Annotated in this window: 94 protein-coding genes, 1 tRNA gene and 3 pseudogenes (2 of these 98 only partly in view); 47 read left to right on the forward strand and 51 right to left on the reverse strand. The window is 65.0% G+C overall.

Features of this window, described 5'->3' with window-relative positions:
• On the forward strand, positions 1–434 hold the 3' portion of the coding sequence (locus tag SCLO_RS13000; protein WP_123905503.1) for a hypothetical protein. Its footprint begins 88 nt before the window's first position; 434 of the gene's 522 nt are visible here — the last part of the coding sequence; the start codon falls outside the window, past its left edge; it ends in the stop codon at positions 432–434.
• Positions 435–442: 8 nt separating this feature from the next.
• Here the strand turns inward: SCLO_RS13000 and SCLO_RS13005 are convergent, their stop codons facing one another.
• On the reverse strand, positions 443–964 hold the full coding sequence (locus SCLO_RS13005) for a hypothetical protein (protein WP_066520865.1): 522 nt from the start codon (positions 962–964) through the stop codon (positions 443–445).
• A gap of 57 nt (positions 965–1,021) precedes the next feature.
• Positions 1,022–2,260, reverse strand: a complete 1,239-nt coding sequence (locus SCLO_RS13010) for a hypothetical protein (RefSeq protein WP_123905504.1) — start codon at positions 2,258–2,260, stop codon at positions 1,022–1,024.
• A gap of 137 nt (positions 2,261–2,397) precedes the next feature.
• Between SCLO_RS13010 and SCLO_RS13015 the strand changes: the two genes are divergently transcribed.
• Complete coding sequence (locus SCLO_RS13015; RefSeq protein WP_066520860.1) at positions 2,398–2,760, forward strand: hypothetical protein; 363 nt, start codon at positions 2,398–2,400, stop codon at positions 2,758–2,760.
• 221 nt (positions 2,761–2,981) lie between these two features.
• Here SCLO_RS13015 and SCLO_RS13020 read toward each other — a convergent pair whose 3' ends face one another.
• On the reverse strand, positions 2,982–4,481 hold the full coding sequence (locus SCLO_RS13020) for a S1 family peptidase (protein ID WP_066520852.1): 1,500 nt from the start codon (positions 4,479–4,481) through the stop codon (positions 2,982–2,984).
• A 367-nt stretch (positions 4,482–4,848) separates the two neighbouring features.
• Here SCLO_RS13020 and SCLO_RS13025 point away from each other — a divergent pair, with 367 nt between their 5' ends.
• Positions 4,849–5,625 carry a hypothetical protein gene (locus SCLO_RS13025; RefSeq protein WP_096362136.1) on the forward strand — a complete coding sequence of 259 codons (777 nt, stop codon included), beginning with the start codon at positions 4,849–4,851 and terminating at the stop codon, positions 5,623–5,625.
• Positions 5,626–5,852: 227 nt separating this feature from the next.
• Here the strand turns inward: SCLO_RS13025 and SCLO_RS13030 are convergent, their stop codons facing one another.
• The 3 genes from SCLO_RS13030 to SCLO_RS13040 all read right to left on the reverse strand — a co-directional run bounded on the left by SCLO_RS13030 (position 5,853) and on the right by SCLO_RS13040 (position 7,863).
• A complete protein-coding gene (locus SCLO_RS13030; RefSeq protein WP_123905505.1) occupies positions 5,853–6,173 on the reverse strand; it encodes a hypothetical protein in 321 nt (106 codons plus the stop codon).
• 148 nt (positions 6,174–6,321) lie between these two features.
• Entirely contained in the window at positions 6,322–7,083 is a 762-nt protein-coding gene (locus tag SCLO_RS13035) for a hypothetical protein (protein WP_123905506.1), read from the reverse strand.
• A 231-nt stretch (positions 7,084–7,314) separates the two neighbouring features.
• Positions 7,315–7,863 carry a TetR family transcriptional regulator gene (locus SCLO_RS13040; RefSeq protein WP_096362137.1) on the reverse strand — a complete coding sequence of 183 codons (549 nt, stop codon included), beginning with the start codon at positions 7,861–7,863 and terminating at the stop codon, positions 7,315–7,317.
• A 58-nt stretch (positions 7,864–7,921) separates the two neighbouring features.
• Here SCLO_RS13040 and SCLO_RS23385 point away from each other — a divergent pair, with 58 nt between their 5' ends.
• A complete protein-coding gene (locus tag SCLO_RS23385) occupies positions 7,922–8,077 on the forward strand; it encodes a hypothetical protein (RefSeq protein WP_157080330.1) in 156 nt (51 codons plus the stop codon).
• A gap of 321 nt (positions 8,078–8,398) precedes the next feature.
• Here the strand turns inward: SCLO_RS23385 and SCLO_RS13045 are convergent, their stop codons facing one another.
• The 5 genes from SCLO_RS13045 to SCLO_RS13065 all read right to left on the reverse strand — a co-directional run bounded on the left by SCLO_RS13045 (position 8,399) and on the right by SCLO_RS13065 (position 14,631).
• Positions 8,399–9,166, reverse strand: a complete 768-nt coding sequence (locus tag SCLO_RS13045; protein ID WP_231923229.1) for an energy transducer TonB family protein — start codon at positions 9,164–9,166, stop codon at positions 8,399–8,401.
• Entirely contained in the window at positions 9,153–10,406 is a 1,254-nt protein-coding gene (locus tag SCLO_RS13050; RefSeq protein ID WP_083949182.1) for a PepSY-associated TM helix domain-containing protein, read from the reverse strand. Before SCLO_RS13050 ends, SCLO_RS13045 begins: the two co-directional genes overlap by 14 nt.
• Positions 10,407–10,418: 12 nt before the next feature.
• Complete coding sequence (locus SCLO_RS13055; protein WP_066520834.1) at positions 10,419–12,809, reverse strand: TonB-dependent siderophore receptor; 2,391 nt, start codon at positions 12,807–12,809, stop codon at positions 10,419–10,421.
• A gap of 201 nt (positions 12,810–13,010) precedes the next feature.
• Positions 13,011–14,012, reverse strand: a complete 1,002-nt coding sequence (locus SCLO_RS13060; protein ID WP_066520831.1) for a FecR family protein — start codon at positions 14,010–14,012, stop codon at positions 13,011–13,013.
• Between the two features lie 118 nt (positions 14,013–14,130).
• Positions 14,131–14,631, reverse strand: a complete 501-nt coding sequence (locus tag SCLO_RS13065) for an RNA polymerase sigma factor (RefSeq protein WP_066520830.1) — start codon at positions 14,629–14,631, stop codon at positions 14,131–14,133.
• Positions 14,632–14,930: 299 nt separating this feature from the next.
• Between SCLO_RS13065 and SCLO_RS13070 the strand changes: the two are divergent.
• From SCLO_RS13070 to SCLO_RS13165, 20 genes and pseudogenes are all read left to right on the forward strand, one after another.
• Positions 14,931–15,209, forward strand: a pseudogene (locus SCLO_RS13070) (type IV secretion system DNA-binding domain-containing protein); the annotation flags it as partial.
• Positions 15,210–15,283: 74 nt separating this feature from the next.
• A protein-coding gene (locus SCLO_RS13075) for an IS5 family transposase (RefSeq protein ID WP_407695306.1) occupies positions 15,284–16,044 on the forward strand; the annotation gives its coding sequence in 2 pieces (ribosomal slippage) (positions 15,284–15,607 and positions 15,610–16,044; 759 coding nt in all).
• A gap of 15 nt (positions 16,045–16,059) precedes the next feature.
• A complete protein-coding gene (locus SCLO_RS13080) occupies positions 16,060–16,536 on the forward strand; it encodes a hypothetical protein (protein WP_066519058.1) in 477 nt (158 codons plus the stop codon).
• Entirely contained in the window at positions 16,533–17,054 is a 522-nt protein-coding gene (locus SCLO_RS13085; protein WP_066519056.1) for a lytic transglycosylase domain-containing protein, read from the forward strand. The genes SCLO_RS13080 and SCLO_RS13085 overlap by 4 nt, the downstream gene beginning before the upstream one ends.
• Before the next feature lie 140 nt (positions 17,055–17,194).
• A complete protein-coding gene (locus SCLO_RS22965; RefSeq protein ID WP_231923230.1) occupies positions 17,195–17,980 on the forward strand; it encodes a hypothetical protein in 786 nt (261 codons plus the stop codon).
• A gap of 143 nt (positions 17,981–18,123) precedes the next feature.
• Positions 18,124–18,636, forward strand: a complete 513-nt coding sequence (locus tag SCLO_RS13100; protein WP_066519041.1) for an RNA polymerase sigma factor — start codon at positions 18,124–18,126, stop codon at positions 18,634–18,636.
• A gap of 135 nt (positions 18,637–18,771) precedes the next feature.
• Positions 18,772–19,785: a FecR family protein gene (locus SCLO_RS13105; protein ID WP_066519038.1), complete on the forward strand. Its 1,014-nt coding sequence runs from the start codon at positions 18,772–18,774 to the stop codon at positions 19,783–19,785.
• A gap of 190 nt (positions 19,786–19,975) precedes the next feature.
• Entirely contained in the window at positions 19,976–22,672 is a 2,697-nt protein-coding gene (locus SCLO_RS13110; protein WP_169800567.1) for a TonB-dependent siderophore receptor, read from the forward strand.
• Positions 22,673–22,754: 82 nt separating this feature from the next.
• The gene (locus SCLO_RS22970; protein ID WP_123905508.1) at positions 22,755–23,531 is read left to right on the forward strand and encodes a factor H binding protein domain-containing protein; all 777 of its coding nucleotides are present in this window, start codon (positions 22,755–22,757) and stop codon (positions 23,529–23,531) included.
• 41 nt (positions 23,532–23,572) lie between these two features.
• On the forward strand, positions 23,573–25,066 hold the full coding sequence (locus SCLO_RS13120; protein WP_066519031.1) for a surface lipoprotein assembly modifier: 1,494 nt from the start codon (positions 23,573–23,575) through the stop codon (positions 25,064–25,066).
• A 206-nt stretch (positions 25,067–25,272) separates the two neighbouring features.
• Positions 25,273–25,947 (forward strand): energy transducer TonB, encoded by a 675-nt coding sequence (locus SCLO_RS13125; RefSeq protein WP_231923231.1) that lies wholly within the window; start codon positions 25,273–25,275, stop codon positions 25,945–25,947.
• Positions 25,944–26,381 carry a hypothetical protein gene (locus tag SCLO_RS13130; RefSeq protein WP_066519029.1) on the forward strand — a complete coding sequence of 146 codons (438 nt, stop codon included), beginning with the start codon at positions 25,944–25,946 and terminating at the stop codon, positions 26,379–26,381. Before SCLO_RS13125 ends, SCLO_RS13130 begins: the two co-directional genes overlap by 4 nt.
• Entirely contained in the window at positions 26,378–27,313 is a 936-nt protein-coding gene (locus tag SCLO_RS13135) for an alpha/beta hydrolase (protein ID WP_066519026.1), read from the forward strand. Before SCLO_RS13130 ends, SCLO_RS13135 begins: the two co-directional genes overlap by 4 nt.
• Positions 27,310–28,125 carry a siderophore-interacting protein gene (locus SCLO_RS13140; RefSeq protein ID WP_066519025.1) on the forward strand — a complete coding sequence of 272 codons (816 nt, stop codon included), beginning with the start codon at positions 27,310–27,312 and terminating at the stop codon, positions 28,123–28,125. Before SCLO_RS13135 ends, SCLO_RS13140 begins: the two co-directional genes overlap by 4 nt.
• Complete coding sequence (locus SCLO_RS13145; RefSeq protein WP_123905509.1) at positions 28,122–28,829, forward strand: hypothetical protein; 708 nt, start codon at positions 28,122–28,124, stop codon at positions 28,827–28,829. Before SCLO_RS13140 ends, SCLO_RS13145 begins: the two co-directional genes overlap by 4 nt.
• A complete protein-coding gene (locus tag SCLO_RS13150; protein ID WP_123905510.1) occupies positions 28,829–29,047 on the forward strand; it encodes a hypothetical protein in 219 nt (72 codons plus the stop codon). Before SCLO_RS13145 ends, SCLO_RS13150 begins: the two co-directional genes overlap by 1 nt.
• 3 nt (positions 29,048–29,050) lie before the next feature.
• Positions 29,051–30,223: a PepSY-associated TM helix domain-containing protein gene (locus tag SCLO_RS13155; protein WP_197705100.1), complete on the forward strand. Its 1,173-nt coding sequence runs from the start codon at positions 29,051–29,053 to the stop codon at positions 30,221–30,223.
• A 58-nt stretch (positions 30,224–30,281) separates the two neighbouring features.
• Positions 30,282–30,461 carry a hypothetical protein gene (locus SCLO_RS23390; RefSeq protein WP_066519019.1) on the forward strand — a complete coding sequence of 60 codons (180 nt, stop codon included), beginning with the start codon at positions 30,282–30,284 and terminating at the stop codon, positions 30,459–30,461.
• Positions 30,458–31,705, forward strand: a complete 1,248-nt coding sequence (locus tag SCLO_RS13160) for an alpha/beta hydrolase (protein ID WP_066519017.1) — start codon at positions 30,458–30,460, stop codon at positions 31,703–31,705. The genes SCLO_RS23390 and SCLO_RS13160 overlap by 4 nt, the downstream gene beginning before the upstream one ends.
• A gap of 264 nt (positions 31,706–31,969) precedes the next feature.
• Positions 31,970–32,395 carry a hypothetical protein gene (locus SCLO_RS13165; protein ID WP_066519015.1) on the forward strand — a complete coding sequence of 142 codons (426 nt, stop codon included), beginning with the start codon at positions 31,970–31,972 and terminating at the stop codon, positions 32,393–32,395.
• On the opposite strand, the gene SCLO_RS13170 is transcribed toward SCLO_RS13165, so the two are convergent.
• The 3 genes and pseudogenes from SCLO_RS13170 to SCLO_RS13180 form a co-directional block, all read right to left on the reverse strand.
• Complete coding sequence (locus SCLO_RS13170) at positions 32,392–36,135, reverse strand: conjugal transfer protein TraG N-terminal domain-containing protein (protein ID WP_066519014.1); 3,744 nt, start codon at positions 36,133–36,135, stop codon at positions 32,392–32,394. The genes SCLO_RS13165 and SCLO_RS13170 overlap by 4 nt on opposite strands.
• A gap of 15 nt (positions 36,136–36,150) precedes the next feature.
• Positions 36,151–36,522: pseudogene (locus SCLO_RS13175) on the reverse strand (conjugal transfer protein TraH); the annotation flags it as partial.
• A gap of 296 nt (positions 36,523–36,818) precedes the next feature.
• A complete protein-coding gene (locus SCLO_RS13180; RefSeq protein WP_123905511.1) occupies positions 36,819–37,007 on the reverse strand; it encodes a hypothetical protein in 189 nt (62 codons plus the stop codon).
• Positions 37,008–37,240: 233 nt separating this feature from the next.
• On the opposite strand from SCLO_RS13180, the gene SCLO_RS13185 reads away from it, so the two are divergent.
• Positions 37,241–38,839, forward strand: a complete 1,599-nt coding sequence (locus tag SCLO_RS13185) for a recombinase family protein (RefSeq protein WP_083949124.1) — start codon at positions 37,241–37,243, stop codon at positions 38,837–38,839.
• Here the strand turns inward: SCLO_RS13185 and SCLO_RS13190 are convergent.
• Together SCLO_RS13190 and recJ are read right to left on the reverse strand one after the other, a co-directional pair.
• Positions 38,799–38,874: transfer RNA gene (locus SCLO_RS13190), tRNA-Glu, on the reverse strand. The two genes, SCLO_RS13185 and SCLO_RS13190, sit on opposite strands and share 41 nt — an antisense overlap.
• Before the next feature lie 100 nt (positions 38,875–38,974).
• A complete protein-coding gene (gene recJ, locus SCLO_RS13195) occupies positions 38,975–40,741 on the reverse strand; it encodes a single-stranded-DNA-specific exonuclease RecJ (protein ID WP_066519061.1) in 1,767 nt (588 codons plus the stop codon).
• Positions 40,742–40,904: 163 nt separating this feature from the next.
• Here recJ and SCLO_RS13200 point away from each other — a divergent pair, with 163 nt between their 5' ends.
• Both SCLO_RS13200 and SCLO_RS13205 read left to right on the forward strand, forming a co-directional pair.
• A complete protein-coding gene (locus SCLO_RS13200) occupies positions 40,905–43,007 on the forward strand; it encodes an autotransporter assembly complex protein TamA (protein WP_066519005.1) in 2,103 nt (700 codons plus the stop codon).
• Positions 43,007–47,194, forward strand: a complete 4,188-nt coding sequence (locus SCLO_RS13205; protein ID WP_066518999.1) for a translocation/assembly module TamB domain-containing protein — start codon at positions 43,007–43,009, stop codon at positions 47,192–47,194. The genes SCLO_RS13200 and SCLO_RS13205 overlap by 1 nt, the downstream gene beginning before the upstream one ends.
• 22 nt (positions 47,195–47,216) lie before the next feature.
• Here the strand turns inward: SCLO_RS13205 and SCLO_RS13210 are convergent, their stop codons facing one another.
• The 11 genes from SCLO_RS13210 to dapA form a co-directional block, all read right to left on the reverse strand.
• The gene (locus SCLO_RS13210; RefSeq protein WP_096362139.1) at positions 47,217–47,831 is read right to left on the reverse strand and encodes an alpha/beta fold hydrolase; all 615 of its coding nucleotides are present in this window, start codon (positions 47,829–47,831) and stop codon (positions 47,217–47,219) included.
• Positions 47,832–47,893: 62 nt separating this feature from the next.
• Positions 47,894–51,364 carry an error-prone DNA polymerase gene (locus SCLO_RS13215; protein WP_066518993.1) on the reverse strand — a complete coding sequence of 1,157 codons (3,471 nt, stop codon included), beginning with the start codon at positions 51,362–51,364 and terminating at the stop codon, positions 47,894–47,896.
• Entirely contained in the window at positions 51,361–52,965 is a 1,605-nt protein-coding gene (locus SCLO_RS13220; RefSeq protein ID WP_231923232.1) for a Y-family DNA polymerase, read from the reverse strand. The genes SCLO_RS13215 and SCLO_RS13220 overlap by 4 nt, the downstream gene beginning before the upstream one ends.
• Complete coding sequence (locus SCLO_RS13225) at positions 52,853–53,668, reverse strand: ImuA family protein (protein WP_066518991.1); 816 nt, start codon at positions 53,666–53,668, stop codon at positions 52,853–52,855. The genes SCLO_RS13220 and SCLO_RS13225 overlap by 113 nt, the downstream gene beginning before the upstream one ends.
• A gap of 72 nt (positions 53,669–53,740) precedes the next feature.
• Positions 53,741–54,520, reverse strand: a complete 780-nt coding sequence (locus tag SCLO_RS13230) for a transglutaminase-like domain-containing protein (protein WP_066518989.1) — start codon at positions 54,518–54,520, stop codon at positions 53,741–53,743.
• A gap of 445 nt (positions 54,521–54,965) precedes the next feature.
• Positions 54,966–56,039, reverse strand: coding sequence for a recombinase RecA (gene recA, locus SCLO_RS13235; RefSeq protein ID WP_066518987.1), 1,074 nt, complete (start codon positions 56,037–56,039; stop codon positions 54,966–54,968).
• 99 nt (positions 56,040–56,138) lie between these two features.
• A complete protein-coding gene (locus SCLO_RS13240) occupies positions 56,139–56,498 on the reverse strand; it encodes a response regulator (protein WP_066518984.1) in 360 nt (119 codons plus the stop codon).
• A gap of 83 nt (positions 56,499–56,581) precedes the next feature.
• Positions 56,582–59,008: a hybrid sensor histidine kinase/response regulator gene (locus SCLO_RS13245; protein ID WP_066518983.1), complete on the reverse strand. Its 2,427-nt coding sequence runs from the start codon at positions 59,006–59,008 to the stop codon at positions 56,582–56,584.
• Positions 59,009–59,057: 49 nt separating this feature from the next.
• Complete coding sequence (locus SCLO_RS13250) at positions 59,058–59,666, reverse strand: DUF2062 domain-containing protein (RefSeq protein ID WP_231923416.1); 609 nt, start codon at positions 59,664–59,666, stop codon at positions 59,058–59,060.
• A complete protein-coding gene (gene smpB / locus SCLO_RS13255; protein WP_066518976.1) occupies positions 59,666–60,148 on the reverse strand; it encodes an SsrA-binding protein SmpB in 483 nt (160 codons plus the stop codon). Before smpB ends, SCLO_RS13250 begins: the two co-directional genes overlap by 1 nt.
• A gap of 49 nt (positions 60,149–60,197) precedes the next feature.
• Positions 60,198–61,076, reverse strand: coding sequence for a 4-hydroxy-tetrahydrodipicolinate synthase (gene dapA, locus SCLO_RS13260; protein ID WP_066518973.1), 879 nt, complete (start codon positions 61,074–61,076; stop codon positions 60,198–60,200).
• Positions 61,077–61,224: 148 nt separating this feature from the next.
• Between dapA and SCLO_RS13265 the strand changes: the two genes are divergently transcribed.
• Together SCLO_RS13265 and greB are read left to right on the forward strand one after the other, a co-directional pair.
• The gene (locus SCLO_RS13265) at positions 61,225–63,270 is read left to right on the forward strand and encodes a lytic transglycosylase domain-containing protein (RefSeq protein ID WP_096362140.1); all 2,046 of its coding nucleotides are present in this window, start codon (positions 61,225–61,227) and stop codon (positions 63,268–63,270) included.
• Between the two features lie 20 nt (positions 63,271–63,290).
• Positions 63,291–63,773 carry a transcription elongation factor GreB gene (greB, locus tag SCLO_RS13270; RefSeq protein ID WP_066518969.1) on the forward strand — a complete coding sequence of 161 codons (483 nt, stop codon included), beginning with the start codon at positions 63,291–63,293 and terminating at the stop codon, positions 63,771–63,773.
• A gap of 28 nt (positions 63,774–63,801) precedes the next feature.
• Here the strand turns inward: greB and SCLO_RS13275 are convergent, their stop codons facing one another.
• From SCLO_RS13275 to aspS, 3 genes are all read right to left on the reverse strand, one after another.
• Positions 63,802–65,115 carry a methyl-accepting chemotaxis protein gene (locus SCLO_RS13275; protein ID WP_066518964.1) on the reverse strand — a complete coding sequence of 438 codons (1,314 nt, stop codon included), beginning with the start codon at positions 65,113–65,115 and terminating at the stop codon, positions 63,802–63,804.
• 73 nt (positions 65,116–65,188) lie between these two features.
• A complete protein-coding gene (locus SCLO_RS13280; RefSeq protein WP_066518963.1) occupies positions 65,189–65,983 on the reverse strand; it encodes a polyphosphate kinase 2 family protein in 795 nt (264 codons plus the stop codon).
• Positions 65,984–66,078: 95 nt separating this feature from the next.
• Complete coding sequence (gene aspS / locus SCLO_RS13285; RefSeq protein WP_066518962.1) at positions 66,079–67,863, reverse strand: aspartate--tRNA ligase; 1,785 nt, start codon at positions 67,861–67,863, stop codon at positions 66,079–66,081.
• Positions 67,864–67,991: 128 nt separating this feature from the next.
• On the opposite strand from aspS, the gene rnd reads away from it, so the two are divergent.
• Both rnd and SCLO_RS13295 read left to right on the forward strand, forming a co-directional pair.
• On the forward strand, positions 67,992–69,158 hold the full coding sequence (gene rnd, locus SCLO_RS13290) for a ribonuclease D (RefSeq protein ID WP_066518961.1): 1,167 nt from the start codon (positions 67,992–67,994) through the stop codon (positions 69,156–69,158).
• 12 nt (positions 69,159–69,170) lie between these two features.
• The gene (locus tag SCLO_RS13295) at positions 69,171–69,470 is read left to right on the forward strand and encodes an I78 family peptidase inhibitor (RefSeq protein WP_066518959.1); all 300 of its coding nucleotides are present in this window, start codon (positions 69,171–69,173) and stop codon (positions 69,468–69,470) included.
• Positions 69,471–69,484: 14 nt separating this feature from the next.
• Here the strand turns inward: SCLO_RS13295 and SCLO_RS13300 are convergent, their stop codons facing one another.
• Both SCLO_RS13300 and SCLO_RS13305 read right to left on the reverse strand, forming a co-directional pair.
• A complete protein-coding gene (locus SCLO_RS13300) occupies positions 69,485–70,168 on the reverse strand; it encodes a hypothetical protein (protein WP_407695334.1) in 684 nt (227 codons plus the stop codon).
• Between the two features lie 163 nt (positions 70,169–70,331).
• On the reverse strand, positions 70,332–70,718 hold the full coding sequence (locus SCLO_RS13305) for a PH domain-containing protein (protein WP_066518955.1): 387 nt from the start codon (positions 70,716–70,718) through the stop codon (positions 70,332–70,334).
• A 132-nt stretch (positions 70,719–70,850) separates the two neighbouring features.
• Here SCLO_RS13305 and SCLO_RS13310 point away from each other — a divergent pair, with 132 nt between their 5' ends.
• Complete coding sequence (locus tag SCLO_RS13310) at positions 70,851–71,423, forward strand: hypothetical protein (protein WP_066518952.1); 573 nt, start codon at positions 70,851–70,853, stop codon at positions 71,421–71,423.
• Between the two features lie 10 nt (positions 71,424–71,433).
• On the opposite strand, the gene lepA is transcribed toward SCLO_RS13310, so the two are convergent.
• The gene (gene lepA, locus SCLO_RS13315) at positions 71,434–73,239 is read right to left on the reverse strand and encodes a translation elongation factor 4 (RefSeq protein ID WP_066518948.1); all 1,806 of its coding nucleotides are present in this window, start codon (positions 73,237–73,239) and stop codon (positions 71,434–71,436) included.
• Positions 73,240–73,418: 179 nt separating this feature from the next.
• Here lepA and SCLO_RS13320 point away from each other — a divergent pair, with 179 nt between their 5' ends.
• A complete protein-coding gene (locus tag SCLO_RS13320) occupies positions 73,419–74,189 on the forward strand; it encodes a CsgG/HfaB family protein (protein ID WP_066519060.1) in 771 nt (256 codons plus the stop codon).
• A 327-nt stretch (positions 74,190–74,516) separates the two neighbouring features.
• Here SCLO_RS13320 and SCLO_RS13325 read toward each other — a convergent pair whose 3' ends face one another.
• The gene (locus tag SCLO_RS13325; RefSeq protein WP_217998858.1) at positions 74,517–77,228 is read right to left on the reverse strand and encodes an Rne/Rng family ribonuclease; all 2,712 of its coding nucleotides are present in this window, start codon (positions 77,226–77,228) and stop codon (positions 74,517–74,519) included.
• Positions 77,229–77,750: 522 nt separating this feature from the next.
• On the opposite strand from SCLO_RS13325, the gene SCLO_RS13330 reads away from it, so the two are divergent.
• Together SCLO_RS13330 and SCLO_RS13335 are read left to right on the forward strand one after the other, a co-directional pair.
• A complete protein-coding gene (locus SCLO_RS13330; RefSeq protein WP_066518850.1) occupies positions 77,751–79,034 on the forward strand; it encodes an N-acetylmuramoyl-L-alanine amidase in 1,284 nt (427 codons plus the stop codon).
• A 54-nt stretch (positions 79,035–79,088) separates the two neighbouring features.
• Positions 79,089–81,641, forward strand: a complete 2,553-nt coding sequence (locus SCLO_RS13335) for a penicillin-binding protein 1A (RefSeq protein WP_066518837.1) — start codon at positions 79,089–79,091, stop codon at positions 81,639–81,641.
• A 160-nt stretch (positions 81,642–81,801) separates the two neighbouring features.
• Here SCLO_RS13335 and SCLO_RS13340 read toward each other — a convergent pair whose 3' ends face one another.
• From SCLO_RS13340 to SCLO_RS13370, 8 genes are all read right to left on the reverse strand, one after another.
• Entirely contained in the window at positions 81,802–83,325 is a 1,524-nt protein-coding gene (locus SCLO_RS13340; RefSeq protein ID WP_066518834.1) for a CpaF family protein, read from the reverse strand.
• A 424-nt stretch (positions 83,326–83,749) separates the two neighbouring features.
• Entirely contained in the window at positions 83,750–84,004 is a 255-nt protein-coding gene (locus SCLO_RS13345) for an ATP synthase F1 subunit epsilon (RefSeq protein WP_066518827.1), read from the reverse strand.
• Positions 84,005–84,056: 52 nt separating this feature from the next.
• Positions 84,057–85,502: a F0F1 ATP synthase subunit beta gene (gene atpD / locus SCLO_RS13350; RefSeq protein WP_066518826.1), complete on the reverse strand. Its 1,446-nt coding sequence runs from the start codon at positions 85,500–85,502 to the stop codon at positions 84,057–84,059.
• Between the two features lie 24 nt (positions 85,503–85,526).
• Positions 85,527–86,411, reverse strand: a complete 885-nt coding sequence (locus tag SCLO_RS13355; RefSeq protein ID WP_066518824.1) for a F0F1 ATP synthase subunit gamma — start codon at positions 86,409–86,411, stop codon at positions 85,527–85,529.
• A 1-nt stretch (position 86,412) separates the two neighbouring features.
• Positions 86,413–86,553, reverse strand: coding sequence for a putative quinol monooxygenase (locus SCLO_RS23650; protein ID WP_197705101.1), 141 nt, complete (start codon positions 86,551–86,553; stop codon positions 86,413–86,415).
• 150 nt (positions 86,554–86,703) lie between these two features.
• The gene (atpA, locus tag SCLO_RS13360) at positions 86,704–88,233 is read right to left on the reverse strand and encodes a F0F1 ATP synthase subunit alpha (RefSeq protein ID WP_066518814.1); all 1,530 of its coding nucleotides are present in this window, start codon (positions 88,231–88,233) and stop codon (positions 86,704–86,706) included.
• Between the two features lie 10 nt (positions 88,234–88,243).
• Positions 88,244–88,798, reverse strand: coding sequence for a F0F1 ATP synthase subunit delta (locus SCLO_RS13365; protein WP_066518847.1), 555 nt, complete (start codon positions 88,796–88,798; stop codon positions 88,244–88,246).
• Positions 88,799–88,978: 180 nt separating this feature from the next.
• Positions 88,979–90,526 carry a S1C family serine protease gene (locus tag SCLO_RS13370; protein WP_066518811.1) on the reverse strand — a complete coding sequence of 516 codons (1,548 nt, stop codon included), beginning with the start codon at positions 90,524–90,526 and terminating at the stop codon, positions 88,979–88,981.
• A gap of 313 nt (positions 90,527–90,839) precedes the next feature.
• Here SCLO_RS13370 and ada point away from each other — a divergent pair.
• Positions 90,840–91,905: pseudogene (gene ada / locus SCLO_RS13375) on the forward strand (bifunctional DNA-binding transcriptional regulator/O6-methylguanine-DNA methyltransferase Ada).
• A gap of 3 nt (positions 91,906–91,908) precedes the next feature.
• On the opposite strand, the gene SCLO_RS13380 reads toward ada, so the two are convergent.
• Together SCLO_RS13380 and SCLO_RS13385 are read right to left on the reverse strand one after the other, a co-directional pair.
• Positions 91,909–94,080, reverse strand: a complete 2,172-nt coding sequence (locus SCLO_RS13380) for a primosomal protein N' (RefSeq protein ID WP_066518807.1) — start codon at positions 94,078–94,080, stop codon at positions 91,909–91,911.
• A 45-nt stretch (positions 94,081–94,125) separates the two neighbouring features.
• On the reverse strand, positions 94,126–94,734 hold the full coding sequence (locus SCLO_RS13385) for a DUF2490 domain-containing protein (RefSeq protein WP_231923234.1): 609 nt from the start codon (positions 94,732–94,734) through the stop codon (positions 94,126–94,128).
• 202 nt (positions 94,735–94,936) lie between these two features.
• On the opposite strand from SCLO_RS13385, the gene fsa reads away from it, so the two are divergent.
• Positions 94,937–95,590: a fructose-6-phosphate aldolase gene (gene fsa / locus SCLO_RS13390; RefSeq protein WP_066518802.1), complete on the forward strand. Its 654-nt coding sequence runs from the start codon at positions 94,937–94,939 to the stop codon at positions 95,588–95,590.
• Between the two features lie 99 nt (positions 95,591–95,689).
• Here fsa and SCLO_RS13395 read toward each other — a convergent pair whose 3' ends face one another.
• The gene (locus SCLO_RS13395; RefSeq protein ID WP_066518800.1) at positions 95,690–98,293 is read right to left on the reverse strand and encodes an EAL domain-containing protein; all 2,604 of its coding nucleotides are present in this window, start codon (positions 98,291–98,293) and stop codon (positions 95,690–95,692) included.
• Between the two features lie 82 nt (positions 98,294–98,375).
• A complete protein-coding gene (dnaN, locus tag SCLO_RS13400; RefSeq protein WP_066518798.1) occupies positions 98,376–99,488 on the reverse strand; it encodes a DNA polymerase III subunit beta in 1,113 nt (370 codons plus the stop codon).
• 173 nt (positions 99,489–99,661) lie between these two features.
• On the opposite strand from dnaN, the gene SCLO_RS13405 reads away from it, so the two are divergent.
• From SCLO_RS13405 to SCLO_RS13420, 4 genes are all read left to right on the forward strand, one after another.
• Positions 99,662–100,153 (forward strand): hypothetical protein, encoded by a 492-nt coding sequence (locus tag SCLO_RS13405; protein WP_066518796.1) that lies wholly within the window; start codon positions 99,662–99,664, stop codon positions 100,151–100,153.
• A 47-nt stretch (positions 100,154–100,200) separates the two neighbouring features.
• Positions 100,201–101,472, forward strand: coding sequence for a 23S rRNA (adenine(2503)-C(2))-methyltransferase RlmN (rlmN, locus tag SCLO_RS13410; RefSeq protein WP_066518844.1), 1,272 nt, complete (start codon positions 100,201–100,203; stop codon positions 101,470–101,472).
• 161 nt (positions 101,473–101,633) lie between these two features.
• Positions 101,634–102,374, forward strand: coding sequence for a head GIN domain-containing protein (locus SCLO_RS13415; RefSeq protein WP_066518794.1), 741 nt, complete (start codon positions 101,634–101,636; stop codon positions 102,372–102,374).
• Positions 102,326–103,060 carry a head GIN domain-containing protein gene (locus tag SCLO_RS13420; protein WP_066518793.1) on the forward strand — a complete coding sequence of 245 codons (735 nt, stop codon included), beginning with the start codon at positions 102,326–102,328 and terminating at the stop codon, positions 103,058–103,060. The genes SCLO_RS13415 and SCLO_RS13420 overlap by 49 nt, the downstream gene beginning before the upstream one ends.
• A gap of 383 nt (positions 103,061–103,443) precedes the next feature.
• Here the strand turns inward: SCLO_RS13420 and dapD are convergent, their stop codons facing one another.
• From dapD to SCLO_RS13440, 4 genes are read right to left on the reverse strand one after another with little or no spacing between them, the layout of a single operon-like run.
• On the reverse strand, positions 103,444–104,283 hold the full coding sequence (gene dapD, locus SCLO_RS13425) for a 2,3,4,5-tetrahydropyridine-2,6-dicarboxylate N-succinyltransferase (protein WP_066518791.1): 840 nt from the start codon (positions 104,281–104,283) through the stop codon (positions 103,444–103,446).
• Positions 104,280–104,951 (reverse strand): pyrimidine 5'-nucleotidase, encoded by a 672-nt coding sequence (locus tag SCLO_RS13430; RefSeq protein ID WP_066518786.1) that lies wholly within the window; start codon positions 104,949–104,951, stop codon positions 104,280–104,282. Before SCLO_RS13430 ends, dapD begins: the two co-directional genes overlap by 4 nt.
• A 50-nt stretch (positions 104,952–105,001) precedes the next feature.
• Entirely contained in the window at positions 105,002–105,880 is an 879-nt protein-coding gene (locus SCLO_RS13435; RefSeq protein WP_066518784.1) for an LOG family protein, read from the reverse strand.
• A 43-nt stretch (positions 105,881–105,923) separates the two neighbouring features.
• Positions 105,924–106,601 (reverse strand): extensin family protein, encoded by a 678-nt coding sequence (locus tag SCLO_RS13440; RefSeq protein WP_231923235.1) that lies wholly within the window; start codon positions 106,599–106,601, stop codon positions 105,924–105,926.
• Between the two features lie 193 nt (positions 106,602–106,794).
• On the opposite strand from SCLO_RS13440, the gene SCLO_RS13445 reads away from it, so the two are divergent.
• The 5 genes from SCLO_RS13445 to SCLO_RS13465 all read left to right on the forward strand — a co-directional run bounded on the left by SCLO_RS13445 (position 106,795) and on the right by SCLO_RS13465 (position 112,434).
• Positions 106,795–107,955 carry a phosphoserine transaminase gene (locus SCLO_RS13445; protein WP_066518780.1) on the forward strand — a complete coding sequence of 387 codons (1,161 nt, stop codon included), beginning with the start codon at positions 106,795–106,797 and terminating at the stop codon, positions 107,953–107,955.
• Between the two features lie 108 nt (positions 107,956–108,063).
• Entirely contained in the window at positions 108,064–109,644 is a 1,581-nt protein-coding gene (gene serA / locus SCLO_RS13450) for a phosphoglycerate dehydrogenase (RefSeq protein WP_066518778.1), read from the forward strand.
• 51 nt (positions 109,645–109,695) lie between these two features.
• Positions 109,696–110,826 (forward strand): ATP phosphoribosyltransferase regulatory subunit, encoded by a 1,131-nt coding sequence (locus tag SCLO_RS13455; RefSeq protein WP_066518776.1) that lies wholly within the window; start codon positions 109,696–109,698, stop codon positions 110,824–110,826.
• Positions 110,827–110,956: 130 nt separating this feature from the next.
• Positions 110,957–112,246 carry an adenylosuccinate synthase gene (locus SCLO_RS13460; protein WP_066518774.1) on the forward strand — a complete coding sequence of 430 codons (1,290 nt, stop codon included), beginning with the start codon at positions 110,957–110,959 and terminating at the stop codon, positions 112,244–112,246.
• Between the two features lie 5 nt (positions 112,247–112,251).
• Positions 112,252–112,434, forward strand: a complete 183-nt coding sequence (locus tag SCLO_RS13465) for a hypothetical protein (RefSeq protein WP_021245469.1) — start codon at positions 112,252–112,254, stop codon at positions 112,432–112,434.
• A 127-nt stretch (positions 112,435–112,561) separates the two neighbouring features.
• On the opposite strand, the gene SCLO_RS13470 is transcribed toward SCLO_RS13465, so the two are convergent.
• Positions 112,562–113,893, reverse strand: a complete 1,332-nt coding sequence (locus tag SCLO_RS13470; protein ID WP_066518771.1) for a dicarboxylate/amino acid:cation symporter — start codon at positions 113,891–113,893, stop codon at positions 112,562–112,564.
• A gap of 216 nt (positions 113,894–114,109) precedes the next feature.
• Between SCLO_RS13470 and SCLO_RS13475 the strand changes: the two genes are divergently transcribed.
• On the forward strand, positions 114,110–115,343 hold the 5' portion of the coding sequence (locus SCLO_RS13475) for a M1 family metallopeptidase (RefSeq protein WP_066518770.1). 1,421 nt of this gene lie beyond the right edge of the window; 1,234 of the gene's 2,655 nt are visible here — the first part of the coding sequence; the start codon lies at positions 114,110–114,112; its stop codon lies beyond the right edge, outside the window.

Below are 115,343 nucleotides of genomic sequence, written 5' to 3' on the forward strand. Positions count from 1 at the left end.
GCGGCGAGACACTGGCGATAGACAGCGCTCGCGGCCCCTGGGCGCGGCGCTGGGTAGGACGGAACGATGTCGGCGCTGTCATGCTCACTGTCTATCGGTCGGCGCAAGACGCGCAAAAGGTCGCGATGTTCTCGCGCGGACTGAGCGACGGGCCGGAGCATGATAACGACCTGGCATTTCTCAGGGGCTATCTTCCCCACACATGGCAGACGCGGGTTCTCGCGATTGAGGCGACCGCGTACAATTCAGAAGCACGCGGTCTGTGCGCGATTGTCGGAACAGGTGAGAAGCCGCTCAGGCTCTGCATGGCCAGTCGACCCGACAGCGCGGCGGTCGCAACGATGATGACCCCTCTGGACCGGGATACGGCCACGGAAGCAGCAATGCTGCTGGCGCGTTATGCCGCTCGCCATCCCTTGCACGTGGCCGGGTGACAGCGGACCTACTGTTCTTCCTTCAACCGCTTTGCGAGCAGCGCTCGTGCCTCCGGCGTGAGGCCCTGATCGGCACCAGCATTACCGGCCGGTGACGGCGTGCCTTGCGTGCTCGACGGGTTGCCCGAGTGCTCGACCATATAGCGATCGAGGTTGCGATGGCCGATCGAAGGATCGCTGCCCGGCAATGATCCGGTCAGTTCGCCTGAATTGATCCGCCCGTCGTTCTCACGCAAAATCTCCCCGACCATCCCTTTGCCTGGGATCGGGGCCACTCCCTGGCCGAGCCCGATGACACCGGGCTTACAAGGGATGGGCGTTGCGCTCGTGCCTCGGAGCCAATGGATCGGCCAGTCCCACCCCGTCGCGATGTAATCTATCCATCCGAAAGCTTCACGTTCGCTCGCCTTGGCAGGATAGCAATGTCTTTGAACAGCTTGGTTTTCCGCGCCGAGGAACCAGCCCAGGACCAAGAGAACGAAAAAGACGCCGGCCAGCTTGCTAACGACATCCGAAGATTTCCCCATCATCACGTCTCCTTATCAGGAGGCACGGCACGGTTATGCCGGCTCCCCACATTTCATGTGTCATCTTACGATTTTATCGGTGCCGAAGTCGTTGCAGACGTCACCCGGTTCCAGCCACGTCGCGCTGCACGGGGGCCGGAGGACGAACGGGGCAGAATCGCTGCCACGCCTTGGGGCAGTCTGTCTATTACGTCGCACTGCCGCCGCGCGCTGCTCATAATCGGCGACATCATCGCCGAACAGCGCGCGACAATCACGCACACCGCTCTGCGCCACATCATAGCAGACGTCGCCCCGACGATTGCCCGCCATCGGACGCTTAAACACCCACCAGAGGTGTGCGGCATCTCCATCACCCCACCAGCGCAGAACGGCCGGACCATCCTCCCGTCCACCGCCGGCAAGCGATGGCAAGGCCATGGCGTCGGCCGGGATCGCCTTCGTCGTTCCGGTCACATCGCCCGCATAGGTCTTGCCTGTGGGCAATTGCCCGGCCGCCGCGTCGAACAGCATCACCATCGTGACGTTCTTCGTGCGCGAGTAGAAGCTCGGCACCACCACCGGACTGGCGAAGTCCCCGTCATGCGGCCGCAGTTCCAGCGCGCGCAGTTCCGCGTCCGGCGACCAGGCCTTGCCGATGGCCATGGCGAGTGCGACGTTGGAGGCTGCATCCTTGCCGGTACCGTTCGCCGCGTTTGCCATCGCATCGACCTGCCTCCTGGCATTGGGTCCGATGGGTCGGAACCACAGGATCTTCTGCTGCATCATTGCGACCATGCCGCCGCCCGTCACCGGTAGCCACTGACCCTCATCGTTCCATCCCTGACCGGAGGCGAAGCGTAGGCCCGCGCCACTCGCCGAGATCTGTCCGCGGTCGATATGAAAGGCATAATCATCATCGGCGACACCATCGCGTACGATCGCGACATAGCTGCCGTCCGGGGCCACTCGGAGCCCGATCACGCCGGCCGGCTTTTCCACATTGGGCTGGAAGATCGCGACCGACCAGGTGCCGCAGAAATGGCCGATGCCCGAGCGGTCACCGGCATCCGCCGGGCGCGCCACGCCACGGCGCATGCGATCGACCCAGAAATCGAAGCTGCGCCAGCGCGGATCATCGCTGGCGATCGTCCCTCCGGTCGCCGGAGGGGCAACGCAATCGCCTGTCTGCTCCAGCTTTTCATCAGATTGTGAGAGCTGCTGCGCCACAGCTGACGTGGCGGCATTGGCGGTTTCATGTCCGTTCCTTGCGGCATCGCAGGCGCTGACCATGAACGCGAGAAGCAGCGTCGCCGTCATCGAAACCCCGAATCGCGCCATGATCGATCCCCTTCAGATGACAACGATTTATCAGCGCATATTTCTTTTGACAATATATATGGTATAAGGGTGTCGAGCTTCGCCGAACCGCTGTATTGAATAGAAGGACATGCGTCGTGAAGGATGACGAAGAACTGCCGATCGATCCGACCAAGCTCTATTTCGTTCGGATCATCGAGACCCGCGCGGCCGTGGGTCTGTTCTGGTCGGGGTGGCACGGGTTGCAACTGCTGATCCCACCTCACATCGATCAAAGGCGCTGCGAAGTCGCAGAAATCGAGCCGCTGGCTGGCATCCTGTTCGTCGCTGGCCCGGATTTTCGGCAGCAGGCCGTTGCGGAAGGCTATGAGCACCGTTGCGCATTGACGGACGGTTTGGCTCAGCAACTCTTCGACGACGATGGCAGAGTGTTCGGATTGTCACTGACGTTCGAGCCGCTCTGTAGGGCGCTCGGCCTTGGGGCTGAAATCGCCACCTGAAACAACGGCACGCTTCTTGCCGCTCGACTGAGGCATACAGACCCAAAGTCTGGTGAGGTCGCGGGAGATCGCGTAGTCAGCCTCGCGGCGATGGGGCAAGCACCGCGCGACATAAGGCAGACTTTACATGCAACTGTCTTTGCCAGGACTGAAAACAGGCCTCATCGCTATCCATCCATTGCGTAGCCCATTCGCAAAACGCGGGGAACGCGCCTGCAGGCTTAAGCGCCCGTTCTCGTGCCGTCCTCTTTGGAAACCGGCTTGCAATTCCAGATGATCGTCTCGGTAGGTGTTTTGGGCAAAAGCGTCCGCACATCGCTCACCCGTCTGGCGGCTAGCGTCATATCTCCCCCTTTGCCATTCGCGTCGCAAACCTGACCCGGCGTTTTGTCTAGAGCGGCCTTCGCGGCCGTGAAAAGCTCCCGTTCCAGCAGATAGTTGCGATACTCGAAACGACCTGATGCCTTGTCGATCGTCGACACCGAGACGCTTTCATCTGCGGGATCGATATTGACGTTTGTCAGCAGTTCGCCATTGCGCGCGAAAAGCCTCCGATTGGACCCATAACACTGCCCGGCAAGCAAGGAGATTTGTGTTTTGCGGCTGTTGTCGTCGGTGTCGAAGACGATGCGGCTCGCCTGATCATCCAATGTGCAGGTCGCATCGCCGGTATCCGCAAGGACGTTCGGTGCAGGGGCGTATGTCGGTGAGCGCTGGACGATGACAAAGCTGACCAGCGCTACGGTCGCAAATGTACCAAACACGGCGGTTCCACGCCGATCGTGTTTGCGCCAACGCCATGTCGCGAGTGTTGCCATAAGGAGGAGAGCCAAGCCGCAGAGGATCGTCTTGCCGCGCTTTATGCTCTCTGCTGCCTTGTCCGCCGCCTCGGCTTCCTGCAGCTTGGCCATGGCGGCACTCGTGGCAGCGAACATCGTATCGACCTGACGTTCCGCCGCCTGTCGATCCGTCAGACACGGCTGTGTGGTGCTCGCATAGGGAATGTCATTCTCGCTCAGGAACGCCCGCAGATCGGCGCCGGTGATCGCGAAACCGAAATTGGCACCGGATTCTCCCGTCTTCGTACCTGACTCATTGACGCCGAGCACGCGACCGCAAAGATCCGAGATCGGCCCCCCGGAATCCCCAGGCGCCGTGGCGAGATCGTGGACGAGGACGCCCTTGTCCCCATTCCACGGCGCGCCACTTTCACGAACCGATGTAATCTGCGCGCGTCGTACCTCAGGGGCGCTCGGACTGACGGTGCCGTTCGCGCTGACGCCTCGTGCGCGGTCGACATTTCCAGGATAGCCGAGCGCGGCGGCCTCGACATCGCCTTTGACCGCCCCACCATAAAGGGTAGCGCGTGGAATTGTGGCCTCGCCTATATCCACGACTGCCAGATCATTGCTCTCGCGGTCGAAGACTTTAACCGTAGCGTCGAGCGGCTTCTCACCGTTCGCCGGGATGACCCACACCGCGACCGTGGCGCCTTGCGCCTTGAAGCTGAGATAGTCCTCGACGACGTGAGCGTTGGTCACGATATCGGTTGGGCTGACCGCAAAGCCGGTGCCATGCCCAACAACGACGACACCATCGGTCGTCTCGACAAGCGTGACGACCCGTACGACGCTGCGCTTCAAATGATCGGTTTCGGCAAGGGCCGGGACCGCGATCAGCGAAAGCAATAGTGCCACGGAAATCTGGTTGAACCACCGCATTCTCAACCCCCCGGAAGTGTGCGATCCTGATGCCTTTCAATCTTGCGAGAAGTGCGCCGGCCCACAAGTCCTGGAATGCGCCCCGAAACTCTCCGCCGCATGCCGCGCAAACGACAACGCAGTCACCGAAGCGGTGACTCGTACCATCTTTTTTTATCAAATCTGTTGTCATTAGACAAGCGGTCTGCCTTCACAGAGGTACGAGAGGTCGCCCCACGCCCGGGCTACTCGTTCGCAATCCAGCTACTAAACCTCCGGCTCCGCAATGATGCTGTTCGTCATCGAAATGACGTCAGGTTCGCTCTTGCGAAGCAGTATGTTTTCTTATAACAAGAATATTGTCTAAAGAGGATTGAAGGCGAGTCACATGAAGGTATATCTGAGCTTGATGGCCATCGCTCTTCTGGGTGGCTGCAATAGCACTTCCGATGCCGATAATGGACATAGCAGCGGGAACGGAAGCAGCGCCGAGGCACAACCGAAGGATGTTCCGGCCAGCAACTCCCACCCGGAAATGTCGTTGCGTGATTTTAACTTGAGCAACGATATGGACAGTTACAATCGCACAGTCGAACTCGCCAAAGATGCGCTCGGCACTCTAGGCGGCTCCTCTGGAGGCGTACGCCAGGCAAATGTCCGAGCGTCGGATGAGGAGCGCACATTCACGGCACGGGCGCTCGCCAGCACCCTCCCGCCGGTAGGCAGCGGAAACGGAGCCGAACGTGTCACACGGCAAGAAGTGGAACTCGATCCCCCGGCCGAGGCCGACTGGATCGCCCGTTCGCGCATCGTTTATGCCGGTGCGCGTTCCATAGATGTCTACTTGTTCGATGCCCCGGTTGTTGCCGCCAATTCCAACCCTGATGATGCAGCAACAATGCTCGAGGTGAAGGCCGACAAGCTTGTCGATACTCCGGTCGGTGTCGTGGCGCGCACGGGCAGCAAGGGAGAAGGTCCCGCTTTTTGGTGCATGGCATTGCCGATCAGCATCTCGCGGGATGGCGTGTGTGCAATGACCGCCAATGGCACAAAGCGACTGCTCATGACGACCTATGCTCGCCGTAGTGACAATGAACCAGTCGTCAATCCCGAAGCCGTAAGCCGTTTGTTCGCCACGCTGCGGGTAATGTACGCAAAGCGGTAAAGGTGCAGCGAACTCCTTCAGGGCCAACGCACCTGACACCGAAAGAGTGGCAAGATGGAGCACGGCTGTGCCTCGCCCTCATAAGGCACCAATGTTATCTGAGCATCTTCGTTTATCGCCTCGGGCTTCGGCGAACCGTTGGGTTGCGAAATGCTATCGCGCAGGCGGATCGGCTCTGGCTGCTATGAGTGGGCGGCGCTCGGTTCCTAACGCCCGTTGCGCGTTGCTCAGGAGCCAGGGTCAATGATCATGACGCTGACGGAGACCAGCAGAAAGATCAGGATGATATTGGCGACGGCGATCGCCGAAGCGCTTCGCCTCGCGCCCCGCGCCCGAACGATGCCGGCAGCAGCAATGACGCAAAGCAGCGCCAGGGCCGCATACTGGCCGGCCATCATCCATGCCCGGACGTCCGGACCGACCGCATGATGGTCGATCACGAAAGGACCTGAGAGAATCGCGAGACCCCAGGGTACGAGCATGAACGACAGGGCATGCAGACGACGCCGTATCTCGGGCGTCTTCGGAAAGGAGCGGACAACGACCACAACGGATCCGATCCATACGAGAAACAGAACCCAAATGAGCATCGGACGCTGTCTCCTTCCTCTCCTAGGGGGGCACGCCATTCCCGTCTCGTGAAAGACTTTGGCGCACCGGAGAATCGCAAGGAATGCTCGGCTCTAAACCGGGACTCTACATGCCAAGGCGCTGAAATACCCTGATCATCCGGTCGATCGGCTCCTGATCGAACACCTGATCCGCATCGTTCCGCCGCTTATAGGTTGTCACCAGCAACAGAGGAATGTCGGCCACACTGGCAGAGCATGTCGCCTGACGGCTTTCAGCCACCGGCCGGGCCATGCAGAAGGCCAGGAGATTGTCCTGCCCGCCAAAGCTGGTTCTTGCTGACGATCCGGTCGGCAGGTCGACGATAGCCATTGTTTCCTTTAAAATCCTCTCTCCGCCCTCGTCGTCGGGCTTGCCGGGCCTCGCGATCGGCTTCTTGAGATAATAGACTGTCACTGGCGGGTCGCCAGCGAAGGATATGGTCGCTCGACCCACATAGCTGGCGCCAGCTGGCGGATCGATATTGACCTCATATTGCTCCACCCGGCTTGCGCCTTTTCCGCTTCCAATGGGTGGCAGGATACTGGCGAGCATGTTGGCAGCCTGCTGACGTGCCGGCGTAGGGGAGGGTGCCTGAGGGCTCGCAGAGTTCCCCGTAAGCTGCAGCGCTTCTTGTGCGACACCATTGACGCGCTCGCTGGTGGACACGTCTTTGTTCAGCTCAGCAATGGCGGCCCGCCAGCCTAGCAAACTTGTGTTGGATGAGCCCAACTTTAGCTCTGGCGACGCCATGTTCTCGCTCTTGGACGACTGCTGGCTCTGCTCCGACGCTCGGCCGCAGGCTCCCAATGCCATAATCGCGCAGATCGACATCACATGTTGTTTCATCCATGCCTCCCACTTCCAGATGACTCTTATTACACATATTTTGTCATAAGAAAAGTGTGAGCTGCTATGTTGGTTGCAACACCGAAAGGCATTGCTTCTGATGCCCTTGCACAATTTACCTGGACATGTTCGTAGCTGACTGTCGGCGCGATTTTGCAGAAAACGTCCGGTTTCAACGGGAGCCGTCGTTGGCGGATGCCACCGGGAATGACGGGATTGTCCCAGACCAAGTCACTCAGGTTCACCCATCGATCGATGAACGTAAGACAAGTTTTGAAGGCTCCAACTGGAGCCTCGAACGGCGGCAAAGGCGGCGGAAGCTGCAGCGGCCTCAGGAAGCGCAAGATCGCTACATAAACGCGTCTCGCGCTTCGCGAGGCGTTCTAGGTATGCGCAGAACATGTCGGCGAGGGCGTCGGCATAGCCCGCGATCTCGGCTTCGGTTCGCGGCGTGGAGGAAAAGCTGCCGCCCACTTCGCTGAGCGTCGTCTTGATGAGATCGCCGGTGCGCAGCCGCGTTTCCTCGGTCGCGTCCGGCAGCACTTCGCGCATGAAGTCCTCAACACTGTCGGCCGAGGCGGCGCGAAATTCGATCGCTTCTGGGCCGTCGCGGTAGAGCGGCGCCGCATCATGGAGCGCGCCGCGGATCGGCGCTTCCTCACACTCGGATAGCAGGAATGCGTAAACGAGCATGCGCACACGCACCATTGGGGGTTTGGTCGCGCCTGCCAGGATGCTGCGTAGCAGATCGGACGTCTGCCGCCACTCGTTGCTCTGCAAGCGAAAGAGGATCGACGCCTTGTTGGGGGAATATTTGTAGAGCGAAGGGTGGCTTCCGTTGCGCGCGTTGATGATCCATCGCGCCGATCTCTATGTGCAGCCTCGTTCCCTGCTGGCGGCAGACAAGAAGCTGACCCGCAGCTACAAGCGTGTGCTCAACCACTTTCGTGAGGGCGGCCGCGTGATGATGGCTCCCAGATTCCGAAAGGACTGACCAGGAGCGCCGTCTGCTTTTTATCGGACGTCGCGGTCGCGCAACAGTCTTGGAGCGGATTATCCTGAGCGAGGAGACATTGCGATGAAGCTCGCCGTCTATAATTTTGAAAATCTGTTCCCCCGTAAAAGGCCATCAATTTCGACGGTTGAGAAGAATTTAAGAGACGTTATTCCTACGTTCGAAGAGATCCGATTTGCAAACAATTTGGTGACCCCGATTTCTTGACAGGTTTTTTGACTAAATTAAGATCATCCGGGTTGTTCTGGTGTTGCAATTTTGGCCGAACGTCATTTCGTCATCGGGAGAAGGAAATTTCCGTTATCTAAGAAAGAACTCGACCGGCACTACCAGCTCCAGCGTATCGCCGGGTTTGTCGGCGGGCGGCTTGGGAAGTGGCGACGCGCGCTTGGGTAGGGCGACGGCCTCGCGGTCAAGATCGGAGAAGCCGGACGACCGTTCCAGCCGCGAGGATAGCACCTTACCTTCACGGTCGATGACGATGCGGACATAAGGTATACCCTGTTGCCGCCGCGCCATCGCCATGCGCGGATAGCGACGCACCTTGTTGAGGGCCGAAAGCACCCGTCCTTCCCATGTATCGGGGGCGTTGCTAGATGCTTCTGGGGCTGGCGGTGCGAGCGCCGTTTTGGGCGCGGCCGTCTCCGGTTCCTTCGGGCCGGAATCGGCGTGCTTGGGGGCAATAACGGGAATTGGCACGGTTACCGGCGAAATCTGAACCTCGCTGTGTTCGTTCGGCTGGACCTTCTTTTCCTTGACCGGCTCGGGCGCTTCCTTGTCTTCTGGCGGTGTTTCGGGCGGCGACGTGGGCGGGTTCACGTCGAACACGCTAAGCGCGGGCGGCGGCGCTTCCACCGGGGTGACATAGCCGATGGTAAGGAAGTAACCCGCCAGCATCAGAGCATAGACGCCCACGGTCCCGGCCAGTCCGGCGAGGCGGGTGCCGTGATCGGCCTGGTAGCTGTACCGTTCGAGCGATGTCGCAGTATCTTCTACGGGGTGCATAGGCAGGAGATCTCGACCTTTAACTCGCTCGGAATCACGATCGCGTATCTTATTCAGCAACATCGATCTGCCTCATTGGGAGTTGGCTCAATCGGTCGCGCCGCCTAAGGGAAGCTCGTGCGCTTCGCTTTTTCCACCAGATGATGATCCCCGTGATCGATAAACCGCTCACCAGAATGCCGAGCAGAGCAACAAGAATGCGATAAGGCAGACCGAAGACCTGAGCCATATGAAGGCCATACATCCACTGATTGAAGGCGTTGCCCGCGGCGCCGTCCTTCCGCGGCAGGGAAAGCGTCAGAAGCTCCCCGGTGCGCCCATCGATGAACAACCCGGTCGACCCATCATCATCGCGGATATCGCGGTCGCTCCGGACATAATAGATATAGAGATTGCGATTTAGGTCGCGGGCGAGCGCGCTTTCATATTCGATCGTCAAGCCGTATCGATGCGCCGTTTCGGGAAGATGACGCCGTCCCGCAGCGAGTGCATCACGCCAGTCGAGGCGCATGTCCCGCTGATCGGGAGGAAGAACCGGCAGATTCCGGCGCGGTTCGTCATATACGACGAAGCGCTCCATGATCGCCTGGTAGACCGGCCCGGCGCTGAGCATGACGCTCGACCACGCGAACAGGAGCAGCATACCCCATAGCCAGAGCCCGCCCGCACGGTGAAGATCGAGGATGCGGCGGGCCGGCGGCGCTCGGGGCTTGATCGTCCAGGAGATCTTCCACCGCGCCCAGAACGACTTGCGCGCGGTTCCTCCGGACGCCGGCAAGGTCAACGCGAAGCCAGCAAAACTGTCGATCGTCCAGAGGATTGCGACCAGGCCCAGGATCGTCCCGCCCCATACCGGCGGCAAGGCAAGCTGGCGGTGGAGCTTATATATGAAGCCGATCGTCGAGCGGCGATCGAACAGGCTTCGCCTAGAATCTCGCGTGCCAAGTAGCGTCCCGTCATAAGGATCGAAGAACGCCTGATCGTAGTCCAATGCCGCCATTACCCCGACACGAGGCCTCATCAGCAAGACAAGGCTCTCGCCGGGATGCCGGGCAAGGGGAATGAAGAGCGGCTCGGCTTGCGGCAGCGCCTCGCGCGCGTGATCGATCATTCGCTCGATCGGCAGCTCCTTCTGTCCCGGTTTCAGGCTGACCGTCAGGAGGTCTGCATTGAGCAGATGGTCCAACGGCGCCCGGAACGCGAGGATGCTCCCGGTGAGGCCGGTAATCACCAGAAATATGGCGATCCCCAGACCCATCCAGCGATGCAGTCGAACCAGCGCGGTCCGTAACCCCTTGGGCATGGGTCGGCGGCCTTACCAGTTGTAGCGGAGGCTTACATCGACCGAGCGGGGCCTGCCATACCAGCAGAAGGAATAGCAGGAATTGATATAGGTCTTGTCAAAGATGTTGGTGGCGTTGACCGCCAGCCGCCAGTGATCGACTTGATAGGCGATCAACGCATCGAAGAGGGTTCGGCCCTCTGTCTTGACGCGGTTGGGGATGTCGTATGTACCGCTGGTGTAACGTCCACCCAACCCGAAGCTCAACCCCGCCAGCGCGCCTTCGTGAACTGTATAGTCTCCCCAAAGGGACACCATTGTGGAGGGCGTATCCACCGGATGGATACCGACCTGTGCCGGGATGGTCGATTTGGTGACTTGAGCGTCAACCAAGGTGAAGGCGCCGCGAATGCGCAGGTTCTCCGTGACGTCGGACTGTGCCTCGATCTCGATCCCCTTGGACCGGATTTCGCCGGTCTGGACCTGCGCGCCCGGATGGTTGACCTGATCCGGGTCGGGAGTCGACACATTTTGTTGCTTCAGATGATAAGCGGCCACGGTGACGAGCGTGTCGCTGCCGTCGGGCTGGAACTTGATGCCCAGTTCATATTGACGGCCCGTTGTCGGTTTGAAGGGCGTGTCGTCCCAGGTGCTGCCGCTCGCGGGCTCAAAGGCCTCGGTATAGCTGAAATAGGGCGCGAACCCGCTCGGGTGCAGATAAGTGAGGCCACCGCGAAACGTGAAGGCATCGGCCTTCACCTTCGTTTTGTTGCCCGTGGACAGCGCGGTGGTGATCGTTTCGGCCCAATCCTGCCGGCCGTTCAGGGTTACGACGATCCGGTCTGCGAACTTGCTTTGCTGCTGGAAATAAATGCCGGTCTGCTGATAGCGGATCGGGTTGTCAGCCCGGGCAGCACCGAAGGCCAGCGTGCCGAGATTACCATAGACCGGATTATAGACGTCGATCGGGGGCGCGGCGGCGAACCAGCGCGTGCGCTGATAGTGGCTGCGGCCATAGTCGATCCCGACCATCGAGAGATGCTCGCCGCCCAGTGCATTCCAACGGACCTGGACATTGTTGTCGGCCGCGATCGTGTCGGAATCGTCGTGGCGCCTTATTACGGAACGGGATGCCGTCCGGTTGTCGGCTTGCAGGGCGGTGGGATAGACATAGCCATAATCAAGGGTGGATTCGCTATAGCGCAGGCCACTCTTGAACTTCACAGCGTCGCTGAAACTATGTTCGAACAGATAGCCGACATAGAAGGCGTCGGTGTTCCAATAATCGAAGTCGGAATCGCCAAGATAGCGGTCGCGGGCGATGGGTCCGTTGGGATTGGCAAGGACCGTGCCCGAATAAGGAAGACCGCTATAATAGCTCGATTTGCTGTTCTGGTAATAGCCGAGCACCGTCAAATTGGTTCTATCGTCGGGACGCCAGGAAATGGCGGGCGCAATATAGGTGCGATCATTGCGTCCATAGTCCAGCCAACCGCCGCTGTCCCGCACCAGAGCCGTCAGGCGATAGGAAAATGTCCCTTTCGTATCGATGGCGCCGCCATGATCAGTGGCGAGTTGGAAGCGGTTGAACGTGCCGCCCTGAACCTCGATCTCGTGCAGAGGCTCCGTCGTCGGCCGTTTCGAGACGAGATTGATGATCCCGGAGGGGCCGGATTGGCCGTAGAGCACCCCGGCGGGCCCCTTGAGCACTTCGATCCGCTCAAGGCCATAGGTCTCCGATGGCGCATCGAAGACATTGTAATTGAGGCGCATGCCGTCGCGAAGCAGGCCGCTATTGGTGTTGGCGAAGCCTCGGATGGTGAGGATGTCGTAACTGTCGCCGCTACCGTTCTGATAGGCAGCTGTACCGATACCCGAGGTATAGCGAAGGGCATCGGTCAGGTTGACGGCCCCCTGTGCGTCCAGAGCTTCGCGCGTCACGATCGAGATCGATTGCGGGGTTTCGATGATCGGGGTGTCGGTCTTCGTGCCGGCGGCGCTGCGCCGCGCCGCATAGCTGGGAACGTAGCTTGTGGCGGTCTCCGGCGGTGCATAACGGCCAAGAAACGGCTTCCCATCGGTATCGCCTTGCACCCGCACCGGGCCAAGCTGGATCGCGCCATCTGCTGATTGCGGAGCGGGTTCGAGCGTCACGCGGTTACCCGTCGCGCGGAAGGTCAAGCCTGTGCCAACAAGCAGTTGGGACAGCGCCTCCATTGGCGCATATCTGCCGCGCACAGCGCTGCTGCGCCTGCCCGCCACCTTGTCGAGATCGTAGAAAATCTGGAGTCCGGCGCGGTCGGTGAACGCGAGCAGCGCTTTGTTCAAATCCTGCGCGGGAATATCGAATTCGACCTGACCGGCTGGCGCAGCCTGCGCCATTGCCGCCTGCGGGATGGCCGTGCCTGCAATCGTCAGCGCCAACGCGCTTGCCTTAACCGCCCAGATGCAGCGCCCACGTCTGGCCCCACCCACAATGTTAACCCCCATTCGATCGTTCCTTTCCTGACACGCGAACGACCCGCAAATGATATTCAATAGCGGGTCTAAAGGTTAGGACGCTTAAGGCAGGGGGAGGCGGTAAAAATAATTTCGCGTTCGCCGAAGCGCGTGTGGATGCGCCCGTTAGCGAATAATGGTGGCGAAGGGGCCGATGCTGACCGTGCTTGCGCCCAGTTCCGTCGCGATGGTGGCAATCGCGCCGTCAACATCCTTGGCGTCGAACAGTCCGCTGACCTGTCGGCGCGCAAGCGCCGGGTTGGCGACAATGATCTGCCCGCGCCGATAGCGGTTGAGTTCGGCGACAACATCGCCCAACGGGCTGGCATCGAACAACAGACGACCGCGCCGCCATGCTTCGGCTTGTTCCACCTCAACGCCAGCGACGGAACCAAGGCCATTCGCATCATAGCGAACCTGCCGACCCGGCGAGAGGACCGCATGCGCCGTTTCCCCACTGGCCGCATGGGCCGCTACGTCAACGTCATGCTGCGCAACCGCGACGCGCACGGCATCGGGCAGGCGATCGACGCTGAAGCGGGTTCCCAGCGCGCGGGCTTCCCCGTTCGCCGCCTCCACCACGAAGGGACGGCCGCCCGCCATCGCCTTGGGCGTAGGCGCAAACAACGCCACGCCGGACAGGAGTTCGACGCGGCGTTCGCGCCCATCGAAATGCACGGCGATGGCGGTCGCCGGACCAAGATTGACCCGCGATCCATCTTCAAGCGCGACGGTTCTAACCTCGCCAATATCGGTGCGATGATCGGCGCGAAGTATCGTCAGCGGATCACCAAACCAGAAGGAGACGAAACCGAACGCACCAACTGCGCCCGCCACAGCCGCTCCAACCCGGCCCCATCGCCTGCGCGGGACTGGCTGGGCAATGGGCATGGGCGAAACAGCGGTCGTCATGTCAGCACGCAACGGCCCCGGATCGGCCTTCAGCAAATCGAGGTTCGCCCATGTCGATCGGGCATGATCGAAGGCGGCACGATGAGCGGGACTTGCAGCCAGCCAGACGTCAAGTTTTGCCCGCTCGCCGGACGTGAGCGGCGCACCGCCGAGCCGGACGGTCCAGTCCGCAGCCGCCTGCTCCACCTGATCCCTATTCTCGCGATTGTCAGCCATTCATCGTCCCCGCCGCGTACCGATCTGTCCGCCGGTCGCCTTGCACCGGCATCGGATCAGTCATCGATAAGACGCGCGGGATGCAAGGAGTCAGTAAAAAGCGGTGCAACGAACGACCCTATTGCGGTTTCATGCGGTGCATGATGTGGGCAAGCGCAATGCTCAGATGTTTCTGCACCGAGCTTTCGGAAATGCCGAGCTGGTCGGCAACCTCCGCATAAGTCAGCCCCTCGACCTTCGCCAGCACGAAGATACGGCGCGTCCGATCGGGGAGGTCTGCAACGACATCATGCAGGCGGGCGAGCATCTGGCGCGCGGCGACCGCTTCATCAAGCGGCGGGGCATCGTCGTGAATTTCGGCAAGCCGTTCGTCATCGGTCGGATCGGTGCGGCGGCGTTCCACCCTGCGGATATGATCGACCGCCAGATTATGCGCGGTGCGGAACAGATAGGAGCGATCATTGGAAAGGGCGGCGGCGTTGCCGCGTTCGGCGATACGCACGAAGGCATCGTGCGCCAGATCGGCGGCGGCAGCGGGATCGCGCAGCTTGTGAGTCAGATAGTCCTGCAATGCGCGTCCATGCGCCAGATACAGGCGCTTCAACGCCTTGCCCGCCAACTCGTAACTCCCGAACTCCGCTTGCCCGATACCCTGCCGGGATAGACCAAGTGAGAACCACTCGCAACTTCCGAACGCGGACGTCCTTCGATGAGTAGCCGTCCCAGGAGCAAGACGTTGGGAGAGAGATGGCCGGCAGCGGGCAGCAACTGATCAGTCGGGCCAGAAGCCGACGCTCCGAGAGCGTCGCTGCTGTGCAAAAATTCTGCGGCAGACTTTCCTGAGCAAGGAGGCATCCGTTCTGAGACCGGCCGCTCGCCTAGCCTTGCGGTCAGGCAAGCAGAATGAACCTGACGAACGCGGATGCCCGCGCGCGGAAATATGGCGGCTGCGGCATCCTTGGATTCCAGTCCTATCCGCAATTGCGCGCGACCTACGGGCAGGAGGATGCCGCCGCGATCACCGGCTACTGTTCGACCTGGGTGGCGCTCCGCGCGAACGACACCGACACGGCGGAACATGTCTCCAAGAATCTCGGCCGCGTCGAGCAGGTCGAGGCCAATGAGGGCATGTCCTATGGGGTGAACGACATGCGCGACGGGGTGAACCTCTCGCGCATGCAAGTGACCCGGCCGCTACGTTGAGAACCTATACACCTGTTTGATATTATGAGATAAATATCCTGTCTCTGTGAGTTTGTGCAGGAGAGAGTATGTCACGCCATCTGTTTTGGCTGTCGGATGAGGCAGGGTTAGCGATTGAGCCACATCTGCCGCATGGCAAAGCTGGCAAGCCGAGAGTTGACGATCGAACGGTGATTTCGGGCATCCTGCACGTGCTCAAGACAGGCTGCCGCTGGCGCGACGTACCCGCCGCTTATGGGCCGCCCACAACGATCTATAACCGCTACAACCGCTGGTCTCAGCGGCGCATCTGGCAGCGCCTTTTCGAGAAGGTCGCGGCATCGGGGCCTGTGCCGAAAGAACTGTCGATAGATAGCAGCCACGTCAAAGCCCACCGTTCGGCGGCAGGCTCAAAAAGGGGGAGTATGAAGAAGCGGTCGGTCGCTCACGGGGCGGCAGGACGTGCAAGATCCACTGCCTGGCCGACGATCGCGGCCGACCGGTCGCCATCACCCTGACACCCGGCAACATCGCAGACATCAGCATCGCCATTCCGCTACTCGGTACGGTCGCTCCACCAAGGCGTCTCCTCGCCGACAAAGCCTATGACGCCGACAGCTTGCGCAACTGGCTGACCGCCCGAAACGTCAAAGCCGTGATCCCTTCAACTGCTTCGCGCCGAACACCATATCCTCTCGACCGGCGTATCTATCGAAGGAGAAACGTCATCGAGAGGCTCTTCGGACGCCTCAAAAACTGGCGGCGCATCGCCACCAGATATGACCGACACGCCCAAAACTATCTCGCCGCTATCGCTCTCGTCGCCGTCGTCGCAGAGTGGAGCAAATGAGTCCCCAACCTAGTGATGGACACCGAGGTCACCAACCTGCCGAACTTCTCCGGCTTTCTCCGTTTCGGCCGCAATCTCCCGGTCCTGCGCTTCTCGGACACGTTCAACGAGATCCGGACATTGTGTGCCGCCTTCATCGAGCGCACCGATCCCCCGAAACGGCTCCCGGCGGGCAAGGACATCATCACCCATGTTCGCGCCGCCGCCCAGGCGCGGGCCGCTGCGCAATCGGGTGCGGCCAACCCGCCGCCACCTGAGAAGCCACGGCCAACCAATCAGCCCGACCTGTTCGAGCCTGGCAATCCCCTACCGGAACCGGCCGAACAGCCGCCGCCGGCGAGCCCCGATCCGTTCGAGCCTAAAGAAGGCGGCGTGCTGTCCGGGGGTGAAGGCTCCGATACCCCGGTCGAAGCCAGCGCGCCGGTGCCGTTCCTGGGAGCGGCGCGCGGGCGGATGTCGGGTTTATCTCCGAATGATGGGAAGATGAGATGAGATCCCGCGCGATTGTCGCGGGGGCGCTGGCGTGCCTTCTCGCCTTTAGCCCGGCGATCGCGTCCGCCAAAGGGACAGCCGCCGCGGAAAACGAGATCGGCCACTGTATTCGTCAGGCTGCCAAGGGTCGGGTTTGGCTTGAGAAGACCTTGTGGGGCCTGCGCAGACAGGAGGCCGGATGGCTCGGAGCGGAAGTCGCCAACACCAACGGGACTCACGATCTCGGGCCGCTTCAGATCAATAGCTGGTGGGTGCCCCGGATCGCACGCCTGGTCGAACGTCCCGAACATCAGGTCCGGCACTGGCTTCGCTATGATGCCTGTTTCAATGCCGAAGCGGCGCGCTGGATATTCCTGTCGGGGTTGCAGGCGACCGGCGACTATTGGAAGGCCGTCGGCGTCTATCATAGTCCAACGGGCTGGCGGCAGCGCGCCTATGCGGCGAAGGTGGCAAACCACATGCGTCGGCAGTTTGGGGCCGCCGCTTTCTCCCAGTATAGCCGAAGCGACAATCGATGACCGGGCCGCGCGTTCGATGTAGTGAAGTCGCGCCTTGATGGCGTGAATCACTATGTTGAAAGGCGGTGCGCGTGTTCGAACCTGCGCCAATAGTGCTGCGGCGGGATCCGAACGGCCTGCTTCGCCCAGATTTGCGCGAGATGCTGCACGCCCTCTTGGATGCGGCTGGCAGCAATGTTATCGAGCCGGTCGCGGAAATGCCGGACCCTTCGCCCGCTGATGCGTTCGGGGATTTGATGGCCGGGGCGCGATCGTTCGAGCTGGCGCCAGGCGTCCTGCTGGCGGATCACCTCTGGGATCATGCCGGTGACTATCGGCGCGGCGCCCTGGCCGAACGCCTTCGGGCGACGGCCGAACAGCGAGGCAAGCATCTTCCGGGCTTCCTGGCGGTCTATGCCACCAGTATTCGAACGCCCTTGGCCTATGGACCGCACCGCATGCCGCTTCGTGTGGCCGAGGACATTGCTGTGCCGGCGGGGATCGGCGGACCCTATCTGGTTCTCGTGTCCTGTCGGCTTTTGCCGAACCACAGGGCTGAAGCGGTTTGCGGCTTTGCCCAACCCATCCTGAGCGGTCGCGGGTTCGTGCCGGTATTCTCCGACCTGGAACGGGATATATTCGAAGGCCTGATCGGGCTTCAGGTCGCCCTCGATGCACATGGCCTGGACTGCACGATCACGCGCGTCCTGCCTCCTGCCTCGTCCATGGCCGAGCACGACATTCATGTCGCAATCGGCCGGGGTGACGTAGTCGTCCGTGAGTTACGGCTTGCGGTCAGGGCTGACTGTGCGGCCAGTGATGACGCTGCCGATAGCCACGGGTCCGTTTATGTCATCAAGTCAGACAACTGGGTGAGCGGCGACTTCCTCAGATGGCTGGAACAAGCAATTCTCGGGAAAAAAATGGCCGATTTCCCGTTAGGTTAGTCGACTGGCTGCGAACGCGCGACTACATCCTTAACACGCCGGGCGTTGCGGCAAGGACATGACTCGTTTAGGTTGTTAAGAATGGATCGCAATAACTCCAGCGAATCGACGATGCGGAGGTGCGGCATCGAAGAAGGCAGGGCATGCTGGATCAGGGCAAAGCATTGCGGGTTTATCAGGAGCAGCACGCGCGGCTTCTGAACTGCGCATCGCGAATCCTGGGCGATGCCGTCCGCGCCGAAGATATCGTCCATGATGCATGGATCGCGGTTACCGCGCGTATCGGCGACGAAGATGTACGCGAATTTGGCGGCTATCTTTACTCGACCGTCCGGAATCTCGCGATCGACGCCCTGCGGCGGGAGCGCAAATATGACGAGATCGCGGGCGGCAATTTCGAGGCGGCGGCCGTCAACGTGCCCGACGCTAGCCCGCCGGTCGATGTGTGGATCGCCGACGCGCAGGAACTGGATCGCTTCAGGCAGGCCTTGGCGCGGCTGCCCGAGCGACAACGCATCGCGGTCGAGATGCACCGCGTCGGCAATTTCAAGCTGCGCGATATCGCAGGCCGGCTTGGCGTTTCGGTCGGTTACGCGCAGGAACTGGTGATGAAGGGTATCGCGTTCTGCGCGGAATATCTGGAAGAGGGGCATTAAAGGCGGTGCAGTGCGCTGAAACGAAGACGATAGCTGAAAAATCGAGTGCCCATCCGTCTTCCTTGTATGAGGGATTTGAAACCAACGGCGCCGATAGGACCGACCTGGTGGCGGTTGCGGCCGGGACGGCCTTCGATGGCGTCTGACCGCAAGCGGGCACTGCTCGAGGCCGCCGACTGGTATACGCGCATCATCGAAGGCGACGATCCGGACCTCGATGGCCGTTTCCACGATTGGCTCGATGCCGATCCTCTCCATGCCGAGTCCTGGAGAGACATCCTGCGAACAGGCAGGAGCCTTGCCCGGCTCGAACCGACGACAAGCGCGCAGTGGGTGCAGGGTAGGGCGGCGCCGGCCGGCGAGGCTCGCGCGGCCCCGCCGCCGCGCCGGCGGGCGGGGCGCCGTTTCTCGCTGAGCCCGTCGCGTCTGCCGTTCAACGGGAAACGCCTGCTGGCCGGCGCGGCGGCGGCTTGCGCGGTCTTCGCGTTCGCACCCGACGCGATCATCTGGTGGCAGGCCGATCAGACCAGCAGGGCCGGCGAGGTCCGCGCGCTCGCCCTGGCCGACGGCACCAAGGTCGATCTCGGACCGGCCAGCGCGATCGCCATCGACTATGAGGGCGGTCGCCGCAATGTGCGCCTGCTCGCGGGGCAGGCCTGGTTCGAGGTCGCGCATGATCCGGCCAGACCCTTTCGCGTCGAGTCCGACAATGCCCGCGTGACCGTACTGGGCACCGGCTTCGATGTCCGCATGACCGGCGGCGCCACCGATGTGAGCGTTGCGCATGGTCGTGTGCGCCTGGAAAGCCTGCCGGACACGAAACAGACGCGCGAGCTGACCGCCGGAGAATGGGCCAGCATCGCCCCCGACGTCCGTGAGCGTCACGGCGCCGCTTCGGTCCCTTTGCTCGGCTTGTGGCGCCGTGGCGAGCTGGTCGCGCGCGGCGAGACTCTGGGCAATGTGATCGAGCAGATCCGCCCTTGGTATCGCGGGCGCATCCTTGTTCTCGACTCCAGCCTCGCGGCCGTGCCGGTTACCGGCATCTTCAAGGCAAGCGATCCTCTGCGCGCCATCTGCAACCTGGTCGAGCCGCATGGCGGCCGCGTCGCCACAGTGACGCCCTGGCTGATCGTCGTCACCAAGGGCTGATTTCCGCGTCGCGAGAAAAATTTCTTCCGATCGCCTGAATCTCCGAAGCGCCACCCGTCTCTTTTTATGAGGGGTGTAGTTCTTGCAACGCATTAGCAAGAATGTCCCCTTTCGTGCAAAGGAGACTGACTTGAATCTCGGGGGACATCACACGCGCGGCCGTCGCCGCCACGCAGCTTATATAGGGGCCTTGTTGATCACGAGCGCGCTTGCCGGCTTCGCGCCGCAGCCGGTCCTGGCGCAGACATCTTCCGCGACGCAGCGCAGCTATGCGATCCCGGCACAACCGCTCGCAGATGCCCTGGCAGCGTTCGGGCATCAGTCCGGCCTCGATGTCTCGGCCAGTCCCTCGGTCACCAATGGCAAGACCTCCACGGCTGTGGCCGGCGATCTGTCGTCGAGCGAGGCGCTCGGCCAGCTGCTGGCCGGCACCGGCCTGACCTTCCGCTTCGTCAGCGCGACCGGCGTGACGATCGAGCCCGCGCCGCAGGCAGCCGAGGGTTCGGTCACGCTCGGCCCTGTCCGGGTGCAGGGCGAAGGATCGGGTCGCGGAGGCGGCACGGTACGGCAGCCGGCCGACACGCGCGGCACCTACACCGTTCCCGTTACCAGCAGCGCCACCAAGCTGGATCTGGCCATCAAGGACACGCCGCAGGTGGTCAACGTCATAACCCGCCAGCGGATCGAGGATCAGAACCTTACCCAGGTTGCGGATGTGATCGCGCAGGCGCCAGGCATCTCCGTCATGCAGCAGGGCGTGCCCGGCGCGGGGCGCATCCAATATTACTCGCGCGGCTTTCCCGTCACAAACGTCATGCTTGACGGTGTCGTCACGACGGGTGCGGGCAACCGCGACTTCGACCTTTGGAGCGTTCTCGACACGGCGATCTATGACCGGGTGGAATTCGTGCAGGGCTCGACCGGTTTGGCCACGGGTGCCGGCGATCCTAGCGCCAGCGTTAACTTCGTACGCAAGCGGCCGACAGAGGAACTGCTTGCGGAAGCTAAACTGCACTATGGCAGTTGGGAGCGCATTCGGGGCGAGGTCGACCTTTCTTCTCCGCTCAACGGCGCCGGCACGCTGCGGGGACGTGTCGTCGGTGCCTATCAGCAAGGCGATACCTGGCAGGACCGCGTGAAGTCGAAGACGGGTACGCTTTACGGAATCGTGGAAGCCGATCCGACCGAGAATCTGATGCTCACCGCTGGCCTGCTGTGGACCAAGATTCGGGTCGATGATGCGGTGCCGTTCGGCATGAATCCGGCAGGAAACCTCGGACCGGGAGGCAATCCGTTCCCGATCATCAGTCTCGGACGCAGCTTCAATCCCGCGACGCAATGGACGTACGCCGAGATCGAAATGCTGAATCCCTTTGCTAAAGCGGAGTGGCGTTTCGCCGAAGATTGGCGGCTCAATGTGGGCTACATGTTCAGCAAGATCAGCCAGGACCGCATGTATGGCGGCATCGGGCAATATTTCTACGACCCGACAGCCAATACGGCCAGCTACTCCTACGGTCGGGTCAACGTTGATGGACGTATCCATAACGTCGATGCTTCGATCACCGGAAAATTCCATTTGTTCGGCCGCGAGCATGACGTTGTGGCCGGTTTCAGCGGATACTGGGGCACGATGAACAACCCGATGTATATGGCCATCGGAACAGGCGCTGCCCCGTCAACCATCGCGATTAGCGGGTGGAACAATGGCAATCAGCCGCTTCCCACCATGGGATCACCCGAACTGATCCCAGGCACCGGCATTCCCAATCCGTTCGACGATCTGATGAATGACGTCGGCGCGATCAGCCAGCTGAAGGAAAAGCAATATGCTGGCTATTTCGGTGCAAGGCTTCGGCCTGTCGACCATGTGTCGCTGGTTTTCGGCGGACGTCTGAACCGCTGGGAGCGCAGCGGACGCATGTGGGTGCCGGATCTTGAGTCGGTGATCACGCCACCTTTCGAACTGAAATTGGTGCCTCAAGACCTCAACACCTATTCCTCGAAAGTGAGCGGAAAGTTCACGCCTTATGCCGGTGTTGTTTTCGCCGCGACACCGAACATCACGGCCTATGTCAGCTATGCAGGTATCGAGCGCGCCAATATCGATTGGGAAACCGGAACGTGGTTCGAAGACTTCGAAGGAAATCCGCTGCCGCCCGTCAGAGGCAACACTATTGAGATCGGAGCCAAAGCTGCGGTATTCGACGGACGCCTCAACATTCAGCTTGCGGCATATCGCATGAAACAGAGAAACCTTGCGGACACCTTCAGTGAAGAGGCCCGTCAGGCGGCCATCGCTGCGGGAGGGTGTCCACCCGGGCCGAATCCCCTCAACATTGCAGGTATCGGGCGATACTGCGCCATTCCTGGCAAGGGCTACGTATCCAAAGGTATCGACTTCAGCCTCTCAGGCCAACTCACGCCGAGAGTCAATCTGAGCGCAAGCTACAGCTACCTTCATTCCAAGCGCGCAGAAACCGGATATCAGAGTTGCTCCGGCTTTGGTGCCAGCGGCGGCGGCGACGCCAGTACAGGCAGCTACGGAGGCGGGGCGGGCTTTCCATGTCCCGAACACACGGTGAAGCTGTTCGGAACGTATCAGGCAACTGACGATCTCACGCTGGGCGGCGGGGCGATCTGGAAGAGCGCGACCAAGAGTTCTTATCCCAACGGCGTTGGGGGGCTGCATCCTGACGCTATACGCGACCAAGGCAGCTACGCAGTGGTCGACCTAATGGCACGCTATCGCCTCAACCGCCGGATTACGATCAGCGCCAATATCTACAACCTGTTCGATGAAACATATCTGAGCAGTTCCGATGGCCTTGGTGGCTTTTGGGGCGCGCCCCGCAATGTGATGTTTTCCCTAGGATTTCGATACTGATTATTTAGAAAGAAGGAGAAGTCAGCAATTGTCAAACGAAGCACAACCAAATTCATAACTTGGCAACTGAAAGGATCATTCAATGCGTTCGATTCTCTTTGCGACAATTTCCGCTGCGGCGATTCTCATTCCGTCAGCCGTGCAAGCGCAAACCTTTTCCGGCTCTACTACGAGCTTCCCCGCGACCTTCACTTTTAACGGGAGCGTCTATCAAGGCACGACCGACGGATTGCTCGGTGGTCCAGCAGGCTGGGGGCCGAATAATACTGTGAATCTGACTGTCCTGCCTCTCAACACGCACGTCTATGATAAGCCCCCTGTTGACACGCGGTATACCTTTTACCGTCAGCCGTATTCAGTCGTCATCGGCAATATGAAGCAGACGACGGGCGGCAATTATTACTACATCCGCGATATCGTCGGCCACATCACGCCGACGAGCGGTGTTCCCACGAGCGGCACTGTCACCTACACCGGTCGCACGGTATGGCATGATCTCGACCTGGCAGCCTCCAACCGTGAAGGTGATTTCAGCTATACCATCAACTTCAGCGGAACGCCGACCGGCTCCGGATCGATCAGCAACCTGCGCGGCGGAAGCGGCTTCCTCGCCTGGACCGGGAGCGGCACGCTCGCGTCCCACGCGATCCAATATGATGCTGCCGACGGCACCTGGGGCGTGAAAGGCGGCACCGGCACGTTCAGCATCAGCAATCCGATCGTCGCAGCCGGATACGGGCTGTCGTCAGCCACGCCGACTTACGACCTCGCGCTGTTTGGTCCCAATGCGCAGGAAGTTGCGGGCGTCATCAAGATCAATGCCCAGGTCGGCAGCCTCGGCATCGCCGGCAAGCAGTAAGCAAGTCTCTGGCCATTCCCCGAGAGCCGGGGAATGGCCTTTTGCTGGATATCATCTGGATGCATAAGTTCTTTGTTGGGCATCATTGGCTGCTGCTTGCCATTTTCTTTCATATCCCGGCCGAAGGACTGGCTCAAACCGTGATCCGGCCCCCTGACGATGGTGTCCTGCAGGTGCCGGATGTGCCCATCGACGTTCCGAAAATAGGGAATCCAGCGGAAGCTTTGAAGCAAGGCCAACCAGCAACACGGGCGGACGAGCCCGTCCAACTGGAAGATGAGGATTTGAAAGCCAACTCCGAACTCGCCAGTTTTATACTCGGCAAGAGCGTCCAGGCTGCGGACTGGGCGACCGTTCGGCGTGTGCTTGCCTATTACACCGGCATTCCAGGCCATGACCCGCTGCTGGCGCTTTACGCCCGCGGAGCGCTGGATCGCCACGATGGACGCCACGGCCGCGCGATCACCGCCTATCGACAGATGCTCAGAGCGGATGGGAGCCTGAACTATGTCCAACTCGATCTGGCGGCGATGTTGTTCGAGGACAAACAATTGACGGAAGCCAGGACCCTTTTCGAGCTATTGAGGCGCGACTCCGACCTTGTCCCGACCGCCCAGCAGGCCATCGATCAATATCTCGCGGCGATCAGGAAACAGAATAAATGGAATGGAACAGTCCGCCTGGGGTACAAATACAACGACAATGTCAACAACGCTTCGGCCGACCGCTACATTTATCTTTTCGGTCTTCGTTTCGACAAAGATCCCGCAAGCCTGCCCCGCTCGGCCAACGCAATCAGTTATTTGGCGAACCTGAACCGCGATTTCAATCTTTCCGGCAACCACTATCTAAGCGTGGACGGCACAATCGAAGGTGACCGTTATTGGGATGACCATGCATGGAGCGAGACGAACGCGACGCTTCGGCTCGGGTATCAGTATCGCAATCTCAAATCCTGGTTCTCGGTTATGCCGAGTTTCGGTGAAACATGGCTTGGCGGTGATCCTTTTCGCAGAACGGTTGGAGCGAGCATCGAATATGGCCGATGGGTTACGCCCAAGTGGCAGGTGATCGGCAATTATTCCTACTTCAACAAGCGGTATAGCGGCCTCTACACCATCTATGACGGCGATCTCCATGCCCTCTCAGCAACCGCCGTCTATTTTGCATCGCCCCAAACGATCCTCTATGGTGGAGTCACCGTTCAGCGCGACATGCTGGAGACGAAATATGAAGCCTCCGCGCGCGACGGCGCAAGCCTGGGCTTCATCAAGCAGTGGAACGGCGGCTTCAATGTCCGCGGGAACGTGCGATACAGCTTTCGCAAGTTTCGCGACTACAGCCTTTGGGACACGGCGAAGCTGCGTCGCGACCATGAATACCAATTTGATCTCAGCGCGATGCATAGCAAGCTCCGCTTCGCGGATGTCTATCCCCGGCTGAGCTATCAGCATCTGAGGGTCGATAGCAGCATCTCCTCGCTCTACTCGCGCACGGGCAACCAGTTCACCCTTTCTCTCGAGACGAGCTTTTGAAGGAGCGCGCGACGATGGCTTACAGAGCACCGCTCGCGACCGATGGTGATTGGCCTCCAGGCGATCGAGAAACCGGTTTGCCAGCCCTGGATGGGCCGCGCAATGAGCCGCCACCGTCCTGGCCGGCGTCGACCGGCGGGCGGGCAGTCGGCTTCCTCCATTCCGTCAGGATGGAACCGGCTCCCTTCCGCTACGCGGATCGGCCGATGCCCCTCGGAACGCGGCTGTTCGGCCTGGGCGGCACCACTCTTGTTTGTGCGCTTGTTCTGGCCGCCGCCCTGTTCAAATGGGTCGGTGCGACGCCGGTGATTGTGCCGACGACGTTGAGTGTGTTCGACGTCGCCGAGCCCGAAGCCCCGCCCGCGCCCGACACCGAAATCCCGCCTGGCCCTGAGCAGGTGCAGAAGGAGAAGCCACAGGTAGAGGTCGTGAAGACACCGCCGCCTCCGCTGGTCCAGGTGCCGAGCGCGAGCAGCGTTGCCGCACCACCCAAGGCTGTGCCAGTGGATGATCCCGGCCCGCCTGTCGACCAGACCACCGCACCGCAGTCCTCGCCCAAGCCGCCCGGCGCCAAGTCGAGCGATGCGAAGCCGACATGGGAGGGCCAGGTTCTCGCCGCGCTCAATGCCGCCAAGCGCTATCCCCTCGAGGCGAAGCGCAACCGCCAACAGGGCATGCCGTGGGTCCGCTTCACGATAGACCGTGACGGCCGGGTGCGTTCGGCGCGGATCGCGCGGTCGAGCGGCTTCGATGCGCTGGACCGCGAGGCGGAGGCGCTACCCTTGCGTGCCTCGCCGCTCCCCAAGCCGCCCGAGAGCGTCAAAGGCGACCGCATCGAGCTGACGGTCCCGATCGAGTTCTTCTTGGCCGGAGGCGGATGATGGTGACGACGATGGCGCTCAAGCGCCGCAGCCTTGTCGAGCGCAAAGTTCTGGCGCTCCTGCGGGGAGAAGAGATTGCCGCGCAGCCCAACGGGAAGGTACGACCGAGCCGGACCCGAGCGGCGGCGGGGCCGACACGGGCACAGGCGCGCCACTTCGTTGAACTGCGCGGTCATGCCGCCTACAACGGCTTCACCATCCTTCCAGCGGGCGCGCCCTATATCGGCGTGGACGAACTGGGTCTGTTGGCCTGGCTGGCATCCGCGCAACGCCTCCATGCTCCCGACCCAGCTCCCGGGGCTGATCCCGTCCTGCGCGCGGCGGTGCTGCATTGCGCCGGCTTGCTCGACGAGATGGGGCTGCGCCTCTCGATGCTCACGACCTGCGGCGCGCGCACTCCCAGGCCGATGGTCCTGAAGGATCGGGCCGCATGATGCTCCGCACGATCGTCGCGAGTATCCGCACCGCTGCGTTCGGCAGGAAGCGGCAAGCGCTCCATGACCGGGCAACCGCCCGGCACGGCCTGCTGGAGCCGGTCGGGTCCGGCTTGGCGATACCCGACATCCAGCAATATACCGCGCGGGGTGCCAACGGGGACTATACGATCTTCGTCACCCTGCCGAGCGGCCCGCCGCCCGGAGCCGGCTATCCGGTCCTGACACTGCTCGACGGCAATGCCTGGATCGCCGGCGCGGCCGAAGCGCTACGCTGGCAGAGCCGATTCGCAATCCAGAGCGAAATCGAACCGATGATCGTCGTCGCGGTCGGCTATCCCGGCGAAGCGCCGTTCGATCTTGGCCGCCGGGCCTATGATTTCCTTCCCGACCATTCGTCGGGCAAGCTGTCGGAGCGCTTCATGCAGGGCGCGCCCTGGCACCAACCTGGCGGGGCCGATGCATTCCTGGACTTTCTGAAAGGTCCGCTCCGCGACGATCTCGCCGAGCGCTATCCGGTCGATCGATCGCGGCAGATCCTGTGCGGGCACAGCTTCGGCGGCTTCTTCGCGCTCTATGCGCTGCTGCATCGGCCGGAGGCGTTCCGCCACTATGCCGCGCTCAGCCCTTCGCTGTGGTGGGATGACGGGCGGCTCCTGAAGGACGCCGAGGCCGCAATCGCTGCCATGCCGCGCGACCTTGTGACGGATATTCTCATCGCCGTCGGCGAGCGCGAGACGCCGGAGCGCCCGAAGATCAGCGCGCGAATGCTGGATGACTCCGCCGCCTTCGTCGACAGGCTGGAGCGCGAGAGACTCGCGGGCGTGTCGGTCGACTATCGCGTGTTGGCCGGTGAAAACCATCAGTCCCTGCTCACGGCGGCTTTCTCCGCCGTGCTGCGCTTTGCGACCATGAACGGAGGCCAGGCATGAAGCGGCGTATCCGCGCCTGGATTGAGCGCCTGTTTCATTCTCGTATCGAGGAATGCACGCTGCTGCGCGTGGTCGAGACAAACCGGATCACGCCGCATATGTTGCGCGTGGCCTTCATCGGACGCGATCTCGAACCCTTTGCCACGAACGAGAACCTGCACGTCAAGCTGCTGCTCCCGCCCCAGGGCGCGGCGCGCGACCACTGGCTGAAGGAAGAACCCGGCGGCAAGGTGCGTCTCAAGGGCCGCAATCTCGATCCGGTGTTCCGTAAATACACCATTCGCTCGATCGATGCCGGGGTCGGGCGCGTGGCGATCGACTTCGTTTGCCATGAGGACGGCGGCCCCGGCGCGGCCTGGGCGGCGGCGGCCAAGCCCGGCGACGTCGTCGGCATGATCGGCCCCGGCGGGCGCTCCGCCGCTCCCGCCGACTGGGTTCTGCTCGCAGGTGACGAAACCGGGCTGCCGGCGATCGGCCGCATCCTCGAAAGCCTGTCCGGCGACGCCAGGGGGCTGGCACTGGTCGAGATCGACGGACCAGAGGAGGAACAGCCGCTCTCCGCGCCGCCGGGCGTCGAGCTGCGCTGGCTGCACCGTCAGAGAGCGCTCGCAGGCACCACCGATCTGCTGGCCGATGCGGTAAAGGCCGTGTCGCTGCCCGGCGATGGGACGCGCTTCGCCTGGGTCGCGGGAGAGTTTGCCGCCATCCAGGCGATCCGGCGGCATCTGCGCGCCACCGGCCTCGGCAAGCAGGAGCAACTTGTGGTCGCCTATTGGCGGCGCGACGAAGCCGAGGCGCGAGGAACGGGATGATGCAGCGCCGCGTATTCCTTCATTCCCTCACGGCTGCCGCCATTTTTGGGCTGGCCGTCCCGGCGCGGGCGGCGAGCGGATGGGACTTGCTGACCGAGGCGGCCTACAGGTCGCCCTCAACAGCGCGGGCACGGGTCTTGCTGTCGCAGGCGCGAACCGACGCGGCGGCGGCGCTGCGCCAGAACCCGGCAAACCAGGAAGCGGCCATCCAGCAGGCCGTGGCGGCGGCCTGGGGCGCGATGCTCTCCGGCGGCATCGGTCCAGCTCGCGAGGCGCGACGGTTGATTCAGGCGCAAATCACGGCCCAGCCGAACAACGCCGAAGCGCATCTTGCCATGGGCGCATGGCACATCGAGGCGGTGCGGCGCGTCGGGATGCTGGCCGGGCCGACCGTCGGCGCCAGCCGGAAAGCGGGCAATGCCGCGCTCGATCGCGCCATTGCACTGGGCGGTCGGCGCGCTCTGCCTTCAGCCTATGCCACGCTGTTGCGAGCCGCGTCTGGCGAAGGCAAGTGCCAGAACGGCCGCGCGGCCGTTCTGGCACTTGCCCGCCGGGCCGCGCAAGGCACGGCCCCGACCAGCCTCGATGCAGTGATGCGGGCCAGCGCACAGCGGTTCGTCGTTACCGTTGCGGCGCCGAGTGCGAACGCGGCCGATGCGGCGGCGCCGCTGCTGCCCTTCGCCCATCTCTCCGGTAAAAGCTGATGGGTGGAGTTGTCATGCTGTGCGGGCGCGTCGTTCTTATGGCCCTGGTGGCGATCGGCGGGATCGTGGGGATGCTGCTCGCCGAGGGCGCATGGGACTGGCTGTTCCTTACGCTTGCCTCTCTGCCTCTGCTGATCGGCGGATCGGCGCTGGCCGCGCGCAAGCTCCGGGGAGCAATCCCCGACAGTCGCGATGATTATCCTGCCCGTGGCTCCTAACCGATGGCGGGGCGCACGAAAATGCAGATGAACGCGCCCGCCAAGGCACCCTCGCGCTGGTATCGGGCGAACCTGTGGCTGCACCGCTGGGCGAGCCTCGTCGCGACGCTTCCGTTCCTAGTCCTGTGCCTGACCGGCACGGTGCTGATCTTCCACGAGGAGATCGACGCGGCGATGGGCATGCTTCCGCCCGCGCCGGGATTGAGCGCCGAGCATCGGCCGCTGGCGGAATCGGTCGACGCGGCGCTCGCGGCCCATCCAGATGAAAAGGTGGCGCTGGTCGGCATCGACCCCGGCGATCATTCGGGGCTACTGTTAGTCGCGACGGTTCCCAATGGCGATACCGGCTTCGATCGCACGACGCTGCGCTTCGCGCACCTCGCCACCGGCAAGCTTGTGCCCGAGAACTTCAGTGAGGGCGAGACGCTGACCGGCTTCCTGCTCGAACTCCACGCACAGTGGTTCATGGGGCCGATCGGTGAGTTGATCGGCGCTCTGGTCGCGCTGCTGGTGCTGTTGTCGCTGGTCTCGGGCCTTGTCGTCTATGCACCCCATGCACGAAGGGTCGCCTTCGGGGCGTTCCGGCGCGGACGCGGACCGAGGCTGCTTCAGCTCGACCTGCATAACTTCATTGGTGTGATCGTGCTTGGCTGGGGCCTCGCGGTGACGCTCACCGGCTTTCTGCTCGGCTTCGGCACCCTGGCCACCGGTCTGTGGGCGCAGAGCGAGCTGGGCCAGGCGCAGCGGACTTTTGTCGGGGCGCCCGTCGATCCGCGCCGCCCCCCGGTGGACGCCGATGCCGTGGCACGGGCCGCGCTGGCGGCCGCGCCGGAAGGCTGGCGGGTCGGCAACATCTTCTGGCCCGGCACCGACTTCTCGACGCCCCACCACTACACCGTGTTGATTCATGGCGAGGGGCTGGACGAGCGCCTGTTCCGGGCCGTGCTGGTCAATGCCGAGCGGGGCGATGCCGCCGCCGTGGCCGAGATGCCCTGGTATATGAAGGCGATCATTCTCTCGCAGCCGCTGCATTTCGGGGACTATGGCGGGTTGCCGCTCAAGCTGCTGTGGACTGCCTGCACTTGGCTGACCCTGTTCATCACGGGGAACGGCGCCTGGCTCTGGTGGGACCGCAGGCGCAAGCGGCGGCGCACGCCGATGGAGGCGGCGGCATGACGCGACCCGGATTGAGCGTCAACGGTCCGTTAGACGCGGAGCAAGGGGACGCTGCGCCATGAATATTCTTCAATTGGGCGCGATCTGCGGCCTCACATTGATCTGGTTGCTGCTCTGCTTGCTATTCCTGGTGGTGATGATCCCATGCTGGACAGCCGGCGCCCTGGTGGTGGCATTGCAGGAAGAAGCGCTGATGCGGCGTCTGATCAACAGACAATCGACGGGGGAGTATCAGTGAAAATCGCTTTGTGGTCTTTGGGCGGCATCGCCCTCTTGCTCGTGCTGGCATTCATCGCCCTGCAAATCTTCTTCGCGATGAGCGTCAAGCCGGTCGAACCCTTCGTGCCGACCAAGGCGGAGCAGGAGAAGCTCGCCTTCTACTCGCGGCCGGAGAACTGGTTCGCGCAGCATCTGCAAGGCGGGCGCGAGACGGTCGACGGACAGACGATCGACCCCAAGCTGCAATATATGATGGAGCAGGTCCGGCCCGCCGCGCCGTGGCTGCGCCGCTCCGCGCCACTGATCTTCGCGACCCCATGGGGCCGGGGTTTCATCCGGCACGGCGCTGATCGCGATTGGCGACTCCTTACCCAGGTCACGGGCGAGATGGCGCATGTCGAAGACCGGACCATCCAGGGGCGTGGCGGCCCAATCCCAATCCGCATCTACCGCCCTGAAACGGACGATAAGGGACCGCTGCCCATTCTGGTCTATCATCATGGCGGAGGCTGGATTTTCGCCAGCATCGTCTCCCATGATCGCGTGTCGCGCCTGATCGCCAACGAGGCGAAGGTGATCGTCGTCGCCGTCGATTACCGACTCGCACCCGAGCATCACTATCCGGCCGCAAGCGACGACGGCGAAGATGCGTTCCTGTGGGCGCGCGCCAATGCCGCCTCTTTCGGCGGCGATCCCGCTCGCGTCGGCGTGGGCGGCGACAGCGCCGGGGGCCATGTCTCCATCAACATCGCCCAGCGCCAGCTCGCGGCGGGCAAGCCCGGCCCCACCGCCATGCTGCTCTTCTATCCGGGCGCGGGCCTGCCGCAGGATGATCCTTCCTATCGCCTGTTCGGCACGGGCTATGCGCTCGACAGCACCTTCATCGAGTTCATCCTGCCGCGCGTGTTCGAGGGCTATAGCCCCGGCCGCCATAAGGAAGCCGACGCATATATGGACCCCGCCAGCGCGCCGAGCCTCAAGGGATTGCCGCCGGCGATCGTCGTCACCGCCGGGTTCGACATATTGCGTGATTCAGGGCGCAGGTTCGCCGAGCGGCTGCAAGTGGACGGCGTGCCGGTACACTACACCAACTATCCCTCGCTTACGCATAGCTTTCTGCAATTCTCCGCCGTCGTGAAAGATGCCGACACCGCCTCAAGCGAGAGCGCAAAGCTGTTCGGGAAGCTGGTTCGTGATACCAATGGCGCCGAAACGATCCTATCTTCGCCAATCACCCACATTCATAGCCAGCCGCAAACTTAGGGCGCATTCTTGCCTTGCCGGTCGGCGAACTGGTCGGCGCGCTTATGACGCGGCACACGAACCGGATTATGCTAATGGCGCTTGTACCTATCATCAGCATTGCTGGATGTCGCAGGCAAGCTTTGGTCAGAGCGATCAGAGGTGTCGGCTAAGAAGATCCTTGAAAATTGGACGATATTCGAGTTTCCAACTCTGAAATGACATTGGAAAGTCTGTTGTTTGCAATCGATTTGTGGTATCCTTTCAAATCAAAGGAATGCTCCGATGTCTCGTCTCAGCAGTCAGCATTTGCGCGAAGATGTTACGGCAAAAATTTGCCGATCCGCGTCGGAGTGGGTGTGGCGGCCTTGGTATGCGAAGCTCTGGTGGAGCGCCATTCCGGTCTGGTGGATCGGCATGACGGCAGCGAGCGTAAATGAGCCAGTTGCCCGCTTCTATGATGGTGCCCTCGCTGGCTTCCTCAACGTGCTGTTCTTTCCGATGACGGCTCTACTGTTCTTGGGCGTTGGCTTTGTGCGCCACTGGATCGATGGGTTTATTGCAGTCGGGGCCGGCCCTTCATCGGAGGTCGGAGGAATGGCGGTCGGACACGCAAGCGAGTTCGCCCGACTGGATCCGTCCATCGATATCTTCGACCCGCGCTCGGGAACTCTATATGTCGGAAATCCCGAAAACCAGACGCACGATTAGCGCTTCTTGAAGCTGCTATCGCCGTCGCCAGGGCTCCCATCGATATCCGTTGAGAACCGGCCAGACTTGAGCACCGACGATTGCTCGATCGACGTCAGTGGTCCGGTGATGTCGAACGTGGCGCGGCCAGAATCTGCATCGCCGAGATAGCGGTTGCGCAGACCTTCCGCGCCGAGGACGCGGTTCGACAATTCGCGCGCAAAGGCTTCCTCCGGTCGTGACGATCTGGCTGCTGCACGCTCAGACGCCGCAATAGCCTCACGCACATCATAGTTGACGATATCGAGTGACGACTGAGCGCGTTCGCTGCTGATCCCGACATCACTACTATTGAACCCGAGCTGCCCGCCAACACGCCCCGAAGTCGACTTCGACGATTGTGGTCCCTGCCGTCCGCGACCGGTTCCGCCTGACGTCTCGGATTCTGAAGAACTGATGGAACCACCGATGTTGGCTCCGACGCTGGTGCCCATCGTGACCTGATCCTGCGCGGACCGGGAGAGCGAGCGCTGCCAACCCGTCTGCCCGATGATCGACTGCACGTCGCGCTGGAGCGTATCGGCAACCTGCGGCTGCAAACGCCAATTGCCATTCCGGTCCATCTCGAACCCACCGCGCAACCAGTTCTGCATCATCGCCTGGCCTTCGGCGGCGCCGCCCATGAAGTGCTCGACCGTATCCGGACCGGCCTGTTTGCCCGCCTCGAACCGCGTGCTGGTGTCGCTGCGACCCGACTGCTGAAACCCGACCGAACTCGAGACCAGCACATCGTTCTCCGCAAAGCTGAATCGCGCGCGCCCGCCGTTCGCAATTGCCCCGAGCTGGCTTTCGTTGATCAGCCCACCGCGCCACATCTGCGCGGCCGTCTCGGGCGTCAGGTTGAGGCTCAGATCGCCATTCTGCGCCATCGCGATCTCACGCTTGGACATGGTGACGCCGTGCTCGGCAAGCAGGCCCTGCATACGTGTGAGCCGCTCATTCTCGACGATCCGGGTCAGCCTCTCGTTACGCACACGATCCGCGATGCCGGCTGCACCGCCTTCTGCCATGTCGGTCTGATTGCCGACGCCCTGGCTCAGCGTGCGGATGAAGCTGTCGAGCCGCGCCGCCTGCCGCACCGACATGCCCGCTGCCGCCGTGCCCTCGGCAAAGCCCGCATTGTCGGCTTGCCGGCGCTGCTCGCCGATCCGGGCGGCCGAGCGCGTGCCGTCGTGACCGACCTCGCGCTGCGCGTCGAGCTTACCCGACCGCTCGGCGAAGTCATAGCCGGCGGCCTCGCGGGTGCGGCCATAGACGCTGGTGCCTTCGCGGCCCGCTTCGACGGTCGCGCCGTCGGCGGTGCCGACCTGCACAGCGGCGTTATAGGTTTCCAAGGCACGGAGAACCTGGGCCTCGTTGCGACCGGTGGCACGGGAAAGCTGTGAGATCGCGGTGGACCGCGCCTCACCAGACAGATTGTTGATGAACCCGATCCGCCGCGACATTTCCTGGACCGGAATGCCGAGCATGGCGGCGGCATTGCGCTGCCCCTCATTGTTCCCGGTCCGGTGCGCCTGTTCGGTCGCGACGTTGCCGCGCTCGATCCCGGCGACATTGTCGCCCGCAAAATCGCGCCTACCTTCCATCGCGCCGATCTGGACCTGCGCGCCAGTCAGGTCGTTGCGCAGCATCTGCTCCTGGTCATAGGCATTGGCGATCAGCTTGGCGAAGGTCGGATCGGCCGATGCCTGACCGATCACGGTCGAGGCCTTGAGGGCGGCATCCTTCTGGTCGTAACCATTGCGCTCGAAGTGCCGCTGCGCGCCGGTCTGCATCATGTCATAAGCGCGCTGGTCGCCGAACGCCCGCCACTGGATCATGCGCTGCGCGAATGCAGCAAAGGCCCGCTCGCCGGACTGGCCCTCGCCAAAATAGCCGGTCCCCAGCGCGCGCAGCGCATCCTGCTGCGCAAAATTGTGGATCGCGGAGGTGGTGGCATTATCACGGATCGCGCGCACCGTTGCCGGATCGGACAGGCTGCGCCCGGTGAGCGCGGGCGACAGGCCGCCCAGCTCGCGCGCGGCATCGAGGCCGCCGAGCGAGAATGCGGCGGTTCCCGCCGCGCCACCGCCTTGCTCGCCGATGACGCGGCTTGCCGCGCCGAACGCCCGGTTCTGGCCGAAGGTCGACCGCTCGCCGAAGTCGCCGAAGCTCGACGAACCACTGACGCGGGCCATAGTGCCCGAGGCCGACGCCTGCGCTTCGAGCGCGCCGGCATAGCCCTCGCGGGTGCCGAGCGGTGCAGCCGCCGCGGTGCCCTGGCCCTGGACGCCGAGCGCGCCGCTGGTGAAGGCGGTGAACACATTGCCGGAGAAGCGGAAAACCGTGAACACGAACGCGCCAGCGAGTCCGGCCGCGGCTGTGCGGAAGCTGCCGAATATGGCGAGCGCCTTCATCGCAGCCGAGGGCGCGAGCATCCAGGCATTGGCCGCGACATTGTTCGACCGCATCTCGGCGAGCACATCGGTCGCCCGGCCCAGGGTGAGCTGGTAGATGCCAGCGTCGATCACCCCCCAGAGCGCCACGAACACAAACAGGCCGAGCGCGAAGCTGGCGACGCGCAGGTTGATCGGGGTCAGGATGAACAGCAGCGCGACCGGCATCATGAACAGCATGATGCCGAAGACCGTCGCGCGGATCGTCGGCATCCATTCATTGGCAGTGGACATGGTGGCGAGACCGCTGGAAATGACGGCGCGGTTGGCCATCACGCGCGCGGCGGTCGCCGGACTATCCTCGAACAGCACGTCGCCGACGGTATTGCCGAGCAGGACGTTGGTGAGGAACTGCTGAAGCGTCTGCGGCGCATCCATCATCATCTGGCCCATCTCGCCGAGATTGGACCGGCAGCGCTGAAGCTGCGCGGCGTTGGCGATGTCATAGCCGGTGCGGGTGCAGACCTGCGCGACATAGGTGTCGAACAGGCCCGGTTCCGACAGGCGGGTCGAAATATGCTCCCAGGCCTCGTTGCAGCTCATCGTCGTGCCGGCCTTGTCGGTCGAGGTGAACACCGTGCTGAACGTCGCGGGGCCGGCCATCGCGGCGAAGGCGGCCGGCAGATCGGTCGTTGTGCGAAAGAGCTGATCGTCATCGACGCCATAGGCCGGCGACACCCGCGCGACCGGATAGCATTGGCGGACATAGTCCTTGATCGTGGAATCGAGGAACACGTCGGTCATCGGACCGCGCGGGCTTGCGGCGTTGAGGAACAGGTCGAACGAATGCCCGCCCGCGCCGAATTCGAGCTTGGCATTGGGATCGGTGGTGTTGTCGTCGATCACCTCGGCCAGCGCGCGTTCCATCATGTTGGTCATGCCCGCGACCAGCACGATGAGGTTGGGCACATCGCCGACCGGCTGATAGGCGTTGCGCACGCGGTCATAGACATGGACCGTGCCAGTGGTCGCAACCATGCCGACGAACAGCCCGACCCCGATCAGCATCTGGAACCCGAACGCGACGAGCCCCATGCCTTGTCCCCGCACACTCGCGAGCAGCACGCCAAGCGCGATGCCGACCACCGCAACGATCAGCACCAGCGTCTCGTAGCGCGGATCGCCGAAGATCATCGATACGAGGCGGAACGCGTCCACGGTTTCGGCGAAGCCGTCATAGGTGTGATAGCTCGTGTCGATCGCGAGCGCGGATGTGGCGGCGAAGACAGCGAACAGGGCAAAGAGGCTGCGAAGCAAACGGGGCATCGGCTCGGCTCCGGGTCAGCGGTTGCGGTTGGCGGCGGCGCCGGCGGCGTCCCGCGCGTCGCGGTCGCGCTGGCGGACCACGCCGGCATAGTTGGCCGATAGGTTCGCCTGGTTGAGCGCCGCCATGTACGACTGCCGCATCTGCGCGCGCTGGCGCAGCACCTCGTCGCGCAGCCCGCTGAGCTGCTCGATCCCTTTGGCGAGGATGCGGGTCTGGCAGGCTTTGGCATTGCCGGCATCGCCGGCGCCCGCGGCCGTCACACCGCGCTCGGCATTGGACACGGCAAAATCGATGCTGCGGGTCAGGTCGTTGAGCATCTGATAGGCGAGCGTCAGCGCGACCAGTTCGTCGATGTCGCCGATCACGCTGTCGACGACACCCTGGCGCGAAGCAGCCACACGGCGGTAGCGATGGCCCATCCGTTCCCGACTTGGATTCCCGCTGCCCCTGAATCGATCATGATCACGTCGCCGGGGGGCGACCGACCTTACCGAGGCTGGTCATCCGCCAACTGCTGGCGTGACGGGCGCGCGCCATGAGACGCTCGCGGTTGCCACAAACGCGCTACGGTCCCGCAGACTCGGAACCAGAGAGTCCCGCAAAGTTCCCACACGCTACCGCAAGGCAGCAAGCCAGCGTTGCGAGCGCGGGCGGTGGAAAGAAGGCGCTCTCGGCCTCTGGATCAGCGCGAGACCGCAGCGTCGGTCATGAACCACGCTTCACGCGAAGGGACAAATTCTCGAAGGAATTGCTCGCCGACGCCTGCTCCGTATTTGCGCGCCGCCTCGGCCGGCCCGTGTCCGAAGACGAGGCGCGCGCACTGCTTGGTGATCTTGCGGATTATTACGCGATCGCAATCGATCACGCCCAAGCCGTAAATCATGGCCCTCAGCCATCCCAAAGGAGAGAATAATCATCGTCCCAGCCACGCAATGACAATCGGTCCCGAAGTCAAACAGCGACTTGACCGAGGGATGCCGAATCGGAATAAATGGTGAACAAATCGGGCGGCGCTGTTGCGCCCCGCCTGCCTGTGACGTGCGTCTTTCATCCCTGAAGGAGAAGGGGTGTTGCGCCCGGGTGTCCAATAGGGAGTTTTGAAGCATGGCGAGGCCACGGACGGCACCGAAACGCAAGACGACGCGCGCGATCGATCAGTTCGCGGCCCGCAAAGCCGTCGTCTATGCTCGCGTATCCACAGCCGAACAGGAACGCGAAGGCTTTTCCATTCCCGCGCAGCTAAAGCTGCTCGCCGAATATGCCGGTGCGAACGACATCAACGTGGTTGCCGAGCACATCGATATCGAAACCGCGAAAAAAGCGGGGCGCACCGAGTTCGAGGCGATGTTGACCTATCTTCGCCGGCATCCATCTATCCGCGTGATACTCGTCGAGAAGACGGACCGCCTCTATCGTAATTTCAAGGACTATGTGACGCTCGACGAACTGGATGTCGAAGTTCACCTGGTCAAGGAAGGCGTCGTTCTCTCTCGCGATTCCCGGTCCAGCGAGAAGTTCATGCACGGCATCAAGGTGCTGATGACGAAGAACTATATCGACAACCTGTCTGAAGAGGCCCGGAAGGGCATGAACGAAAAGGCCGCGCAGGGATATTGGCCGACCTTGGCGCCGCTCGGATATCGCAACGTGCGCAGCGACTCGGGCAAGAAGGTGATCGAGATCGATCCCGAGACGGCGCCGATCATCATCAAGCTGTTCGACCTGTGTGCGACCGGCAATTATTCGATGAAGGAACTGGCCGGAAAGGCGGGCGAACTGGGCCTCAAATATCGCAGGAGCCGCAAGCCGATCGGGACGAGCACGCTGCTCTATGTGCTGCGCAACCGGATCTATACCGGATCATATGAATGGCACGGCAAGCTCTATCGCGGTTTGCATCAACCGATCGTCTCGCTCGAAACATGGGAGAATGCGCAGGAAATCATCGACGGCCGCAGCGCGGCCAACCTTCGCGCCAAGCCCGTGGAATTCACTTACACCGGGCTCATGACGTGCCGGCATTGCGGCTGCGCGGTCGTCGCCGAACTCAAGAAGAAGAAATATATCTACTACCACTGCTCGGGCTTCAAAGGGAAATGCCCTGAGCCCTATGTGCGGCAGGAAGCCCTCGATACCCATTTCGAGAACCTGCTCGCGCGCTTGCGACTCGATGATGAGATATTCGGTCTTGTGCAGCGTGCGCTGCGTGAAGGGCATGTCGATGAACGCCGCGATCGGGAAGAGAAGAAGGCGGCTCTCATCGCCGAAGCCGGCGAACTCCAGGATCGTCTGGATATGATCTATCTCGACAAGGTGCAGGGCCGGATCACCGCGGAATTCCATGATCGCATCTCCGCCACATGGCGAGATGAGCGCGCCCGCGCTGTGCGAGGCCTGGAAATCCTCAATGAGGCCGACGATGAGTTTGTGGACGACAGCATTGCGCTGCTCGATGCGGTGCGCACGGCGCACAAAGGCTTCGCGGAGATGTCGATAAGCCACAAACGAAGGGCTCTGAATCTGGTCCTCCAGAACTGCTCCTGGGCCGACGGACATCTGTTAGCCGAGTTCAGGGAACCCTTTGGAATGCTTGAGGAATTGTCGCAAAATTCCCTAGTCAGGAAGAGGCCTGTTTTGACCTCTGGAGACTGTTCTGACAGTCTGGTGACCCCTACGGGAATCGAACCCGTGTTTCAGCCGTGAAAGGGCCGCGTCCTAGACCGCTAGACGAAGGGGCCACATGCAGGTCCGCTCAGGCGTCGCTGCGAAGCGAGGCGGGCATTAGGGGTTGGCTTCGCGGCGGTCAACCCCTTTAGGTCATCAAAATGCAGCTTTGCCTCAATCGGCCCAGGCGGCGTCTTCCAGATGGAGTTCGGCGGCGGGGCGCGGGCCCCAATCGTCGATCCTGGCGCGGCCCGCGGCCCAGAGACGCCGGTCGCGCGGCGCGGCAAGGATGGCCTGGCCCATGTCCGTTTCGGCCTTGCGGAAGGCGATGGTCTTGATCGAGCGGCCGTCGTCGCCCGCCATGATCGCGCGCAAATGGCCATTGCCGACGACATCGGCCCGGACGACGCGCATCGGCCCGGCGGCGATGAGCGGGGCGGGCCAGCCTGCGCCATAGGGACCGCCCTGCTCCATCGCCGCCACGAAATCGGGATTGACCCCGGCGGGCGCGAGCACGGCGTCCAGCATCAGGGCGCGATCGTCGCGGGCGCGGGCCACGGCGGCGGAAAGCCGTTCGTCGAGGAAGTCGGCCAGCGCGTCGAGCTTGTCCCCCGCGACCGTCAGGCCCGCCGCCATGGCGTGACCGCCACCCGCGACCAGCAGGCCGCTGTCCTTGGCCGCCAGCACCGCCGCGCCCAGATCGACGCCGGATATGGACCGGCCCGATCCCTTGCCGGTGCCTTCTTCATCCAGCGCGATGACGATGGCGGGGCGGCCCGCTTTTTCCTTGAGGCGGCCCGCGACGATGCCGATGACGCCGGGATGCCAGCCCGCGCCGGAGACGAGCGCGACGGCGCGATTGCCCTGCGCCGCGAGCAGGGCTTCGGCCTGTTCCTGCACCAGCGATTCGATGGCTCGGCGTTCTTCGTTCAGGCGGTCGAGTTCGGCGGCGATGCGGGCGGCTTCCAGCGGATCGTCGGTGGTGAGGAGGCGCACGCCAAGGTCCGCCTTGCCCACGCGCCCGCCCGCATTGATGCGCGGCCCCAGCGCGAAGCCCAGATCGTGGCAGAGCGGCGCGCGGCTGAGCCGGCTTGCGTCCATCAGCGCGGCGAGGCCGATATTGCGGCGCTTGGCCATGATCTTGAGGCCCTGCGCCACGAAGGCGCGGTTGAGGCCGCGAAGCTGCGCCACGTCGGCGACCGTGCCCAATGCCACGATGTCGAGCAGTTCCATCAGCGGCGGTTCGGCCCGCGCCGCGAACCATCCGCGCGCGCGCAGCGTCCGTATCAACGCCGCGCCGAGCAGGAAGGCCATGCCGACGGCGGCGAGATGGCCGTGGGCGGCGGCTTCCTCCGCTTCGTCGAGGCGGTTGGGATTGACCAGCGCGAAGGCTTCGGGAAGGGCGGCGGCGCATTTATGATGATCGACCACGACGACATCGACGCCGGCCTGCTTCGCCATGGCGAGCGCGTCGAACGCCTGCGCGCCGCAATCGACGGTGACGATCAGGGTCGCGCCCTCGCCCGCCAGCCGGACCAATGCCTCGCCGGAGGGGCCATAGCCTTCCATCAGGCGGTCGGGGATATAGGGCCGGGCGGCAAGGCCGAGGTCGCGCAGCAGGCGTATGAGCAGCGCCGCGCTGGTCGCGCCGTCCACGTCATAATCGCCGAAGATGCGGACATCCTCCTGACGCTGCACCGCGTCGGCGATCCGCCCGGCAGCGGCGTCCATGTCGCGGAACAGGCTGGGATCGGGCATGAAATGGCGGATGGTAGGATTGCGGTGCGCTTCCACCGCTTCGCGCGGGCAGCCGCGCGCCAGGAGCAATTGCGTCACCAGATCGTCGGGGCGGTAATCCGGATCGCGGGCGTCGGCGCCTTGCCCTCGCCAGCACCATGGCTGGCCCGACAGGGAACGGGAAATGTTGAGCGCGATCGTCATGCCATGGCTGTAGACCGCCCGCGCCGCCGAGGGAAGCCGGCGACCGATCGTAACGGTTTCGGAACCGCTCAAGCCTTTGAGCGTATTGTTATTTCGACACGCCTGTGAAAGAGCGGACAAGGAAAGGGGCAAGGGTTTGACGGGCGACAGGCGCAGGACCGGGATGGGACATGCCATCGGCATGGCTATGATCGCGGCGTGGCCGCCCTGCCTGATGGCGCAGACGACGCCGCCCGCACCTTCCTCCGCCAACCCGGAACAGCCCGCCTCCGAACCGGAAAAGCCGATCCTGCCCGACGACCAGTTCGAGCAGCGCCTGCCCCCTCTGGGCGAAGGACAGCCGGAGAGCGGCGCGCCGCTGCCGTCCATCGATAGCTGGCTGGACCAGCAGATGCCGCAGAGCGCCGAGGTCCCGGAGGAATTGCCACCCGCCACCGAACCGCCCGCCGATACGGAGCTGGCCCAGCCGCTGCCGCCGCTGGACAGCGTGACGGTGCCCGAGCAGGTCGCGCAAAGCGTGCCCGACGAGAAACTGCCGCCGGTCCATTATGCCGTGTCGGTGGAAGGGTTCGAGGATACCGGGCTGGAGGACCAGTTCCGCGAGGCGTCCGCCCTGGTCGACGGCAAGGGCAAGGCGGACACCGCCGCCATGGTGCAGGCCCGCGCGCAGGAGGATGAGGCGCTGGCTGTGCGGCTGCTCCAGTCGGAGGGCTATTATGACGGGACGGCCCTGGCCTCGCTGGACCAGGCGGGCGACGGCACGTTGCGCGCGGTCGTTTCGGTGACGCCGGGCAAACGCTACAGGATCGGCGAGATCGTCATCAACGCCGGACCGACCGTGCCGCCCGGCCTGGTCCGCGACAGCCTGCCGCTCAAGACGGGCGATTATATCGTGGCGACGCGGGTCGAGGGGTCGGAGGCGAATGTCGCGCTCAAGCTGCCGGAAAACGGCTATCCCTTCGTCAAGGTGGGGGACCGGGACATATTGCTCGATCCCGAAACGGTGACGGGGGATTATACGCTGCCGGTGGAGACGGGGCCGCGCGGTTCCTTCCGGGGCATCACCACCAGCGGGGACAAGCAGGCTTTCGGCGCGGACCATATGACGGTCATCAGCCGCTTCAAGCCAGGCGAACTGTATGACAGCCGCAAGGTGGACGACCTGCGCAAGGCGCTGGTGGCGACGGGACTGTTTTCCAGCATCGCGGTCGATCCGGTGCAGACGGGCGAACCGGGGCCGGACGGGACGGAATATGTCGACCTGCATGTCGAGCAGGAGGCCGGGCCGCCGCGCACATTGGCGGGCGAGGTCGGATATGGCACGGGTCAGGGCTTCCGCGCGGAAGGAACGTGGACGCATCGCAACATGTTCCCGCCCGAAGGCGCGCTGATCGGGGGCGTGATCGCGGGGACGCAGGAACAGGGCGTGTCGGGCACCTTCCGCCGGTCCAACGCGGGCAAGCGCGACCGGACCTTCCAGGCGGGCGTCAACGTCAACCACCAGAAATATGATGCCTATGAAGCGTTCACGCTGGGCCTCAACGCCAGCATTTCGCGCCAGTCGACGCCGATCTTCCAGAAGCGCTGGACCTATGCCTATGGCGTCGAGGTGCTGCTTTCGAACGAAAAGACCACCGTCGACGAAAGCACCGGCGACGCCAAGCGGCTGACCTATTTCATCGGGGCGCTGCCGATGCAGTTGGGTTATGACCGGTCCGACGATCTGCTCAATCCGACCAAGGGGGTGCGCGCCAATCTGCGGCTGTCGCCGGAAGCGTCCCTGCAAGGCAATGTGTCGCCCTATGTGCGGGCGACCTTCGATCTTTCGGGCTATTATCCGGTGTCCGACAGCCTCGTCATCGCGGCGCGTACGCGCGTTGGCACCATCACCGGCGCGGCGCGGGACGATATCGCGCCGTCGCGGCGCATCTATGCGGGCGGCGGCGGATCGGTGCGCGGCTTCGGCTATCAGGAACTGGGGCCGAAGGACGCGAACAACGATCCCATCGGCGGACGGTCCGTGAACGAGTTCGCGGTGGAGGGCCGCTATCGCTTCGGCAATTATGGCGTCGTCGCGTTCGTCGATGCGGGGCAGGTCTATGAAAGCTCCATGCCCAAATTCTCCGACATCCGTTATGGCGTGGGCATAGGCGGGCGCTTCTACACCAATTTCGGGCCGTTCCGCGCGGACATCGCCATGCCGATCGACCGGCAGCCGGGCGAGTCCAAGTTCACGCTCTATATCGGCATCGGGCAGGCATTCTGATGGCGGACGATACTCCCCCTCCCCCGCGCGCCGGACGCCCGCTCTGGGCCAAGATCGCCATCGGCGCGGCGGGCCTTGTCGTCGCGCTGGCGGTGCTGGTCGTCGGGCTGCTGCTGTTTCTCAACACGCAGCCGGGCAAGAAATTCCTGATCCGCCAGATCGCCGCGCTCGAAATGGAATCGGGCATGAAGATCGAGGTCGGGCGGATCGACGGGTCGATCTACAGCGACATGACGATCCGCGACCTCGTGCTGCGCGATCCCAAGGGCGTGTTCGCGGTCAGCCCGGAAGTGCATGTGGTGTGGAGCCCGTTCCGCTACATCCACAACCATATCTCCGTGCGGCTGCTGGAAAGCCCGCTGGTGGTGCTGGCGCGCAGCCCGCAGTTCAACGTGACGGAAAGCGACCCCAACGCGCCGATCCTGCCGGACCTCGACATCGACGTGGACCGGATGAAGCTCGCCCGCTTCATCCTCGCCAAGCCCGTCATCGGGCAGAAGCGGGAGATCGCCATCGATGGCGTGACCCATATCGCGGACGGACGGGCGCAGCTTTCGGCCAATGCGGTAGTGGACAGCGGCGACCGCCTGCAGGCGAGCCTCGACGCGGTGCCCGCGCAGAATCGCCTCGCCATGAAGGGCACGCTGACCGCGCCCAAGGGCGGCGTGATCGCGGCGATGGCGGGCCTGACCGACGGCATGACCGCGACGCTGGACGGCAAGGGCACGTGGCAGGCATGGGACGGGCGGCTGGTCGCGACATCGCCCAAGGGCGAACTGGCGAATATCGCTCTGGCGGCGCGGGACGGGAATTTCACCGCCAAGGGCCCGGTGCGGCCCGGCCTCGTCTTTGCCGGGACGGTGGACCGGCTGACCGCGCCCGCGCTGGACGTGGACCTGTTCGCGGGGCTGAACGAACGGCGCGTGAACCTGAAAGGCAGCCTGCGTTCGCCCGCGCTGGCGGCGACCGCGCAGGGCTTGATCGACCTCGGCAAGAGCCGGTTCAGCGCGCTCAAGATCGACGCCGCGCTGCTGACGCCCGGCGCGATCATGGAGAAGGTGCGGGGCAAGGACGTGCGCGCCACCGTCATCCTCGACGGGCCGATGGCGACGCCCTTCGTCGATTATGACATCACGGCGGCGATGCTGGCCTTCGACGCGACGGGCATCGAAGGGTTGAAGGCGGGCGGGCGGGCGGTGATCGACGCCGACCGCATCCGCATCCCCGTCAATGCGACGGCGCGGCGGGTGACGGGGCTGAATGCCGCCGCCGGGGGCCTGCTCGAAAATCTGCGGGTGAAGGGCGATTTCGCCTATGCGGGCGGGAAACTCATCAGCGACAACCTCAAGATCAACAGCAACCGGATCGACGCCACCGCCATCGTCCTGGCGGACCTCGACAACGCCCTTTATCGCGGGGCGCTGAAGGGCCGGGTCAACGATTACAAGGTCGATGGCGTCGGCATCGTGAACCTGACCACCGACATGGAACTGGTGCCCGGCCCGAAGGGCGGCTTCGGCCTGTCGGGCAAGTTCGGCGTCAGGACGGCGCGCTGGGAAAATGCGTCGGTGCGCGACTTCCTGGGCGGCAATGCGGTGGCGAGCGGGCGCATCGGGATGACGCCGGAAGGCAAGTTCACGCTGGCGGGCCTCAAAGGCGCGGCGCCCAATTTCCAGATCCTTTCCGGATCGGGCAGCTATGACACCGACGGCGCCATCGCCTTCGACGCGGCGGCGTCATCGAAGCAATATGGGCCGCTGGCGCTGACGGTGCGCGGCACGATGGAGCGGCCGCAAGCGGTGCTGCGCGCCGCGCGGCCCAATGTCGGCGTGCAACTGCATGACGTGGTGGCGAAGCTGAACGGCGAGGCGGCGGGATACCGGCTGGAGGCGACGGGCGGGTCGGATTATGGGCCCTTCTTCGCCAATGTGCTGATCCGCACGGCGCAGGGACCGCTTACCATCGACATCAGCAAGGCGCGCTTTGCGGGCGTGGACATGGCGGGGACGCTGCGCCAGACGCCCGCCGGACCGTTTGCGGGCCAGCTTTCGATGAACGGTTCCGGCATCAACGGCGCGCTGCGGCTGGCGGCGGTCGGCAAGGCGCAGGGCATCGATGTGAACGCGACCGCCAGCAATGCGAAGCTGCCGGGCGAGGCGAACGTGGTGATCGGGCGGGCGATCGTGACCGGCTCCATGGTGATGGGCGACCAGCCCCGCATCCTGGGCGACGTGCAGATGGCGAACGCGGCCTATGGCGATTATGTGGTGCGCAAAGCGCGCGCGAAGATCGACTATCAGGGCGGACGCGGACGGGCGCAGCTTGTCGCCGACGGGTCGAGCGGCGTGCCCTTCTCCATCGCGGTCAACGCGGCGTTGCGCCCGACGCTCTATGCGGTGGCGGTGCAGGGCAAGGCGAGCAATGTCGACTTCCGGCTGGACAAGCCCGCGATCATCCGCATCGAACAAGGCGGATACAGGCTGGAGCCCGCGACGCTGGTGCTGCCGCAGGGGCGGGTCGATCTGGCGGGCCGCTTTGGCGACAGCACGGCCTTGCAGGCGCGGTTCAAGGATTTCGACCTCGCCATCGCCAATATGTTCAGCCCCGGCATCGGCGTCGGCGGGCGCGCGACGGGGACGCTGGATTATGCGCAGCAGGGCAATGCCTTCCCCACCGCGACCACGCGCCTCGCTATCAGCGACTTCCGCCGGTCGAGCCTGACCGCCGTGTCCGATCCGGTGGCGATGAATGTCGAGGGCAAGCTGTCTTCGGCGGGCGGCGACATGCGCGGGGTGATCCGCAGCGGCAATGCGACGCTGGGCCGCTTCGTCGCGACGCTGGCGCCGCCGGGACCGGGCGCAAGCTGGTCCGAGCAGTTGATGGCCGCGCCGCTGGGCGGAGGCATTCGCTATGCCGGGCCCGCGGACGTGCTGTTCTCCTTCGCCGGCCTCGCCGATCAGCGGCTGGACGGGCCGATCGCGGTCGCGGCGGACTTTGGCGGGCGGGTGAATGCGCCGCGCATCAACGGCCTCGTCCGCGCCAATGCGCTGACCTATGAGAATGAGACGTTCGGCACGCGTGTGACGCAGATGCGGCTGGACGGGCGCTTCACCAACGACCGGCTGGAAATCCGCGACTTTTCCGGCCGCGCGGGCGACGGCACGGTGCAGGCGAGCGGCACGGTCGGCCTGGCGGCGGACAGCGGTTTCCCGATGAACATCGCGGTCAAAATGGATCGGGCCCGCCTCGCCCGCAGCGAGCAGATCACCAGCGTGGTGAGCGGCACCCTCAACATCACCAACAGCGCGGCCAACGGCGGCCTTATCAAGGGCGACCTGTCGCTGCCGGAGACGCGCTATCGCGTGGCGTGGCAGGGCGGGACCGAAATCCGCCAGCTTCAGGGCGTGCGGCGCAAGGGCGAAGGCACCGACATCCTCGACCAGCGACGCGAGGCGCGGCAGGCAACCAAGCCCGCCTTGTGGAAGCTCGACATCCGGGTGCGCGCGGACAATGAGATCTATGTGACCGGCATGGGCCTCGATTCCGAATGGAAGACCAACATGCGGATCACCGGCACCACCGCCAATCCGCGCGTGGTCGGCAAGATCGAGGTGATCCGGGGCCGCTACAGCTTCTCGGGCCATCAGTTCGAACTGGAGCAGGGCGTCATCACCTTCGACGGGGAGATGATGAACCCGACGCTGGCGATCCGCGCGGAAACGAAGATCGACGCGGTGACGGCGGGCATCGGCGTCACCGGCACGGCGCAGCAGCCCGACATCGCCTTCATCTCCAACCCGACGCTGCCGCAGGATGAAATCCTCTCGCGCATCCTGTTCGGCAGCAATGTCGCGAACCTGTCGGCGACGCAGGCGGTGCAGTTGGCCGTGGCGCTGAACGGGCTGCGGGGCGGCAGCGGCGGCCTTAATCCCATGGGCAAGCTGCAAGGCGCTTCGGGTCTGGACCGCATCGGCATCGTCGGCGGGGACGAGGCGACGGGGCGCGGCACATCGCTGGCGGTCGGGCAGCATATCTCCAACAATGTCTATGTGGAGGTCATCACCGATCCCAAGGGCTTCACCGCCACGCAGCTGGAGATCGCGCTGTCCAAGACGCTGAGCCTGCTGTCCAAGACCGGGACCAATGCGGGATCGTCGGCGAACCTGCGCTATTCGAAGGATTATTGAGGGGACGGATCAGCCTCCGCCCTCACCCGGGAGTGGTCGGCAGGGGAATGGCCAGATGATGCGCGATCTCGCTGGCGACCGTGGACACATGGGTCCGCGCCAGATCATGATCCGCGCCGGGAAGGATGCGAAATCGGACATGGGGCAGCAATGCCGACAACCGCTTTCCCACAGCGGGAGGACTGATAGGATCGGCATCGCCCCAGAGCAGAAGCGTCGGTGCAAGGATGGACGGCAGGCTTGCCGATAAATCCTCCGTCGGCTCGGCAATCCACGGTGCGGCGCGGGGATAGATGGCGAAATAGTCCGGTCGCCAATCCGACCCGCCCAGATTGGCCACCGGCACGCCACCGGAAGTGACGGCGAGCACCAGCCGCCTGACCTTTTCCGGACAGGCGAGCGCCAACCTGATCGCGATCAGGCCACCCATGGACTGCGCGATGATGTTGACCGGCCCGTCCATATGTTTCCGCACCATGGAAACAAGGTCGTCGAAGCCGTTCACATCCGGGTCAGCCGGTTCGTCGCCAAGACCGGGCCAGGAGAAAAAGACGCCGTCCAGCCGAGCATCCTCAGCCACCGGCTTCCAGAAGGACGCACTGCCCCCCGCGCCGGGAAGAAAGAGGTTTGTCGTCACGGATCGACTCATCCTGCGGGATATAATCCAGCCGACCCGAAATCCACAATCAACCTCCTCCCTCAATGAAAGTCCCGCGAGCCGGGGAGGATGCGGACGTTGCGGGGATGGCTGGAGGCGCGGGCGCGGGGTTGGGCGCTGTGGCCGCTGGTCAGGCGGTCGAGTTCGGCGGTGCGGTCGTGGACGCGGGACGCCATCAGGTGGACGACGCCTTCCTTGCTGCGCTGCACTTCCCCTTCCACCAGCATCAGGCGGGACGCCATGACCGGGCGGCGCTGCATTTCGAAGAGACGCGCCCAGAGCAGGGCGTTGGTGATGCCCGTCTCATCCTCGATGGTGATGAAGACGGCATTGCCCTTGCCGGGGCGCTGGCGCACCAGCACGACACCGGCGACGCGGACTCGCGCGCCGTTCTTCGCGGCGCTGACCTGCGCGCAACTGAGGACGCCTTCCGCCGCGAATATGGGGCGGAGGAATTGCATGGGATGGCCTTTCAGGGACAGGCGCGTCACCTGATAGTCGGTCGCGACATGTTCCGACAGCGGCATGGCGGGCAGCATCGCGTCCGGTTCCTCGCCCAGTTCGCGGGCGGCGGGATCGCGGGTCCGGGCGGCGGCGAACAGGGGCAGTTCGTCGGACGGGGTGCGGCGCGCTTCCCACAAGGCGGCGCGGCGGTCCTGCCCCAGCGAGCGGCAGGCGTCGGCATCGGCCAGCAGGCGCAGGGCGCGGGCGGGCAGGCCTGCGCGGCGGGCGAGATCCTCCATGCCGGTGAACAGGCCATCGGCGCGCGCCTTTGCCAATCGCTCTGCCCAATCCTCGCGGAAACCCTCGATCTGCCGCAGGCCGAGGCGCAGGGCGAGCGCCCTTCCTTCCCCTTCGCCCTGCGCACCGTCGCGGGATCGCAGCAGCGGTTCGAGCGCATTGTCCCAGCCGCTCATGTTCACATCGGCATCGTATACGGTGACGCCATGCTCCCGCGCGTCGCGGACGATCTGCGCGGGGGCGTAGAAACCCATGGGCTGCGAATTGAGCAATGCGCAGGCGAAGATCGCCGGATGATGGCATTTGATCCAGGCCGACACATAGACGAGCCGGGCGAAGGACAAGGCGTGGCTTTCGGGGAAACCGTAGCTACCGAACCCCTCGATCTGCTTGAAGCAGCGCTGCGCGAAGTCGCGATCATAGCCGCGCGCCGCCATGCCCTCGATCATCTTTTCGCGGAAATGATGGATGGTGCCGACATTGCGGAAGGTCGCCATGGCGCGGCGAAGCTGGTTCGCTTCGGCCGGTTCGAAGCCCGCGGCGGTGATGGCGAGCTTCATCGCCTGCTCCTGAAAGAGCGGGACGCCGCAGGTCTTGCCCAATAGCTGTTTCAGTTCGTCCTTCGGTCCATGCTCCGGCGAAGGATAGGGATACACCACCTTTTCCTCCCCGCAGCGGCGGCGCAGATAGGGGTGGACCATATCGCCCTCTATGGGGCCGGGGCGCACGATGGCGACCTGTATGGTGAGGTCGTAGAGATCGCGCGGGCGCAGGCGGGGCAGCATGTTGATCTGGGCGCGGCTTTCCACCTGGAACACGCCGATGCTGTCGCCCTTGCACAGCATGTCGTAGACGGCGGGGTCGCTGGACTCGATGTCGACGGTGAGCTTCGGATGGCCCAATCCCTGATCGCGCATCAGGTCGAACGCCTTGCGGATGCAGGTCAGCATTCCGAGCGCCAGCACATCGACTTTCATGAGGCCGAGCGCGTCGATGTCGTCCTTGTCCCATTCGATGAAGGTGCGGTCCTCCATCGCGGCATGGTGGAGCGGCACGGTTTCGTCGAGGCGGTTCTGCGTCAGGACGAAGCCCCCGACATGCTGGGAAAGATGCCGGGGGAAAGGCTTTTCGAGCAACTGGCCGACGATCGCCTGCAACCGCGCGATCTGCGGATTGCCGGGCGCGAAGCCGGCTTCCGCGATGCGCGCCTCGCCCATGTCGCTGGAATAGCTGCCCCAGACGGTGCCGGCGAGGCGGGCGGCGATATCTTCGCTGAGGCCCAGCACCTTCGCCACTTCGCGCACGGCGCTGCGGGCGCGGTAATGGATGACGGTCGCGGCGATCCCGGCGCGGTGGCGGCCGTAACGCTTGTAGATATATTGCATCACCTCCTCGCGCCGCTCATGCTCGAAATCGACGTCGATGTCGGGCGGTTCGCCCCGCTCCTCCGACACGAAGCGGGAGAAGAGCAGGTCGTGCTTGGCCGGGTCGATGGAGGTGACGCCCAGCAGGAAGCAGACCATGGAGTTGGCCGCCGACCCCCGCCCCTGACATAATATGCCCTCCATCCGGGCGAAGGCGACGATGTCGTGGACGGTCAGGAAATAATAGGCATAGTTCCGACTGCCGATGAGGCCGAGTTCCTCATCCAGCAGCGCGCGTACCCTGGCCGGGATGCGCGGGCCGTAGCGGGCATGGGCGGCGGCGAAGGTGAGTTCCTCCAGCCATTGCTGGGCGGTCCATCCCTCGGGCACCGGCTCATGCGGATATTCGTAGCGAAGCTGGTCGAGCGTGAAACCGACGCGATCGAGGAAGCGGACGCTTTCCGCCACCGCCTCCGGGCAGGCGCGGAACAGACGGGCGATGGCGGCGGGGGCGTGGAGATGGCGCTCCGCATTCGCCTCCAGCCTGCGCCCGGCCTGCGCGATGGTCGTGCCTTCGCGGATGCAGGTGAGGACATCCTGGAGCGGGCGATCGGCGGGCGTGGCGATGAGCACGTCCATCGTCGCGATGAGCGGCGCGCCGGTGCGGGCGGAGAGCGCCCGATAATCCGCCAGCCTGCGCGCGTCGCGGCCGTCGCGGCGCAGCGCAGCGCCCAGCCAGACCCGGCCCGGCGCGAGACGGGACAGACGGAGGAGCAATGCTTCCAGATCGGCGGGCGGCGGGGGCGGAAGGAGGCTGAGATGACCTTGCGTCACGGCTTCGGGGGAGGGGCGTTCGTCATGCTCATAGTCCACCGGCTTGCGGTGGGCGGTCTGCTCGGTCGCGGTGGACCATGGCAGGACGATCAGCAGCAGGTCGTCGAGATGGGCCGTAAGATCGTCATATTTCAGGATGCAGTCGCCCTTGACCGAGCGCAGATTGCCGACCGTCAGCAATTTGGTGAGTTCGCCCCACCCCCGCCGCGTCGCGGGATAGGCGACGATGTCGGGCGTGCCGTCGGCAAAGACCAGCCGCGCGCCCGTCAGCAGCTTCATGTCGGGCACGCAGGCGGCCTTTTCACCGGGCGTCAGTTCGGCATCCGCACCTTCCCGCGCCCGCTTGTCCGCCAGCATGGCGTCCTGCGCGTCGGCCACGATCCGCCGCAACGCCGACCAGGCGCGGACCACGCCCGCGACCGTGTTGCGGTCGGCTATGCCCAGCCCCTTGAGGCCCAGCAGGATCGCCTGCCGCACCATATCCTCGCCATGGGATGCGCCGCGCAGGAAGGAGAAGTGGGTGGCGGCGACCAGTTCCGCGAAGGGCGGCGGATCGGGCGGACGGGCGCTCATGCGAACAGGCCGTGCAGATACCAGCCGGGGCGCGCCGCCTCCGCCCCGTAAAGGCCGTAGCGGAAAATCCAGTAGCGGCGGCCGCGCGCATCCTCCACGCGGTAATAGTCGCGGGTGCGCCCGATGCTCTCGCCCGCGACGGCGCCGCCGGGGGCCGTCCACCATTCGGGCGCGATGCGTTCGGGCCCTTCATAGCGGGTGACTTCGTGCAGCGCCCGCCGCCAGCGGAAGCGGTGGGGCGGGCCGTCCGGCACCTCCGCGATGACGTCGATGGGCTGGGGCGGATCGAAGAGGTGGAGGGGACGCATCGGCGGATCGCCGGATGCCTCCTGCCGGGGCCATGGGGCGGGAGCGGAGCTTTCCATCGCGGGCAGCGCCAGTTGCGCCTGTTCAGGGATATGGCTGTCGCGCGGGTGGAGGCGCTGAATCTGCATCCGGCCCGCGCGGATCGAAAGCCGGTCGATCAGGGCGGCGATGCCTTCCTCCCGGCGCGCCTCGCCGCCTTCCAGCGCGAGTTGGGTGGGCGCCATCGGCTCGGCGCGGGGCACGGTGAGGCGCAGCATATCGAAGCCGAAGCCGGGGTCGAGCGGGTCGGAAAGGCCGTCGACCTTCTCTTCGATCAGGCGCAGGATCGCGGGAGCATCGCGAACGGGCAGGCTGGTCTCGACGCGCAGGGGAAAGGCGAGGCCGTCGCTACGGAAGAAGACCGCTTCGAAACGGCGTCCGCCCTGCCCCCGTTCGGCCAGGCGCTCGCCTGCTTCGGCGATCATCTCCGACAGGACGGAGAGGGCGTGGGCCGTGCTGGCCATGGGTTCGGGGAAGCGGCGCTCGACGCGGATGGCGGGGCGCGGGCGGCGGGGCGCGAGGGGGCGCTGGCCAAGGCCCAGCAGGCGGTGGAGCGCGTCCACCGCCTCCTCCCCGAAGCGGGCGGCGAGCGTGGCGGCGGGGCGCGCGGCAAGGTCGCCTACGGTGCGCAGGCCAGCGCGGCGCAGGGCGACGGCGCTTTCCTCCTCCAGACGCAGCGCCTCGACGGGCAGGCGACGCAGGGCGGCTTCCTCATGGGGGGCCGACGCGATGGGGAAACGCGCGAGCGCATGGGCGGCTTCGGGCGTGGATGCGAGGGCATGACGCACCTCCATGCCATGCCGGTCCAGACGGTGGGTGGCCTCATGGGTCAGGGCGGCCTCCCCGCCCCAGAGATGCGCGCAGCCGGTGATGTCGAGCATCAACCCGGCGGGCGGATCGAGCGCGGCGATGGGCGTATAGCGGGCGCAACCGTCGCACAGGCGCTCCAGCCAGTCCTGATCGGCATGGGGGTCCGCATCGAACAGGACCAGATCGGGCTCCCGCGCGTGCGCGTCGGCCAGCGTCATGCCGAGGGCGAGGCCCAGCTCCAGCGCGGCGGCGTCCAGCGCGGCGAGATGCATCGCACCCCGCACCGGCTCCACAATCGCGCAGGGCGCGCCTTCGGGCCGCGCGGTCCAGAGGTCAGGCCGCGCGATCCGCAGCCGGTCGAACGGCAGGAAGGGAAAGTGCAGGGCGAGATAGCGGCGCGCCGCCGTCCCGTCCCCCCTCGTGCCTTCCATGATCATCGCGTTCATCGCGCCCGTCTCCAAATTGGCGTCGTTCACTGTCCCAGGTCAGGCGCCACGCCATGCCGTCCCGCCCACCGCGATGGCGGAGCAAAGTGAGGTCGAAGGCGCTCATGCCCGGCGCGTTCCCAGGCAAGGGCGTGGAAGGCGCGGCGGCCACCCGCCAGCGCGTGTCGGCGGCGCTGGGCGTCGGATCGGCGTCCGTCCGCAACAGCAGCGCGGTGACGCCCGATTGCTCCGCCGCCAGCGTCAGGCGGCGGCTGGCCGTCAGGTCGAGGCGCGGCGCACGACCCCGGATTTCGAGCAGCAGCGCGCCAAGCGCGGGGCATCGCAACGCCTCCACGGCGGCGCGGAGCAGCATCGCCTCATCGGACATCGCGCCAAGCAACAGATGCGCCGGATCGATTCCCAGGGCGGCGAGGCCGGGGCCATAGGGCGCGCCCTGATGCGCGGCGGTGGCGGGACGCAGCCACAGGGTCGTGGCTTCCGGTCCCGCCAGATGCGCGAGGATCAGGGAAAGGCCGGTAGCGGCCGCCTCCCCGCCTTCGCCGGCGAAAAACTCATGCACCCGACCCCGCGCCAAACCACCGCCCAGCACCCGGTCGATCGGCGCATGGCCGAAAGAGAAATGGGCATGATGCGCCGCGCCCCTGCTTTCCAGCGAAGCGATGCGCCGTTTGAGGGCGGTAAGGGTCCGGGCCGACTCGATCATCACAAATGTTCTTTGTTTGTTCTTTTCTCTTCCGCACACCTTCCTGTCAATTGCCCGCAGCCTGCGCGCGGGTTAAAGCGACGTCACGGCGATGGACTGGCTGTTCAGCGTCGCGGTGCCGAAAATCGTCATGAAAGCGACGTCCGTCGCATCGCGGCCCACGGCGATGCGGACCATGCCTTCGAGGGGCGCAAGTCCGGTGGCGTCGACCAGATGCCAGGCCCCATCCAGCCACACTTCCACGACGGCATGGAAATCGGGAGGGTCGAGGTCCAGCGCATAGACGGACACGAGCCGGGCAGGAATGTCGCAGGCGCGGATCAGCGCGGCGGTCAGATGGGCATAGTCGCGACAGATGCCCTGTTGCAGGACGAAGCTGTCGACCGCGCCGGTCGTCGCGTCCGAACTGCCAGGCGTATAACGCAGATTGTCCCCGACCCAACGCACGAGGGCCTGCACCAGCGCGCCGCCCTCCAGTCCGGGGAAATGCCCTTCGACGAAGCTGGCGAAACGGTCCGCCTCGCAATAGCGGCTGGGCCAGATGAAAGGGAGCACCGTTTCCGGCAAATCGGGCAAGGGCGATGCCCGCAAGCCTGGAAGGTCGGGCGCGATCCGTTCCACCTCCACCATCGCTCGATAACGCAACGTCATGCGGCCACTGTCCGCACGGGCCCATGTCCGGCGACCGATGCCGCTTCCCCCGCCCAGAGTGGAAACAAGTTCCGCCCCTTCGACGGTCAGGGACTGTTCCAGCACATGCTGATCGGGCATTTCCGCCGCTTCCAGCGCCAACAGGACATTGGCGGGATCGGCAAAATCATAATCCAGCACGCTTTCGATCGCGAGGCGCATAGCTGCCCTTTCCCTTGTTCCGCCACATAACCGGCCAATGCTTTGTCCGTTCCTCCTGCGCGATGCTTCGGCCATTTACGCGACCGACGAAGAAAGGCGATTATGCCGCAACCAATGGCTGGCTTGGGTGGGAAGCGGACGGTCTGCTTTCCTGACTCCGTTCGCCCTGAGCGAAGTCGAAGGGCACGACCGACCGTAGGGAGGCCACTTCGCTCCGCTCAGTGGAAGGCTTCGACTTCGCTCAGCCCGAACGGATGAAGGAGTGTCCGCTCCTGGCCGTTGAAGCGGACATGCTTCGCCCAGCTTTGCAGAGCACATGACCGCCCATGTAAAAGGCCCGCCATGCATCCTTGCGCGGCGGGCCTTTTCAGTGCGTGAAGCATGAGACGGGCGGTGTCGCGCCGACGGGCCTCCGGTTGATCCGACCGAAGGCTCCGGTCAGCGCTTATTCGCCATCGTCATCCGCTTCGGGTCCGGTCATCATCCCTTCGGCGACCTCCTCGGTCTTGCCGCGGATCGCCCGTTCCAGACGTTCCGCCATTTCGGTATTTTCCTTGAGGAAGGTCTTGGCGTTCTCCCGTCCCTGCCCGATGCGGACGGAGTCGTAGGAGAACCATGCGCCCGATTTCTCGACGATGCCCGCCTTGACGCCCAAGTCGAGAATCTCGCCGATCTTGGAGATGCCTTCGCCATACATGATGTCGAATTCCACCTGCTTGAAGGGCGGAGCGACCTTGTTCTTCACCACCTTCACGCGGGTCGCGTTGCCGACGATGTCGTCGCGATCCTTGATCTGGCCGGTGCGGCGGATGTCGAGACGGACCGAGGCGTAGAATTTGAGCGCGTTGCCGCCGGTCGTCGTTTCCGGATTACCGTACATGACGCCGATCTTCATGCGCACCTGGTTGATGAAGATGACGAGGCAGCGCGAACGGCTGATCGACCCGGTCAGCTTGCGGAGCGCCTGGCTCATCAGTCGGGCCTGGAGGCCGACATGGCTATCGCCCATCTCGCCCTCGATCTCCGCGCGCGGCACGAGCGCCGCGACCGAATCCACCACCAGCACGTCGATGGCGTTGGAGCGGACCAGCGTGTCCACGATCTCCAGCGCCTGCTCGCCGGTGTCGGGCTGCGACACGATCAGTTCGTCGATGTCGACGCCCAGCTTCTTGGCATAGGCCGGATCGAGCGCATGTTCAGCGTCGACGAAAGCCGCGACGCCGCCATTCTTCTGCGCTTCGGCGATGGCGTGGAGCGCCAGCGTGGTCTTGCCCGAACTTTCCGGCCCGTAGATTTCGACGATGCGGCCGCGCGGCAGGCCGCCGATGCCGAGCGCGATGTCGAGGCCCAGCGAACCGGTCGAGATCGATTCGATCTCGATCTTCTCGCGGCTGCCCAGCTTCATCGCCGAGCCTTTGCCGAATGCGCGGTCGATCTGGGAAAGGGCCGCTTCCAACGCTTTTTGTCTGTCCATTGTGCCTGTCTTCTTGGAATCGATGAGTGAGAGCATTGCGGTCATGGCCCTGTCCCCTGTCAAGCGGAGCGCGCCGATTCTTCCGGCGTGTGGCCACCCTGTATCCTGTTTGTTCCATAAGAACAAGAGGGGAACAGAATTTTCCTATTCCTTTTCCAGCAGCTTGCCCAGCGCGCGTTCCACCGCGCCGATGGTGAAGGGCTTGGCGAGCGCGGGCCGATCCGCATAGGCGGTCGGCAGATCATCGGCCATCCCGCCCGTCGCGAAAACGAAAGGGATGGCGTTTTCGACGAGGATGTCGGCGACCGGCCAGCTCTTTTCGCCCTGGAGGTTGCAATCCAGCAGCGCCGCGTCAAAGCCGCCCTGCCGCGCCAGCGCGCAGGCTTCCTCCACCGATGAGGCCACGGCGTGCAGCCGGTAGCCGAGCGTTTCGAGATAATCCTCCAGCATCATGCCGATCATCGCTTCATCCTCGACGATCAGGATGGATTTGCCGTCCGACATGCCTGCCTTTCCCTGTTGCGGAAACGCTTCGCTACCGTATCGGATGCGGCTTGCCCAGCCCTAATGGGCTGATCCAGCGCAAGTCATTCCGCCATCGGACGCAAGGCCAGCGCATCGCGCGCGGCTTCGGCCAACTGGCTGACGGAGAAGGGCTTGGGCAGGAAGGCGACATTGGCGATGTCGATCGACTTGCGCAGCTGTTCCTCGGCATAGCCCGACATGAAAAGCACCGGCAGGTCGGGGTGCATCTGCCGCGCGCGCGCGACCATGGAGGGGCCGTCCATATTGGGCATGACCACGTCGGAAATAAGGAGGTCGATGCTTTCGTCCCCGGCCAGAACCTCCAGCCCCTGTTCGCCGTCATGGGCGGTCAGCACCTTATAGCCCTGCCGCACGAGCGCGCGTTCGGCGACGGCGCGGACCATATCCTCATCCTCCACCAGCAGGACGGTGCCGCTGCCCCATGTCTCGCTGCGGCGGACGGGGGCCTGCGGGCGGGCGGCCTGATCGACGTCCGCGCCACGATAGACGGGGAGGTAGATGACGAAGCTGGCGCCGCGGCCCGGGTCCGATTCGGCGAAGATATAGCCGCCCGACTGCTTGACGATGCCGTAGACGGTGGAGAGGCCGAGGCCCGTGCCCTTCCCCAGTTCCTTGGTGGTGAAGAAGGGCTCGAAGATCTTGGCCAGCACGTCGGGCGCGATGCCGAGGCCCGTGTCGGAAACGCGCAGGGCGGTGTAGTCGCCCGCCGGCAGGATCTGATGCCCCATTTCGCGCACGCGGGCGGCGGGCACGGCATAGGTCTGGATGTTGAGCGTGCCCCCCTGCGGCATGGCGTCGCGGGCGTTGACGGCGAGGTTGACGATCACCTGCTCCAGCTGGCCGGGATCGGCGCGCACCGCGCCCAGATTGCGGCCGTGGCTGACCTCCAGCCTGACGCTTTCGCCGAGCAGCCGTTTCAGCAGGTTGGAGACGTCCGCCACGATGTCCGGCAACTGGAGGATCTGAGGACGCAGCGTCTGCTGGCGGGAGAAGGCGAGCAACTGCCGCGTCAGGCCCGCGGCGCGATTGCTGTTCGACTTGATCTGCTGAATGTCGTCATAGTCGCTGTCGCCCGGCGTATGGCGCATCAGCATCAGGTCGCAATGGCCGATGATCGCGGTCAGGATGTTGTTGAAGTCGTGCGCGACGCCGCCCGCGAGCTGGCCGATGGCCTGCATCTTGGTCGCCTGCGCCACCTGCCGCTTGAGCCGGCTTTCCTCGCTATTGTCCTTGAGGCTGAGGAGCACCGCCGCTTCGCCCAGGCCGCGCACGCCCGCCAGACTGAGCGCGGTCGGCTCGTCGGGCTGCTCGCGCAGGCGCACGGCGATGTCGCCCGACATTTGCGGGCCGACCGCGAAACGGCGCACGGCGTCGGCCACCGCCGCCTGATCCTCCCGCACGACGAGGTCGCCGGGATAGCTGGTCTTTTCTCCCGGCTTCAAACCCACGGCGCGGCAGAAGGCGTTGTTGAGGAACAGCATCCGCCCGTCGCGATCCGCCATGGCCAGGCCGAAGGGCAGGAGCGAGAGCAGCGTTTCGATATAGGACAGCGCGGAGGTGCCCCCGCCGCCGCCCGGCTCGTCGATCAGGAGGAGGAGCATCGGCCCATCCTGACCGCTGCTCTGCCCGCCCCCGCCCGGCTGGGCCGCGCGGCGCAAGGGCACCTGGAGCAGGCGCAGCGGCAGGCCCCCGGTCTGCTCACGGGCGAGGAACAGCCGTCCCTTGTCGTCCACCCGCATGTGCGAGGCGAAATCGCGGCCTGTGGCGTTGGCGTCGATCCGCCCCACCGCGCGCAGCAGGAATGCGCCATTGGCGGCCCGGATGCGCCCTTCCCCGCCGATCAGCACCGCCATGACGCCCGCCTCGCCCAACTGCCGCCCCGCCTCGCCGGTCAGCAGGCGATGCACATCGTCCAGCGCGCTCGGCTGGCGGACGGGGGTGAAGCGCCAGAGCAGATAATCCTCCGCCCGGCCCGTGCGGCCGACCTCCACGTCCAGCCGCAGCGCGCCATGCGACAAGCCGCGCACCGCCGCTTCGCCATCCTTCCACGCCTTGCGCGCGGCGGCGGCGAGCTTTTCGGTGACCGCGCCGTCCGCGACCACGGCGGGCGGCGTGGGATAGCCCGTGAACCATTCGCCGAAGAGGTCGCTGGCACAGAGCAGGCGGCCGGTGCGGTCGGTGACGGCGATGGCGACATTGGAGGCATCGGCGGCGGCGCGGGCCACGGTCCAGTCCGGCACCGCTTCGCTGTCGGGCGCGGCGGGGGGATAGAGACGGCGGAACCAGGAAAGCAGCGCCGCGATCATCAGGACGGCGGCGGCAAAACCGGCCGCCAGCGCCCAGTCGCCGACCGCGTAAAGGACGAGGCCGGCGGAAACCAACGCGGCGGCGATCAGCGACGGCAAGGCGAGGCGCGACGGCGGCCGCGCCAGCCACGCATCATCCCTGCCGTTCAATCGCGTGGCCATGCCGCGCTCCCCCTGCGCCCGCTTCGGAACCGCTTCCCGCCTTCAACGATCAGACGGGTGCGATTTCCTCCAATGCGCTGCTTTCGGGCGGCTTGCCAGTCCTCAATTTGCGCGCGTGCCATTTCCGGCCCATGCGATGACGCCAGAACCAGTCGGCGAGGAAATAGCCGATAGCGGCGGCGGCGAAGGAAATCAGCGCCAGACCGAAGAGCAGGGCGGGCGCGGCCTCCGAAAAGAGCCAGGCGCACCATTGGCCGATGCTCGCATGACCGTCGACCAGCGCCATGAAGCCCGACGCGTCGGCGGTGCGGCCCAGCATCCAGTTGCCGATAAAGACCGACGCCCAGAGGATGAAGGGCGTGGTCGCCGGATTGGACAGGAAGGTCATGGCGGCGGCGATCGGGATGTTGGCGCGGAAGGGCAGCGCCAGCAGCGCCGCGCCCGCGATCTGGACGCCGGGAATGAGCAGGAAGATTCCGACCAGCAGGCCCAGCGCCACGCCGCGCGGCACCGACCGGCGGGTGAAGCGCCAGAGCGAGGGTTCCAGCACGCGATGCGCCACCGGGGCCAGGAAGCGGTTGTTCTCCAGCGATTCACGGGTGGGGGCATTGGCGTGCCACCAGCGGGCGAAGCGCCCCATGCTCGCTTTAGGGCCCATCATCCGTGCGCCTTCATGATGCGCTGCTGGTCGCGCTTCCAGTCGCGTTCCTTGATCGTCTCGCGCTTGTCATGGGTCTTCTTGCCCTTGGCCAGCGCCAGTTCGACCTTCGCCTTGCCCCGGCTGTTGAAATAGATGGACAGCGGCACCAGCGTCATGCCCTTGCGCTCGACCGCGCCGTGCATCCGGGCGATCTCCCGTTCGTGCAGCAGCAGCTTGCGGGGGCGCCTGGGTTCGTGATTATGGCGGTTGCCGTGGCTGAATTCGGGGATGTTGCTGTTGACCAGCCACACCTGCTGGCCCTTCACCTCGGCATAGCTTTCGGCGATGTTTCCTTCACCAAAGCGCAGCGACTTGACCTCCGTCCCTTGCAGGGCGATGCCCGCTTCGAACACATCCTCCAGAAAATATTCGAAGCGCGCGCGCCGGTTCTCGGCGACGATCTTCTTCTTGTCGAATGTTTCGGGACGGGGACGGGCCATGACTTCCAGAACTAACCTATGCGCTTTTCAATATAGGATCGCCGGCGGGTCAGACCAGACCCGCGATCTCCAGCGCCCGGTCGACCGCTGCCCGGCTCGATTCCGACGGCCATGTGATCGGCAGCCGGACGTCGCCGGGCATGTCGGGCCGGACGCGCGTGAGGGCATATTTGACAGGCCCAGGTGAAGAATCGCTGAACAGGGCGTCGTGCAGCGAATAAAGCCGGTCGTGCAGCGCCAGCGCGCCGGTCCAGTCGCCCTTGGCGCAGGCGGCCTGGAACTCGGCGCACAGGCGAGGCGCGACGTTCGCGGTGACGGAGATGCATCCCCGGCCACCCGACGCGTTGAAGGCAAGCGCGGTTTCGTCATTGCCCGAAAGCTGGCAGAAGTCCGGTCCGCAGGCGAGGCGCTGCGCGGTGACCCGCCCCAGATTCCCGGTGGCGTCCTTGATCCCCACGATGGTGCCGAAATCCTGCGCGAGGCGATGGATCACCGGCACGCCGATGTCGGTGATGGTGCGGCCGGGCACATTGTAGATCAGGATCGGCAGGTCGCAGCGTTCGGCCAGATAGGCGTAATGGCGGTAGATGCCTTCCTGATTCGGCTTGTTGTAATAAGGGACGACCACCAGCGCGGCGTCCGCGCCCGCCGACTGCGCGGCGAACATATGTTCCAGGGCAATGCGCGTGTCGTTCGATCCGCAGCCCGCGATCACCGGCACGCGGCGCGCCACCTGGTCGACGCAGATCGCGATCACGCGATTATGTTCCGCCACCGTCATGGTCGAGCTTTCCCCGGTAGTTCCGCAGGGGACGAGGCCGCTGCTGCCCTCCGCGATCTGCCAGTCGACAAAGGCGCGGAAGGCGCCCTCGTCGATCGCCCCGTCGCGAAAGGGCGTCACAAGAGCCGGCATGGACCCCGAAAACATGTTTTTACTCCTTCTATTCTCCGGGATTCCGGGGCATTGTCTGCTTGAAGCGGGCGCTATAGCGCGTCATTCAGGGCCTGATAAGGATGCAATTGCGATTATGTCCATAATGCGCTCTCCCTTTTATCCTGATGGTTTGATGGTCCGTATGCCCTTGATCGCCTTTTTGCTCGCCACCGCCAGCGCCAGCGCGCAGGTGGAAACCCCCGCCGCCTCCAGCAATCCCAACTTCCCGCCCGGCGCGGTCGTCCAGCCGCTTCCGCCGCAGGGCAGCAGCAGCGACAGCCAGTGGAATCGGGTGAGCGGGCGGATCGGCGTTTCCCAGGACGCCTCGATCAATGGCGCGATCAGCCAGTGGCGCGCCTTGCAGCAGAGCGACGGCCTGGGTTCCTCCACCTATATGAGCTTCATCATGGCCAATCCCGGCTGGCCGGGCGAGGACCGGATGCGGCGGCTGGCGGAAACCGGGATCAATCCCGACAGCTACGATCCGCGGCAGGTCTCGGCCTTCTTCGCCCGCTTCCCGGCGCGCACGGCGGTGGGCCATGCCCGCAACGCGCTGGCGCTGATGCAGCTGGGGCGGATGGACGAGGCGCGCGTCGCGGCGCGCAATGCGTGGACCGGCGGATCGCTGTCGCCCACCGACGAGGCGCGGCTTCTCCAGCTTTTCGGATCGGGTTTCAGCGCCGCCGATCACGACCAGCGCGCCGACATCTTGCTGTGGGGCAATGACGTGCCGGGGGCGATGCGGATGCTGGCCTATGTGCCGCCAGCCCGCCGCCCGGTCTATGAAGCGCGGATCGCCTTCCGCCAGAAAGCGCCCGACGCCACGCTGAAGATGCAGGCCGCCGAAGCGCTGGGCGCGACCGATGCGGGTTTCGTCGCGGACAAGGCGATGTGGCTGCGCAACACCGGCAACTGGATCGGGGCGCGGCAATATCTGGCCAACCGGCCGACGCTCGCCTTCCGGCCCGGCAATGCCGAGAAATTCTATGAGACGCTGCTGGATCAGGCGCGCGCTTCGGCGAACGACAAGCAATGGAGCTTCGCCTGGGGCATCGCCAGCAGGATCGACGATGCCTATGCGCCGGGCACCGATGTCAGCACCCGGCCGATCGGCGAGCGCGACGATTATACCAGCCTTGCCTGGCTGGCGGGAACGACGGCCTTCTACAATCTCAACCGGCCCTCCGACGCGGTGACCATGTTCCGCCGCTACGCCGCCGCCGCCAAATCGCCGCAAACGCAGTCCAAGGGCTATTATTGGGCGGGACGCGCCGCGCTCGGCGCCGGGGACGCGGCATCGGCCAACAGCTATTTCCAGCAGGCGGCGGTCTTCCCGGATCAGTTCTACGGACAGCTTGCGCTGGAGCGGCTGGGCCGTCCCATCCCCGCCCCCACCGTCCATGAACAGGCGGTGGAGATCGCCGCCGCCGACCGGGCGGCGTTCAACAACCGCTCCGTGGTCCGCGCCGTCCGGGCTCTGGGCGCGATGGGCTATTGGGAGGACCAGAGCAAGTTCGCCCGCGCCATCGCCAATAATGCCGACAGCGACAGCGATCATTATCTGGCCGCCGAACTCGCCAAGAGCATCGGCCGCACCGACATGAGCGTGATGGTCGGCCGCCGCGCCGTGTCGAGCGGCCTCACCGGCTATGGCGAAAGCGCTTTTCCCCGGGTGCCGGTGCCGCCTTCGGCGCAGTCCCACTGGACGATGGTCCACGCCATCGCGCGGCAGGAAAGCCAGTTCGACCGCGCCGCCGTCAGCCATGCGGGCGCGCGCGGGCTGATGCAGCTGATGCCCGGCACCGCGCGGGAGCAGGCGGGGAAGCTGGGAATGGGTTACAATCCCGGATCGCTGACCACCGACACCAGCTATAACATCATGCTGGGATCGTCCTATTTCGAGCGGATGCTGAACTATTATGGCGGCAGCTATCCGCTGGCGGTGGCGGCCTATAATGCGGGGCCCGGCAATGTGAACAAATGGATCGCGGCCAATGGCGATCCCCGGATGCCGGGCGGCGACTGGCTGCGCTGGATCGAGAGCATCCCGATCTTCGAGACGCGCAACTATGTGCAGCGGGTGTTGGAAAATGCCGTGGTCTATGAAGCGATGAACCCGGACCGGGCACGTTTCCGGGGCACCAATGCGGTGCTCAGCCGCTATCTGGGGAAGCAGACGCCGGGCTGAAGCTTTGCTGGAGACGCGGCATGAGCGCGCACCCCAATTACATCTCGCCCGAAGGCTTCGCGAGGCTGCGGGCGGAATATGACCATCTGCTGGGCATCGAGCGGCCCCGGATCGTCGAGGTGGTCAGTTGGGCCGCGGGCAATGGCGACCGCAGCGAAAATGGCGACTATCTCTACGGCCGCAAGCGAATGCGGGAGATCGACGGCCAGCTGCGCCGCCTGTCGAAGAAGATGAAGGACGCCAAGGTCATCGACCCCCGCGCGCAGCCGGACAAGAGCCGGGTCTATTTCGGCGCGACCGTCACCATCGCGGACGAGGACGACCATCGCCGCACCGTCACCATCGTCGGCAATGACGAGGCGGACGCCGGCACCGGCCGGATCGGCTGGGGTTCCCCCATCGCGCGGGCGCTGCGCGGCGCGGCGGTGGGCGACCTGCGCCGGGTCGTGCTGCCCGCCGGGGAGAAGGATTATGAGGTGATGGCGATCCTCTACCCCGCATAGGGCGCGCGGGCGCGGGAGGGGCCGCCCCTCACGCCGCGCGGATGGCCGTGAGGAACGCGGTGGCGCGGGCGTCGAGCCGATGGGCTTCGTCCGCCAGTTGATCGGCGGCTTTGCGCATGGCGTCCGCGCTGTCGACGGCGGCGGCGGCATTGTCGCTGATGCGGCTGGCGCTTTGACGGATATGGTCGCTGGAGCCGCCCGCTTCGGCCACGCTGTCGGCCATGGTCCGACTGAAGGCGCCATGGCGGGCAACGGCGTCGAAGACGGCGACGGCGGCGCGATCCGCCGTCGCGATCGCGGCGTCCATATGGACATGGCCTTCCGCCACCTGCGCGGCGGTCGCGCGGATTTCCCCGATCCGCCCGGCGATCTCCGCCGCCGCACCGCGGGTCTGGCCCGCCAGCTGCTTCACCTCATGCGCGACGACGGCGAAGCCATGCCCGGCTTCCCCTGCCCGCGCGGCCTCGATCGACGCGTTGAGCGCCAACATGCCGATCGCCCGCGCGATGTCGTCGATCAGGGCGGTGACCTCGCCGATGCCGTCCGCCTGCGCGCTCAGCGTCCGGTTGTGCCGTGAACCCAGGCGAGCCTGCTCCACCGCCTTGCGGATGGCGTCGCCGGCGCGGCGGACCTCATCCTCCATGGATTGAAAGAGCTGGGCCAGATCCCTGCCCGACGCGGCGATGCCGGAAAGATTGTCGGCGGTCTGGGCAGCGGCGACGGCCATGCCCGCCGATGCCTGCCCATTGTTTCCGGCGCGCCCCGCCGCTTCCGCCGCAAGCGCGGACAGCCTGTCCGCCATCGCCACCATATCGGCGATCAGCTTTTCGATGTCGGCGCGGAAGCTGGCGCTTTCGTGCGTCACCCGCTCCAGCCTTTCGATGCGCGCCATGGCGAGCCGCGTGTCCCGCTCCGCCGCCAGCCGCAGCAGCAGCGGACCGCCGACGGTTCCCGCATAGCGTCCGCCGTCGGTCAGGATCAGCCCTTCGCAGCCCTGCCCCTGCGCGGCATAGAGGTCGATCAACGCTTCCACGCTGGCGGAACGGTCGATCGTGGCGCAGGGCTGGACATGATCGTCCAGACGCCCGCCGAAACTGGGGTTGCGGAGCAGCGCATGGCCGAAAGGGTTGAACAGGATGCGCCGCATGTCGCGCTCATAAATGGCGCCGGCCGGACAGTCGCGCTCATCCAGCACCGGCAGCAGGCGCAGGGCCGGATCGCCCTGGAAACAGTCGACCGCTTCGCTGAGCGGGCGGCCCAGCCGGATCACGGCGCGATGATCCATCGGAAGCGGCGCCCCGGCGGGCGATGACGGGAGATCGGACAGGCGAGACATGAACATGCGCGCCTGCTTAGGTCGAAATGGTAAACCAGCCGTTAGGATTTGATGACAATTTTATGACAAACGACTGTTTTCAGGTAATTTTCTTTGAAGGCTTGTAGCCGAAAGCCGCCTTGGCCAGCTTGACGACTTCAGGGTCGGCCTCCGGGAAATCCATCGGCACCAGTTTCTCCAGCGTCTCCGCGACATAGGTGAGCGCGGCGAGGCGGCCGGTCTTGCGGTGGTTGTTGTCGATCACCTGCCAGGGCGCATGTTTCGTGCCGGTCTTCGCGAACATGTCGTGCATGGCGTCGAGATAGTCGGCGCGGCGGGCGCGGTTGCGATAGTCGTCCGCGCCGGTCTTCCACCGCTTCCACGGCACATCCAGCCGTTCGGCCAGCTGCTTGTCCTGCGTTTCCTGCGTGATGTGGACGAACAGCTTCACGATGTTGCTGCCCGCGTCCACCTGCTGCCGTTCGAAGGCGTTGATTTCGTCATAGGCGCGCTTCCATTCCTTTTTGGAGCAGAAGCCTTCGACCCGTTCGACCAGGACGCGGCCGTACCAGCTGCGGTCGAACAGGGCGATGTTGCGCCCGGACGGCAGGCGCGTCCAGAAACGCCAGAGGAAATGATGGTCGCGCTCTTCCGGCGTGGGCGCGGAGATGGGGTGGACCTTGTAATAGCGGGGGTCCCAGTCGGCGGTCATGCGCTTGATGATACCGCCCTTGCCCGCCGCGTCCCACCCTTCCAGCAGGATGACGCTGCGCCGGTCGTGGATGATGTGCGCGACCTGAATCTTGGCGAGGCGCTGCTGGAGGTCCGCCCGCGCCGCATCATAATCGCCGGTGAATTTCGAGGCGTTCTCATAATCCTTGAGGTCGATGGCCATGCGTCATCCTCTCCATCCGCCGAGCAAAAACAAAGCCCTGCCCTTCCTTGTAGAGAAGAACAGGGCTTCGGCAAGCCTGCGCGGGAAGCGGCGGATCAGGCCTTGGCCTGCGGCTCCACCACGCGGATATGGAGTTCGCGAAGCTGCTTGAGCTCGGCCGGGCTGGGCGCGCCCATGAGGAGGTCTTCGGCCCGCTGGTTCATCGGGAAGAGCGTGATCTCGCGCAGGTTCTGCGCGCCGCACAGCAGCATCACGATACGATCCACGCCCGCCGCCATGCCGCCATGGGGCGGCGCGCCGTACTGGAAGGCACGGTAGAGGCCGCCAAAGCGATCCTCCACATCCTGCTGCGACAGGCCGACCAGTTCGAACGCCTTGACCATGGCTTCGGGCGACTGGTTGCGGATCGATCCGGACGCGATCTCATAGCCGTTGCAGACCATATCGTACTGATAGGCCTTGAGGCTGAGCGGGTCCGCGCTGTTCAACGCCTCCAGCCCGCCCTGCGGCATGGAGAAGGGGTTGTGCGCGAAGTCGATCTTCTTCTCGTCCTCGTCATATTCGTAGAAGGGGAAGTCGACGATCCAGCACAGTTCGAAGCGGTCCTTGTCGATGAGGTCGAGTTGCTCACCCACGCGGATGCGCGCCAGCCCCGCGAGCTTGGCGGCCTGCGATTCCTTGCCCGCCGCGAAGAACACGCCGTCATTGGGGCCAAGGCCGAGCGCGGCGATCAGCTTCGCGGTCGCTTCCTCGCCATGGTTCTTGGCAATGGGGCCGCCAGGGACGCCATCCTTGATGTTGATATAGCCAAGACCCGAATAGCCTTCGCCCCGCGCCCAGTTGTTCATGTCGTCGAAGAATTTGCGGCTGCCCGCGCCCGCGCCGGGGGCCGGGATCGCGCGGATCACGCTGCCGCTTTCGACCAGCGAGGCGAAGATGCCGAAGCCCGACCCGTGGAAATGATCGGTCACGTCGGTGATGAGGATGGGGTTGCGCAGGTCCGGCTTGTCGCTGCCATATTTGAGCATGGCCTCGGCATGGGGGATGCGCGGGAAGCTGCCCGCCGGGGTCACGGGCTTGCCGTCGGCGAAGGCTTCGAACACCTGCGCGATCACCGGCTCCATCGTGTTCCACACATCTTCCTGCGTGACGAAGCTCATTTCGAGGTCGAGCTGGTAGAATTCGCCGGGCAGGCGGTCGGCGCGCGGGTCTTCGTCGCGGAAACAGGGCGCGATCTGGAAATAGCGGTCGAAGCCCGCGACCATCAAAAGCTGCTTATATTGCTGGGGCGCCTGCGGCAGGGCATAGAATTTGCCCGCATGGATACGGCTGGGGACGAGGAAGTCGCGCGCGCCTTCCGGGCTGCTGGCCGTCAGGATCGGCGTCGAATATTCGGTGAAGCCCGCATCCTCCATGCGGCGGCGCATGTCGGAGATGATCTTCGTGCGCTTGACGATGTTCGCGTGCAGCGTTTCGCGCCGCAGGTCGAGGAAGCGGTAGCGCAGACGGATATCCTCGGGATAGTCCTGCTCGCCCGCGACGGGGAGCGGCAGGTCGGCGGCGGCGGACAGCACCACCGCGTCATCCGCGCGGATCTCGATTGCGCCGGTGGGAAGGTTCGGATTCACCGCCTCGGCGGCGCGGGCGACGACGCGGCCCGTCACCGTCACGACGCTTTCTGCGCGCAGGCTTTCGATCACCTGGAAGACAGGGCCGTCCACCTCCGTCACGATCTGGACCATGCCATAATGGTCGCGCAGGTCGATGAAGACGAGGTCGCCATGATCGCGCTTGCGATGCACCCAGCCGGAGACGCGGACCGTCTCGCCGGCGTTGGCGGCGGTCAGTTCGCCGCAGGTATGAGTGCGATAGGCGTGCATGGCGTCTGTTTCTTTCGGCTGCGTTTTACGGAAATGACAAATTGTTGCGCCGCCGCTAAGAGCGGGATTGTCGAGCAACGACGAGCCCGCCGGGGCGCGGGCCTGCCCATAATAAGATCGAAGACCATATGCAAATCCATCCGCTGATTACCGACAGCAAGACACTCGCCGATTTCTGCGCCCGCATCGCGAAATCTCCCTATATCGCCATCGATACCGAGTTCATGCGGGAAAATAGTTACTGGCCCGACCTCTGCCTGGTGCAGGTGGCGGACCCGAACGAAGCCGCCGCCATCGACCCGAAAGCGCCGGGGCTGGACCTTTCCCCCCTGCTCGACCTGATGGTCGACAATGAGGAGGTGCTGAAGGTCTTCCACGCGGGCGGGCAGGATCTGGAGATCATCTACAACCTGACCGGCAAGACGCCGCATCCGCTGTTCGACACGCAGATCGCGGCGATGGCGCTGGGGCTGGGCGAGCAGATCGGCTACGGCAATCTGGTCGATGCCTGGCTGGGCGTGCAACTGGACAAGGGCGCGCGCTTCACCGACTGGGCGCGGCGGCCGCTGGACAAGAGGCAGATCGACTATGCGATCGGCGACGTCACCTACCTCATTCAGATTTTCCCGATGATGCTGGAGGAACTGCGCAAGACCGGGCGCGGCGGCTGGCTGGATCAGGAGATGGAGCGGGTGTGCGATCCCGAAAACTACCGCAACGTTCCCGAAGAGGCCTGGCAGCGCGTCCGCATCGCCAGCCGCAAGGCCGATGTGCTGGGACGGCTGAAGGCTCTGGCCGCATGGCGCGAACTGGAGGCGCAGGACAAGAATTTGCCGCGCGGGCGCATCGTCAAGGACGAGACGCTGGCCGACATCGCCAGCCACCCGCCCCGCTCGCAGGACGATCTGGGCAAGGTGCGGGGGCTTTCCGCGACGTGGAAGAGCAACGACATAGGCGGGCGGCTGATGGCGGCGCTGGCCGCGGCCCAGCCCCTGCCCCGTGACGAGATGCCGGACCGCGAGCCGCGCCGCCCCGGCCTGGGCAAGGACGGGGCGCTGGTCGCCGATCTTCTCAAGCTGCTGCTCAAGATCCGGTCGCGCGACATCAATGTCGCCTCGCGCCTGATCGCGCGGTCCGACGACATCGACGCGCTGGCCGCGGGCGTGCGCGACGGCTTGCCGATCCTCGACGGCTGGCGTTATGAACAGTTCGGGCGCGACGCCGTCGATCTGGTCGAAGGGCGGCTCGCCTTCGCGGTCGACAAGGGCCGCCTCAAGATGACGCGCACGGAATAAGGATACGGTTCGATGCGGATGGCGATGATGATGGCGGCGCTTCTTCCCCTGGCGGCCTGCGCGGGAGCGGGCGAAGAAGGACCGGGCAACACGCCTCCGGTTGCGGACGGCAAATGCCGGGACGAATCGCTCTCCGGTTTCGTGGGACAGACCGCCACGGCGGATCTCGGCGCGCGGATGATGGCGGCTTCAGGCGCGAAAACGCTGCGCTGGGGCGGTCCCAACACCGCCATGACCATGGACCTGCGGCCCGACCGGCTGACCGTGCTTTATGACGAGAAGATGGTGATCAAGTCGCTGTCCTGTAGCTAGGGCCTCCGCTCGAATCAGCATTCCAGCCCGATCAGCGTTCCGCTGGCGATGCGGCCGACATGGCGCTGGCCGTCGATCGCCAGCCAGTCGGGCGTCGCTTCCAGCCGGCGGCCGCGAATGGTGGTGCGCAGATGCTCCACCGCGATGCGGTTGCGCGAGACGATCCGCAATATGGCGATGCCATCCCCCCGCGCCGCCATCATGCTGTAGCGGTCGCCGCGCTGGAGGAAGTGCCAGCTTCCATCGCGCGGAAGCCATTCATTGCCGTCCACCACCTGAACCGGCGTGCCGTCGGGCGCGCCCATCCGCAAGCTGATGCGCGTGGCTCCATTGCCGCGGCGAGGCGGGGCGAAGATCAGGATCGGCTCCCCGTCGAGCGTGAGCGGGATCGGCGTATCCCGCAACAGGCGAGAGCCGCCGATGACGAGGTGCGGCAGATCGCTGGAGAAGGGCAGGCGGTCCCGCGCGAAATGGCGCTGGCGCACGACCGGATTGGCGTGGAAATTCTGGACCTGCGCCGGGGTCAGCCGCCCTTCTTCCACCAGGCCGTGACAGGTGGGGCACATCAGCGTTTCGCCCCGCCCCTCCGGCAATCCCAGATAGCGGTAGATGGTGACGCCGCAACGGACGCAGGCGAATCCGCAGGCCTGACGAATGGCGGCGCGTTCGTCCTCCGTCAAATCCGGCAATGAAGGCATCACAGGCAAGACCATGCACGACGCTCCCTGACAAGTGCCGTCCGCTTTGCGCGGATCGGCGATCCTTTCGGTGCGTCCTCCTGCGTGTGAGAACTCTCCTCGGCTTTTATGGCTTTATCGTTGTAAAAAAAGGCCGTGAGTCAAGCAGATTAGCGCGGAGGCATCAACGCTGCGGCAACAGGTCCAGATTGCGCGAGGCCGCGATGGCGCGGATGCGGCCGGGACGCGGCATGGACTTGATCGCGATTTCCGCTACGTCGCCCGCGCTGAACAGCTCCACATTGCCGACATCGAAAAGGCGCTGGCCGAAGCTCTGCGTGATGCGGACGCTGCGGATGCTGGTGAGCGCGATTTCCGTGCGCTGCTTGGCGAGCAGACCACGCTCCATCAGCACCTCCCGCTCGCTGAGCGCCAGCCGCTCGCCCTTGCACATCACCCACCAGGCGCCGATGGCGAGGATGCCCACCACCGAGATCAGCAGCAGCAGGAAGAGGAAGGGATGCGCCCGGAACATCGCGGGATGTTCGTCATACAGCCATGTTTCGCTCATCGCTCGCTCCCTGATGGGTCCGCGCCGACTTCGCATGGGGCGCGTCCCGCCGTCAAGCAGTGCGGGACAGCAGGCGCGTTAACCGGATTTTTTCATCCTGCGCCTACATTGCTCGCGTGAAAGGCAAGGATCATGGCCCAGGGCTTGTACGACATCGACGACCGCCAGGCAGGCCGCTTCAACCCGCATGAAGCCGGCCGCGAGAAACGGAAGGGCGGATTGCCGCTGACGGCGCTGTTCCTGGCGTTGCTGGGCGGCGCGGCGGCGATCCTGGCGATCGGACCTCAACTGCTGTGGTCGCAGCCCGAATCGCACCAAGGCGGCAGCGGTTTTGGAGGCGGCCTCGTCATCAACGCCACCTTCGACGCCTGTAGCAGCGAAGCGCGCGCCGCCGCCTGCGTGGTGTCGCCGCGAGAATTTTCCTACGGCAGCACGACCTATCATCTCTCCGACATCCGCACGCCCGATGCCCAATTCCCCGCCTGCGACGCGGAAGCGCAACTGGCGGGCAAGGCGACGCGCACCTTTATCGGCATCCTTAACGGCGGCGCATTCGAATCGCTGCCCGATCCCACCGATTCCGATCCGGCCGCGCGCATCCTGATGCGCGACGGCGTGTCCATCGGCCAGATCATGATCGCGAAGGGGGTGGCCCAGCCATGGGCGCCCCAACCTTATAACTGGTGCGCCCACGCCAGCGTGTGAGGGCGCGCGCCTAGCTTTCGTCGCCCATGCGAAGCGCGGCGATGAAGGCTTCCTGCGGAATCTGGACGGAGCCATATTCGCGCATCCGCTTCTTGCCCTCCTTCTGCTTTTCGAGGAGCTTCTTCTTGCGGGTGATGTCGCCGCCATAGCATTTGGCGGTCACGTCCTTGCGCATCGCCGCGATGGTTTCGCGGGCGATCACCTTGCCGCCGATGGCCGCCTGGATCGGAATCTTGAACAGGTGTCGGGGGATCAGGTCCTTCAACCGTTCGCACATGCCGCGCCCGCGCGACTCGGCGGTGCCCCTGTGGACGATCATGCTGAGCGCATCGACCGGCTCATTGTTGACCAGGATGCTCATCTTGACCAGATCGCCCTCGCGCGTGCCGATCTGGTGATAGTCGAAGCTGGCATAGCCGCGTGAAATGGATTTGAGCCGGTCGTAGAAGTCGAACACCACTTCGTTGAGCGGCAGTTCATAGGTCACCTGCGCGCGCCCGCCGACATAGGTCAGGTTCTTCTGGATGCCGCGCCGGTCCTGGCAGAGCTTCAGGATCGATCCCAGATATTCGTCCGGGCAATAGATCACCGCCTCGATCCACGGTTCCTCGATCAAGTCGATATGATTGGCGTCCGGCATGTCGGCGGGATTGTGGAGGTGCCGGGTCGTGCCGTCGTTCATATGGATCTCATAGACCACCGAAGGCGCGGTGGTGATGAGGTCGAGATCATATTCGCGGGTCAGCCGCTCCTGGATGATCTCCAGATGGAGCAGGCCCAGGAACCCGCATCGGAAGCCGAAGCCCAGCGCGGCACTCGTCTCCATTTCGAAGGAGAAGGACGCGTCGTTGAGGCGCAGCTTGCTGATCGAGTCGCGCAGCTTCTCGAAATCGTTCGCGTCGACCGGGAACAGGCCGCAGAACACCACGGGCTGCACTTCCTTGAAGCCCGGCAGCGGCGCCTTGGCGGGGTTCTTCACCGTGGTGATCGTGTCGCCGACGCGGGTCTGGCTGATGTCCTTGATCTGCGCGGTGATGAAGCCGATCTCGCCCGGCCCCAACTCGGCAAGCTGCTCGATCTTCGGACGGAAGCAGCCGACGCGGTCGATCAGATGCTCGGTCTCGCCGATCATGAACTTGATCTGCTGGCCCTTCTTGATGACGCCGTTCATCACGCGGACGAGGATGACGACGCCCAGATAAGGATCGTACCAGCTATCGACCAGCATCGCTTCCAGCGGAGCGTCGCGGTCGCCCTGGGGCGCGGGAATCTTCGCGACCACCGCTTCGAGGATGTCGTCGATGCCGATGCCGGACTTGGCCGACGCCAGCACGGCTTCGGACGCGTCAAGGCCGATCACCTCCTCGATCTCCGCCTTCACCTTTTCCGGTTCGGCGGCGGGCAGGTCGATCTTGTTGATGACGGGCACGATCTCATGGTCATGCTCGATCGACTGGTAGACGTTCGCCAGCGTCTGCGCCTCCACGCCCTGCGCCGCGTCCACCACCAGCAAAGCGCCCTCGCAGGCGGCGAGCGAGCGGCTCACCTCATAGGCGAAGTCCACATGGCCCGGCGTGTCCATGAGGTTCAGCTCATAGGTCTCGCCATTCTTGGCGACATAATCGAGGCGCACGGTCTGCGCCTTGATGGTGATGCCGCGCTCCTTTTCGATATCCATATTGTCGAGCACCTGCGCCGACATCTCCCGGTCGGTAAGGCCCCCGGTGCGCTGGATCAGGCGGTCGGCCAGGGTCGACTTGCCATGGTCGATATGCGCGATGATCGAGAAGTTGCGGATATGCGAAAGATCGGTCATGAAGCGGGCCGATAGCAGCCATTTTACGGGCTGTCAGCCAGTCTTGGGCATGGGGATAATCGCAATCGGAACGGCGCGCTCTGCTTGAACCGCCAAATGGTTGTGATAGAACGCATGCAAAGACAGGGTTGCGCATCATCGAACGGGATATTCTGCAACTTTTTTGGGGGTTTTCGACAATGCAGCGTTTCACGAAATTCCTGGCGGCCGCCGCCGGTCTGGCGATGGCGGCCTCGCCCGCTCTGGCCGCCGACAAGGGATCGTCGGGCCGTCAGGCACAGGCGAAGAAGCAGATGGAAATCCCCCGCTGCACCAAGCGGCTGGGCACCGTCGCTATCGTCGAGCCCGACAATCAGTGGTGGCGCGAAATGAGCCTTGGCAGCCCGGAAGCCATCATCAAGCTGTTCGTGCAGCAGTCGGGCTGCTTCGGCCTCGTCAATCGCGGCCGTTCGATGGCCAGCCGCAACATGGAACGCGCCATGGCGGATTCGGGCGAGCTTCAGGCCGGCTCCAACCTGGGCAAGGGCCAGGTGAAGGCGGCGGATTATTTCCTCCAGCCCGATATCGTCACCACCAACAGCAATAGCGGCGGCAACGCTTTGGGCGGTCTGGTCGGCGGCTTCCTGGGCGGACGGACGCTGGGCGCGCTGGCCGGCGGCATTTCGGTCAAGAAGAAGGAAGCCAATGTCACGCTGTCGATCGTGAATGCGCGCACGACCGAGGAAGAGGCGATGACCGAAGGCTATTTCCGCAAGTCGGACCTCAGCTTCGGCGGCGGCGGCGGTCTCGGCTGGATGGGCGGCCTCGCCGCAGCCGGCGGCGGCGGCTATCAGAACACCGAAATCGGTCAGGTGATCGTGCTCGCCTATCTGGACGCCTATACCAAGCTGGTGACGCAACTCGGCGGCCTGCCCGCCAATGCAGCGGCAGCGGCCCCGGTCGCGCAGTAAGCGACAGGCATCAGGTGAAGAAGGGCGCGGCCGGACATCCGGCGGCGCCCTTTTTTTGTGCGATGGCTGACTTCGGGCAGGAGCGGACACTCATTCATCCGTTCGGACTGAGCGAAGTCGAAGCTTTCCACTGAGCGGAGCGAAGTGGCCTCCCTACGGTCGGCCGTGCCCTTCGACTTCGCTCAGGGCGAACGGAATGAGGAAAGCGGACCGTCGCCAATCCACCCTAAAGCCGCCTTCATCCCCGCTCCCCCGCTGCCCTATCCCCAAACGGAAACGCCGCCCCGTTTGGCACGGGGCGGCGTTTTTCAGGCCGGGTGAGAGGGCTTATTGCCCGAAGGTGCGCTGCCACCAGCCGCGCTGGGGCGAGCCATTATCCTCTGCCTCTTCGGCGGTTTCCATGCTTTCGACCTCAGCGGCCGCCGTTTCGGGAGCTACTGACTGAGGCGCTTCCACGGCGGCTTCCGGCGCGACCACAGGCGCCTCCGCAATGGCGGCGTCAGCGCCTTCGGCTTCGCTCGCGACAGTCTTCTTGCGGCGCGGGGCGCGCTTGGGCTTCGGTTTCGCTTCGGATTCCGGCTCCGCAGCGACGGCTTCCGTCGCGGGGGGAGCATCGGCCGCTTCGGCTTCGCTCGCGACAGCCTTCTTGCGACGCGGCGCGCGCTTGGGCTTGGCAGGCGCTTCCTCCGCAGCGGGAACGGGCTCTTCCATTGGCGTTTCCGCCATCGGCTCGGCCATTTCCGCCGCCGCCGGTTCGGCCACGGCTTCCTTGGCCTTGCGGGCGCGGGGACGGCGACGCGTCTTGGGGGCATCCGCTGCGGCGGCATCTTCTGCGGCGGCTTCGGCTTCAGGTGCTGCCTCCGGTTCAGCGGCTGGCGCTTCCTCGACCGGCTCCGCAGCTTCCACGCCTTCGCTCATAGCCTCTTCGGCACCGCCTTCGCGACGGCGGCGTCCGCCCCGACGGCCCCGGCGGCCACGCTTGCGCCCGCCTTCGCCTTCCTCGGAGGTTTCCGCGTCGGCGCCTTCCGAGGCGTCCTCGCCAGCCTCAGTCTCAGATTCGGCCTCCGCTTCGCCATCCTCACCGGATTCCGACGCCGGCTCACCGCCATCCTCGCGCTGGCCGCCCCGGCGGCGGCGGCGGCGACGGCGACGGCGTCCGCCTTCGCGGTCCTCGCCACGCTCCTCGCGTTCGGACGGGACTTCCTCCTCCTCGGCTTCTTCCTCTTCCTCCTCGATCACATCGAGGTCGTCCTCTTCCTCGACGAGAGGCGCATAGCTCACGACCCGCTCCGGACGCGGACCGCTCGGTTCGACCGACATGCGCGCGCCCTCCACCTCGCCATCCGGAAGGATGACGATGGTGACGCCGTAACGCTGCTCGATCTCGTCCAGCTCGCGCCGCTTGTTGTTGAGGACGTAGAAGGCCGCTTCCTGACTGGCGCGCAGCGTAACGACGCTGCCTCGCCCGCGCGCCGCTTCTTCTTCCAGCATCCGCAGCGCGCTGAGGCCCGCCGACGATGCCGTGCGGACCAGCCCGGTGCCCTCGCAATGCGGGCACTGGCGCGTCGATGCTTCCAGGACGCCGGTCCGCAGCCGCTGGCGGCTCATCTCCATCAGGCCGAAGCCCGAAATCCGGCCGACCTGGATGCGGGCGCGGTCGTCCTTCAGCGCCTCCTTCATCGCCTTCTCGACCTTGCGGATGTTGGAGTTCACCTCCATGTCGATGAAGTCGATGACGACGAGGCCGGCCATGTCGCGCAGGCGAAGCTGCCGCGCGATCTCGCGCGCGGCCTCCAGGTTGGTGGCGACGGCGGTCTGCTCGATCCCATGCTCGCGGGTCGACCGGCCGGAGTTGATGTCGATCGACACCAGCGCCTCGGTCGGGTTGATGACCAGATAGCCGCCCGACTTCAACTGCACCACCGGATTGTACATGGCCGCGAGTTGATCCTCGACGCTCGCCCGCTGGAACAGCGACACCGCGTCGGCATATTGCTTCACCCGCCGCGCATGGCTGGGCATCAGCAGCTTCATGAAGTCCTTGGCGGCCCGATATCCGTCCTCGCCCTCGACGATGACTTCCTCGATATCCTTGTTGTAGATGTCGCGGATCGCCCGCTTGATAAGGTCGCTGTCATTGTGGATCAGCGCGGGGGCGGCGGATTGCAGCGTATTCTCGCGAATCTCGTCCCACAGGCGCGCCAGATAGTCGAAGTCGCGCTTGATCTCGGTCTTGGTGCGTTGCAGCCCCGCCGTGCGGACGATGCAGCCCATGGTGGAGGGCAGCGCCATGTCGGCGATGATGGACTTCAGCCGCTTGCGGTCGGCGGCGTTGCTGATCTTGCGCGAAATGCCGCCGCCATGCGACGTGTTGGGCATCAGCACGCAGTAACGGCCCGCGAGGCTGAGATAGGTGGTCAGCGCCGCGCCCTTGTTGCCGCGCTCTTCCTTGACGACCTGGACCAGCAGCACCTGGCGGCGCTTGATGACGTCCTGGATCTTGTAGCGGCGGCGCAGCGCCATGCGCTTGCGGCGCAGTTCGTCGGCGGCATCGTCGCCGCCACGGCCCCGGCCGCGCCCCCGGCGTCCCGGCTTTTCGCCGCCTTCGCCGCTCCCTTCGCCATGGTCCGCGTCCTCGCCGCCTTCCTCATCCTCATGATGGGTCGCGACGACGACTTCCACGCCGTCCTCGCCGGTCAGGCCCTCTTCATCCTCGTCGACCTCGGCGCGCAGCGCGGCCTCTTCCTCGGCATGGGCGCGTTCCTCGCGCAGCAGGGCTTCGCGGTCTTCGCGCGGGATCTGGTAATAGTCGGGATGGATTTCCGAAAAGGCGAGGAAGCCGTGGCGGTTGCCGCCATAATCCACGAACGCCGCCTGAAGCGACGGTTCCACGCGGGTGACCTTGGCGAGATAGATATTGCCCTTGAGCTGTTTGTGCTCGGCGGACTCGAAATCAAACTCCTCGATCCGGTTTCCCTTGACGACCGCGACCCGGGTTTCTTCCCGGTGGCGCGCATCGATCAGCATACGCATTGTCATTTATAGTTCTCCGGCGTCGGCGGCCTGCGGCACTGGGCCGGGCCGCCACGCGATAGTGAAGGGACGGCAGCGCGCGCGCCGGAAAGGGCGCGAGGTGCTGCATCGTCCGGTTTTGAAGGAAATCATGTGTGTCTGCTGCGTCGGCATGGCCGGACAATGTGCCGGGCCGGTCCATCCGCGCCGCATCGCCCGTTGCCGGGTTCAGCGGGGAATGGAAAACATGCCTCATGCAGCGTCAACCTGTTCGACCACCGGACCGTGCGGGAATGCGCGCCGATGGGTGCAAAAATGTCCCGAAGGGATGGACGCCATATGGCGCTCCTTTCGGGAATATGAATGGGTAGCAGCCAATGCGCCACTGGGCAACGGCTGCCGGAAATATTCTTGCTGTGGCAGATATTTCGGCTTCGTCACTAGCGCCATCATGCTGAAGAAGACGTTAACCGTCTCATTTTACGGTGGGACAAGGCATGATGCTTAATGACCGATTCAGCGTGGGGACGCGTTGGACGGATTATCGTCATGATATTTGGCTGGACGGCCAATGCGGCGGCGTTGCACAAGCGGCGCATGTTGCAGAGCCTTGCCCTGGCAAGCGCGATCCTCGCGCCGACCCCCGGTTTCGCGGGCGGCATCTCCGCCGTCGATGTGCAGGGCGACCGCGTCGTCGTGCGTTTCGACGATCGGGTGGAAGGCGCATCGGCCTTCCTGCTCGACGGGCCGCGCCGCCTCGCGCTCGACATCAGCGGGGCGCAGGCGGGACGCGGGCAATCCTTCGCGGGCGGCCATGCGGCGGTCGCCGCCGTGCGGCAGGGGCAGTTGAACGAAGCCACCGCCCGCGTCGTGCTCGATCTCACGATGCCCGCCACGCTCGACGATCCGCGGATCTCGCCGGACGGCAAATCGCTCAGCTTCTCGCTTCAGGGCCTGTCGGACAGCGCCTTCCGCACGGCGATGGGCCGGGGGCGGGTCCAGTTCGGCGCGCCTGCGAACATGAGCGCGCGGCCCCGCCAGCGCATCCACAGCATCACCGTGCCGATCCCGCCCGCCGCCAGGGGCGTGGCGCTGCCGCCGATCGAGGGGTCGCGCGACGGTTCGCGGCCGCTGGTGGTGATCGACGCGGGGCATGGCGGCCATGATCCGGGCGCGATCAACCCGCAGACGGGGAAGCGGGAGAAGGACGTGACGCTCGCCATCGCGCAGGCGATCCGCGACGAACTGGTGAAGGCGGGGCGGGTGCGGGTGGCGCTGACCCGCGACGATGATCGCTTCCTGGTGTTGCAGGAACGCTATGGCATCGCGCGCAAGCTGAACGCCGATCTCTTCATTTCCGTCCATGCCGATTCGGCGGAGAATGACACGGCGCGCGGGGCGACGGTCTATACCCTGTCCGAAACCGCCTCCGACCGCGAGGCCGCCCGCCTGGCCGCGCGGGAGAACAAGGCCGACATCATCAACGGCGTGAACCTGGGCGGGCAGAGCAGCGACGTGTCCTCGATCCTCATCGACCTGACGCAGCGCGAATCCATGAACATCTCATCGAACTTCGCGCGGTTGTTGCAGCGGGAGGCGTCGCCCTATGTGCCCTTCCGCAGCGCCTATCACCGCTTTGCCTCCCTCATGGTTTTGAAGGCGCCCGACACGCCGTCGGTATTGTTCGAGACGGGCTATATCAGCAATGCGGAGGACTCCGCCTTCCTCTCCTCGAAGGACGGGCAAAGCCGCATCGCCAAGGGGGTCGCCCGCGCCATCGAGGTACATTTCGCCCGCAAGCTCGCCCTGCGCGGCAGCGGGACAGGGGGTTAATCCGCCGATCGGTGCTGGCGTTGCGCGCATTTTGACCGTAGAGCCTGCTCCATCATGGAAGAGGCTCGCCCCGAAAACGCCGCACCGTCGTCCTTCGCCTATCGCCTGCGCCGGGAAGCGGGCGGCGCCAGGGACCGTTTCAGCCGGATCTGGCGCCCGCTCTGGGGCCGCCGCCTGTTTCGCTGGGGCGCGATCCTGCTCGGCGGCTTCCTGCTGGCGATATTCCTTTTCTGGCTGATCTTCGCGCGCGGGCTGCCTGACGCCGCGACCCTGCTGGAATATGAGCCGCCGCTGCCCACCATCGTGCGCGACATCAACGGCCAGCCGGTCCACAGCTATGCCCGCGAGCGGCGCGTGCAATTGCAATATAGCGATTATCCGCCGCTCCTCATCCGCGCCTATCTGGCCGCGGAGGACAAGACCTTCTTCGAGCATCATGGCGTCGACATCCCCGGCTTCGCGGGCGCGGTGATCGACTATGCGAGCAAGCTGGGCTCGGGCCAGCGCGCGCGGGGCGGCTCCACCATCACGCAGCAGGTGGCGAAGAACCTGCTGATCGGCGACGAATATTCGCCGACGCGCAAGGTGAAGGAGATGATCCTCGCCTATCGCATGGAAAATGTACTGTCGAAGCAGCAGATACTGGAACTCTACCTCAACCAGATATTCCTCGGCCGCAACGCCTATGGCGTGCAGGCGGCGTCCCGCGCCTATTTCGACAAGGACGTGGCGGACCTGACGCTGCCGGAAATGGCCTATCTGGCCATCCTGCCCAAGGGCCCCGCCAATTACCGCCCGGAAAGCCCGACCGGCCATGAACGCGCGCTGGACCGGCGCAACTGGGCGCTGGGCGAGATGCAGAATAATGGCTGGATCACCGCAGTGCAGCGCGACGCCGCCCGCGCCGCGCCGCTGGGCACCGTCGCATCGCGCGGGACCAGTTTCGAGGATCGCACGGGCGGCTATTATATGGAGGAGATCCGCCGCCGCCTGATCCAGCAATTCGGCGAGAAGGCGGAGGACGGCCCCAACAGCGTCTATGCGGGCGGCTTGTGGGTCCGCAGTCCTTATGATCCGGTGATCCAGGAAAGCACGACGACAGCGCTGCGCAACGGGCTGTTGCGCTTCGACGCGGGCAAGGGCTGGTCCGGGCCGGTGGGCGAGATCAAGGTCGAGAATGGCTGGGAACGCGAACTCGCGGCCAGCTATATTGGCGTGGATTATGAAGGCTGGCGCGTCGCGGTCGTCATCAGCCGCTCCGCTTCGTCCGCCCAGATCGGTTTCGCCGACGGCACGACCGGCACTCTGCCCGCTGGCATGGCGCAGCTTCCCTATCGCAAGTCGGGCGGTCCGGCCTTTTCCGCGATGAAGCCCGGCGACCTCATCGTCGTGGCGCGCAACGGGTCGGACTGGGCGTTGCGCAACGTGCCCGAAGTGTCGGGCGGCATGGTGGTCGAGGAAGTCCGTTCCGGCCGCATCCGCGCCTTGCAGGGCGGGTTCGATTCCCGCCTTTCCTCCTATAACCGCGCGACGCAGGCGATGCGGCAGCCGGGGTCGACCATCAAGCCCTTCGTCTATGCCGCCGCGCTCGACGGCGGCATGACGCCTGCCTCGATCATCGTGGATGGCCCCTTGTGCGTCTATCAGGGCGCGGGGCTGGGGCAGAAATGCTTCCGCAACTTCTCGGGCGGCAGCGCCGGGCCGCAGACGATGCGCTGGGGCGTCGAGCAGTCGCGCAACCTGATGACCGTGCGCGCCGCCAGCCAGACCGGCATGGACCGCGTCGTCCGCACCATCAAGGCGATGGGGATCGGCGACTATCAGCCTTATCTTTCCTTCGCGCTGGGCGCGGGCGAAACCACGGTCGAGCGGATGGTGAACGCCTATGCGATGCTCGCCAATCATGGCCGGCAACTCGCGCCCAAGGTCATGGACTATGTGCAGGACCGGCGCGGCAAGGTGATCTGGCCGGTGCGCTGGCGGCCTTGCGACGGGTGCAACATGCCCGGTTGGGACGGCAAGCCGATGCCGCGCTTCGGCTTTGAAGGGAAGCAGGTCATGAACCCCATGACCGCCTATCAGGTCGTGCATATCGCCGAGGGCGTGATCCAGCGCGGCACCGCCACGGTCCTGCGCGACCTGAACAGGCCCCTGTTCGGCAAGACGGGCACCACCAACGGGCCGACGAACGTGTGGTTCGTGGGCGGGTCGCCGGACCTGGTCGCGGGCGTCTATCTGGGTTACGACCAGCCGCGCAGCCTGGGCGGCTGGGCGCAGGGCGGGCGTGTCGCCGCGCCGATCTGGAAGGCCGCGATGGCCCCGATATTGGAGAAGATGCCCAAGACGCCGTTCGTCGCGCCCGCGGGCGTCCGCATGGTCACAATCGACCGCCGTTCGGGCAAGCGCATCTACGGCGCATGGCCGACCGACGATCCCAAGGCGTCGGTGATCTGGGAAGCGTTCAAGCCCGAATCCGAACCGCGCCGCTCGATCCGCAAGGAGGAGGTGGAAGCGCAGGACAAGGCGGCGGCGGCAGGCGCGGCATCGGGTGCGCGCCGCCAGCGCACGGATGCCGACTTCCTGTCGGATCAGGGCGGGATTTATTGAGGGATCGGAGTGGGGAGTGGACGCCGTTCGCCCTGAGCGAAGTCGAAGGGTCCTGCCGACCGTAGGAAGGCCACTTCGCTCCGCTTAATGGAGGGCCTTCGACTTCGCTCAGCCCGAAGGGACGAGTGAGTGTCCAACAATTGCCCGAAACCCGCCCCCCTTAAAGACAGGCTTCCAGGAACGGCTGGTCGAACCCGAATTGCCGCGCCTTGTCCAGCGTATAGGGACGCAGGCCCATGGAGCGATATTCGCCCACGATCTTCCCGCTGTCGTCCTCGTCATGATATTCGAACTTGAACAGTTCCTGCGTGACGATGACGTCGCCTTCCATGCCGATCACCTCGGTCACGTTGGTGACGCGGCGCGAACCGTCGCGCAGGCGCTTCACCTGCACGATCAGGTCGACCGAATCGGCGATCTGCTTGGAAATGGCTTCCTTCGGGATCTTGATGTCGCCCATCAGGATCATGTTCTCCATGCGGCCCAGGCACTCGCGCGGGCTGTTGGAGTGGAGCGTACACATGGAGCCGTCATGGCCCGTGTTCATCGCGGCCAGCAGGTCGAAACATTCCGCGCCGCGGATTTCGCCCAGAATGATGCGGTCCGGCCGCATGCGCAGGGCGTTCTTGACGAGATCGCCGATGCTGATCGCGCCCTGCCCTTCCAGATTGGGCGGACGGGTTTCCAGCGGCAACCAGTGCGGCTGCTGCAAGCGCAATTCCGCCGCGTCCTCGATGGTCAGCACGCGCTCGCCCGGATCGATCATCTTCGACAGGGCGTTGAGCATCGTCGTCTTGCCCGAACCGGTGCCGCCCGAAATCACGATGTTGAACCGGCACGCCCCCGCGATCTTGAGCGCGGTCGCCATCTTGGGACTCATCGCCCCCCATTGGGCGAGCATGTCGATGGTGATCGGCTTGGCGGAGAATTTACGGATCGAGATGGCCGTGCCGCGCAGCGAGAGCGGCGGCACGATCACGTTGACGCGCGACCCGTCAGGCAGGCGGGCGTCGGCCAGCGGCGTGGTCTGGTCGACGCGGCGGCCGACCTTGTTGACGATGCGCTGCGCGATCTGGAACAGATGCTCTTCGTCGCGGAACTTGATCGGCGCGATCTGGAGCTTGCCCTTCTTTTCGATATAGGTCTGGTCGGGGCCGTTCACCATGATGTCGCTGACATCGGGATCGGCCAGCAACTCTTCCAGCGGTCCCAGGCCCAGCAGTTCGTCCACCAGCACCTTTTCCAGCGCGAACTGCTCGCGCCGGTTGAGCGTCAGCTTCAGTTCCGCCAGCACTTCCATGATGATCGGGCGGAATTCCTCCGCCAGTTCATCCTTGGTGAGCGTCGCGGCGGCTTCCGGATCGACTCGCTCCAGCAGGCGGGGAAGCACCTGCTCCTTGATCTTGTGCACCGACGCTTCGAAACCCGTCGGCCCGGCGTCGGGCGCATGCTCCAGGTTCGCGCGGTCCGCCAGCCGCTGCATCGCGTCGGCGTTGCGCTGCATCTGGCTGGTGGGCGCGGACAGCGGATCGATCGGGCTCTCGCCCGGCAGCGCGGCCGCTTCGAGGGGCGGGAACTGATCGCCGCCCCGCGCTTCCTCGCGTGCCGGGGCATGCATGGGCCGGGCGACGCCGAAACCCGGCTTGATCCCGGCTGGTCCGTTTTTCCGTCCAAATGCGCTCATGACTCTCCGCCGCAAATTGCGTGTTCAGGCTGGCCTCGCACGGCAAGACCAACCGGATATGGCTGGAAAAGGTGAATAAGGCGGAAACTTTGACAAATGGCTAATGCCGCCCGAGGCAAGGTTTGGGCGGCGGATCGGGCCGGCAGACTATCCCGGCTGACCCTTCGCATGAGGGCACAGCTCGGCCTGACTCCGCATCTTTCCGCAGGGGATCGGTTCGTTTTGATGTCGGACGGTCTGCTTTCCCACCCCCGTTCGCCCTGAGGTGGACTCAGGGGGGCACATCCGTTCATGGCTGAAACCCGCCTTCGAAAGCCAAGCCTTGCAATTGGCACAACCCCAAAGGAAAACCCCGCGCCGGAAGGGCGCGGGGTTTATTCCATATCCATGCCGATCCAGGGACCGGACCGGCTAAACGCCGGCGTCAGCCCGCATGTTCGGCAAGAACGGTCAGGCCCTTCTCATTCACTTCGGCAAAGCCGCCCCGCACCGGGATGACTTCCGGCGCGGCGCCGGACGACGCGAAGATCTGGATCGCGCCGTCGCGGACGGTCGACATGAAGGGCGCATGGCCCTCCAGCACGCCGAAGTCGCCATCGGTGCCGGGCACCACGACCTGCCAGACATCCTCCGAACGGACGAGCTTTTCCGGGGTCACGAGTTCGAAATGCAGTGCCATTGTCTTTATCCCTGACCCCTCCCGTTGCGGGGGAGGGGCTGTAAACGTGCGATCAGGCGGCTTCGGCGGCCAGCTTCTTGGCCTTCTCGACCACTTCGTCGATGCCGCCGACCATGTAGAAGGCCGCTTCGGGCAGATGGTCATATTCGCCTTCGACCACCGCCTTGAACGACTTCACCGTGTCCTCGATCTGGACGAACTTACCCGAAATGCCGGTGAACACTTCCGCGACGTGGAAGGGCTGCGACAGGAAGCGCTGGATCTTGCGCGCGCGGGCGACGGTCAGCTTGTCCTCTTCGGACAGCTCGTCCATGCCCAGAATGGCGATGATGTCCTGAAGCGACTTGTACTTCTGGAGGATCGCCTGCACCGCGCGGGCGGTGTCGTAATGTTCCTGACCCACGACGCGCGGCTCCAGCACGCGGCTGGTCGAATCGAGCGGATCGACCGCCGGATAGATGCCGAGTTCGGAAATGGCGCGGTTGAGAACGGTCGTGGCATCAAGGTGCGCGAACGAGGTCGCCGGCGCCGGGTCGGTCAAGTCGTCCGCGGGGACGTAGACGGCCTGCACCGAGGTGATCGATCCCTTGTTGGTCGATGTGATGCGTTCCTGAAGCTGGCCCATGTCGGTCGCCAGCGTCGGCTGATAGCCCACCGCCGAAGGAATACGGCCCAGCAGCGCCGACACTTCCGCGCCCGCCTGCGTGAAGCGGAAGATGTTGTCGACAAAGAACAGCACGTCCTGCCCTTCCTGATCGCGGAAATATTCCGCGATGGTGAGGCCGGAGAGGGCGACGCGCGCGCGGGCGCCCGGCGGCTCGTTCATCTGGCCGTAGACCAGCGCCACCTTGGAGCCTTCGGAGATCGCATTGCCCTCGGCATCCTTGGCGATAACACCCGCGTCGAGGAATTCGTGATAGAGGTCGTTGCCCTCGCGGGTCCGCTCACCCACGCCCGCGAAGACGGAGGTGCCGCCATGGCCCTTGGCGATGTTGTTGATGAGTTCCTGGATGAGCACGGTCTTTCCCACGCCCGCGCCGCCGAACAGGCCGATCTTGCCGCCTTTCGCGTAAGGGGCGAGAAGGTCGATGACCTTGATGCCGGTCACCAGGATCGACGCGTCGGTCGACTGGTCCACGAATTCCGGCGCCTTGGCGTGGATCGGGGCGGTCAGGGTGGTGGCGACCGGGCCGCGCTCGTCGATCGGCTCGCCGACGACGTTCAGGATGCGGCCGAGCGTGGCGGGACCGACGGGAACGCTGATCTGCGCGCCGGTGTCGGTCACTTCCTGCCCGCGGGTCAGACCTTCGGTCGAGTCCATCGCGATGGTGCGGACGGTGTTCTCGCCCAGATGCTGCGCGACTTCCAGCACGAGCCGCTGGCCGTTGTTGCTGGTTTCCAGCGCCGAGAGAATGGACGGAAGGGCATCGGGGAAGGTCACGTCGACGACAGCGCCGATGACCTGCGAGATGCGGCCTACATTGTTGGTGGTTGCCATGACTGCTTCCTTGCCTGCGTGATCTTAAAGGGCTTCCGCGCCCGAGATGATTTCGACGAGTTCGGTGGTGATCGCGGCCTGACGGCTGCGGTTGTACTGGATCGTCAGCTTGTTGATGAGGTCGCCGGCGTTGCGGGTCGCATTGTCCATGGCGGTCATCGACGCGCCCTGTTCGGACGCGTTATTCTCCAGCAGCGCCTTGAAGATCTGCACCGTGATGTTGCGCGGCAACAGGTCGTCGAGGATCGCTTCCTCGCTCGGTTCATATTCCACCGTCGCGGCGATGGCGTTGCGGTCGGCGTCGGCCGGAATCTTCACCGGGATGATCTGCTGTTCGGTTGGGATCTGCGCCAGCGCCGACTTGAACTGCGAGTAGAAAAGGTGCGCGACGTCGAACTTGCCGTTCAGATACATGTCGGTCAGTTCCTGCGCGATCTGCGCCGCCTGGTCGAAACCGGGCTCCTTCACCGTGGTGGTGTCGAACTGCGCCACGATCTTGCCGGGGAAGGTGCGGTTGATGACCGGACGGCCCTTGCGGCCGATCAGGTAGAATTGCACCTGCTTGCCGTCGAGCAGCAATTCGCGCGCCTTGGCGAGCGCGGCCTTGACGATATTGGCGTTGAACGCGCCCGCAAGGCCACGGTCGGAGTTGGCGACGACCAGCAGATGCACCTCGTCCTTGCCGGTGCCCGCCAGCAGCGGGGAAGCGCCTTCGCCCGAACCACCCGCGATCTTGCTGGCGAGCGATGCGACGACCGCTTCCAGGCGCTGGCTGTAGGGGCGAGCGGCTTCGGCCGCGGCCTGCGCCTTGCGCAGCTTCGCGGCGGCGACCATCTGCTTCGCCTTGGTGATCTTCTGGGTCGACTTCACCGACCCGATGCGGAGCTTCAGTTCCTTGAGGCTTGCCATCTTATTCCAGTCCGTTCCCAAGCTCGGTAAGCTTGACGGGCTTTGCCAGCCAGTCTTCGTAGCTCTTGAAAACCGCGCGGGTGTAAGGCTGCGCGTGATGAAAGTCGAACGCGGCCTGATCGGCCCAACGCTCGTAGATCATGATACTCGACCTATCGGCCATGGGGGTGCGGATCGAAACGCTCGCACCCTTGTTCGGCCCGTGTCGCGGAAACGATGGCCGCCACCGCCCGACATGCTTCATCGAAACAGTCGGGCTTCAGCGTGATTTCCGCGAGATAGGTCAACGGCATCAGGCGAAGGTCTTGCCGAACGCGTCGAGCGCCGCGACGAGCTTGCCCTTCGCGCCGTCGCCCAGATCCTTGCTGTCGCGGATTTCCGCGAGGATTTCCGGGTGATCGTGACGCAGATAGGCCAGCATCAGTTCTTCGTAACGGGTCACGTCGCCGACCGGGATCGCGTCCAGATAGCCGTTGGTGCCCGCGAAGATCGACGCGGTCTGCTCCTCGAAGGGCAGGGGCGAGAATTGCGGCTGCTTGAGCAGTTCAGTGAGGCGCGCGCCACGGTTCAGCAGCTTCTGCGTCGACGCGTCAAGGTCCGAACCGAACTGGGCGAAGGCCGCCATTTCGCGATACTGCGCCAGCTCCAGCTTGATCGAGCCGGACACCTTCTTCATCGCCTTGGTCTGCGCGGACGAGCCGACGCGCGACACCGACAGGCCGACGTTGATGGCCGGACGGATGCCCTGATAGAAGAGGTTGGTTTCAAGGAAGATCTGGCCGTCGGTGATGGAGATCACGTTGGTCGGGATGTAGGCCGACACGTCGCCCGCCTGCGTCTCGATGATCGGCAGAGCCGTCAGCGATCCGTTGCCGTTGGCGTCGTTCATCTTCGCCGCGCGCTCCAGCAGGCGGCTGTGGAGATAGAAAACGTCGCCGGGATAGGCTTCGCGGCCCGGAGGACGGCGCAGCAGCAGCGACATCTGGCGATAGGCGACGGCCTGCTTGGAAAGATCGTCATAGACGATGACCGCGTGCATGCCGTTGTCGCGGAAGAACTCGCCCATGGTGACGCCGGTGTAAGGCGCCAGATACTGGAGCGGAGCCGGTTCCGAAGCGGTCGCGGCGACGACGATGGAATATTCCATCGCGCCGTTTTCCTCGAGCTGCTTCACGATCTGCGCGACGGTCGAACGCTTCTGGCCGACGGCGACATAGATGCAGTAGAGCTTCTTGCCCTCGTCATCGCCCGCATTGACGCCCTTCTGGTTGATGAAGGTGTCGATGGCGACGGCGGTCTTGCCGGTCTGGCGGTCGCCGATGATCAGCTCGCGCTGGCCGCGGCCCACGGGGACCAGGGCGTCGATGGCCTTGAGGCCGGTCTGCACGGGCTCGTGCACCGACTTGCGGGGGATGATGCCCGGCGCCTTCACTTCCACGCGCTTGCGCTCGGTATATTCGATCGGACCCTTGCCGTCGATGGGATTGCCCAGGCCGTCCACGACGCGGCCCAGCAAGCCCTTGCCCACCGGAACGTCGACGATGGTGCCGGTGCGCTTGACGGTGTCGCCTTCCTTGATCTCGGCGTCCGAGCCGAAGATCACGACGCCGACATTGTCGGCTTCCAGGTTCAGCGCCATGCCCTGCACGCCATTGGCGAACTCGACCATTTCGCCCGCCTGGACATTGTCGAGGCCATGGACGCGGGCGATGCCGTCACCCACGGTCAGCACGGAGCCGACTTCGCTCACCTGCGCTTCGGTGCCGAAATTGGCGATCTGGTCCTTGATGACCTTCGAGATTTCTGCGGCGTTGATATCCATGTTCAGCCTTTCAGCCTTTCATCGCGTGGGCGAGACTATTCAAACGGGTGCGGATGGAGGAATCGATCATCTGGCTGCCGATCCTGACGACCAGCCCGCCGAGGATCGCGGGATCGACCTTTGCATCGACCGCCACGTCGCGGCCGACACGCGCCTTGAGGCTCTTGCTCAGGGCGGTGATCTGGGTCTTGGTGAGCGCATGGGCGCTCGTCACTTCGGCGCGGACCTCGCCCTTGTGATTCGACAGCAGCGCCTCATAGGCGCGGATGATCGCGGGAAGCTGCGACAGGCGGCGGTTTTCGGCCAGCACGCCCAGGAATTTGGCGGTGAGCGGATCGGTGCCCATCGAAGCGGCCACGGCGGCGATCGCCTTGCCCGCCGCATCGCGACTCAGGACGGGGCTGTTGATCAGCCCCTTGAAATCCGCCGATTCCGCCATCGCGGCCTTGATTGCAGCAAGGCTCTCGGCAACGGTGTCGAGCGTCTTGCCGTCGCGGGCCAGATCGAACAGCGCCACCGCATAGCGGCCGCTGAGGCTAGCCTGAATACCGCCGGTAGTCTCCACGCGCTTACCGTCCTCCAATCCATATGCCGGTCATGCAAAGAAAGGGGAGCAGGCCTGCCCGTTCCCCTGTTGCCGGGCCGGTTAGCAGCGGGATTATGATGATGCAAGCCATGGCGCGTGATTCATTCGCCTGGGGCAAGGCCCGGCCCCGCGCCCGCGTTCGCGCAAACTGGCCAAGGTTCAATTTTGCGGATCGGCGGGGGTCAGGCGGCCCTTCTGGCAGCGATAGACCAGCCGTTCATTGGGCTGGGCGGGCAAAAGGGCGGAAAGGTCGGAACGCAGCGTCGCGACCTGCGCCAGCCGGCCGGAATCGCCGCCGCAGCCCTTGACCGGCTTGTCCTTCACCAGCGCGCGCGCCTTGTCCATCACGTCGAGGTCGGGCAGCCAGCGCTGGATTCGCAATTGCCCCGTCGCCGGATCGAATTCGCTGACGGTGACGAAATTGCCTTCGCCGGGGATCACGGCGCGCTGCCATTTCGTGCCGGAGGAGACATATTGCGTCTGCCCGTCGACGCAGCCCCCCTCCGCCCAGTGGAACGGAATGTCGTTCGCCTGCGACACGGTGAGGCGGCTGCGGTTGAGGTCGATGCGGCAGATATTGTCGCCCGCCCAGGCGAACGCCTTGTTGCCGGTCGCCTTGCCGTCGTCGGGCAGGACGATGCGTTCGTCGATGCTGGAGAAGCTGGGCTTGAGGAAGAACAGGCCCAGCGCCCCGAACAAGGCGACGCCGCCGCCCGCCAGCCACCATGTCGCCCGCTTCTCCCGCTTCTGCGTATAGAAGAGGCCGCCCGCGCCCAGGCACAGCACCGCAATGGCGAGCAGCACCGCCGCGCCCGCCATGGCGTTTTCGCGGGCGGAGATCACGCTGCGCTCGGCATCGTCGCGGGCCTTTGCCATCGCGGCCTCCTGCGCGTCGGCCTCCGCGCGTTCGCTTTGCTCGCTCGCCTGCGCCTCGCGCTGGGTGATGGTCGCTTCGGCGGCGTCCGCCTCGGCCATGGAGCGGCAGGGGACGACCGTGTGCAGCGACGACACGCCCGCCTGCCGCAGGAAGGAGGCGACCTCCCGCCACGACACCGCAAAGCCGAACTCCGCGTCATGGCCGTCCGACACCGATCCGAAGCTGTTGACGCCCAGCACCCGCCCGCAATCGTCCACCAGCGGCCCGCCGCTGTTCCCGGCGGCGAGCGGCGCGGTGTGGAGGATCGTGTCGAAGCTCTGCGTCGAACGGCCCGAAGACACATTGCCGCTGGTCTTCACCGTGCCCAGCGGCTCCACCATCTGCTTGAGGCCAAGACCCTGCGCCCGGTCCACATTGCCGGGATAGCCGATCGCCGTCACATGCTGCCCGTCGCCGACCGCCCCTGCATAGAAGGTGCTGACCGGCAGGCGGCCTTCCTCCAGCTGGATCAGCGCCAGATCGTTGCCCGGCGAATAGGCGATGACGCGCCCGCCATAGGTCTTGGTCCCTTCCGACGGGATCACGCCGATGACGAGATTCTTCTCCTCGCGCGTCAGTTCGACCACATGGGCGTTGGTCACCACCTTGTCCGGCGCGACCGCGAAGCCGCTGCCATGGCCGACGAAATAAGCGTCGCTGCCGTCCGTCGCGACCAGCACGACGCGCACCACCCCGCGCGCGGCGGCGGCGATGTCCTGCTGTTCCGCCCGCGCCCCGGCGGGCGCGGCGAGCAGGAGGATCAGGCAGAGGCGGCGGAGCAAAGCGACCATAGTGGGGCGCATACATATGCGAAGGCCGCTTTTAGGCAATCGGGAAAGTTGCGGAAAGTCGGAATGGATGGATGGCGGACCTTTTATCCCTCGCCCCATGGGGGGAGAGGGTCGCGAAGACTTGGGCAGCTTGCCGCCTTAGTCGTAGCTGGGTGAGGGGGGCCACCTTCGTGATAGCGTGGAATCTGGTCTCCTGCCCTCCCGGCCAAAACCCGCCAGCGGCCCCGTCATTAGCCCGCGCAAAAAGATTCATGCCCCTTTTGACAGCAAGCGGCGGGAAGCGTGGCGATTCTCCGTCAGCTATCCCATATGCATGAACCAGATGACTCGCCCCCCGACCCGCCGCATCGACGATGCCCGATCCCGAAGCCTGCTGGGATGCCTTCGCGCGCCGCGACCGGGCGATGGACGGCCGCTTCGTCGGCGCGGTCCTGACCACCGGCATCTATTGCAAGCCCAGTTGCCCGGCGCGGCGCCCCCGGCGGGAGAATATGCTGTTCCTCCCCGATCCGGCGGCGGCGCGGGCGGCGGGCTTCCGCGCCTGCCTGCGCTGCCGCCCCGACGAAGCGGGGCGCGACCGGCTGGCGGTGGAAGCGGCCAGGGCGCTGATCGCGGGAGCCGAAACGCCGCCCACGCTGGATGAGGTGGCCACCCATGCGGGCTATGCCCCGCATCATTTCCACCGCCTGTTCAAGCGGGAGACAGGCATGACCCCCGCCGCCTATGCCCGCGCCCTGCGCGCCGAGCGGCTGAAGGCGGCTCTGGGAGAGGAGGGAAGCAGCGTGACCCAGGCGATCTATGAAGCGGGCTACAACGCCCCCAGCCGAGCCTATGCCGATGCGGAGCGCCATCTGGGCATGACGCCCAGCGCCTGGAAGGACGGCGGCCGGGATGTCGAGATTCGCTACGCCCTCGTCCCCACCAGCCTCGGGACGGCGTTGGTCGCCGCCACGGAAAAGGGCCTGTGCCGCATCAGCTTCGACGAGGACGAGGCCGACCTGCGCCGCCGCTTCCCCCATGCGCAGATATGGCCCGCTGACGCCCGACTCGCGGCCATGGCGAAGCAGGTCGCGGCTCTGGTCGACGATCCGGCGGCGGGCGCGGACCTGCCTGTCGACGTGAACGGCACCGCCTTCCAGCAGGCGATCTGGGCAGCGCTCCGCGCCATCCCGCCCGGCGAGACGCGCAGCTATGCTGAAATCGCGGCCGCCATCGGCAAGCCGGGCGCGGTGCGCGCGGCGGGGACGGCCTGCGGCGACAATGGTCTCGCCGTGCTGGTCCCCTGCCACCGCGTCCTGCGGAGCGACGGCGGCATGGGCGGCTATGCCTATGGGCTGGAGCGCAAGCGCGCGCTGCTGGCACGGGAGAAGAAGGGCTGAAGCTCACATGAAGCTGTAGGGATCGACATCCACCGCGACCCGCGTGCCCGATTTCCATGCGATGTTGCCCAGCCACTCGCGGATCGCGTCCTGCACGTCCACCTGCCGCGTCGCATGGACCAGCAGCCGATGCCGGTGCCGTCCGCGCAGCACGGACAGCGGCGCGGGCGCGGGGCCATAGACGCGCATCCCCTCGATCAGCGGCGCGGACTTGCCGATCAGGCGCGCGACCTGCGCGGCTTCGTCGGCATCCTCGCTCGACACGATGATCGCGGCGAAGCGGCCGAAGGGCGGGGCGTTGGCGTGGCGGCGATTCTCCGTCTCCACCATGTAGAAACGCTCGGCATCGCCCGCGATCAGCGCCTTGATGACCTCCGCCTCCGGCATCCGCGTCTGGATGAAGACGCGCCCCGGCTTGGCCCCGCGCCCCGCGCGCCCCGCCACCTGCACGATCTGCTGGAAGGTCCGCTCCGACGCGCGCAAATCGCCGCCCTCCAGCCCCAGATCGGCGTCGATCACGCCCACCAGCGTCAGGTTCGGGAAATGATAGCCCTTGGTCACAAGCTGCGTGCCGATGATGATGTCGACCGCGCCCGCCTCCACCGACTTCACGAACTCCGCGACCTTGGCGGGCGACCAGAGCGTATCCGACGTCACGATGGCCGTGCGCGCCTGCGGCCAGAGCGCCTTCACCTCGTCCGCGATGCGCTCCACGCCGGGACCGCAGGCGACGAGGCTGTCCTCCTCCTTGCACTCCGGGCAGAAGCGGGGGGAAGGGATCACATGCCCGCAATGATGGCAGGCCAGCCGCCGCGTCAGCCGATGCTCGACCATCCACGCCGTGCAATTGGGGCACTGGAACCGATAGCCGCAATGACGGCACAAGGTCAGCGGCGCATAGCCCCGCCGGTTGAGGAAGAGCAGGCTCTGGTCGCCCTTCTCCATATTCTCGTCGATGGCGCGCACCAGCGGCGGCGCGATCCAGCGCCCGCGCTCCGGCGGATCGGTGAGCAGGTTGATGCCTTCGATCTCCGGCATCTCTGCCCCGCCATAACGCCCCGGCAATTTGATCTCGCGATAGCGCCCCAGTTCCACCTGATGCCGCGTCTCGATGGCCGGGGTCGCGGAGGCCAGCACGACCGGAAACTTCTCTATGAGACCGCGCATCACCGCCACGTCGCGGGCATGATAATGGACGCCATCCTCCTGCTTGAAGCTCGCCTCATGCGCCTCGTCCACGACGATGAGGCCAAGGTTCGGATAGGGCAGGAACAGCGCCGACCGCGCGCCCACCACCACCCGCGCCTCGCCCGCCGCGATGGCGCGCCAGGCCCGCCGCCGCTCGCTCTGGCGCAAGCCGCTATGCCAGTTGACCGGCACCGTCCCGAACCGCTTCTCGAACCGCTCCAGAAATGGCTCGGTCAGCGCAATTTCCGGCAGCAGCACCAGCACCTGCCGTCCCTCGCGGATGGCGGCGGCGATGGCTTCGAAATAGACTTCCGTCTTGCCCGATCCGGTGACGCCATCCAGCAGGAAGGGCGCGAAGTCGCGGGCATGGACTGCCTCGACGAAACTATCGGCCGCCGCCCGCTGCTCCTCCGACAGGGCAGGCGGCGCATGATCGGGATCGGGTTTGGGAAAGGGCGTGTCGACGCTCACCTCCACCGCCTCGAACGCGCCCGCCTTGACGAGGCCTCGGATCACCGCGTCGCTCACCCCGCCGATCATCGCCAGTTCGCGGATCAGCCCCTGCCGCTCGCCGATCCGCTCCATCGCTTGGCTACGCTGCTCGGTCATGCGGTCGGGCAGATCGCCGGTCGCCCGATATTCGATCACCGTGCGCGCGCCCTCCAGCGCCGCCATCGACGCCAGCGTCATCCGCAGCACGGCGGCGGGCGGGGCGAGATAATAGTCCGCCGTCCACTCGATCAGCCGCCGCACCGCCTCCGGCACCGGCGGCGCATCGACCGGCGCGATCAGGTTGCGCAGCCGATTGTCGCCCACGCTCTCCACATCGGGAAAGGCGTCCTCGTCCCACACCACGCCCACGATCTGGCGCGGTCCCAGCGGCGCGACGACGATGCTGCCGGGCTTTGCGTTCATCCCGTGCGGCACCCGATAGTCGAGCGGCCCCAGGGCGGCATTCAGCAACAGGACACGGGCGCGCGAACTCATGGGCAGTCCCTACCGCGCAAGGGGAGGGGACGCAAAGCCGCTCCGTCAGATTTTCCAGCTCAACGTCAGCCACGGCACATGCGCCACCGCATCCGGACGGCGGTCGCGGAAATTCTGCTGCCGCATATAGAGAAGCTGCACGTCCATCGCCGGGCTGACGGCATGGCGCAGCCCGACCTGATGGCGCATCACTGCCAGCCCGCTCTTGTCCGAAGCCCGCGCCCGATTGAGGTGGAAGAAGACCTCCATCGCGCCCACCACCGTCCAGCGCCCGTCGCGATCCACCGGCACGCTCGCCTGAACCCGCTGCCGCAGCCGCCAGCTTGCTTCATCGGCCGTATCGAAGAATCGCTGCTCCAGCCGCGTGCGCGCAAGCCAGATGCCCTTGTTCAAGGTCACCTGCTGGAACAGGCGCATCTCCTCTTCCTTCCGCCCTTCGACATAAGCGATGCCGCCGCCGATCAGCACGCCCCGCGCCACGCGATGATCCAGTGCGACGCGAAACAAGGCTTGCTCGTCGTCCGAACGGTCGCGCCGGAAACGCTGGCTCATGTCCAGCGTCACCATGTCCGCCTCGCTCGCCCTGATCGCCAGCGATTCGGTGATCCATGCCTGACTTTCCTCTGTCACGGCCATAGCGGGCGGCGCGGCCATCAGGCCCGATGCAAGGAGTGCATCCGATAGGATGCGTGGACGCGGCAATGACGGCATGGATCGGTCCTTTGGAAAGGTGCCGCCGCCATAATGTTGCGCGCGGCGCCTTGCAAAGCCTTTGGAGGGCGCGACGATGGCGATTCCGGCTGCCAGCCGCTAAAGGGCGGGTAACGATTCGTCCCATCGCCCGGAGCATGTTCCCATGAAATTTTTCGTCGACACCGCCGACACCGCCGAAATCCGCGAGCTTGCCGCCACCGGCCTGCTCGACGGCGTCACGACCAACCCTTCGCTGATCGCCAAGTCGGGCCGCAAGTTCGTCGAGGTGGTCGAGGAAATCTGCGGCATCGTGGACGGCCCCGTCTCGGCCGAAGTCGTCGCGCTCGACCATGAAACGATGATGAAGGAAGCCGCCATCCTGCGGAAGATCGCGGACAATGTCTGCATCAAGGTGCCGCTCACCATCGACGGGCTCAAGACCTGCAAGGCGCTCACCGACGATGGCTGCATGGTCAATGTGACGCTCTGCTTCTCGGCCAATCAGGCGCTGCTGGCGGCCAAGGCGGGCGCGTCCTTCATCTCGCCCTTCGTCGGTCGCCACGACGACAATGGCTTCGACGGCATGAAGCTGATCGAGGATATCCGCCTCATCTACGACAATTACAGCTTCGCCACGGAAATCCTGGTCGCATCCGTCCGCCATCCGATCCATGTGCTGGAAGCCGCGAAGATCGGCGCGGACGTCATGACCGCCCCGCCCGCCGTCATCAAGGCGCTGTTCAACCATGTGCTGACCGACAAGGGCATCGCCGGTTTCCTCGCCGACTGGGAAAAGACCGGCCAGTCGCTGCTCTGATCGCCGGAGATCGCGAACCCGGCATCGCAGGACGGTTCCCGGGCACGAATGGATGAAGGTGCCCGGAACCCGCCATGCGCAGGACGGGGTTTCCCTGGATCAGGACGCCATCAACCGGGGCGTGGCGCTTTTCAGGCGGTTGAGGTCCACCGCCTCGCGGAACTCGACGCCCATGCGGTCCTCCTTCGACCAGCGGGCCACGGCGTCGACGAAATAATTGTCCGCCAGCTCGATGATGAAGGCGGTTCCTTCCGGCACGTTCCACAACCCTTCGATCAGCGCGCCGGTGGCCGAGATATTGCGGATGCGGGCGGCATAGACGTCGCCGTCATTGTGGACGGCGACGGTCCGCAGCATGGATTTGCGTTCCGGACGGCTGGATTTGAAGCCTTCGACCGTGGCGATGGTGCCCGTGGTCAGTTGACGCTCGATCACTTCGGCCGCGCTGATCGGCCGGCCATAGACATAGCCCTGCACATGGCTGCACCCCAATTGGCGGATCAGGTCCAGCTCGTCATGGGTTTCCGCGCCCTCGGCCGTCGTGTCCATGCCCAGCGCCTCGGCCAGGCTGACGATGGCCTTGATGATCGCGCTGTTGCGATTGCCCTTGATCGCCGCCCCGCGCACGAAGCTCTGGTCGATCTTGATCTTGTCGAACGGCGCCTTCTTGAGATAGCCGAGCGAGGAATAGCCCGTCCCGAAATCGTCGAGCGCCAGGCGCACGCCCAACGCCTTCAGCCGCGCGAACATCGAATCGGTGTCGGCATTGTCGTTGAGGAACACGCTTTCGGTGATTTCCAGCTCCAGCCGCTCGGGCGCGAGCTGGCTGGCCGCCAGCGCGTTCATGACGGTGGACGGGAAGCCGGGATTGGCGAACTGGATCGGGGAGACGTTGACCGCCACCCGCGTCGATCCCACCCATTGCGCCGCGTCCTGGCAGGCGGTGCGGATCACCCAATCCCCGATCTGGGCGATCAGGCCCGTATCCTCGGCGATGGGGATGAAGACATCCGGCCCGATCGGACCGCGCCGGGGATGCTGCCAGCGCAGCAGCGCCTCATAACCGGTGATCTGTTCGGTGACGGACGACACCACCGGCTGATAGACCAGTTGCAGCGCGTCGGAGGCCAGCGCGTCGCGCAGATCCTCTTCCAGCTGGCGGCGGTCCTCCGCATCGGCGTGCATGTCGGAGGAATAGAAGCGATAGACGCCCCTGCCGTCGCCCTTGGCCGCGTAGAGCGCCAGATCGGCGTTGCGGATCAGCGCATCGGTGGTCACCCCGTCGTTCGGGCAAGTGGAAATGCCGATCGAAACGCCGATGACGACGGACGTATCCTCGATCCGGTAGGGCTGGGATATGGTGCTGATGATGGCCTTTGCCAGATGGCACAGGGCCGCCTGATCCTGACGCCCGACCAGAAGGACCTTGAATTCGTCGCCGCCCTGGCGCCCGACCAGTCCCTGATGGCCGACCACCCGCAGCAGCCGGTCGCTGACCTGCCGCAGCAGCGCATCCCCGGCGGGATGGCCCAGCGTGTCGTTGACGCTCTTGAAACGGTCGAGGTCCAGCATCATCAACGTGCATTCGCCGGTCCGGCCATGGGGCGTCTTGATGGCGTTTTCCAGCGCCTGCATCATCTGGACGCGGTTGGCGAGGCCCGTCAGGGAATCGAACTGCGCCAGACGCGCGACTTCCGCCTGGCTCCGCTTGATTTCGGTCAGGTCGGTGCCGCTGCCGCGAAAGCCCTGGAACCGGCCATATTCGTTGAACACGGGCTGGCCGGAAATCGACCACCAGCGCTCCTCGTTCATCATCGCGGCCTGGACCGCGACATCGGCGAAACCCGAGCGGGCCGACAGATGGAAGCCCAGCGTGCGCTCACCATCGCCATGGGAACGGTTGCCGGGGCCGACGAGCTGGGTGAACGGCCGGCCGATCAGCTCCCGCACGGGCTGTCCCAGGGTGTCGGCCAGCGTTTCGGACAGATAGACCAGCAGCCCCTGCCGGTCCGTTTCCCAGAACCAGCCGCGTCCGGAGCGCTCATATTCATGCAGCAGCCGGTCGGACCGCTGCGCGCGCAATTCCTGGCGGTAGCGCGCCATGGCCTGATCGCGATCCACCCGGGCCTGCCGCACCGTGGCGATCAGCATGACCGACACGCAACTGACCGCCAGCCCGGCCTCCGTCCATCCGCCCTGCTGCAATACTGATACGAGCAGCACGCCGAGGAAATAGGAGAGACCCAGCAGCCTGCGATCCCCGAAGATGCAGACCGCCAGCAGCGCGACGGCAAATTCGGGGATGACGAAATGAAGATCGGAGGCGGTGGAGCCGCACCAGAGACTGAAGGTCAGCCCCGACAGAAAGGCCATGGGCAGCATCAGCCACATCTGGACATGCGGCATCAGCGCGCGGAACCGTTTCTGCCGCGGCGCGATCATCAGCGCGCCGTCCGCGAGCAGGATCGCCACCAGCAGGAGCGACTGCCAGGCGCTGCCCACATGAAAGAAGGCCGTTCCGTACAACGCGGAGATGCAGATCTTCGCCAGCAGCACCAGCGGCCAGAGCGCGGCGATCAGCAGGAAGGCCCGCGAAACCCAACTGGGGGAAATGTCTCCGCCGCTGTCCGCCAGCCCCAGCGACACCATCAGGCCGGGAGCGGGCGCGGCGGATTCCGGAAGAACGGGGCGTACGGGATTCATGCCCCCGTGCGTAACCCAAACTTCTTGAAAGAAACTTACCCGATGGCCCGGAAAGGATCGAATGCCGCCGTTCCGCCCCGCGTCAGACGCGCATGGGCATCAGCACGTAGAGCGCCGGGCTGCGGTCATTCTCGCGGATCAGGGTGGGCGCGGCCGCGTCGGCCAGGTGCAGTTCGACCAGATCGCTGTCGATCTGCCCCAATATGTCGAGCAGATAACGGGCGTTGAAGCCGATGTCGAAGCCTTCGCCCTGGAACGCGCCGGGCACTTCTTCCGCCGCGGTGCCGTTTTCCGGGCTGGTGACGGACAGCGTGATCTTGTCGCGGTCCAGCGTCATCTTGACCGCGCGGGTCTTTTCCGTGGCGATGGTGGCGACGCGATCCACGCCTTCCTCGAAGCCGCGCGGGTCGATCTTGAGCAGCTTGTCGTTCGCGGTCGGGATGACGCGGCTGTAATCGGGGAAGGTGCCGTCGATCAGCTTGCTGGTCAGGATCGCGCTGCCCAGGCCGAAACGGATCTTGCTGGCGGACAGGGAAACCTCGACCGATCCTTCCACCTCGTCCAGCAGCTTGCGCAGTTCGGCGATGCATTTGCGCGGGATGATGATGCCCGGCATCCCGTCCGCGCCGTCGGGCCGGGGCACCGTCACCCGGGCAAGGCGGTGGCCGTCGGTCGCGGCCGCCTTCAGCACCGGCTGGCCTTCGTCCGACACGTGGAAATAGATGCCGTTCAGATAATAGCGCGTCTCTTCGGTCGAGATGGCGAAGCGCGTCTTGTCGATGATCTGCTTCAGCGTCTCGGCGGGCAGTTCGAAGCTGGTCGGCAGGTCGCCTTCCGCGATCACCGGGAAGTCGTCGCGCGGCAGGGTCGACAGGTTGAACCGCGCGCGCCCGGCCTGGATCAGCATCTTGCCTTCCGCCGCATGGAGCAGCACCTGGCTGCCTTCGGGCAGCTTGCGGGCGATGTCGAACAGGGTGTGCGCGGAAATGGTGGTCGCGCCGGGCTGTTCCACCTGCGCGGAAATGCTTTCCACGATCTGAAGGTCGAGGTCGGTCGCCATCAGCCTGATCGATCCGTCCGCCGATGCCTCGATCAGCACGTTCGACAGGATCGGTATGGTGTTGCGCCGTTCGACCACCGACTGGACGTGGCTCAGACTTTTCAGGAGCGTTGCGCGTTCGATGGTGGCCTTCATGTCCCTGTTCTGTCCGTTCTTTTTGCGCCTGATGACCCGGCTTCGGTCGAATCCGGGTGACAATGATGGATGGTCCTTCATAGCCGCTGTGACGGCTGCGGCAAGCACTCGCTCATGCTTTCCGCGCAAAGCGAAGGCTTGCAAAAGGAATCGGCTTGGGCTTTGCCGGGGGGATGAGACATGCTCTGGCCTTCGTCCCCGCCGCGTTGTTGGCCGCCATGCCCGCGCAGGCGCGCGATTCGCTGGGAATATTCGAAGGCTGGGGCGCTTTCCGCGATCCGGCGACGCCGCGCTGCTACGCCATCGCCCAGCCCGCGAACCTTCGTTCCGGCCAGGCAGCCAGCGGCTTCGCCTCGGTCGGAAGCTGGCCGCGCCAGAAGCTGCGGGGGCAGGTGCATTTCCGCCTGAGCCGGATGCGCGGCGACAAGGCGCCGGTGATCCTCAGCATCGGCGACCGGCGCTTTTCCCTCGTCGCCGGGCAGGTCGACGCATGGGCGCCCGACGCGCGCGGAGACGCCGCCATCGTCGCGGCGATGCGGTCCGCGACCAGCATGAGCGTCCAGTCCACCGACACGCGCGGGCGCGCCTTTGCCGACACCTATGCCCTGCGCGGCGCGGCGACCGCGATCGACGCGGCTGCGCTGGGATGCGCGAAACTGCGCTGAACCGCGCGCGCTTTCAAAACAGGCGCAAATCGGCTATGGGCGCGCCTATGCAGACAGCCGCCAACCCGCTCATGCCGATTCCCGGCGCTATCGATCCTGTGCCCGTGCCGCGCGCGGTGACGCCGCGCGAGGATGGCCGGGTCGACTTGCTGGGCCTTGCCCGTGACCAGATCCGTGCAGTGCTGGAAAGCGCGGGGCTGGAGCCCAAGCAGGCGAAGCTGCGGTCCAAGCAACTGTTCCACTGGCTCTATCATCGCGGCGAGACGGATTTCGACCGGATGACCGACCTTGCCAAGCCGATGCGCGGCTGGATGGCGGCGCGCTTCATCGTCGGCCGCCCGCAGGTGGTGGAGGCGCAGGTTTCCAGCGACGGCACCCGCAAATGGCTGCTCCGATCCGACGATGGGCAGGATTATGAGATGGTCTTCATCCCGGACGCGGACCGGGGGACGCTGTGCGTGTCGAGCCAGGTCGGCTGCACGCTCAACTGCCGCTTCTGCCATACCGGCACCATGCGCCTCGTCCGCAACCTGACGCCGGGCGAGATCGTGGGGCAGGTGATGCTGGCCCGCGACGCGCTGGGTGAATGGCCCAAGGGGAATATGGGCGGTTCCATGGCGTCCGCGAATGACGACGAGGATGACGACGCCTGCCAATATTCGCCGGACGGGCGGATGCTGACCAACATCGTGATGATGGGCATGGGCGAGCCGCTCTATAATTTCGACCATGTGCGCGACGCGCTGAAGGTCGTGATGGACGGCGACGGGCTGGCCCTGTCGAAGCGGCGCATCACCCTTTCCACCTCGGGCGTCGTGCCGATGATGGCGCGGGCGGGGGAGGAGATCGGCGTCAACCTGGCCGTGTCGCTCCATGCCGTGACCAAGGATGTGCGCGACGAACTGGTGCCGCTCAACCGCAAATATGGCATCGAGGAGCTGTTGCAGGCCTGCGCCGATTATCCCGGCGCGAACAATGCGCGGCGCATCACCTTCGAATATGTGATGATCAAGGACAAGAACGACAGCGACGCCGACGCGCATGAGCTTGTGCGCCTGCTGCGCCAGTTCAAATTGCCGGCGAAGGTCAACCTGATCCCGTTCAACCCGTGGCCCGGCACCGATTATGAATGTTCGACGCCCGAGCGGATCAGGCGCTTTTCCGACATCGTGTTCGAAGGCGGCATTTCCGCCCCGGTGCGCACGCCGCGCGGGCGGGACATCATGGCCGCCTGCGGGCAATTGAAGTCCGCCAGCGAGAAGAAAAGCCGCGCGGAACTCAACCGTCTGGCGGAGGAGAAGCAGGCGGCTTTGGGCTGAACGGGTGGGGGCGGCTTTCGGGCAGGAGCGGACACTCATTCATCCGTTCGGACTGAGCGAAGTCGAAACTTGCTTCCGACCGGAGTCACGGTCGCCGCTTATCCCTTGGAACCGGAAGCGCCTTTCTGTATTATATGAATAATACAGATAAGGAGTGTGCGATGCCCCGGTCCCTTCCCCTGTCCGCGCTGCTCGCGGCGGGTCTTTGCCTGACGGCCGCCTGTTCGAAGGAAAGCGGTGGGAACGCCGCGTCCGCGGACCGGCAGAGCGTGCCGGCCGCGCAGGACTGGTCGGCGCTCAAGGGCTTCACGGCGGTCGAGGCGGTGGGGCCGGACGATGTGGTCGTGACCATCGGCGACGGCTTTGCGGTGAAGGCGGAGGGCGATCCCCATGCCATCGAAAAGCTGGAGATCACCGTCGACAACGGCCGGCTGAAAGTCGGGCGCAGATCGCAATGGACCGGCTCCGGCGACAAGGGCGCGACGATCCGCGTCACCATGCCCGCCATTTCCGCGGTGACTCTCACAGGATCGGGCGATTTCGGCCTCGACCGGGCGGAAGGCAAGGCGCTGGACCTGTCCTTGACCGGATCGGGCGACATGGAGATCGGCGCCGTGAAAGTCGGCGCGCTCAAGGCCGATGTCACCGGCTCCGGATCGCTGGAGATCGCGGGCATGGCGGAGGCGGGCCGTCTGTCGCTGACCGGATCGGGCGACATCGACGGCGAGAAGCTGAAACTGGGCAAGGCGGACGCTTCGTTGCTGGGCAGCGGCGACATCGACTTTGCGTCGGACGGCGCGGTTGCTATCACCATCGCGGGACCGGGCAATGTGACGGTGAAAGGCAGGGCGCAATGCAGGACAAGCGGCATGGGACCGGGCCAGGCGCGCTGCGCGCCCTGATCCTGATCGGCGCATGGAGCGCGGCGGGATGGCATGTCCCGGCGCAGGCGGCGAACCGGGGCTATACCATCACCAGCTTCGACGCGATCCGGGTGGACGCGCCGGTGAACGTGATCGTCACCACCGGCATGGGCGCATCCGCGCGCGCCGATGGCGACCAGCACAGGATCGACCGGCTGAAGGTGGACGTATCGGGCCGGCTGCTTTCCATCACGATGGAGCGGGCGCGATCGGGCGAAAGCGGCGGCGGACCGGTGACGCTGCGCCTGTCGACGGGACAGTTGGGCCGGATCGTGCTGACGGGCGGCGGATCGGTCGCGGTCAACCGGATGAAGGGACTGCGCGGCGAGATCGTGCTGGGCGGCAATGGCGATGTCCGCGTGGATTCGGTGGAACTGGACCAGATCGACGTGGCGCTGGCGGGCGGCGGGCGCGCGACGTTGAACGGACGCGCTGGCATCGCGAACATCCGCATCACCGGCCCCGGCGCGGTGGAAGCCGAAGGGCTTTCGGCGCGGCAGGCGAGCATCAGCAACGATGGCGCGGGCAACGTCGCCCTGACCGCCGAGGTGAACGCCAATGTGCGCGCTTCGGGATCGGGCGATGTGATCGTCGCGGGCAAGGCGGCGTGCAGCGTGGACAACCGGGGGACGGGCCGCATCGGTTGCGGCGGCAAATCCTTCTAGGGATTGCTCCTGCGACCGGAAGAGCGGCGGCAGCCCTGTGGAAAGGACGAAGCCGACCGGGCAGATCAAGCGTTGGGGGATTGCCATGCAGCCTGGGACGGCTGTTTTCGGCCAGGAGTGGACACTCACCGAATAGAAAACTTCCGTTCGCCCTGAGGTAGGGCAGAGCCCTTCGACTGACAACTTGCAGCAGTCGCTCAGGATAAACTTGGCCTAAGGGCCAAGTCGAAGACCTGTATCGAAGGGTCTCTCGCGCGCAAATTTAGTCCTTCGATACGCCACTTCGACAGGCTCAGTGACACCTCAGGACGAACGGAAATAGAGAAACCGGACAGTCCACTTCCCACGCAACCCCTCGAACGAAGCGGCCCCGCGGGGTTCGGTCAGTCGCGCAGCAGGTCGTTGATCGCCGTCTTGGACCGGGTCTGGGCGTCCACGCGCTTCACGATCACCGCGCAATAGAGGCCCGGTCCCGGCGTGCCGTCGGGCAGCGGCTTGCCCGGCAGCGATCCCGGCACGACCACTGAATAGGGCGGCACTTGTCCCATGAATATCTCGCCCGTCTCGCGGTCGACGATCTTGGTCGACTGGCCGAGGAAGACGCCCATCGACAGCACCGATCCCTTGCCGACGCGCACGCCCTCCACCACTTCGGACCGCGCGCCGATGAAGCAGTCATCCTCGATGATGACCGGATCGGCCTGCAACGGCTCCAGCACGCCGCCGATGCCGACGCCGCCCGACAGGTGGACATTCCTGCCGATCTGCGCGCAGCTTCCCACCGTCACCCAGGTGTCGACCATCGTGCCTTCGTCCACGAAGGCGCCGATATTGACGAAGCTGGGCATCAGGATGACATTCTTCGCGATATGCGATCCCGCCCGCGCGAAGGAGCCGGGCACCGCGCGGAAACCGGCGGCGCGAAAGGCCGCCTCGTCCCAGCCAGCGAACTTGCTGGGCACCTTGTCCCACCAATGGCCCGCGCCCGGCCCATTGTCGATCATCGCATTGTCGTTCAGGCGGAAGGACAGCAGCACCGCCTTCTTCAGCCACTGGTTGACCTGCCAGCCGCCGCCCTTCGGCTCGGCCACGCGCGCCGCGCCGCTGTCCAGCATGGAAAGCGCCTTGTCGACGGCCTGCCGCACCGGCCCCTGCGTCGACAGGCCGATATTGGCCCGGTCCTCCCAGGCGGCGTCGATGGTGGCGATCAGATCGTTGCTCATGGCTTTTCCCCAATGATGTCGGCCAGAAATGGCGTCAGATGGTCGGTTTCGAAATCGATGAAATCGGGATGATGATCGTGGCGGCCGCCTTCCGATCCGTTATTCACCCAGACGGTCGTCATGCCGATCGCCTTGGCGGGCCGCAGGTTGCGCGCCATATCCTCGAAAAAGGCCGCCCGCGCCGGATCGACCTTATGGGCCGAACAGAGCGCCGCATAACCCGACGGATCGGGCTTGGGCACATATTGGCAGGCATGGATGTCGTGGATCAACTCGAACGCGCCGGCCAGCCCCAGCCGGTCGAGCACCCGCCCCGCATAGTCCGCGTCGCCATTGGTGAAGATCAGCCGCCGACCCGGCAGCGCCGCGATCCGGGCGTTGAGCGCCTCGTCCACCTCCAGCCGCTCCATCGAGATGTCGTGCACATAATCGAGGAAGGCGCGCGGGTCCGTGCCATGATGGCGCATCAGGCCGGAGAGGGTCGTGCCATGCTCCATGAAGTAACGCTTCTGCACGGCCTTCGCCTCGACCGGATCGCAGCCCAGCAGCCCCTGGATGAACTCGCCCATCTTCACGTCGATCAGGCCGAACAGGTCCGTCTTCGCCGGATAGAGGGTGTTGTCCAGATCGAAGATCCAGCAATCGACATGGGCAAGGTCCGCGCGCATGACCGCGCCCTATCCCCGCCCGCCGCCGAGGGCAAGGCGGGTTGCGCCGGTCAATCGCAGCCGGGCGCTTCCATATCCTCGTAAAAGGCTTCTACCGCCGCCCATGCCTCCTCGGCCGTTTCCACCCAGGTGATGAGGTTGAGGTCGGACGGCGCGATCACGCCTTCGTCCGCCAGCGCCTCGAAATTCACCACGCGGGTCCAGAAATCCTTGCCGAACAGCAGGATCGGAATGGGCTTCATCTTGCCGGTCTGGATCAGCGTCAGCAGTTCGAAAAATTCGTCGAACGTGCCGAAGCCGCCCGGAAACACCGCCAGCGCCCGCGCCCGCAGCAGGAAATGCATCTTGCGCAGCGCGAAATAGTGGAACTGGAAACTGAGTTCCGGCGTCACGAAGCGGTTGGGCGACTGTTCATGCGGCAGCACGATGTTCATGCCGATGGTCTGCGCGCCGACATCCGCCGCGCCGCGATTGGCCGCCTCCATGATCGAAGGCCCGCCGCCCGAACAGACGACGAAATGGCGGCATCCGGCGGGATTGGCCGGATAGGCGGCGGCGATCCGCGCCAGCTTGCGCGCTTCGTCATAATAACGCGCCTTCTTCGCCAGATTTTCCGCGATGCGCTTCTGTTCCGGCGTGGCGGCGGCGTCGATCCGCGCCTGCGCCTCTTCCGGTTGGGGAATGCGCGCCGATCCGTAGAAGACGAAGGTCGATTCGATTCGCGCCTCGTCCATCAGCAATTGCGGCTTGAGCAGTTCCAGCTGGAAGCGGATCGGCCGCAAATCCTCCCGCAGCAGGAATTCGGTGTCCTGAAAGGCCAGCCGATAGGCCGCGCTCATGGTCTGCGGCGTTTCCACCGTCTTGCGGGCGTCGGCGGCTTCCTGCCTGGCGGGACGGAATTTGCGCTCGGCGATTTCTTCTTTGGTCATGAACGCCCACTAGGCAAGGGCGGCGTTCCTGCCAAGGGGGCGTTCAGCGGCAGAAGCCGCCCCGGCCGCCCATGTCGAAATGGAAATGGTCGTGATGCGCGGCATTGTAATTGGGGCTGAGCACGGTCCTGAACCGCTTGCAGGCGCTGGCATGGATGACTTCCAGAAACTGCCGCGTGCGCTTGTCGCCGTTCCAGTCCCGCTCGATGGAGATGCGCCGCCCGTCGGACAGGACGAAGGCGGACACGTCGATCGCGTTGCTGTGCGCATGTTCGGAAAGCTTGCCGCTGCCCGCGATCGGGCGGCAATTATAGGTGCCGAAGGTTTCGATCCGCACGATCTCCGCGCCCAGTATCAGGCGCGCGGCGGGTTGCACGCCATAGCGCGCCCATGCCGCGAAATTGGCGGCGAGATTGCAGGTCATCGCCCCCAGATTGGTCGCGGGCACGCCGATGTCGAGCAGCTTGACGCTGCCCAGCGCGTTGCATCCGCCGCCGAAATTCTGGTCGGGCAGGGGGGTGAAGGCGACGGACTGGGATTGCAGCTTCGCCATGCATTGCCGCACCTCCATCGAAGGCGGCGGGGCGGGCCGCGCGCTTCTGGCCGGCTTGGGCGTGCTGACGACGCGCCCGCGCGGCACGAGATCGCCGCCGCATCCCGCCAGCGCCAGGGCCGAAATTCCACTGATCGCCCATAGGGCCGCCCGCCCCACGTCCCGCACGATGATCGTCCCCTTGTCCCGCTCTCAATTGACCAGCCGATGATTTATCATGGGTTTCTGGCCAGCGGGTTAACGCCCAACTCACTTCATCGTTCCCGACATTCGGCTTGACTCTCCTTTCCAAATCTTTAGGGCGGCCAGCGGGCCACGCGGTCCCAACGCCGCGCGTGCTCTCTGTAAGGAGACGCATTACATGACTGATACGACCGCCGCAGACGCCACCCTTGCGCCTGCCGCCAAGCCGACCACCAAACCGGCTCGCCCCTTCTTCTCTTCCGGTCCCTGCGCCAAGCCTCCGGGCTGGAGCGCCGACAAGCTGAGCGCTGAATCGCTGGGCCGCTCGCACCGTTCGAAGATCGGCAAGAACCGGCTCGCCTATTGCATCGACCTGATGCGCGAGCTGCTGAACCTGCCCGAAAGCCACCGCATCGGCATCGTTCCCGGTTCCGACACGGGTGCGTTCGAAATGGCGATGTGGACCATGCTGGGCGCGCGCCCGGTGACGACGCTGGCGTGGGAGAGCTTCGGCGAAGGCTGGGTGACGGACGCCGCCAAGCAGCTGAACCTCAACCCGACGATCCTGCGCGCCGATTACGGCCAGTTGCCGGATCTGGCTCAGGTGGATTTCTCGAACGACGTGCTCTTCACATGGAACGGCACGACTTCGGGCGTGCGCGTCCCCAATGCGGACTGGATTCCGGCGGATCGCGAAGGGCTGACCTTCGCCGACGCGACCAGCGCCGTCTTCGCCTATGACATCGACTGGGCCAAGATCGACGTCGCCACCTTCTCCTGGCAGAAGGTGCTGGGCGGCGAGGGCGGGCATGGCGTGCTGATCCTCGGCCCGCGCGCCGTGGAACGTCTCGAAACCCACACCCCCGCCTGGCCGCTGCCCAAGGTCTTCCGCCTGATGAGCAAGGGCAAGCTGGCCGAAGGCGTGTTCAAGGGCGAGACGATCAACACCCCCTCCATGCTGGCGGTCGAAGACGCGATCTTCGCGCTGGAATGGGGCCGGTCCGTCGGCGGGGCCAAGGGCCTGATCGCCCGGTCGGACGCCAACGCCGCCGCGCTCGACAGGATCGTCGCGGAGCGCGACTGGCTCGGCCATCTCGCGGCCGACGAAGCCAGCCGGTCCAAGACCAGCGTGTGCCTCACCGTCGAGGGCGCCGACGAAGCCTTCATCAAGGCGTTTGCGGCCCTCCTCGAAAAGGAAGGCGCGGCCTATGACGTGGCGGGCTATCGCGACGCCCCGGCGGGCCTGCGCATCTGGTGCGGCGCGACCGTCGATGCCGCCGACATCGAGGCGCTGGGGCCGTGGCTCGACTGGGCCTACGCCCAGGCCAAAGCCGCCTGATTTCTCTCTGCCGTGCTCCTGCGAAAGCAGGAGCCTGGAGTTCAAGGGCGGAACCAGGCCGCCCTGGGCTCCTGCTTTCGCAGGAGCGCTGACACAAGGATTTCCCAAATGCCCAAGGTACTCATTTCCGACAAGATGGACCCCAATGCCGCCGCGATCTTCCGTATGCGCGGCGTGGAGGTCGACGAAATCACCGGCAAGACCCCGGAAGAACTCAAGGCGATCATCGGCCAGTATGACGGCCTCGCCATCCGCAGCTCGACCAAGGTGACGCAGGAGATCCTCGACGCCGCCACCAACCTGAAGGTCGTGGGCCGCGCCGGCATCGGCGTCGACAATGTCGACATCCCCGCCGCATCGGCCAAGGGCGTGGTCGTCATGAACACCCCCTTCGGCAACTCGATCACCACGGCCGAACATGCCATCGCGCTGATGTTCGCGCTGGCCCGCCAGCTTCCCGAAGCCAATGCCCAGACGCAGCAGGGCCTGTGGCCGAAGAACGGCTTCATGGGCGTGGAAGTCACCGGCAAGACGCTGGGCCTGATCGGCGCGGGCAATATCGGTTCGATCGTCGCCAGCCGCGCGCTGGGCCTCAAGATGAAGGTCGTCGCCTTCGATCCCTTCCTGACGCCGGAGCGCGCCGTGGAAATGGGCGTGGAGAAGGTCGATCTCGACACGCTGCTCGACCGGGCGGACTTCATCACGCTGCACACGCCGCTGACGGACCAGACCCGCAACATCCTGTCGAAGGAAAACCTCGCCAAGACCAAGAAGGGCGTGCGCATCGTCAACTGCGCGCGCGGCGGGCTGGTGGACGAAGCCGCGCTCAAGGCGGCGCTCGATTCGGGTCATGTCGCGGGCGCGGCGCTCGACGTGTTCGAGAGCGAGCCGGCCAAGGACTCGCCGCTGTTCGGTACCCCCAACTTCATCTGCACCCCGCATCTGGGCGCATCGACCAACGAAGCGCAGGTCAATGTCGCGCTTCAGGTGGCCGAACAGATGGCCGACTTCCTCGTGTCGGGCGGCGTCACCAACGCCCTCAACATGCCGAGCCTGTCGGCGGAGGAAGCCCCCAAGCTCAAGCCCTATATGGCGCTCGCCGAAAAGCTCGGCAGCCTGATCGGCCAGCTGGAAGGCGACGCCATCACCGCCGTCGCGGTCGAGGTGGAGGGCCATGCCGCCGAACTCAACCAGAAGCCGATCACCGCGGCGGTGCTGGCGGGCCTGATGCGCGTCTATTCCGACACGGTGAACATGGTGAACGCGCCCTTCCTCGCGAAGGAACGCGGTCTCGACGTGCGCGAGGTGCGCCACGACCGCGAGGGCGATTACCAGACCCTCGTCCGCGTCACCGTCACCACCGCGAACGGCGACAAATCGGTCGCGGGCACGCTGTTCGGCCATGCCAGCCCGCGCCTCGTCGAACTGTTCGGCATCAAGGTGGAAGCCGATCTGGACGGCACGATGCTCTACATCGTCAACCAGGACGCGCCCGGCTTCATCGGCCGCCTGGGTTCGACCCTGGGCGAGGCGCAGGTCAATATCGGCACCTTCCACCTTGGCCGCCGCAACCAGGGTGGCGAAGCCGCCCTGCTGCTGTCGGTCGACGGCGCGGTGACCGAAGGGGTGCTCGCCGACATCTGCAAGCTGGCGGGCGTCAAGACGGTCAAGCTGCTCCGTTTCGCCTGACAATAAGGTTGGGGGCTGGCCTTGGACGCATAATCCGCTAAAGGCCAGCCCATGACCAGCTTCCCCCCCGGCCTCCTGCCCGAAGGACTGTCCGACCGCCTGCCCCCGCAGGCGGAAGCCTCCGCCCGCCTCGCGCGCCGCGTGCTCGATACGGTGGCGACGCACGGTTATGAGCGCGTCATGCCGCCCCTCGCCGAGTTCGAGGACACGCTGGTCAGCCGTCTCAAATCCATGCGCGCCGAGGATATGGTGCGCGCCATCGATCCCGTGTCGCAGCGCAGCCTCGCTCTCCGCCCGGACATGACCGCGCAGGTCGGCCGCATCGCCGCCACCCGCCTCGCCGGCGCGCCGCGTCCCCTGCGCCTGTCCTATTCCGGGCCGGTCCTGCGCCTGCGCGCCAATCAGCTCCGCCCGGAACGCGAACGCTTGCAGGTCGGCGCGGAACTGATCGGCAGCGATAGCGTCGCCGCCGCCGTCGAGATCGTGAACGTCGCCATCGAAGCCCTGCAAGCCGCAGGCGTCACGGGCCTCACCATCGACTTCACCCTGCCCGACCTGATCGACACGCTCGCCGCCGGACCGCTCCCTCTCGCGCCGGAGGAGATCGAGGCGGTCCGCGCCGAACTCGACGCCAAGGATGCGGGCGCGCTTGCCGCGATCGGCCCGGCCGCCGCCGCCTATCTCCCGCTGATCGAGGCGACCGGCCCCTTCCATGCGGCGATGGAGCGCCTCGAAGCGCTGAACGCCCAGCTTGGCGGCGCGATCGACAGCCGCATCGCGGGCCTGCGCGCCATCGCGAAGCCGATCGGCTGGGACATCACCCTGACGCTCGACCCCACCGAGCGCCATGGCTTCGAATATCAGAACTGGTTCGGTTTCTCGATCTTCGCGGACGGCTTCATCGGGGAGGTCGGGCGCGGCGGCAGCTACGCCATCGCCCGCGCCGATGGGAGCAACGAACCGGCCATGGGCTTCTCCCTCTACCCCGATCCGCTGATCGACGCGGGCTTCGGCGGGGAAGCGCCGCGCCGCCTGTTCCTGCCGTTGGACCATGACGCGGAGCGCGCCGCCGCCCTGCGCGCCGAAGGCTGGCACACCATCGCCGCCCTCACCGGCGACGAGGATGGGGAGCGCCTGCGCTGCTCCCACTGGCTCGATGGCACGGAGCCGCGCGCTTACTGACTTGACTTCACCGGACGGTCGCGGCTAACCGCCGCTCCGCACAGGGCGCTGCGCCCATCCTATCCCACCGGCATGTCGAGTCCCGTCGAAGGGCATGCCCGGTCCGCGCGGCGGGCGGAGGACTATATCCATGGCAAATGTTACCGTGATCGGCGCTCAATGGGGCGACGAAGGTAAGGGCAAGATCGTCGACTGGCTGTCGGAACGGGCCGATGTCGTCGCGCGATTCCAGGGCGGCCACAATGCGGGCCACACGCTGGTCGTGGGCGAGAATGTCTACAAGCTCTCGCTGCTCCCCTCGGGCATCGTGCGCGGCACGCTGTCGGTCATCGGCAATGGCGTGGTGCTCGACCCGTGGCACTTCCGCGATGAGGTCGCCAAGCTGAAAGGGCAGGGCGTCGCCATCACCCCGGAAAACCTCCAGATCGCGGAAACCTGCCCGCTGATCCTGCCCTTCCACCGCGACCTCGACGGCCTGCGCGAGGATGCGTCGGGTGCGGGCAAGATCGGCACCACGCGCCGCGGCATCGGCCCGGCCTATGAGGACAAGGTCGGCCGCCGCGCGATCCGCGTCTGCGATCTCGCCCATCTCGACGATCTCGGCCCGCAGCTCGATCGCCTGACCGCCCATCACGACGCCCTGCGCGCCGGCTTCAACGAAGCCCCCATCGACCGCGACGCGCTGATGGCGGAACTGCGCGACATCGCCGCCTTCATCCTGCCCTTCGTCAAGCCCGTCTGGCTGACGCTCAACAAGGCGAAGGCCGAAGGCAAGCGCATCCTGTTCGAAGGCGCGCAGGGCACATTGCTCGACATCGACCACGGCACCTATCCCTTCGTCACCTCCTCCAACACGGTGGCGGGCACGGCGGCGAGCGGCACCGGCCTTGGCCCCGGCGGGGCGGGCTTCGTGCTCGGCATCGTCAAGGCCTATACCACCCGCGTCGGCTCCGGCCCCTTCCCGACCGAGCAGGAGAATGACATCGGCCAGCGCCTGGGCGAACGCGGCCATGAATTCGGCACGGTGACGGGCCGCAAGCGCCGCTGCGGCTGGTTCGACGCGGTGCTGGTGCGCCAGTCGGTCGCCGTGTCGGGCGTCACCGGCATTGCGCTGACCAAGCTCGACGTGCTCGACGGGTTCGAGGAACTGAAGATCTGCGTCGGCTATCGTATCGGCGAGACGGCCTACGACTATCTCCCCGCCCATGCGCAGGATCAGGCGAAGGCGGAGCCGATCTACGAAAGCATCGAAGGCTGGCAGGACACCACGGCGGGCGCGCGGAGCTGGGCCGACCTCCCGGCTCAAGCGATCAAATATATCCGCCGGATCGAGGAACTGATCGGCTGCCCGGTCACGCTCGTCTCAACCTCTCCAGAGCGCGAGGACACCATCCTCGTGCGCGACCCCTTCGCGGATTGATCGACATGGCCGGTGATCGCTTCGAGCGCCACAAGCAGCCCTGGACGGCGGACGAGCTGCAAAAGCTCCACACGCTCGCGAAGAAGGGGATGGCCTTGAAGGCGATCGCCAAGGCCCTCACCCGCAGCGAGGAATCGGTGAAGGCCCGCGCCAAGCAGGACGGGCTTTCCATCGCGAAGCTGCGCTGATCCGGGAGGCTTTGGGGAAACTCCTACAAATCCTATCCTACGGCCGCGCCTTTCGCCAACCGCGTTCAGTTGACGACTTCCTTCATGGTTTCACCCGCCGCACGGACCCGTGGAGGAGGGAAGGCCGCTAACCCCGCCTTTCCTCCTCCACCATATCCTCGGCCAGTTCGAGGCCCGCGCGGCCATGGGATGGGGTGTGGGAGGGCGCCTTGTGGGGCGGCACATATTCGGGCTCCTCGACCTCCAGCATCCCTTCCCATTTGGTGACGACCGACGTGGCGATGGCGTTGCCCAGCACGTTGGTGGCGGTGCGGCCCATGTCCATGAAATGATCGACCGCCAGGATGAAGGCGATCCCCTCGACCGGCAGGTTGAACTGGCCCAGCGTCGCGGCGATCACCACCAGCGAGGCGCGCGGCACGGCGGCGATGCCCTTGCTCGTCACCATCAGCACCAGCAATATGGTGATCTGCGTCATGATCGGCAGGTCGATATTATAGGCCTGCGCGATGAAGATCGTCGCGAAGGACGCATACATCATCGACCCGTCGAGGTTGAAGCTGTAGCCCAGCGGCAGCACGAAGCTGTAGATGCGGCGCGGCACGCCGAAGCGGTCGAGCTGCTCCAGCATCTTCGGGTATGCCGCTTCGGACGAGGCGGTGGAAAAGGCGATCAGCACCGGCTCGCGCACATAGCGCAGCAGCGTCAGGATGCGCCGTCCCAGGAAGATCGCGCCCGCCCCGCACAGCAGCAGCCACAGGATGAACAGCGACAGGTAGAATTCGCCCACCAGTTCCCCGAAGGTCTTGAGCACGCCCAGCCCCTCGGTCGTGATCGCGGAGGCGAGCGCGCCGAACACCGCCAGCGGCGCGACCCGCATCACATAGCCCGTCACCTGCAACATCAGTTCGACCAGCGCTTCGATCACGGTGACGATCGGCTTGCCCTTCTCCCCGATGGCGGTCAGCGCCACGCCCACGAACAGGGAGAAGACGACGATCTGGAGGATCGAATTGTCCGCCATCGCCCCCACCATGGAGGTGGGAAAGACATGCAGCACGAAGTCGCGGAAATTGAGCGCCTCGGCATTGACGCCTGAATCCGCGCCTGACCGGACGAGGTTCAACCCTTCGCCCGGCGCGAAGAAATTGACGAGGACGAGGCCCAGCCCCAGCGAAATGAGGCTGGCGATGATGAACCAGCCTAGCGCCCTGCCGCCGATCCGCCCCAGCGCCGCGCTGTCCCCCATATGGGCGATGCCCGCGACCAGCGTGGAAAAGACCAGCGGCGCGATGATCATCTTGATGAGGTGGAGGAAGATGTCGGCCAGCAGATGGAAATAGCCCGCCACCTCCTTGGCCAGCGCCTTGTCGCCGCCCACCCACAAATTGGCGAGGAACCCCGTGACGACGCCCAGCACCATGCCGAGCAGAATGAAGGCCGTCAGTCGATTGCGCATGCATGTCCCTTGTCTGCGGGCGGACGGGCATGGTCCGCTGTCCTGCGAGGGAAAGACACCTAACAGCCGCAGCACAAGGCTGCAATTGCACGACGATTTCCCGTCCGCGACCGGGCGAGTGCCTTGACCGGCGAAGCGAAAGGGCCGATGCCCCAATCATCAAGGCGGATGGCCGTCCCGGCCTCGCCGTTCAAGACGTGTCGGAGTCTGAACCCCATGCCCTTTTCGAAGATAGTGCCCCTGTTGCTGGCGGCCGCGCCGCTGGCCCTCGCCGCCCCCGCCTTCGCGCAGGCCAATCCCGCGCCCGCCGGCCCCGCCGCCAACGTGACGACGCAATTGCCGCGCGGAGCCGCGCCCGGCCATTACGCGATCACCGTCACGCCGGACGCGAAAAACCTCACATTCACCGGCAAGGCGCGGATCGACGTCACCGTGTCGCAGGCCATGCCCGCGCTGGTGCTGAACGCGGCGGACCTGAATTTCGGCGCGGTCACGCTGACCCCGGCCAAAGGCAAGCCGGTGAAGGGAACCGCCAAGGTCGATGCCGCCGCCCAGACAGTGACGTTCGACTTCGGCAAACCTGTCGCGCCGGGCAGCTACATGCTCGACATCGCTTATGACGGCGTGATCGCCACGCAGGCGAACGGGCTTTTCGCGCTCGATTACACGGACAATGCCGGGCAGGCGAAGCGCGCGCTCTTCACCCAGTTCGAGGCGCCCGATGCCCGCCGCTTCGTGCCGAGCTGGGACGAGCCGAGCTACAAGGCGACCTTCGACCTGACGGCCATCATCCCCACGGGCGAGATGGCGGTCGGCAACATGCCGGTGAAGGACAGCAAGGATCTGGGCAACGGCAAGACTCAGGTGACCTTCGGCACCACGCCGAAAATGTCCTCCTATCTGCTGTTCTTCGGCCTGGGCGAACTGGACCGCGCCACCAAGATGGCCGGAGCCACCGAGGTCGGCGTCATCACCGGCAAGGGCAATACGGGGAAAGCACAACTGGCGCTGGATGCCTCCGCCGCGATCCTGCCCTGGTACAACGATTATTTCGGCGTCCCCTATCCGCTGCCCAAGCTCGACAATGTGGCCGGGCCGGGCCAGAGCCAGTTCTTCTCCGCCATGGAGAATTGGGGCGCGATCTTCACTTTCGAGCGCGCCCTGCTGGTCGATCCGCGTTTCACCACCGAAGCGCAGAAGCGCCGCATCTACGAAACCGTGGCGCATGAAATGGCGCATCAATGGTTCGGCGATCTGGTGACGATGGCCTGGTGGGACGACCTCTGGCTGAACGAGGGTTTCGCAAGCTGGATGGCGACCAAGGTCACGGACAAGCTGCAACCCGAATGGGAGATGCTGCTCAATCGCGTCGATGGACGGGAGCGGGCCATGGGCCTCGACGCGCTGGCGACCACGCATCCGGTGGTGCAGAAGATCGCGACGGTCGAAC

The organism is Sphingobium cloacae (genome assembly GCF_002355855.1).
Classification (GTDB): domain Bacteria; phylum Pseudomonadota; class Alphaproteobacteria; order Sphingomonadales; family Sphingomonadaceae; genus Sphingobium; species Sphingobium cloacae.

What these genes read in the sequence shown, in the direction of transcription:
- SCLO_RS13005 (WP_066520865.1), bottom strand. Translation starts at nt 964, where the DNA reads ATGATGGGGAAATCTTCGGATGTCGTTAGCAAGCTGGCCGGCGTCTTT.
- SCLO_RS13010 (WP_123905504.1), bottom strand. Translation starts at nt 2,260, where the DNA reads ATGACGGCGACGCTGCTTCTCGCGTTCATGGTCAGCGCCTGCGATGCC.
- SCLO_RS13020 (WP_066520852.1), bottom strand. Translation starts at nt 4,481, where the DNA reads ATGCGGTGGTTCAACCAGATTTCCGTGGCACTATTGCTTTCGCTGATC.
- SCLO_RS13025 (WP_096362136.1), top strand. Translation starts at nt 4,849, where the DNA reads ATGAAGGTATATCTGAGCTTGATGGCCATCGCTCTTCTGGGTGGCTGC.
- SCLO_RS13035 (WP_123905506.1), bottom strand. Translation starts at nt 7,083, where the DNA reads ATGAAACAACATGTGATGTCGATCTGCGCGATTATGGCATTGGGAGCC.
- SCLO_RS13045 (WP_231923229.1), bottom strand. Translation starts at nt 9,166, where the DNA reads ATGTTGCTGAATAAGATACGCGATCGTGATTCCGAGCGAGTTAAAGGT.
- SCLO_RS13050 (WP_083949182.1), bottom strand. Translation starts at nt 10,406, where the DNA reads ATGCCCAAGGGGTTACGGACCGCGCTGGTTCGACTGCATCGCTGGATG.
- SCLO_RS13060 (WP_066520831.1), bottom strand. Translation starts at nt 14,012, where the DNA reads ATGGCTGACAATCGCGAGAATAGGGATCAGGTGGAGCAGGCGGCTGCG.
- SCLO_RS13080 (WP_066519058.1), top strand. Translation starts at nt 16,060, where the DNA reads ATGGACACCGAGGTCACCAACCTGCCGAACTTCTCCGGCTTTCTCCGT.
- SCLO_RS13085 (WP_066519056.1), top strand. Translation starts at nt 16,533, where the DNA reads ATGAGATCCCGCGCGATTGTCGCGGGGGCGCTGGCGTGCCTTCTCGCC.
- SCLO_RS22965 (WP_231923230.1), top strand. Translation starts at nt 17,195, where the DNA reads ATGCTGCACGCCCTCTTGGATGCGGCTGGCAGCAATGTTATCGAGCCG.
- SCLO_RS13100 (WP_066519041.1), top strand. Translation starts at nt 18,124, where the DNA reads ATGCTGGATCAGGGCAAAGCATTGCGGGTTTATCAGGAGCAGCACGCG.
- SCLO_RS13105 (WP_066519038.1), top strand. Translation starts at nt 18,772, where the DNA reads ATGGCGTCTGACCGCAAGCGGGCACTGCTCGAGGCCGCCGACTGGTAT.
- SCLO_RS22970 (WP_123905508.1), top strand. Translation starts at nt 22,755, where the DNA reads ATGCGTTCGATTCTCTTTGCGACAATTTCCGCTGCGGCGATTCTCATT.
- SCLO_RS13125 (WP_231923231.1), top strand. Translation starts at nt 25,273, where the DNA reads ATGCCCCTCGGAACGCGGCTGTTCGGCCTGGGCGGCACCACTCTTGTT.
- SCLO_RS13130 (WP_066519029.1), top strand. Translation starts at nt 25,944, where the DNA reads ATGATGGTGACGACGATGGCGCTCAAGCGCCGCAGCCTTGTCGAGCGC.
- SCLO_RS13135 (WP_066519026.1), top strand. Translation starts at nt 26,378, where the DNA reads ATGATGCTCCGCACGATCGTCGCGAGTATCCGCACCGCTGCGTTCGGC.
- SCLO_RS13140 (WP_066519025.1), top strand. Translation starts at nt 27,310, where the DNA reads ATGAAGCGGCGTATCCGCGCCTGGATTGAGCGCCTGTTTCATTCTCGT.
- SCLO_RS13145 (WP_123905509.1), top strand. Translation starts at nt 28,122, where the DNA reads ATGATGCAGCGCCGCGTATTCCTTCATTCCCTCACGGCTGCCGCCATT.
- SCLO_RS13150 (WP_123905510.1), top strand. Translation starts at nt 28,829, where the DNA reads ATGGGTGGAGTTGTCATGCTGTGCGGGCGCGTCGTTCTTATGGCCCTG.
- SCLO_RS13155 (WP_197705100.1), top strand. Translation starts at nt 29,051, where the DNA reads ATGGCGGGGCGCACGAAAATGCAGATGAACGCGCCCGCCAAGGCACCC.
- SCLO_RS23390 (WP_066519019.1), top strand. Translation starts at nt 30,282, where the DNA reads ATGAATATTCTTCAATTGGGCGCGATCTGCGGCCTCACATTGATCTGG.
- SCLO_RS13165 (WP_066519015.1), top strand. Translation starts at nt 31,970, where the DNA reads ATGTCTCGTCTCAGCAGTCAGCATTTGCGCGAAGATGTTACGGCAAAA.
- SCLO_RS13170 (WP_066519014.1), bottom strand. Translation starts at nt 36,135, where the DNA reads ATGCCCCGTTTGCTTCGCAGCCTCTTTGCCCTGTTCGCTGTCTTCGCC.
- SCLO_RS13185 (WP_083949124.1), top strand. Translation starts at nt 37,241, where the DNA reads ATGGCGAGGCCACGGACGGCACCGAAACGCAAGACGACGCGCGCGATC.
- recJ (WP_066519061.1), bottom strand. Translation starts at nt 40,741, where the DNA reads ATGACGATCGCGCTCAACATTTCCCGTTCCCTGTCGGGCCAGCCATGG.
- SCLO_RS13200 (WP_066519005.1), top strand. Translation starts at nt 40,905, where the DNA reads ATGGGACATGCCATCGGCATGGCTATGATCGCGGCGTGGCCGCCCTGC.
- SCLO_RS13205 (WP_066518999.1), top strand. Translation starts at nt 43,007, where the DNA reads ATGGCGGACGATACTCCCCCTCCCCCGCGCGCCGGACGCCCGCTCTGG.
- SCLO_RS13215 (WP_066518993.1), bottom strand. Translation starts at nt 51,364, where the DNA reads ATGAGCGCCCGTCCGCCCGATCCGCCGCCCTTCGCGGAACTGGTCGCC.
- SCLO_RS13220 (WP_231923232.1), bottom strand. Translation starts at nt 52,965, where the DNA reads ATGAACGCGATGATCATGGAAGGCACGAGGGGGGACGGGACGGCGGCG.
- SCLO_RS13225 (WP_066518991.1), bottom strand. Translation starts at nt 53,668, where the DNA reads ATGATCGAGTCGGCCCGGACCCTTACCGCCCTCAAACGGCGCATCGCT.
- SCLO_RS13230 (WP_066518989.1), bottom strand. Translation starts at nt 54,520, where the DNA reads ATGCGCCTCGCGATCGAAAGCGTGCTGGATTATGATTTTGCCGATCCC.
- recA (WP_066518987.1), bottom strand. Translation starts at nt 56,039, where the DNA reads ATGACCGCAATGCTCTCACTCATCGATTCCAAGAAGACAGGCACAATG.
- SCLO_RS13240 (WP_066518984.1), bottom strand. Translation starts at nt 56,498, where the DNA reads ATGTCGGACGGCAAATCCATCCTGATCGTCGAGGATGAAGCGATGATC.
- SCLO_RS13245 (WP_066518983.1), bottom strand. Translation starts at nt 59,008, where the DNA reads ATGGCCACGCGATTGAACGGCAGGGATGATGCGTGGCTGGCGCGGCCG.
- SCLO_RS13250 (WP_231923416.1), bottom strand. Translation starts at nt 59,666, where the DNA reads ATGGGCCCTAAAGCGAGCATGGGGCGCTTCGCCCGCTGGTGGCACGCC.
- smpB (WP_066518976.1), bottom strand. Translation starts at nt 60,148, where the DNA reads ATGGCCCGTCCCCGTCCCGAAACATTCGACAAGAAGAAGATCGTCGCC.
- dapA (WP_066518973.1), bottom strand. Translation starts at nt 61,076, where the DNA reads ATGTTTTCGGGGTCCATGCCGGCTCTTGTGACGCCCTTTCGCGACGGG.
- SCLO_RS13265 (WP_096362140.1), top strand. Translation starts at nt 61,225, where the DNA reads ATGCCCTTGATCGCCTTTTTGCTCGCCACCGCCAGCGCCAGCGCGCAG.
- greB (WP_066518969.1), top strand. Translation starts at nt 63,291, where the DNA reads ATGAGCGCGCACCCCAATTACATCTCGCCCGAAGGCTTCGCGAGGCTG.
- SCLO_RS13275 (WP_066518964.1), bottom strand. Translation starts at nt 65,115, where the DNA reads ATGTTCATGTCTCGCCTGTCCGATCTCCCGTCATCGCCCGCCGGGGCG.
- SCLO_RS13280 (WP_066518963.1), bottom strand. Translation starts at nt 65,983, where the DNA reads ATGGCCATCGACCTCAAGGATTATGAGAACGCCTCGAAATTCACCGGC.
- aspS (WP_066518962.1), bottom strand. Translation starts at nt 67,863, where the DNA reads ATGCACGCCTATCGCACTCATACCTGCGGCGAACTGACCGCCGCCAAC.
- rnd (WP_066518961.1), top strand. Translation starts at nt 67,992, where the DNA reads ATGCAAATCCATCCGCTGATTACCGACAGCAAGACACTCGCCGATTTC.
- SCLO_RS13295 (WP_066518959.1), top strand. Translation starts at nt 69,171, where the DNA reads ATGCGGATGGCGATGATGATGGCGGCGCTTCTTCCCCTGGCGGCCTGC.
- SCLO_RS13300 (WP_407695334.1), bottom strand. Translation starts at nt 70,168, where the DNA reads ATGCCTTCATTGCCGGATTTGACGGAGGACGAACGCGCCGCCATTCGT.
- SCLO_RS13305 (WP_066518955.1), bottom strand. Translation starts at nt 70,718, where the DNA reads ATGAGCGAAACATGGCTGTATGACGAACATCCCGCGATGTTCCGGGCG.
- SCLO_RS13310 (WP_066518952.1), top strand. Translation starts at nt 70,851, where the DNA reads ATGGCCCAGGGCTTGTACGACATCGACGACCGCCAGGCAGGCCGCTTC.
- lepA (WP_066518948.1), bottom strand. Translation starts at nt 73,239, where the DNA reads ATGACCGATCTTTCGCATATCCGCAACTTCTCGATCATCGCGCATATC.
- SCLO_RS13320 (WP_066519060.1), top strand. Translation starts at nt 73,419, where the DNA reads ATGCAGCGTTTCACGAAATTCCTGGCGGCCGCCGCCGGTCTGGCGATG.
- SCLO_RS13325 (WP_217998858.1), bottom strand. Translation starts at nt 77,228, where the DNA reads ATGACAATGCGTATGCTGATCGATGCGCGCCACCGGGAAGAAACCCGG.
- SCLO_RS13330 (WP_066518850.1), top strand. Translation starts at nt 77,751, where the DNA reads ATGATATTTGGCTGGACGGCCAATGCGGCGGCGTTGCACAAGCGGCGC.
- SCLO_RS13335 (WP_066518837.1), top strand. Translation starts at nt 79,089, where the DNA reads ATGGAAGAGGCTCGCCCCGAAAACGCCGCACCGTCGTCCTTCGCCTAT.
- SCLO_RS13340 (WP_066518834.1), bottom strand. Translation starts at nt 83,325, where the DNA reads ATGAGCGCATTTGGACGGAAAAACGGACCAGCCGGGATCAAGCCGGGT.
- SCLO_RS13345 (WP_066518827.1), bottom strand. Translation starts at nt 84,004, where the DNA reads ATGGCACTGCATTTCGAACTCGTGACCCCGGAAAAGCTCGTCCGTTCG.
- atpD (WP_066518826.1), bottom strand. Translation starts at nt 85,502, where the DNA reads ATGGCAACCACCAACAATGTAGGCCGCATCTCGCAGGTCATCGGCGCT.
- SCLO_RS13355 (WP_066518824.1), bottom strand. Translation starts at nt 86,411, where the DNA reads ATGGCAAGCCTCAAGGAACTGAAGCTCCGCATCGGGTCGGTGAAGTCG.
- SCLO_RS23650 (WP_197705101.1), bottom strand. Translation starts at nt 86,553, where the DNA reads ATGATCTACGAGCGTTGGGCCGATCAGGCCGCGTTCGACTTTCATCAC.
- atpA (WP_066518814.1), bottom strand. Translation starts at nt 88,233, where the DNA reads ATGGATATCAACGCCGCAGAAATCTCGAAGGTCATCAAGGACCAGATC.
- SCLO_RS13370 (WP_066518811.1), bottom strand. Translation starts at nt 90,526, where the DNA reads ATGGTCGCTTTGCTCCGCCGCCTCTGCCTGATCCTCCTGCTCGCCGCG.
- SCLO_RS13380 (WP_066518807.1), bottom strand. Translation starts at nt 94,080, where the DNA reads ATGAGTTCGCGCGCCCGTGTCCTGTTGCTGAATGCCGCCCTGGGGCCG.
- SCLO_RS13385 (WP_231923234.1), bottom strand. Translation starts at nt 94,734, where the DNA reads ATGGCCGCGCCGCCCGCTATGGCCGTGACAGAGGAAAGTCAGGCATGG.
- fsa (WP_066518802.1), top strand. Translation starts at nt 94,937, where the DNA reads ATGAAATTTTTCGTCGACACCGCCGACACCGCCGAAATCCGCGAGCTT.
- SCLO_RS13395 (WP_066518800.1), bottom strand. Translation starts at nt 98,293, where the DNA reads ATGAATCCCGTACGCCCCGTTCTTCCGGAATCCGCCGCGCCCGCTCCC.
- dnaN (WP_066518798.1), bottom strand. Translation starts at nt 99,488, where the DNA reads ATGAAGGCCACCATCGAACGCGCAACGCTCCTGAAAAGTCTGAGCCAC.
- SCLO_RS13405 (WP_066518796.1), top strand. Translation starts at nt 99,662, where the DNA reads ATGAGACATGCTCTGGCCTTCGTCCCCGCCGCGTTGTTGGCCGCCATG.
- rlmN (WP_066518844.1), top strand. Translation starts at nt 100,201, where the DNA reads ATGCAGACAGCCGCCAACCCGCTCATGCCGATTCCCGGCGCTATCGAT.
- SCLO_RS13415 (WP_066518794.1), top strand. Translation starts at nt 101,634, where the DNA reads ATGCCCCGGTCCCTTCCCCTGTCCGCGCTGCTCGCGGCGGGTCTTTGC.
- SCLO_RS13420 (WP_066518793.1), top strand. Translation starts at nt 102,326, where the DNA reads ATGCAGGACAAGCGGCATGGGACCGGGCCAGGCGCGCTGCGCGCCCTG.
- dapD (WP_066518791.1), bottom strand. Translation starts at nt 104,283, where the DNA reads ATGAGCAACGATCTGATCGCCACCATCGACGCCGCCTGGGAGGACCGG.
- SCLO_RS13430 (WP_066518786.1), bottom strand. Translation starts at nt 104,951, where the DNA reads ATGCGCGCGGACCTTGCCCATGTCGATTGCTGGATCTTCGATCTGGAC.
- SCLO_RS13435 (WP_066518784.1), bottom strand. Translation starts at nt 105,880, where the DNA reads ATGACCAAAGAAGAAATCGCCGAGCGCAAATTCCGTCCCGCCAGGCAG.
- SCLO_RS13445 (WP_066518780.1), top strand. Translation starts at nt 106,795, where the DNA reads ATGACTGATACGACCGCCGCAGACGCCACCCTTGCGCCTGCCGCCAAG.
- serA (WP_066518778.1), top strand. Translation starts at nt 108,064, where the DNA reads ATGCCCAAGGTACTCATTTCCGACAAGATGGACCCCAATGCCGCCGCG.
- SCLO_RS13455 (WP_066518776.1), top strand. Translation starts at nt 109,696, where the DNA reads ATGACCAGCTTCCCCCCCGGCCTCCTGCCCGAAGGACTGTCCGACCGC.
- SCLO_RS13460 (WP_066518774.1), top strand. Translation starts at nt 110,957, where the DNA reads ATGGCAAATGTTACCGTGATCGGCGCTCAATGGGGCGACGAAGGTAAG.
- SCLO_RS13465 (WP_021245469.1), top strand. Translation starts at nt 112,252, where the DNA reads ATGGCCGGTGATCGCTTCGAGCGCCACAAGCAGCCCTGGACGGCGGAC.
- SCLO_RS13470 (WP_066518771.1), bottom strand. Translation starts at nt 113,893, where the DNA reads ATGCGCAATCGACTGACGGCCTTCATTCTGCTCGGCATGGTGCTGGGC.